Raw genomic sequence first — 115,343 nt, forward strand, 5'->3', positions numbered from 1 at the left:
ATACGTTCCCGGGCCTTGTACACACCGCCCGTCACACCATGGGAGTGGGTTGCACCAGAAGTAGCTAGTCTAACCTTCGGGAGGACGGTTACCACGGTGTGATTCATGACTGGGGTGAAGTCGTAACAAGGTAGCCGTAGGGGAACCTGCGGCTGGATCACCTCCTTAATCGACAGACATCAGCTGTCTTATGAGCTCCCACACGAATTGCTTGATTCATTGAAGAAGACGATTGGGTCTGTAGCTCAGTTGGTTAGAGCGCACCCCTGATAAGGGTGAGGTCGGCAGTTCGAATCTGCCCAGACCCACCAATTACATGTGGTGCAGCCTGTAGCAATACGGGGCCATAGCTCAGCTGGGAGAGCGCCTGCCTTGCACGCAGGAGGTCAGCGGTTCGATCCCGCTTGGCTCCACCACCTTACGTCAAAGCTTAGAAATGAATATTCGTATCGAATATTGATTTCTGAACTTTTTCAGAATCGTTCTTTAAAAATTTGGGTATGTGATAGAAAGATAGACTGGACAGCACTTTCACTGGTGTGTGTTCAGGCTAAGGTAAAATTTGTGAGTAATTACAAGTTTTCGGCGAATGTTGTCTTCACAGTATAACCAGATTGCTTGGGGTTATATGGTCAAGTGAAGAAGCGCATACGGTGGATGCCTTGGCAGTCAGAGGCGATGAAAGACGTGGTAGCCTGCGATAAGCTTCGGGGAGTCGGCAAACAGACTTTGATCCGGAGATCTCTGAATGGGGGAACCCACTCAGCATAAGCTGAGTATCTTGTACTGAATACATAGGTGCAAGAGGCGAACCAGGGGAACTGAAACATCTAAGTACCCTGAGGAAAAGAAATCAACCGAGATTCCCTTAGTAGTGGCGAGCGAACGGGGACTAGCCCTTAAGTGGCTTTGAGATTAGCGGAACGCTCTGGAAAGTGCGGCCATAGTGGGTGATAGCCCTGTACGCGAAAATCTCTTAGTCATGAAATCGAGTAGGACGGAGCACGAGAAACTTTGTCTGAATATGGGGGGACCATCCTCCAAGGCTAAATACTACTGACTGACCGATAGTGAACCAGTACCGTGAGGGAAAGGCGAAAAGAACCCCGGAGAGGGGAGTGAAATAGATCCTGAAACCGTATGCGTACAAGCAGTGGGAGCCTACTTGTTAGGTGACTGCGTACCTTTTGTATAATGGGTCAGCGACTTATATTCAGTGGCGAGCTTAACCGAATAGGGGAGGCGTAGCGAAAGCGAGTCTTAATAGGGCGTTTAGTCGCTGGGTATAGACCCGAAACCGGGCGATCTATCCATGGGCAGGTTGAAGGTTAGGTAACACTGACTGGAGGACCGAACCGACTACCGTTGAAAAGTTAGCGGATGACCTGTGGATCGGAGTGAAAGGCTAATCAAGCTCGGAGATAGCTGGTTCTCCTCGAAAGCTATTTAGGTAGCGCCTCATGTATCACTGTAGGGGGTAGAGCACTGTTTCGGCTAGGGGGTCATCCCGACTTACCAAACCGATGCAAACTCCGAATACCTACAAGTGCCGAGCATGGGAGACACACGGCGGGTGCTAACGTCCGTCGTGAAAAGGGAAACAACCCAGACCGTCAGCTAAGGTCCCAAAGTTATGGTTAAGTGGGAAACGATGTGGGAAGGCTTAGACAGCTAGGAGGTTGGCTTAGAAGCAGCCACCCTTTAAAGAAAGCGTAATAGCTCACTAGTCGAGTCGGCCTGCGCGGAAGATGTAACGGGGCTCAAACCATACACCGAAGCTACGGGTATCACTTAGGTGATGCGGTAGAGGAGCGTTCTGTAAGCCTGTGAAGGTGAGTTGAGAAGCTTGCTGGAGGTATCAGAAGTGCGAATGCTGACATGAGTAACGACAATGGGAGTGAAAAACTCCCACGCCGAAAGACCAAGGTTTCCTGCGCAACGTTAATCGACGCAGGGTTAGTCGGTCCCTAAGGCGAGGCTGAAAAGCGTAGTCGATGGAAAACAGGTTAATATTCCTGTACTTCTGGTTATTGCGATGGAGGGACGGAGAAGGCTAGGCCAGCTTGGCGTTGGTTGTCCAAGTTTAAGGTGGTAGGCTGAGATCTTAGGTAAATCCGGGATCTTAAGGCCGAGAGCTGATGACGAGTTGCCATTAGGCGACGAAGTGGTTGATGCCATGCTTCCAAGAAAAGCTTCTAAGCTTCAGATAACCAGGAACCGTACCCCAACACAGGTGGTTGGGTAGAGAATACCAAGGCGCTTGAGAGAACTCGGGTGAAGGAACTAGGCAAAATGGCACCGTAACTTCGGGAGAAGGTGCGCCGGTGAGGGTGAAGGACTTGCTCCGTAAGCCCATGCCGGTCGAAGATACCAGGCCGCTGCGACTGTTTATTAAAAACACAGCACTCTGCAAACACGAAAGTGGACGTATAGGGTGTGACGCCTGCCCGGTGCCGGAAGGTTAATTGATGGGGTTAGCTAACGCGAAGCTCTTGATCGAAGCCCCGGTAAACGGCGGCCGTAACTATAACGGTCCTAAGGTAGCGAAATTCCTTGTCGGGTAAGTTCCGACCTGCACGAATGGCGTAACGATGGCGGCGCTGTCTCCACCCGAGACTCAGTGAAATTGAAATCGCTGTGAAGATGCAGTGTATCCGCGGCTAGACGGAAAGACCCCGTGAACCTTTACTATAGCTTTGCACTGGACTTTGAATTTGCTTGTGTAGGATAGGTGGGAGGCTTTGAAGCGTGGACGCCAGTTCGCGTGGAGCCATCCTTGAAATACCACCCTGGCAACTTTGAGGTTCTAACTCAGGTCCGTTATCCGGATCGAGGACAGTGTATGGTGGGTAGTTTGACTGGGGCGGTCTCCTCCTAAAGAGTAACGGAGGAGTACGAAGGTGCGCTCAGACCGGTCGGAAATCGGTCGTAGAGTATAAAGGCAAAAGCGCGCTTGACTGCGAGACAGACACGTCGAGCAGGTACGAAAGTAGGTCTTAGTGATCCGGTGGTTCTGTATGGAAGGGCCATCGCTCAACGGATAAAAGGTACTCCGGGGATAACAGGCTGATACCGCCCAAGAGTTCATATCGACGGCGGTGTTTGGCACCTCGATGTCGGCTCATCACATCCTGGGGCTGAAGCCGGTCCCAAGGGTATGGCTGTTCGCCATTTAAAGTGGTACGCGAGCTGGGTTTAGAACGTCGTGAGACAGTTCGGTCCCTATCTGCCGTGGACGTTTGAGATTTGAGAGGGGCTGCTCCTAGTACGAGAGGACCGGAGTGGACGAACCTCTGGTGTTCCGGTTGTCACGCCAGTGGCATTGCCGGGTAGCTATGTTCGGAAGAGATAACCGCTGAAAGCATCTAAGCGGGAAACTTGCCTCAAGATGAGATCTCACTGGAGCCTTGAGCTCCCTGAAGGGCCGTCGAAGACTACGACGTTGATAGGTTGGGTGTGTAAGCGCTGTGAGGCGTTGAGCTAACCAATACTAATTGCCCGTGAGGCTTGACCATATAACACCCAAGCAATTTGAGCGAAAGCCAGATTGCGGTGTTGTGAAGACTGCACAGCCGAAGATTTGTAACTCACAAACATCACATACCCGATTCGCTGGAGTGTCTGAACAAGACCTTCTGGCAACAGAATTTCTTGACGACCATAGAGCATTGGAACCACCTGATCCCATCCCGAACTCAGCAGTGAAACGATGCATCGCCGATGGTAGTGTGGGGTTTCCCCATGTGAGAGTAGGTCATCGTCAAGATTAAATTCCGAAACCCCTATCTGCATATGCAGGTAGGGGTTTTGTCTTTAAGGTAGAAGCATCAAGAATTCGCTGGCACGTCGCAACAGACGGATCGGCACACAGAATTTCTTGACGACCATAGAGCATTGGAACCACCTGATCCCATCCCGAACTCAGCAGTGAAACGATGCATCGCCGATGGTAGTGTGGGGTTTCCCCATGTGAGAGTAGGTCATCGTCAAGATTCATTCCGAAACCCCTGTCTGCCCTGCAGACAGGGGTTTTGTCTTTCAGGGACCTGTCGGGAGCTGGCCTTGCCAGCGATGGGCTGCATAGCAGCCCCAGAACAGCCGCTGACTTACCCAGCTCTTCGCACCTTGCCACTGCGCCGCGCCTGCAACTTGCGCCACCAGATATACACCCCGGTCAGCGACAGCACCGCAATCATCACTCCCAACACTGCAATCAACACCTGGCCGGTCATGCCGATGATGCGCCCGCCATGTATGGGTAACTGCAAGCGGTAAAAGCGTTCCCCCAAGGTGCCTTGCCCGGCAATCTCCTTGCCCAGCAAATGCCCGTCAGTGCCGTGGAAGAACAACCAGGACTTACCCTGGGCATCGGTATCGTGCTGGCCAAACCCCGCACCATAGAAGTTGTACTCGAAGCTGTAGTACAGCTCACCGATCGGTGCCGTTAGCCCCAGCCGCTGACCTTCCTGCTGCGCCAGCTGGTAGGCCTGTTGATAGTTCAGCTGGGTCACCCCCAGTTGTTCCTTGGGTAACCCGCCACGGGCTTCATAAACGCTTGGCTCAATCGGTGAAAACAGTGACACCGCCGGTTTGAACACCTGGGCCGGCAGGTTCATTGCCACGCTGCTGATCGCAATCGGCAGCAGCAACAGCCACAACCACAAACCGCCCGCCCTGTGGATATCCATGTTCAGCCGATAGGCATGGCCACCCTTGATCTTCCAGGCTTTCGCCCACTTGCCCCAGAACGGCCGCCCACGCGGCAAGGTCAGCAGCACGGCGATAAAGCAGTCGATTACCCACATGATCGCCACCACACCCATCAGCAGAATCCCCCAGTTGCCGGGCAGGGTCAGGCTGTAATGCAGCTCGAGCATGAACGGCATGAAGTTCTCGCGGGAGAAACAGCATTCACCCCAGTAGCGCTGGCCCAGGGTCAACCCACTGACGGGGTCGAGATAGAACACCGTGTTCTTCTCGGCATAGGGCTCGCCGCTGGCTGGGTCATTGCGCGGCACCATGGCCAGCAGCGCCGCATGCCCGGGCTCGTTCGGGTATTCCATGTACCAGACTTGCAGGCGCGGATGCTCGGCCTGCAACTTATCCACAAGCACCCCGGGTTGCCGGCGTTCACCCACGGTGGGCGCTTCATAGAAGGACGGGTTGAGCCATTCATCCAGTTCGTGATGAAAGGCCAGGACGCTGCCGGTTAGGCCCGCCATGGCCAAAAACAGCGCAGTGATCAGGCCAAGGTAGCGGTGAAGCAGTACGTAAAGCTGACGCATGGGTAAAGGTCCGGAATAAGTCGCCAGATACAACAAAGCCAGCCCCGGAATCAGGTGCTGGCTTTGGCGTTCATACAGGTGAGGTCAGAACTGGTAGCTGACCGTGGCGCTGACATTGCGCTCTTCGCCCATGTAGCAGTAACTCAGGCTGGCACAGGAGGCGATGTAGCTCTCATTGGTGAGGTTGTTGGCATTGAGCCGCACATCCACGCCCTTGAGCCCGACCTTGCCCAGGTCATAGCCAACCGACGCGTCGAACAGGGTGTAGGAGGGCACCTTCATGGTGTTCTCGGCATCCACCCAGCTGTAGCCGACATAACGCACACCGCCGCCCAGGCGCAGGCCGTCGAGGGCGCCCTGGCGGAAGTTGTAGTCAGCCCACAGCGAGGCCATGTGTCGCGGTGCCTGGGTTGGCGAGTTGCCCTTGTTGTCGAGGTCGCTGCCGAACAGCGTGCTTGGCATCGACTTGGCGTACTCGATGTCGGTGAAGGTGTAGCTGCCGAGGACTTTCAGGTTGTCGGTGACCTGCATGTGGGCTTCCAGCTCCAGGCCCTGGGAACGGACCTGGCCTACAGGACGATAGAACTCTTCCTGCGGCAGCTTGGAGGCCAGGTTCTCCTGCTCGATGCGGAACACCGAAGCGGTAAACAGGTTGTCAGTGCCCGGTGGCTGGTACTTGATGCCGGCTTCCCACTGGGTGCCCTCGGTCGGCGCCAGCGGATTGCCGGCCTGGTCGGCGTAGGAGTTGGGGTTGAACGACTCGGAATAGCTGATGTACGGCGCAATGCCGTTTTCGAACAGGTACAGCACGCCGGCGCGGCCGGTCAGTTTGGTGCGCTGGTCGCTGATCCTGGTGCCCAGCGGGCGGCTGGCTTCGGCGATACGGTTCTCGTCCGAGGTCTTCACCCAGTCCTGACGCAGGCCCAGGGAGAAGCGCCACTGGTCGAGCTCGATCAGGTCCTGCAGGTACACGCCGGTCTGCTGCAGCCGACGCAGGTAGCTGGTGGGGTTGTAGTAGGTGATTTTCGAGTTGCCGTACTGCGGGTCGAAGGCGTTGATCGGCGCCAGCGAGCCACTGCGCCAGTCGACCACGGTTTTGCGCCGCTGATAGTCCAGGCCCAGCAGGGTGGTGTGCTTGGCACTGCCGGTGAAGTATTCAGCCTGGAGCATGTTGTCGATGATGTACGCGTGGAGCTTTTCATCGCCGCCGGTGTAGTAGCGGTTCAGCTCGTTGCTGGTCGGCGTGGTCCAGCCCCAGGCATACACCTGGTCCATTTTCACCGTCGAGTCCAGGTAGCGGAAGTTCTGCCGCGCGGTGAAGACGTCGTTGAAGCGATGCTCGAACTGATAGCCGAACGACTGCTGGTCGCGCTCGTAGCGGTCGACACCCGGCTCGCCTTCGAAGAAGTGATCGGAGATACGCTGGCCATTGCGCTGGTGCAGCGCGCCATCGGCCGGCACGCCGCCGTGATAGCCGCCGTCGGGGTCGTGCTGCAGGTAGGCCTGCAGGGTCAGCGAGGTGTCTTCGCTGAAATTGATGCTGACAGTCGGGGCCAGGGCGAAGCGTTTTTCCTCGTTGTGGTCGAACTGGGTGTCGGACTGATCGGCCAGGCCCACCAGACGGTAGGCGATGCGCTTGTCGTCATCCAGCGGGCCGCTGAAGTCGAAACCGACACCACGCTGGCCCTGGGTGCCAACAGTGGCCTGTACCTGATGGTAGGCCTCGTACAGTGGCTTCTTGCTGGTCAGGGCGACCAGGCCGCCGGGTGAGCTGCGGCCATAGAGCACCGAAGATGGCCCCTTGAGGATGTCCACGCGCTCAAGAAAGTACGGATCGACCTGCATGGTGCTGTAGGTGCCGCTGTCACCCATGGACTTGAGGCCGTCCAGGTAGATGTTATCCACAGAGCCGTCGTTGAAGCCGCGCATGGCTACGTAGTCGTAGCGGTGTGTCGCACCATAAGGGTTGGTCAGCACGCCCGGGGTGTAGCGCATGGCCTGGGCCACGGTCTGCGAGCCCTGGTCGTCCATTTGCTGACGGGTCACCACCGATACAGACTGCGAGGTTTCCAGGATCGGCGCACTGGTCTTGGTCGCAACCTGGCTGTGAGTGGCGTTGTAGCCTTCCATGCTGCCCAGGGCGTTACCCAGGGCGAACTCACGCACTTCGGTGCTTGGCAACGACAGCGCTGCGTCCTGTGCCTGAGCCCGCAGCACATAGCTGCCGCCATCCTGGCTGACGGCCTCCAGGCCCGAACCGTTGAGCAACTGGCGCAGCGCCTGGTCGGTGGCGTAGCTGCCTTGCAGGCCCGGCGACTGCAGGCCCTGGGTCATTTGCGGGGTGCTCGACAGGGTGATCTGAGCCTGGCGGGCGAACTGGTTGAGCACCTCATCCAGAGAGCCGGCAGGGATGTTGTACTGCTGGCTGACACTGCCTGCTGGTGATGCAAGTGTCATTGCCGGCACCGCAGTGATGCCCAGGGCGGTGCCGAGCAGCGCGGCGCGGATGGCCTTGCCGAGGACACTGGAACAGGCAGAATCTAAGGAAGGTTGAAAATCATTCTTCTTGTTGAGCCGCAACAGGGGCGAAGCATTACGCATGGAGAGCATCCGTAGAGTCGGTAAGGGCAGAAAGAGTCGCTTACTGTCCTAGCCGGACTCGTGGGTAAAACCCGCCAAAAAAAAAATCACTTCACGCCAGCCGTTCCAGGCGCACCCACCAGCGGGTGCGATAGCTGACCTTGATCGGCAGTGTCTGTGGCAGCAGTTGCAACAGCTTGTCGGTGTCTGCAAGGCGGAACACACCTGACAGGCGCAAGTCGGCAATGTCGTCGGCGCAGCTGACATAGCCATGGCGATAGCGCCCGACTTCAGCGAGAAAATCACCCAGGCGCATGTCGCGGGTGACGATCAGCCCTTCGGCCCAGGCGCCGGCATCCATGTCCTGATTGTGCAGCAGGGTCGCGCCGCGGGCATCGAGGCGATAGCTCTGGCCGGCGTGAATCCATTGCATCGGGCCTGGCGAGTGGATGGCGACGCTGCCCTGGCTGACGCTGACGCGGGTGCAGTCGTCGTCCTGGCGCACCACGAAGCGGCCGTCGAAGCCTTGCAGCAAGGCTTCGCGGGTGCTGACCAGCAACGGTCGAGCCGGGGTGCTTGTGTCTTTGGCGCAGGTCAGCATCAACTCGCCGTGCTTGAGACGAATCAGGCGCTGATCGGCCTCAAAGGCAAGGTCTGCGGCGCTGTTGGTGTTCAGTTGCAGCAGCGAGCCATCGGGCAGGCGCACGCTGCGACGCTGGCCGGTGGCGCTGGCGAAATCCGCAGTCCAGGGGCTGATTAGCTGCAGGTCCTTACCCAGCCAGGTCGCCGAGCCGAGCACCAGCACGCCGCTGAGCAGCTTCAGGGCCTGGCGTCGTTGCAGGCGCTGGCTGCTGTTCTCAAGGGTCTGCAAGGCCACACTGGCCCCTGGCACGGCGCGCAGGTTGAGTTCCTGCTGCAGCGACTGCACTCGTTGCCAGGCCAGCTCGTGCTCCTGATGGGTTGCACGCCACTGTTCGCATTGCTGCTGCAGCAGCGCGTTGTGGCCGCTTTCGCGCAGCTTGAGCATCCAGTGGATGGCTTGCTTGACCACGCGCGGGCCGGGGTTGAGGGTGGTCATGACGGCTTACGCCTCTGACTCGTAGCGCAGCAGGTAGCAATGATAGAGCGCATCGGCCACGTAGCGTTCGACCGAACGCAGCGACACGCCCATCTGTTCGGCAATGTCCTTGTGGCTCAAGCCTTCGCACTGGGCCAGGAGAAACGCGCGACGCACTTTCGGCTTGAGGCCGTCGAGCATCTGCGCGATGCGCTCAAGCAGCTCCAGCAGCAGTTCGCGGGTTTCAAGCGAAGGCACTTCGGCCTCTGGCAGATGCGCCAGGGCTTCGAGGTAGGCGCGCTGCAGCTCCTCACGGCGCCAGTGGTCGATCACCAGGCCGCGAGCGATGGTACGCAGGAATGCCCGGGGGGCGTTCAGCTCCAACAGTTCACGCCGCTGCAACAGGCGCACGAAAGTGTCCTGGGCCAGGTCCGCGGCATCGGCGGCGTTGCCCAGCTTGCTGCGCAGCCAGGTGTTCAGCCAGCCGTGGTGATGGCTGTAAAGCGTGTGCACGGACTCTGGAGAGGGCATGAAGGTGCGCTGCTGAAGGGGTCATAAATGATAATTAGTCTCATTGTTGGCATCCTTGGAATATTTTGCAACCGTTGATCAGGGCAAGCTCGCTCTTGCCGGAGCGGGCTTGCCCCGCGATCGGGTTTAACTCAGCAAATTCTTCACATTGTTCATTGCCTCATCGGCAAACCCCTGCAAAAACGCCTGAAAGCCAGGCATTGCCTCGCTGCCGCCTTGCCATGGCTCGGCCTGGATGGTCCAGGTCGCCCGCGCCTGACGCTCGCCCAGCGCCTCGACCTGCATCGCCGCCCACAGGTTGCCGATGTTCAGGCTGGTGTAGATCAGGCTCCAGGTCATGTACATGGCCTGGTCGTCGCGGCTGTTGAGCTGCTCGATGACCACGTTGCCGTCCTTGAACAGCTTCTTGCGCACCGAGCGTACGCCGCTACCGGTCATCTCGATGTGCGCCAGGGCCGGGATGAACACCGGGAAGCCGGCAAAGTTGCCGACGATGTTCCAGACGCTGGCGGCAGCGCTGGCGATCTCGACGCTGGCCACTACGTGGCAGCCTTCGGGGTTGTGGATAAGTGTGTCGGGTTGGAGTGCTTGCATGGTGTCTCTCCTGGTTGGGTTGAAGCTGCTCAGATGAAGGCGATGTCGTGCAGGTACTGGCAGCCGCGTTGCAGCAGCTGCGGGGTTTTGCGCGGGTAACGGGCGCCCATGCGCTGGACGCCGGCGCGGGCGTTGTCGTGCTGGATTCGCGAGATGTCGCCGATGTCTTCCTCAAAGCCGTCCAGGTAGAAACCCAGCACATCGAACAGGGCGTTGTCGCGGTCGACCCGCTGCAACTGCCGCTGCCACTGCTCAACGCTGACCAGCTCGAATGGCCTGCCGCTGTCGCGGAACACCGAGACGTAATCGCGCCAGCTCAAAGGCTCGGGGTTGTGCAGGTTGAACACCGCCCGTTCGGGCTGGTAGCGGCTGCTGTGGAAGGCGATGAAGCGGGCCAGAAAGTCCACCGGCATCAGGTCGAAGTTGAGCTCCAGCGCCGGCACCTGGCCGAGTTGCAGCGAGCCTTTGAGCATCAGCATCAACCGGTTGCGCTGGGGCTGGCAGATGCCATTGCGGCTGTCGAAGGTGATGTTGCCGGGGCGGTACAGGTTGACCCACACGCCCTGGGCGCGGGCGCGCTGAAGAATGCGCTCGCCCACCCATTTGCTCAGGTTGTAGCCGTTGCGGATATAGATCGGCGGGGTGGCGGCCGGGTCTTGTTCGAGGACCTGGCCGTCGGCGTCGATGGCGCTGCACGCCGACAGGGTCGAGATGAAATTGAAGACCTTCTTGCGCCGGCCTTCGCACAGGCGCAGGCACTCGAACAGCGGCTCGACGTTGTCGGCGGCGAGGCTCTGGTAATCCAGCACATGGTTGACCTGCGCGGCGTTGTGCAACAGCGCGCCGTACTCGCTGTCGAGGTAGTTGTAGTCGGCTTCGGCCAGGCCCAGGCGCGGCTGGCGCAGGTCGGCGGCGAAGACTTTCACCCGGCTCATGTCCAGCCCATGCAAGCCGTTCTCTACCAGCGCCGCGCTAAAGCGTTGCTCGGCTGACTGACTGGCGTTGGCGCGCACCAGGCAGGCCACTTCGCTGGCGCCCCATTGCAGCAGCGCTTCGACCAGGTGCACGCCAAGAAAGCTGTTGGCGCCGGTGACGATCACCTTGTGCACATCGCCCAGTTGCGCCACTGGCAGCACCTGCAAGCCCAGTTCGCGGCAGGCGTCGCGTTCAGCTTGCGGGTCGAGGCCAGGCAGCTGTGCCTGTTCACCGCTGACCAGGGTGGCCAGGCGTTGCACTGTCGGCATCTCGATAAAGCGGTTGATCGCAATGCCGCGGCCGAACTGTTCGCGAATGGCCAGCAACAGGCGCGACAGCAGGATCGAATGGCCACCGAGGCTGAAGAAGCTGGCGTCGGTGGAAATGTCCTGCTCGGGCAGTTCCAGCAGCGTGCTCCACAGGCCAACCAGCTGCGCTTCGACCGGGGTTAGCGGACCGAAGTGATGCCGGCTCGGCGCCAAACCCAGCGGCAGTGCCGCCAGCGCCTGGCGGTCAACTTTGCCGTTGGCGGTGTAGGGCATCTGCGCCAGTTGCTGATAGAAACCCGGGCGCATGTAGTCGGGCAGCCTTTGCTCGGCGTGCTGGCGCAGCGCCGCTTCGCTGTCATCACCGGTGGCTTGCGCGCAGAACGCCAGGATCCGCCGCTGGGCATCGATGATCACCGCCACCTGGCGGAACAGGCCGCTGCTGCGCAGGCAGTGCTCGATCTCTTCGGGCTCGACGCGAAAGCCGCGAATCTTCACCTGGTTGTCGCGCCGGCCACAAAGCTCGATACCCTCGGCCGTCCATTTGCCGATATCGCCGGTGCGATACACGCGCAACAGGCTGCTGTCGCCTGGGCTGAGGTTGAGGAAGCGCTCGTTGCTCAGGGCAGGATTGTTCAGATAGCCCAAGCCCACGCCCGGCCCTGCGATATACAACTCACCGGGGCAGTTTTCGATCACCGGTTGCAGGTTTTCGTCGAGGATCAGCACCCGCGTGTTGGCGATCGGGCAACCCAGGTTGCGGTTGTTGTCGCCAGTGTTGAACACCCGGGTGGTGGCCAGTACCGTGGTCTCGGTCGGGCCATAGATGTTGTGCAGTTGGCACTGCCCGGCCAGGCGTGCAATCACCTCCGGTTCACAGACGTCGCCACCGGTGACCAGGTGCTTCAACTCCAGGGTTTGATCGCGCGGCAGGATGCTCAGCAGTGCTGGCGGCAGGAAGGCGTGGGTGACGTGCTGTTCGCGCATCAGCGCCAGCAATTGAGCCGGGTCGCGGCGCTGGTCTTGCGTGGGCACCACCAGTTCGCCGCCGGCGACCCAGGTGGGCAGGATGTCCAGCAGCGAGGCATCGAAGCCGATGGTCGAAAACTGCAATGCCCGGCTGTGCTCATCGAGTTGCACGTGAGCGCTGTACCAGGCCTGGAAGTGGCTGAGGTTACGCTGGCTGAGCAGCACGCCCTTGGGCTGGCCGGTGGTGCCCGAGGTGTAGATCGCCACGCACGGGGCGTCTGGCGCCGGTCGCTGGCGCAGTAATGACGGCAACGGCTGCGCCAACGCTGCGGGCACCTGGCGCAGGTCGAGGCTTTTCACAGCCAAGTCATCCACTGGGACTTGACCGTCATGCAGCAACAGGCTGGCGCCGGCGTTCTTGAGGATGTAACGCAGACGCTCGGCGGGGTGCGCAGGATCCAGCGGCAAGTACACCGCCCCATAGCCGAATACCGCGAGCAGGCTGGCGTAGAGCGCTGCGGATTTGCCCATGCAAACGCCAATCACTGGCGGGTCGGCGTCAATAGCCAAGCCGGCCATCAATTGCTGGATGGCGACCGCCTGGGCGTGCAGTCGGGCATAGCTGATGCGCTGGCCGTTGAGGTTCAGCGCCGGGCGTTCGGCATGAAGTTGCAGGCTCTGCTGCAGGCGCTCGATCAGCGCTACTTCGCCAGTTGCCAGCAATGGCAGGCTGTCGTGCTGGTTGTAGCGATGCAGCCAGGCCAGTTGCTCCAGCCAGCCAAGACCTTGTTGCTGGTCCTCCTGCCCGGGGCTGATGGCGGCTGCCTGCTGCAGGTAGTCGGGGTTTCGCGAGAAACGGCTGACGTGCAGCGCGAGGGCTTGCTGCAGGCTGTCGATGGTCTTCCGGCGCAGTTGCTGGCCATTGCCGGACACCTCCGCTGCCAGCGGCTGGCGCTCGATCAACCGCTGCGCGGTGGCTGTGCCGGTCCAGCACAACAGCTCAAGTGTCGGCAGTTCGCCAGTGCTGTGCAGGTTGAGCCCCAGGCGCAGGCTCAACAACGCGCAGTCGCCGAGCCTGTGCCAATCGCTGGCACTCAGCGCCAGGCTGCCATCATCGATGAGCAGCTGTGGCCGGGGCCACGGGCGATGCTGCAAGGCTGCGGTGCTATCGGCCAGGTACAGCGCGTGCCCATGGTCGAGCAGTTCCTGGTGCAGCAGGGCCAATGCCGGGCTTGTGCCGATCAGACAGATTTGCAGGCGTCTCATGGCGCTCTCCTTGGTTCGGGCAGGTAATGCGCCAGGGCCTGTTGTACGCAAGGCGAATCGAGCATCGAGCTGGCGCGGAACAGGCGCAGGATGTTGCCCAGCAGCGGATGCCGGTGATCGATCGGGTAGGCCATCGCCGTTACCTCCTGGCGCAATGCTTGGCGCGCGGTCTCGCCGATCGGCAGGTGCTCGATCAGGCTGAAATCGAAGGTTTTCTGGATGTCGTTGGTCAGGTACTGGGCGAGGAACACCGGGAGGATGTCGGCAATGCACCGGCGATCCGCCTCCGGCGCGCTGTGCCAGTAGATGCGTACCAACCGCGCCCAGAAGGTCGAGTGGCGCCCCTCGTCGAGCAGGTGGTCGGCCATTAGCCCCTTGACCGAGGGCTTGACCGTGTCATCGCGGGCAAAGGCGGCGACGTCGTCCGTCAGGGTGTTCTCGGCAATACCTACGCAAATCAGCTCAAGGGCGTCGCGCAGATGTTCCGGTGCCAGCGCCAGGGCTGCGGGTATCGCCCGGCTCAGCTCGATCTCCCGGGGCAGGGCAATCGGCTCGATGCCGGTGAGGGCGATGGTCTGGTGCATGAAGTCCATGGCCACCAGGGCGTGGTAGTCCTCATCGACCACCACGGTCATGGCGTCATAGCGGCAGGCGAACGGAAAGCGAATGGCGAAGCGGTCCTTGGCGATCCGCCGGGCGGTGTGATCGACGATCTCGGTCTCGAAAATCACCACGTCGTTGATGAACTTGTAGAGGCTCTGGGCCAGGGCGAAATCGCGCTGCTGCGGGCACGCGCGGACAAAGGTTTCGCTGAGCACCAGCGGCTGGCGGCTGAGCGGGTAGATCAGGCGCTGATCATCCTCGACCAGGCGTCGTGGCCGGGTGCGGATGGTCGCCCGGCTCTCCCAGGCCTCGGCACAGGAGGTGTAGTCGAGGGCGTTCATGCGCTGGTCTCCACGACGTTTTCACGCATCGACAGGCGCAAGCGGTCCCACAGGGCAATGCGGCTGTCGACGGCGGCAATGGCAGCTTCGAGCACCTGGCGTTGTTGCACCGGGTCGCCTTTGACCAGCCTTGCCAGCAAGGCCTCGGCGGCCGGGCCGTGGTCTTCGGAATCGACCTCGATGTGCCGCTGCAGGTAGTAACGGAAGGTGGGCGCCTGTTCGCCGCTGATACCCCAGTCATCGAGGATGCGCTGGAACATGGTCGGGATGACGCTTTCGCGGCCATGCAGAAAGGCTGCTGCGACACCATGGGCCGGTGCGCCCAGGGCGGTTTCCAGCGTGTGGCAGACGAACTGCCGGGCTGCCTCGCTGGCGCCTGCACGCTGCAGGGCACTGGCGTAACCCACGCCTTCACGCTGCAGGCTGACGAAGCGCTCGATCGCCGCTGTGCTGGCGCCGACCTCGCGCATGGCGTCCAGGTACAGCTCGAAATGACTGTAGTGGCCCTGGCCGGGGCGGTCGTCGGACTCCTCGCCAAGAACGATTTCGTTGATCAGGCGTGCGGCGTGCGGGTCAAGCGGTGGCAGCCAGGGCAACTGGATACAGGTCAGCTCCTGCTGCAGGCGCTTGGTCAGCGACATGAAATCCCAGACGGCGAAGACATGGGTTTCCATGAACCGTTGCAATACCGGCAAACAATCGATTTCAGTAAAGATCGGGTGTGCGGCAAGTTCGGCTTTGCGGGCGATAAGAAGCGAAGTCAATGTATTCATGGGGTTTCCTGGTCACTGGCTAACATCCGGTTAATGTCTTTTCATCGGCGGCGGCGAAGTTTTCAGCGGCCGAGCAGGGGGCTCGACTGAATTATTCGATAACAGCGCAATGGCAGACGTATCGATGCAGCTGGCATCGTTTTCTTCGGTGAACGGGCACTTGGCGGTTGAGGTGGCCCGTGCCATTAAAAAGTTAGAACAACTTTTAAGTATTCGGCAACAACTTTGTTAATTATATTTGTAGTGATTGTTTTTAAAGTGTAAGTGGGCGGAATAAAACTTTTATAGTTAGTTTTATTGGCATGTAAGTGCTCCTTCCGGCAACCAAGTGTCAGAATTGAAACTGCATGAGTGAATGCCTCACTCGGAGCACTGAAACAATAAAAGTCGGACCTGATTGACTCTTGAGGGCAGCTGATCGATATCGGTCCTTGCCCGGCGCGCGGCTCCTTCTACAGGTGTGCGATAAGCAGACGACCTGGCCCGCCTGAGGGCGATCAGCGGTCGCTGCGCGGGTAAGAGTGTGCCGAAAATGCAAGAGCCGCCATGGCTGGCTGAAACAGCAAGAGACAAATCAGCGGCGCGGGCGCGCCCTTGGAGGGCAGGGTATCCCTGCGTTTGCAGGGCTCAGAGGCTGAGCAGGCCCAGGTGGGTGTTGATGATTTGAATCAGCCGCTGGTTGAGTTGCGGCGCATCGCCCGCGGCGTCGGGCAGTTCGATCAGCTCGATCTCCCGGCCGCTGTGGTCGTGCCAGCCGAGCATGCGCGGCAGCGATCCTGACGGATACAGCGCAGTGACCGGCACGCTGAGCCCGGCGGCCGCTTCGGCCGGGTCTGCCTGCGGGCTGTCGCTGGTGGCGACAAACAGGTGGCGGGTTTGCCCCGGGTGCAGTTGCTCGGTGTGCCGGGCCAGAGCCAGGGCCAATTGCGCCCCGGCACCCTGGCCGAACAGGGCGTGGGGTTTACGCAGGTACACCTGCAAGCGCTCGATCAGCGAGTCGATCAGGGTGGGGTTGCCGTGCAAGGGCAGTGAACGGATCGGGTCGCCGTAGGCCAGCACGTTGACGGTCACCAGTTCGATATGGTCGTTGAGCGCCACCGACCAGGCACGGTACTGGCTCAGATGATCCTGGCTGCAGGCAAGGCAGATCAGGCGGATCTGCGGCGGCTGGGCAGAGCCCGATACGGTTCTGCGCTGAAGTGTAGGAGCGTGCACTGCCTTTCCTTTCGCTCAAGGGGTGCCCCGAGCGCAATAGCTGCCAATGGCCGGGATTGCCGGCGATGGCGGTGGGTTCACTCTGCCGGTGGTCTGTTCAGGTAGGCCTTGATCGCTTTTGCCCCGTTGTTCAGGTGGCGCTCGAGAATCCTGATGGCATCTTCAACCGACTTGTCGTTTGCGGCGTCCACCAGCCCGATGTGATCGTCCTGGGTCAGCTTGCCCAGGCCCATCGATGACAGGTGGAAGCGCAGGAAGCGCTCTTCTTCGTTGAGCTCGTTTTCAATCAGGCGCAGCAGCTTCTGGTTCGGTGCCTTGCTGTACAGGCTCATGTGGAACAGGCGGTTGAGGCGCCCGATCTCGGCATGCCGGGTTTCGGTTTCAAGCTGGGTGATGTAGTTGCGCGCCCGGGCAATGTCGTCGGCATCGAGCAGCGGGATCGACTGGCGTAGTGCTTCGGACTCCAGAATGACCCGCAAGGCATAGGTATCGACGGCGTCTTCGCCGATCAATGGCGCAACCACCGCGCCCTTGTGTGCCACCACCTGCAACAGCGATTGCGCTTCGAGCTGGCGCAAGGCCTCGCGGACCGGCATGCGGCTGACACCGAACAAGGTTGCCAGCTCCTGTTGGCGCAAGGCCAGCCCAGGGGGCAGGCGGCCATCGAGGATGGCACTGCGCAGCCGCTCTTCAATCACGCTACGCGCCAGGTGTGGCGGCACTTGTTCGCCACCCAGGATTTCGCTCAGGGGTCTGGTTTTTCCGGCCACGCTGTTTTTGCCTGAAGTCGAAGTGAAATAATTGGATCCAATATCCAGCAACACTAGTTAGGGGAGGGATACTTGTCAAATAGCGGCGTTCGCCAACCCTTATTTATTAAGTAAACAGCAATCAACGGCCGCGCGCTTGCTATCGTGAAGGAAGTTTTTGTTCAAGGGAAGCCGGGTTGCAGCCCTCGCCAGACAGGGGGTTGCCCGTGGTCAACGGATTGCTGGCGCAATGATTGTAAGGTGCCATTGTTTTTTCCGGGTCGAGGCCGCACCATCGGCGTTTTTCCACAGGTCTGCGCGGATTATTCGCATTGGCGATACGTTGGGCTGTTCAATTGACCCTGCGCCGGCTCGGCCTGGCCGTGGTGCTCGGCTGCCTGTTACTGGGCGGCCTGCACGCGGATTGGGACTTCTCCCAGATCAGCCGCCGTGCCCAGTCGTTGTATGGCCCGCTGGGGCCTGGCCAGGACCGCATTGATGCCTGGCAGAACCTGCTGGCGACCCAGAAGCAGGGCAGCGAGGCCGAACGCCTGAAAGTGGTCAACCAGTTCTTCAACCAGCAGCTGCGGTATGTCGAAGACATCGACCTGTGGCGCGAAGTGGACTACTGGGCAACCCCGGTACAGTCACTGATCAAGGGCGCCGGTGACTGCGAAGACTATGCTATCGCCAAGTACTTCAGCCTGCGGCGCCTCGGGGTTCCGGCAGAAAAACTGCGCATTACCTACGTCAAGGCCCTGCGCCAGAACCGCGCGCACATGGTCCTGACCTATTATTCAAGCCCGGAGGCCATGCCGTTGGTACTCGACAGCCTGATCGATGCGATCAAGCCCGCCAGCCAGCGTCCTGACCTGCTGCCGGTGTATTCCTTCAACGGTGAAGGCCTGTGGCTGACCGGTGCGGGTGGTAACAAGAAGGTCGGCGACACCAAGCGCTTGTCGCGCTGGCAGGATCTATTGAAGAAGATGCAGGCCGAAGGCTTCCCCGCCGAGCCGGCTTACTGAAGGAGCACAGATGTCACTGTTCAAACAATTGCTGCTTGCCATCTGCCTGTTCCTGGTAGTCGCCTTCAGCGGCAGCTTCATGGTCAGCCTGGAGAGCTCACGCAGCCAGTACGTCAACCAGTTGCGCTCCCATGCCCAGGACGCCGCCACGGCGCTGGCGCTGTCGCTGACGCCGAACATCGACGACCCGGCGATGGTCGAGCTGATGGTCAGCTCGATCTTCGACAGTGGTTACTATTCGAGCATCAAGGTCATCGACACGGCGTCCAACGCCCTGCTGGTCGAGCGCCACGCCGAACCCGACCCCAACGGTGTGCCGGCCTGGTTCATCCGCCTGATCGGCCTGGAGGCGGCCGGTGGCGATGCCATCGTCAGCCGCGGCTGGCAGCAGGCGGCGCGGGTCGAGGTGGTCAGCCATCCGATGTTCGCCCTGGCCAAGCTCTGGCAGAGTGCGCTGGGCAGCCTCGGCTGGCTGTTGCTGTGTGGCGCCCTGAGTGCGGTGCTTGGCGCCTTGCTGCTGCGTCGCCAGCTCAAGCCGCTGGACTACATGGTGGCGCAGTCCCACGCCATTGCCCGGCGTGAGTTCCTCAGCCTGCCGGATTTGCCGCGTACCCCTGAGCTGCGCCGGGTTGTGCAGGCCATGAACCAGATGGTCGAAAAGCTCAAGGCGCTTTTCCAGGAGCAGGCCGAGCGCAGTGAAAAGCTGCGGGTCGAGTCGTATCAGGACAGCCTCACCGGCCTTGCCAACCGCCGCTATTTCGAGATGCAGCTCAACGCCTTGGTCAGCAACCTCGAAGAGGCGCGCCCGGGCTACCTGCTGTTGCTGCGGGTCAAGGACCTGGCCGGGCTCAACCAGCGCCTGGGCGGCCAGCGAACCGACCAGTTGCTACAGGCGGTCGGCCAGCAACTGCAACGCACTTGCGCCAACTACCCGGAAACCAACAACCTGATCACCCGCAGCCGCGGCGGCGAATTTGCCGTGCTGGCGCCGGGGCTGGTGCACGAAGAGGCGATCCAGCTGGCCCAGGCCCTGGAAGTGACCCTGCAGAGCCTGGCCGACACCGGCGCCAGCGATGTCACCCCGGTTGCCTGCATCGGCATGGCGCCCTACAGCCCGGGCGACGATCCGCAGGCCTTGCTCAAGCTCGCCGACGAGGCCCTGGCCCGCGCCGAGAGCCAGCTGGAGCCGGGCTGGGTGTGCCTGGAGCAAGGCACCGCGCCGCAAGCCGCCGATACCCACCACGCCTGGCATTCCTTGCTGGATGAAGCACTGCAGCAAGGGCGTTTCCAGTTGTTTTTCCAGCCGGTAGTGGCCTGTGAAGCGCCGGAGCGCGTGTTGCATTACAAGGTCATTTCGCGGGTGCTCGATACCCAGGGCCAGGCCATTGCCGCCGGGCGCTTCCTGCCGTGGCTGGAGCGTTTTGGCTGGTCGGCGCGGCTCGATGTGCTGATGCTTGAGCAAGTGCTCAAGCACATGCACAGCCACAAGGAAGCCCTGGCGCTGAACCTGTCGGCCGCAACCCTGGCTGACCCCAAGGCATTGCAGCGGGTCTATGACCTGCTTGCCCAGAACGCCGTGCTCGGCCCGCGCCTGACCCTGGAGATCGGCGAAGAGCAACTGCCGGAACAGGCCGTGCTCGAGCAACTCACCCGGCGCCTGCGGGCCCTGGGCTTCAGCCTCAGCCTGCAGCGCTTTGGTGGGCGCTTCAGCATGATCGGCAACCTGGCGCACCTGGGCCTGGCCTACCTCAAGATCGATGGCAGTTACATTCGCGCCATCGACCACGAACGGCACAAGCGCCTGTTCATTGAAGCGATCCAGCGCGCAGCGCACAGCATCGACTTGCCGCTGATCGCCGAGCGGGTCGAGACTGAAGGTGAGCTCAAGGTATTGCGCGAGATGGGTATTCAGGGGGTTCAGGGACGCCTGGTCGGCGAGCCGGCACCCTGGCGTTGAGCAGGACGTGCAGGCCCGCAACGGGCCTGCAGCGGTCAGATCAGGCCGCCGTTTTCTTCACTGTCGTCGATCAGGTTGGTCAGCCCGCCCAGCACCTGGCGGGCATTGGAGCGGCTGAGCAGTTTGGCCTGGGCGCCGGGCGGCAGGTCGGTGATGCTGATCACGCCTTTGGTGGTCAGCACTTCGATCAAGTCCTCAAGCACCCGGATCATGTCCAGGTCACTCTGTTTGAGCTGCTTGAGGCTGTTCTCGACCACGTCGTCGGCAAACCACTCCTGGACCTCGGCATGGTCGGCCGGGAGCATCTCCGTGTATTCGGCGTAGGGTGCGGCCTCTACCCGGACCAGTTGGCCCTGTGCATCGCGTTGCACGTAGAACATGGGGTATCCCTCTGAATGTCAGTCCGTATCCGCAGTCAGCAGCATAGGCCAAGCTGGCCGGGCGTCTAGCCCCGGCGAGCGAGTATGCGCTGTGAATACGGTGCAGGCAAAGTCCGCAGCACCGCGCCAGCCCCGGGAGGGCTGGCGCAGGCCGTGGATCAGCTGTTGGAGTGGTCGATCTTGATGGTCGGGTCGGCCCCGGTTACCAGCGAGTTGATCGTGGTATTGGCCCAGTTGACGCCTTCCAGCTTGATCGTCACATCGGCATTGGCCAGGCCACCTGTGGCATTGAGCTTGCCTTCGGAGCTGACCTGCAGCGTCGACTCACCGTTGACCGTGGTGATCTTCAGGTAGTTGTCGATGGTGCTGGCCTTCTCGCCCTGGAGCAGGTCGCTCAGGTCCAGACGGTCGCCTTCGGCAGCCTTGAAGTCCTTGATCACGTCCTTGCCGGTGTCGCCGGCCTTCCACACGAAGGTGTCGGCACCGCTGCCACCGATCAGGATGTCATCGCCCTTGCCGCCGATGAGGATGTCGTTGCCTTCACCGCCCAGCAGTGTGTCGTTGCCGGTACCACCGAGCAGGATGTCATTGCCCTTGCCGCCATCGAGGTAGTCGTTGCCACCCTGGCCGAAGAGAATGTCGTTGCCGTCGCCACCGATGAGGATGTCGGCGCCATCGTTGCTGCGCGACACATCGAACTCGCTGACGTGCTCGCTGATGTACTGGTGCAGCACACGGCCATCGACGTCACCCAGGGCTACGCCCAGCTTGCCGGCCACGTAGGCCTGCATGGCCTCGACACCGTTGCCGGCGATCGAGTCGAAGCTGACCAGGTCGCCGAACAGGATGTCGTGGCCGTCGCCGCCGCTGACCGTATCGTTGCCCGGCTTGGTGGCCTCGGTGTGTCCGAGGATCGCCTCGGCCAGCTTGCTCGGGTCGATGTTGGTCTGCGGCTTGCCGTCACTGTCGAACGGCTTGAGGTCGTTGACGTTGACGCCACTGTTGAGGCCGATGGCTTCAACGCTGGACAGCCCGCTGAGGATCTTGAAGCCGTCCAGCGAGTTGTTCCAGGTGTCGTTGCTGGTGCCATTGCCCCAACCGGAACGGCTGGACAGCTCGAAGGTGCCGTCGCCCTGGGCACGAATGGTGCCCGAGGTCGAGGTGTACCAGCTGCCGTAGTACTTGTACTGGGCATTGAGGTTACCGTCGGCGTCGATACTGACCCGGTTGTTGCTGTCCAGCTGGTAGCGGTTCAGCGTATCGCCAGGCTTGTAGTTGATCGCCTGGAGGAAGCTGTCCAGGGTCCAGCCGGAGTTGGCCAGCTGCGGGTTGCCTTGCTCGTTGGCCTGGTGGAAGGTCGGTTGGCCGTCGGTAATGAAGAAGGTCTGGTTGCTACCGGTGTTGCCGGCATTCTTCAGGGTCTGGAACCAGTTGGCCGTGGTCTTGAAGGCGTCCTCATAGTTGGTGCCGCCGTCGGAGTACATGGCCTTGAGCGCATCTTTCAGCGCTTGCAGCGAGCCGGCATCGGACAGGTTGACCGAGACTGACTTGTTCACCTGGCTGGAGAAGTCCACCAGCAGGATGTTCACGGTACCCGACTGCGCACCCTTGACGCTGTTGGCCAGGGTGTCGAACACCGACTGCAGGGACTTTTGCGCAGCGTCGACACCGGCGGCTTTCATACTGCCGGAGGTATCGACGATGAACGCCAGGTTGTAGTCCTGCCCCGGTACCACGTGCAGGCCGTTGACGTCGGCGACGACGATGTCGTTGCCGGTGCCAAGCTCGCGGCTGTCGTTCTCGGCCGTCAGGTTGCTGGTGGTGTAGGTATCCGGGTAAACGGTGACCTTGATGGTGCCCTGGGTGAAGTCGGTGCTGCCGTTGGCCTTCTCGGTTGCCCGCGAAGTGACGGTCACATCGAACTGGCCCTGGTAGTAGGCTGGCGGCTTGATGCTCAGGCCGTTGAGGTTCCAGCCGGTGACATCGACTTCGCCCTTGCCGACGGTGACAGTGTGGCCGGCGCCATCGCTGAGCACCGAGCCTGCCGGAATACCGCCGAGCTTGACGTTGAGGGTTTCCGAGCCATCGGTGTCGGTGAGGTTGGTGGCGATACCGACCAGCTTGACGGTGCCGTTCTCGGCGCCTTCATTGAGCTTGTAGCCCTGGTAGTAACCCTCGCCGTTGGCACCGTGCAGCTCGCCAACGGTAACGCCGGCGTTGGTCAGCTCGTTCACGCCCGGGTACATCGGGATGTTGGCGTTGCTCAGGTCAACCGGGGTGCTGCCGTTGACCGACAGGTTGACGTCATAGCTGCCCGGGCCGCTCTGGTTGGCGTGGTAGATGTCCAGGGTGTAGTAGCCGCTGATGGTCGGCTTGAACGAACCACTGATCGCACCGCCTGCGCCCCAGGTCGCCTGGGCCACATTCTTGCCGCCGATGGTGATCAGCAGGCTGTCATCGCCGACACCGCTGAAGCTGTAGGTCTTGCCCGCTTCGAGGTAGATCAGGCCGGAGGTCTTCGAGCCCGAACCGCCGACGACGCTGGCGTCCGACTGGGCGTTGGTGACCTGCGAGCTGCTGTTGGCCTTGCCCGAGTTGTCGAACACAGTTTTCAGCGCATCGCCGGTGATGCCGTTGCCGTTGGTGCCCAGGCCGTTGAGGCTGTTCCAGGTCTCTTTGACCAGGCCAATCGAGTTGACGTTGTTGCTGCCGATGTTCAGGTCAGGCTTGTCGGCCACCGGGGTGATATCGACCTTGATGGTGGCTTCGTTGCCCAGGCCCTGGCCGTCGGTTGGCTTGTACTTGATCTGTGCGTAGTCGGCTTCTTTGTTGCCGACGCCGGTGCCGCCGTTGGCATCGATGCCCGACTCGTTGCGATCCGGCACGAACTTCAGCTTGCCAGCGTCGATGTCGGCCTTGCTGAAGACCTTGCCAGCGTCGGCTTCAGTCAGGGTTTTCCAGACGTTGCCATCTTTGTACTGCAGCACGCCGTCGGCAGGCAGTTTGGTGATGGTCAGGCCCAGGTTGGCTGCCGGGGTGTCGGCATCGGTGATGCCGAAGTTGGCCCAGCTCAGCACCAGGTCGGTGTCTTCGGTACCCGTCACGGCGCCGCCCGCGGCAACCGGTGCCTCGTTGCTGACAATGGTGGTGGTGACACTGCCAGCGCTGCCGCTGATCGCCAGGTTCTCGAAGTTGCCGCCAGTGGCCGAGTCGATCTTCACGGTGAAGTTCTCGGCGCTCTCGGCAATGCCGTCACGGATGATCGGCACGCTGAAGGTACCGGTGTTGCTACCGGCCTTGATCACCACGGTGGCCACGCCGGTGTAGTCCGCACCATTGGTGGCGGTACCGGTATAGGTCAGCTTGATGACCACATCGGTTTGCGCCTTGTTGGTCAGGGTCAGGGTGTAGTTGGCCGAGTCACCTTCGGCCACCGAGGTGGTGCCGGTGATGCTGACGGTGGTGGTGTCGATGGTATCGGTCACCTGGGTGACAGCTGGCTGCTTGCTGATTGCCAGGTCTTCGAAGTTGCCACCGCTGGCGCCGGTAATGGTCGCGTTGACACTGCCGGCATCGATGTACACGTCATCCGCTGGCGCAGGCACGCTGGCAGTGCCGGTGGTCTTGCCGGCCTCGATGGTGATCGTCGCACCGTTGCTCAGGGTCACGGTGACCGCGGTCTGCGCCTTGTTGCTCAAGGTCGCGGTGTAGATGATGTTGCCACCTTCGGCAACCGATGGCGTGGCGCTCAGGGTCAGGTTGGTGGTGTCGATGGTGTCGGTGACGCTGGTCACGGCGGACGAGCCGTCGATCTTCAGTTCTTCGAAGTCACCACCGGTGCTGCCAGTGATTTTCGCACTGACGCTACCGGCATCGATGTACACATCATCGCCAGGGGCGGCGATGGTTACCTTGCCCTCGGTCTGGCCCTTGGCAATGGTGATGGTCTCACCGTTGCTCAGGGTCACTTTCATCTCGGTGCCCGCCGGGTTGCTCAGCTTGGCCACGTAAGTGATCGAGCCACCTTCAGCCACGGTCGGCGTCGCGGTCAGGATCAGGCTGGTGGAGTCCTTGGTGCCCGGGCCGTCGGTGACGGTGGTGCTGGTGTTGCCAGTGCTGACCAGTTTCTCGTAGTTGCCACCGGTGGTGCCGGTGATGCTGTTGGTCAGGGTCGGATTGGTGGTGTGCACGTTGTTCGGTGCAACGTAGTCCACGGTGCCGGTGCTGGAACCTACAGGGATGGTGATCTTCTGGCCGTTGGCCAGGCTGATGACCAGGTCGGAGCCGGTAACCGGCGCGCTGACTTTGGCGGTGTAGGTCACTACGCCGCCTTCGACCACGCTGTTGGTGCTGGCGGTCAGGGTCACGGTGCTGGTGTCGATGGTGTCAGTGACGTTGGTCACTGCCGGTACGTTGCTCACGGTCAGCTGTTCGAAATCGCCACCGGTGGTGCTGGTGACGGTCACGCTCAGCTTGCCGGCGTCGATGTAGACATCGTCGCTCGGGGCATCGATGGTGATCTTGCCTTCGGTCTGGCCCTTGGCGATGGTGATGACTTCACCGTTGCTCAAAGTGACCTTCATTTCGGTGCCGGCCGGGTTGGTCAGCTTGGCCACGTAGGTGATCTTGCCGCCTTCAGCCACGGTGTCGGTAGCCGTCAGCGACAGGCCGGTGTTGTCCTTGGTACCCGGGCCATCGGTGACGGTGACGGTGGTGTTGCCGGCGCTATCGAGCTTCTCGTAGTTACCGCCGGTGGTACCGGTGATGCTGTTGGTCAGGGCAGGGTTGGTGGTGTGTACGTTGTTTGGCGCAACGTAGTCCACGGTGCCGGTGCTGGAACCCACAGGGATGGTGATCTTCTGGCCGTTGGCCAGGCTGATGACCAGGTCGGAGCCGGTAACCGGCGCGCTGACTTTGGCGGTGTAGGTGACCACGCCGCCTTCGACCACGCTGTTGGTGCTGGCGGTCAGGGTCACGGTGCTGGTGTCGATAGTGTCTTTGACGTCGGTGACTGCCGGGGTGTTATCCACAGCCAGTTTCTCGAAGTCGCCACCGGTGGTGCCAGTGACCGTCACGCTCAGCTTATCGGCGTCGATGTAGACATCGTCGCTTGGGGCATCGATGGTGATCTTGCCTTCTGTTTGCCCCTTGGCGATGGTGATGACTTCACCGTTGCTCAGGGTGACCTTCATCTCGGTGCCGGCCGGATTGGTCAGCGTCGCGGTGTAAGTGATCGACCCGCCTTCATTGACCGTTGGAGTCGCGGTCAGCTTGAGGCTGGTGGTGTCGTCGGTGCCTGGACCGTCGGTGACGGTGGTCACTGGGTTGCCCGCAGTGTCCAGCTTCTCGTAGTTACCGCCGGAGGTGCCGGTGATGCTGTTGGTCAGGTCTGGGTTTGTGGTGTGCACGTTGTTTGGTGCAACGAAGTCCACGGTGCCGGTGCTGGAACCTACAGGGATGGTGATTTGCTGACCGTTGGCCAGGTTGATCACCAGTGCAGAGCCGGTCACCGGAGCAGTAACCGAGGCGGTATAGGTAACCACGCCGCCTTCGGTAACGCTTGGAGTCGCGGTCAAAGTGACAGTCGACGTATCGATAGTGTCAGTCACTTCGGTGACGGCTGGGGTGTTATCCACAGCCAGCTTCTCGAAGTCACCACCGGTGGTGCCGGTCACAGTGACACTGACTTCACCGGCGTCGATGTACACGTCATCCGCCGGCGCCGGCAGGGTAATGCTGCCTTCGGTCTGGCCTTTGGCAATGGTGATGACTTCACCGTTGCTCAGGGTGACTTTCATCTCGGTGCCCGCCGGGTTAGTCAGCGTGGCGGTGTAAACAATCGAACCACCTTCTTCAACCGAGCCAGTCGCGGTGAGTTTCAGACCGGTAGTGTCATCGGTGCCTGGGCCATCAGTAACGGTAGTTACCGGATTACCAGCGGTATCCAGCTTCTCGTAGTTACCGCCGGTGGTGCCGGTGATGCTGTTGGTCAGGTCCGGGTTGGTGGTGTGCACGTTGTTCGGTGCAACGAAGTCCACGGTGCCGGTGCTGGAACCTACAGGGATGGTGATTTGCTGACCGTTGGCCAGAGTGATCACCAGGTTCGAACCAGTTACTGGCGCAGTAACCGAAGCGGTGTAGGTAACCACGCCGCCTTCGGTGACGCTTGGAGTCGCGGTCAGGGTGACGGTGCTGGTGTCGATGGTATCGGTGACTTCAGTTACAGCGGCAGCCGGGTCGACTTCGACTTTCTCGAAATCGCCGCCAGTAGTGCCAGTGATGGTCACACTAACTTCACCGGCATCGACGTACACGTCATCCGCCGGCGCAGGCAGGGTAATGCTGCCCTCGGTCTGGCCCTTGGCGATGGTGATGACTTCACCATTGCTCAGGGTCACCTTCATTTCGGTGCCCGCTGGGTTAGTCAGCGTAGCGGTGTAGACGATGTCGCCGCCTTCAGCGACGGAGCCGGTGGCGGTCAGCTTCAGACCCGTGGTGTCATCAGTACCTGGACCATCAGTAACGGTGGTCACCGGATTACCTGCGGTATCCAGTTTCTCGTAGTTACCACCAGTGGTACCGGTGATGCTGTTAGTCAGGTCCGGGTTGGTGGTGTGCACGTTGTTCGGTGCAACGAAGTCCACGGTGCCCGAGCTGGAACCCACAGGGATGGTGATCTGTTGGCCGTTGGCCAGGTTGATGACCAACGCAGAACCGGTCACTGGCGCAGTAACGGAAGCGGTGTAGGTGACCACGCCACCTTCGGTGACGCTTGGCGTCGCAGTCAGGGTGACAGTCGAAGTATCGATGGTGTCAGTCACTTCGGTTACGGCCGGGGTGTTATCCACAGCCAGTTTCTCGAAGTCGCCGCCGGTAGTACCAGTGACAGTGACGCTGACTTCGCCCGCATCGACGTACACGTCGTCTTCCGGCGCCGGCAGGGTGATGCTGCCTTCGGTCTGGCCTTTGGCGATGGTGATGACTTCACCATTGCTCAGGGTGACCTTCATTTCGGTGCCAGCCGGATTGGTCAGGGTGGCGGTGTAAACAATCGAACCACCTTCTTCAACCGAGCCAGTCGCGGTGAGTTTCAGACCAGTAGTGTCATCGGTGCCTGGACCGTCGGTGACGGTGGTCACTGGGTTGCCCGCAGTGTCCAGCTTCTCGTAATTACCACCGGTGGTGCTGGTGATGCTGTTGGTCAGGTCCGGATTGGTGGTGTGCACGTTGTTTGGTGCAACGAAGTCCACGGTGCCGGAGCTTTGGCCGACTGGGATGGTGATCTGTTGGCCGTTGGCCAGGTTGATCACCAGCGCGGAGCCGGTCACTGGCGCAGTAACCGAAGCGGTGTAGGTGACGACACCGCCTTCAGTGACGCTTGGGGTAGCGGTCAGGGTGACGGTCGAAGTGTCGATGGTGTCGGTGACTTCGGTCACGGCAGCAGCCGGGTCGACTTCGACTTTCTCGAAATCGCCGCCAATGGTGCCAGTGATGGTCACGCTAACTTCACCGGCATCGACGTACACGTCATCCGCCGGCGCAGGCAGGGTAATGCTGCCTTCGGTCTGGCCCTTGGCGATGGTGATCACTTCACCATTGCTCAGGGTGACTTTCATCTCGGTGCCCGCCGGGTTGGTCAGCGTGGCGGTGTAAACAATCGAACCGCCTTCTTCAACCGAGCCAGTCGCGGTGAGTTTCAGACCGGTAGTGTCATCGGTGCCTGGGCCGTCGGTGACGGTGGTGACCGGGTTGCCCGCAGTGTCCAGCTTCTCGTAGTTACCACCGGTGGTGCCGGTGATGCCGTTGGTCAGGTCCGGGTTGGTGGTGTGCACGTTGTTTGGGGCAACGAAGTCCACGGTGCCGGAGCTTTGGCCGACCGGGATAGTGATCTGTTGGCCGTTGGCCAGGTTGATCACCAACGCAGAGCCGGTCACTGGCGCAGTGACCGAAGCGGTATAGGTGACGACACCGCCTTCGGTGACGCTTGGGGTAGCGGTCAGAGTGACAGTCGAAGTATCGATGGTGTCAGTCACTTCGGTGACGGCTGGAGTGTTATCCACAGCCAGCTTCTCGAAGTCACCACCGGTAGTGCCAGTCACAGTAACGCTGACTTCACCGGCATCGACGTACACGTCATCAGCCGGCGCCGGAAGGGTGATGCTGCCTTCGGTCTGGCCCTTGGCGATGGTGATGACTTCACCATTGCTCAGGGTGACCTTCATTTCGGTGCCCGCCGGGTTGGTCAGCGTGGCGGTGTAAACAATCGAGCCACCTTCTTCAACCGAGCCAGTCGCAGTCAGCTTGAGACCGGTAGTGTCGTCAGTGCCTGGGCCGTCGGTGACGGTGGTGACCGGGTTGCCGGCAGTATCCAGCTTCTCGTAGTTACCGCCCGAAGTGCCGGTGATGCTGTTGGTCAGATCCGGGTTGGTGGTGTGCACGTTGTTTGGTGCAACGAAGTCCACGGTGCCGGTGCTGGAACCTACAGGGATGGTGATTTGCTGACCGTTGGCCAGGTTGATCACCAGCGCAGAGCCGGTAACCGGAGCAGTAACCGAAGCGGTGTAGGTAACGACGCCGCCTTCGGTCACGCTTGGAGTCGCGGTCAGGGTGACGGTGCTGGTGTCGATGGTATCGGTGACTTCAGTCACAGCGGCAGCCGGGTCGACTTCGACTTTCTCGAAGTCACCGCCAGTGGTGCCAGTGATGGTCACGCTGACTTCGCCAGCATCGACGTACACATCGTCTTCCGGCGCGGGAACAGTGATGCTGCCTTCGGTTTGACCTGCCGCGATGGTGATGACTTCACCATTGCTCAGGGTCACCTTCATTTCAGTGCCAGCCGGGTTGGTCAGGGTGGCGGTGTAAACAATCGAACCGCCTTCTTCAACCGAACCCGTCGCGGTGAGTTTCAGACCGGTAGTGTCATCGGTGCCTGGGCCATCAGTAACGGTAGTTACCGGATTACCAGCGGTATCCAGTTTCTCGTAGTTACCACCAGTGGTACCGGTGATGCTGTTGGTCAGGTCCGGGTTGGTGGTGTGCACGTTGTTTGGTGCAACGAAGTCCACGGTACCGGAGCTTTGGCCGACTGGGATGGTGATCTGTTGGCCGTTGGCCAGGTTGATCACCAACGCAGAGCCGGTCACTGGAGCAGTAACCGAGGCGGTATAGGTAACCACGCCGCCTTCAGTGACGCTTGGGGTAGCGGTCAGGGTGACGGTCGAAGTGTCGATGGTGTCGGTGACTTCGGTGACAGCAGGGGTGTTATCCACAGCCAGCTTCTCGAAGTCGCCGCCAGTAGTACCGGTCACGGTGACACTGACTTCACCGGCATCGACGTACACATCGTCTTCAGGAGCCGGAACAGTGATGCTGCCTTCGGTCTGACCCTTGGCGATGGTGATCACTTCACCGTTGCTCAGAGTGACCTTCATTTCGGTGCCAGCCGGGTTGGTCAGCGTGGCGGTGTAGACGATCTCGCCGCCTTCAGCGACGGAGCCGGTGGCGGTCAGCTTCAGGCCGGTAGTGTCGTCAGTACCTGGACCGTCGGTGACGGTGGTCACTGGGTTGCCCGCAGTGTCCAGCTTCTCGTAGTTACCGCCGGTGGTGCCGGTGATGCTGTTGGTCAGGTCCGGGTTGGTGGTGTGCACGTTGTTTGGTGCAACGAAGTCCACGGTGCCGGAGCTTTGGCCGACTGGGATGGTGATCTGTTGGCCGTTGGCCAGGTTGATCACCAGCGCGGAGCCGGTCACTGGCGCAGTAACCGAAGCGGTGTAGGTGACGACACCGCCTTCAGTGACGCTTGGGGTAGCGGTCAGGGTGACGGTCGAAGTGTCGATGGTGTCGGTGACTTCGGTCACGGCAGCAGCCGGGTCGACTTCGACTTTCTCGAAATCGCCGCCAATGGTGCCAGTGATGGTCACGCTAACTTCACCGGCATCGACGTACACGTCATCCGCCGGCGCAGGCAGGGTAATGCTGCCTTCGGTCTGGCCCTTGGCGATGGTGATCACTTCACCATTGCTCAGGGTGACTTTCATCTCGGTGCCCGCCGGGTTGGTCAGCGTGGCGGTGTAAACAATCGAACCGCCTTCTTCAACCGAGCCAGTCGCGGTGAGTTTCAGACCGGTAGTGTCATCGGTGCCTGGGCCGTCGGTGACGGTGGTGACCGGGTTGCCCGCAGTGTCCAGCTTCTCGTAGTTACCGCCGGTGGTGCCGGTGATGCTGTTGGTCAGGTCCGGGTTGGTGGTGTGCACGTTGTTCGGTGCAACGAAGTCCACGGTACCCGAGCTGGAACCCACAGGAATGGTGATCTGTTGGCCGTTAGCCAAATTGATCACCAGCGCGGAGCCAGTCACTGGCGCAGTAACCGAAGCGGTGTAGGTGACAACGCCGCCTTCAGTCACGCTCGGAGTCGCAGTCAGGGTGACGGTCGACGTATCGATAGTGTCGGTGACTTCGGTGACAGCAGGGGTGTTATCCACAGCCAGCTTCTCGAAGTCGCCACCGGTGGTACCGGTCACGGTCACGCTGACTTCGCCAGCATCGACGTACACGTCGTCTTCTGGAGCTGGAACAGTGATGCTGCCTTCAGTCTGACCCGCAGCAATGGTGATGACTTCACCATTGCTCAGGGTGACTTTCATCTCGGTGCCGGCTGGGTTGGTCAGCGTGGCGGTGTAAACAATCGAACCGCCTTCTTCAACCGAACCCGTCGCGGTCAGCTTGAGACCGGTGGTGTCATCAGTACCTGGACCGTCGGTGACGGTGGTGACCGGGTTGCCGGCAGTGTCCAGCTTCTCGTAGTTACCACCGGTGGTGCCGGTGATGCTGTTGGTCAGGTCCGGGTTAGTGGTGTGCACGTTGTTTGGTGCAACGAAGTCCACGGTACCGGAGCTTTGGCCGACTGGGATGGTGATCTGTTGGCCGTTGGCCAGGTTGATCACCAACGCAGAGCCGGTCACTGGCGCAGTAACCGAGGCGGTATAGGTAACCACGCCGCCTTCAGTGACGCTTGGGGTAGCGGTCAGGGTGACGGTGCTGGTGTCGATGGTATCGGTGACTTCAGTTACAGCGGCAGCCGGGTCGACTTCGACTTTCTCGAAATCGCCGCCAGTAGTGCCAGTGATGGTCACACTAACTTCACCGGCATCGACGTACACGTCATCCGCCGGCGCAGGCAGGGTAATGCTGCCCTCGGTCTGGCCCTTGGCGATGGTGATGACTTCACCATTGCTCAGGGTCACCTTCATTTCGGTGCCAGCCGGATTGGTCAGGGTGGCGGTGTAAACAATCGAGCCACCTTCTTCAACCGAGCCAGTCGCAGTCAGCTTGAGACCGGTAGTGTCGTCAGTGCCTGGGCCGTCGGTGACGGTGGTGACCGGGTTGCCGGCAGTATCCAGCTTCTCGTAGTTACCGCCCGAAGTGCCGGTGATGCTGTTGGTCAGATCCGGGTTGGTGGTGTGCACGTTGTTCGGTGCAACGAAGTCCACGGTACCCGAGCTGGAACCCACAGGAATGGTGATCTGTTGGCCGTTAGCCAAATTGATCACCAGCGCGGAGCCAGTCACTGGCGCAGTAACCGAAGCGGTGTAGGTGACAACGCCGCCTTCAGTCACGCTCGGAGTCGCAGTCAGGGTGACGGTCGACGTATCGATAGTGTCGGTGACTTCGGTGACAGCAGGGGTGTTATCCACAGCCAGCTTCTCGAAGTCGCCACCGGTGGTACCGGTCACGGTCACGCTGACTTCACCGGCGTCGATGTACACGTCATCCGCCGGCGCCGGCAGGGTAATGCTGCCTTCGGTCTGGCCTTTGGCAATGGTGATGACTTCACCGTTGCTCAGGGTGACTTTCATCTCGGTGCCCGCCGGGTTAGTCAGCGTGGCGGTGTAAACAATCGAACCGCCTTCTTCAACCGAGCCCGTCGCGGTCAGCTTGAGACCGGTGGTGTCATCAGTACCTGGACCGTCGGTGACGGTGGTGACCGGGTTGCCGGCAGTGTCCAGCTTCTCGTAGTTACCACCGGTGGTGCCGGTGATGCTGTTGGTCAGGTCCGGGTTAGTGGTGTGCACGTTGTTTGGTGCAACGAAGTCCACGGTACCGGAGCTTTGGCCGACTGGGATGGTGATCTGTTGGCCGTTGGCCAGGTTGATCACCAACGCAGAGCCGGTCACTGGCGCAGTAACCGAGGCGGTATAGGTAACCACGCCGCCTTCAGTGACGCTTGGGGTAGCGGTCAGGGTGACGGTGCTGGTGTCGATGGTATCGGTGACTTCAGTTACAGCGGCAGCCGGGTCGACTTCGACTTTCTCGAAATCGCCGCCAGTAGTGCCAGTGATGGTCACACTAACTTCACCGGCATCGACGTACACGTCATCCGCCGGCGCAGGCAGGGTAATGCTGCCCTCGGTCTGGCCCTTGGCGATGGTGATGACTTCACCATTGCTCAGGGTCACCTTCATTTCGGTGCCAGCCGGATTGGTCAGGGTGGCGGTGTAAACAATCGAGCCACCTTCTTCAACCGAGCCAGTCGCAGTCAGCTTGAGACCGGTAGTGTCGTCAGTGCCTGGGCCGTCGGTGACGGTGGTGACCGGGTTGCCGGCAGTATCCAGCTTCTCGTAGTTACCGCCCGAAGTGCCGGTGATGCTGTTGGTCAGATCCGGGTTGGTGGTGTGCACGTTGTTCGGTGCAACGAAGTCCACGGTACCCGAGCTGGAACCCACAGGAATGGTGATCTGTTGGCCGTTAGCCAAATTGATCACCAGCGCGGAGCCAGTCACTGGCGCAGTAACCGAAGCGGTGTAGGTGACAACGCCGCCTTCAGTCACGCTCGGAGTCGCAGTCAGGGTGACGGTCGACGTATCGATAGTGTCGGTGACTTCGGTGACAGCAGGGGTGTTATCCACAGCCAGCTTCTCGAAGTCGCCACCGGTGGTACCGGTCACGGTCACGCTGACTTCGCCAGCATCGACGTACACGTCGTCTTCTGGAGCTGGAACAGTGATGCTGCCTTCAGTCTGACCCGCAGCAATGGTGATGACTTCACCATTGCTCAGGGTGACTTTCATCTCGGTGCCGGCTGGGTTGGTCAGCGTGGCGGTGTAAACAATCGAACCGCCTTCTTCAACCGAGCTAGTCGCAGTCAGCTTGAGACCGGTAGTGTCATCGGTACCTGGACCATCAGTAACGGTGGTCACCGGGTTGCCCGCAGTGTCCAGTTTCTCGTAGTTACCTCCGGTGGTACCGGTGATGCTGTTAGTCAGGTCCGGGTTGGTGGTGTGCACGTTGTTCGGTGCAACGAAGTCCACGGTGCCCGAGCTGGAACCCACAGGGATGGTGATCTGTTGGCCGTTGGCCAGAGTGATCACCAGGTTCGAACCAGTTACTGGCGCAGTAACCGAGGCGGTATAGGTAACCACGCCGCCTTCGGTAACGCTTGGAGTAGCGGTCAGAGTGACGGTGCTGGTGTCGATGGTGTCAGTCACTTCGGTGACGGCTGGAGTGTTATCCACAGCCAGTTTCTCGAAGTCACCACCGGTAGTGCCAGTCACAGTAACGCTGACTTCACCGGCATCGACGTACACGTCATCAGCCGGCGCCGGCAGGGTGATGCTGCCTTCGGTCTGGCCCTTGGCGATGGTGATGACTTCACCATTGCTCAGGGTGACTTTCATCTCGGTGCCAGCTGGATTGGTCAGCGTAGCGGTGTAGATGATGTCGCCGCCTTCAGCGACGGAGCCGGTGGCGGTCAGCTTCAGGCCGGTAGTGTCATCGGTGCCAGGTCCGTCGGTAACGGTGGTCACCGGGTTGCCGGCTGTATCCAGCTTCTCGTAGTTACCACCGGTGGTGCCGGTGATGCTGTTGGTCAGGTCCGGGTTGGTGGTGTGCACGTTGTTTGGTGCAACGAAGTCCACGGTGCCGGAGCTCTGGCCGACTGGAATGGTGATTTGCTGACCGTTGGCCAGGTTGATCACCAGCGCAGAACCGGTCACTGGCGCAGTAACCGAAGCGGTGTAGGTGACGACACCGCCTTCAGTGACGCTTGGGGTAGCGGTCAGGGTGACGGTCGAAGTGTCGATGGTGTCGGTGACTTCGGTCACGGCAGCAGCCGGGTCGACTTCGACTTTCTCGAAATCGCCGCCAATGGTGCCAGTGATGGTCACGCTAACTTCACCGGCATCGACGTACACGTCATCCGCCGGCGCCGGCAGGGTAATGCTGCCTTCGGTCTGGCCTTTGGCAATGGTGATGACTTCACCGTTGCTCAGGGTGACTTTCATTTCGGTGCCAGCCGGGTTGGTCAGCGTGGCGGTGTAGACGATCTCGCCGCCTTCAGCGACGGAGCCGGTGGCGGTCAGCTTCAGGCCGGTAGTGTCGTCAGTACCTGGACCGTCGGTAACGGTGGTCACTGGGTTGCCCGCAGTGTCCAGCTTCTCGTAGTTACCGCCGGTGGTGCCGGTGATGCTGTTGGTCAGGTCCGGGTTGGTGGTGTGCACGTTGTTCGGCGCAACAAACTCAACCGAACCAGTGCTCTGACCAACAGGAATAGTGATCTGCTGACCATTGGCCAAAGTAATAACCAGCGCAGAACCGGTAACCGGCGCAGTCACCGAAGCGGTGTAAGTAACTACGCCGCCTTCAGCAACACTGCTGTTCGCTGTCAAAGTGACAGTCGAAGTATCAATGGTGTCAGTAACTTGCGTTACAGCCGGAGTGCCATCTACAGCAACTTTTTCGAAGTCGCCGCCAGTGGTGCCGGTAACAGTGACGCTGACTTCACCGGCGTCGATGTAGACATCATCGGCAGGCGCAGCAACGGTAATGCTGCCTTCAGTCTGCCCCGCAGCAATGGTGATCACTTCACCATTGCTCAGGGTCACCTTCATTTCGGTGCCAGCCGGGTTGGTCAGCGTGGCGGTATAAACAATCGAACCACCTTCAGCAACCGAGCCGGTAGCGGTCAGCTTAAGACCGGTAGTGTCGTCAGTACCTGGACCATCAGTAACGGTAGTCACCGGATTACCGGCAGTGTCCAGCTTCTCGTAGTTGCCGCCGGTGGTGCCAGTGATGCTGTTGGTCAGGTCCGGATTGGTAGTGTGCACGTTGTTCGGCGCAACAAACTCAACCGAGCCAGTGCTCTGACCAACAGGAATAGTGATCTGCTGACCATTGGCCAGAGTAATAACCAGCGCAGAGCCAGTCACCGGCGCAGTAACCGAAGCGGTGTAAGTGACCACGCCGCCTTCAGCAACACTGCTGTTCGCGGTCAGGGTGACAGTCGAAGTATCGATGGTGTCGGTAACTTCGGTGACCGCCGGCTGGTTGCTGACCACCAGGTTTTCGAAGTTGCCGCCATCGACCTTGTCGATGCTGACGCTGACGTTGCCGGCATCGACATACACGTCATCGCTCGGCGCCGGCACGGTGACGCTGCCTTCGGTCTGGCCGGCGGCGATGGTGATCACCGCGCCGTTGCTCAGGGTCACGGTCACCGGGGTGCCGGCCGGGTTGGTCAGCGTCGCGGTGTAGATGATCGAGCCGCCTTCGGCGACGCTGCCGGTGGCGTTCAGGCTCAGGCCGGTGTCATCGATCGAGTCGGTGATGGTGGTGACCGCCGGGTTCGGGTTCGGTACCAGGTTCTCGAAGTTGCCACCAGTGGCGCCAGTGATGGTGGTGCTGACACTGCTGCCGTTGTTGTAGACGTCGTTCGGCGGCGTCTGCACATCAACGGTGCCGGTGGTCTGGCCGGCGCCGATGGTGATGGTGCTGCCGTTGGACAGGGTGACGGTCACCGGCGTCTGCGCCGGGTTGGTCAGGGTGGCGGTGTAGGTGATCACGCCGCCCTCGGTGACACTCGGGTTGGCCGTCAGGCTGACCGTGGTGGTGTCGATGGTGTCGGTGATCTGGGTCACTGCCGGGGTGGTGTCCGGGGTGATGATCAGGCCCGCGCCGCCGGTGGTGCCGGTGATGGTCGCGGAGATTTCACTGCCGTCCAGGTACACGGTGTCGTTCGGCGGGATGGTCACGCTGACGCTGCCGCTGGTCTGCCCGGCGCTGATGACGATGACCTGGCCGTTGGACAGGGTCACGGTCAGGTCGGTCAGCGGTGGCTGGCCCAGGGTGGCGGTGTAGATGATTACGCCACCCGCCTCGGTGATCGACGGCGTGGCACTCAGGCTCAGGCCGGATTCGCGCGTAGGCGTGGTGGTGTTGGGGTTGTTGGCATCGTCCAGGCCGCCCAGTTCCTGGGTCGCAGCGCCGGTGGCAAAGCCGATCGGGCCGGTTGGGAAGCCAATGGTCGGGTCGACCGAGCCTGCCGTGGCGTCGAGCATGACGAAGCTATGGCCACCACCGGCCGCGCCGCCGCTACCGGCGGCCGACGGGCCTGCTGCGGTGGCTTCGAGTTCGGTGGTCGGGTCAGCGCCGGCGGCGATGGCCTGCTGCAGCTCTTCGACCGAAGGCGCAGCCTGGGCGGTTGCTGCCGCCAGGTCAGTGCTGCTGTCCGGGGCCTCGGCACTCCACTGGGTGTCACGGCCCAGGTCCAGGGTGCGGCCGTCGGCCAGTTCCAGGGTGACGGCGCCGGCCAGGCCAGTGAGCACCTGCTCGCCAGCGAACAGGCGGTCACCTTCGATGAGTACACGTTGAATCCCTTCTGGGGATACGGCGATTACTTGGCCAACAATGCTTTTGACGATGGCAACAACACTGCTCATTGGACTCTCCGGGCTACCCGTTCAATTTGGCTTCCATGCCAGCCGGCGCTGAATTGCCGCTTTCTGATGGAATGTTTCAATAGTATGTTTGGTGCTTTTGACGTCAATATATTGTCGATAACTGTTGGCTATTAAGTTTATGCCAAAGTATTGACCTTCCTGCTGCCATCCTAAACAATCAGCACCGTAATGTCACATTGATATTTGAGCGGCTGCCACTCTTCCTCCGTACGAACCAAGTACCCCTTCGGAAGTTTCCGACATAAGGTCATTCCGGTTGCCATTTTCTAATGCAGCAACGATTTCTGCTGTGATTTGGGACAAGACGTCCCTGGGAAAAAAGTTAAATGCGCGCGTCACTGTTCACTGCTCTTCCTTTCGTCCTCGCCACCAGTTTCGTTCAAGCACAGAGCCTGCCAGAGGCCATGCAGAAAGCCCTCGAGGTACACCCGGAAATCCAGGCCGGGGTCAACAGCCGAATCGCTGCCGATTACCAACTGCGCGCCGCCAAGGGTGGTTACCTGCCACGTGTCGATGTGCTCGCCGGTTATGGCCGTGAAGGTACCGACAGCCCGAGCACCGGCAACCGCTGGGAAACCCTCAACCGTGGTGAGTCGAGCGTGCGCCTGCGGCAGATGGTCTTCGACGGTTTTGCCACCTCGAGTGAAGTTGGCCGTCAGCAAGCCACCGTCAACTCCCGCGCCTACTCGCTGCTGGGCGCCTCCGAGCGCACCGCGTTGACCGTTGCCCAGGTTTACCTGGACGTCCTGACCCGTCGCGAGATGGTCCGCCTGGCAGAAGACAACCTGCGCAGCCACGAACGCATCTATGACCAGATCAAGCTGCGCACTGCCCGTGGTGTCGGCCGCCTGGCCGACCTTGACCAGGCCGAAGCGCGCCTGGCCCAGGCCCGCAACAACCTGATCACCGAGCAGACCAACCTGGCCGATGCCAAGACCAACTACCTGAGCGTGGTCGGTCAGTTGCCGGACGAGTTAAGCAGCCCTGCGCCGTTTGTCGACCTGTTGCCGGCCAACCTCGACGAAGCCCGTCAGCAGATGGTCGAGAGCAGCCCGATCCTGCGTTCGGCAGAGTCCGATATCGCCGCGGCGGAGAAGCAATACGAGGCTGCAAAGTCTACTTTCTATCCGCGTTTTGATGCAGAACTCGGACGGACGGCCGATAACGATCTGGATGGCATGAACGGCCACAACAACGAATGGCAGGCTATGCTGCGTATGAGTTTCAACTTGTATGCCGGCGGCAGCAACAAGGCCGACCTGGAATCCAAGTCGTACCTGACCAATCAGGCGCTGGACATTCGCAACAATGCCTTGCGCCAGCTCAATGAGGAGCTCGGCCTGGCATGGAACGCTATGGACAACGCCAATGCGCAGGTGCCGATCGCCCAGCAATACGTCGATCACAGCAACAGTGTGCGCAGCGCCTACCAGAAGCAGTTCAGCCTGGGCGAACGTACCTTGCTAGACTTGCTCGACAGCGAGAATGAACTCTTCACTGCCCAGCGCCGTCTGGCTGAAGTGAAGAACAGCCAAGTGTTTACTCAGTACCGAATCAAAGCGACCATTGGTCAACTGCTCAAGAGCCAGGGTGTTGTCGCACCGATGGCCTCCGTGGTGCAGAACGACCTTAAACCGAAAGTGAACCTGCCAGGCATGAACTGAGGTTCACTGTTATAGCCAACCGCAACCGTTAAGAGAGCCCGCGTGGAATCAGAAGTCAGTCGAGTCCAGCTCAGCCATGATCCACGCAGTCAGCACGACGATCCGTTGCTGGACAGCCTGCTGTCTCTCTGCGTGCTGCACCAGAAGCCCGCCAGCCGGGCCATGCTGACCACCGGCCTGCCGTTGCCGGCCCAGCGCCTGAGCCCGGAGCTGCTGCCGCGTGCGGCGGCCCGTGCCGGCCTGCAGGGGCGCTTGCTGCAACGCAAGCTGGAGCAGATCCCGAGCATCGCCATGCCGGCGATGCTCCTGCTCAAGGACGGTCGCAGCACGGTGTTGCTCGGTTGGGAGAATGAGGACACCGCGCGCCTGTTGCTCAGCGAGAGCGACGGCGGCGAGGTGCACGTCAGCCGCGAAGCGTTGCTGAGCGACTACAGTGGCCGGGTGTTCTTCGCCCAGCCGCAGCACAAGTTCGACGTCAACCACGGCAACCTGATTCCGCGTGCGCGTTCGTGGTTCCGTGACACCCTCAAGCGCAGCCGCTGGCTGTACATCGACGCCATCGCCGCAAGCCTGGTGATCAACCTGATCGCCCTGGCCGCGCCGCTGTTCGTGATGAACGTCTACGACCGCGTGGTGCCCAACCAGGCCACCTCGACCCTGTGGGTCCTGGCCCTGGGGATTTCCGGTGCCTACATCTTCGATCTGATTCTCAAGGGCCTGCGCAGTTTGTGCCTGGACCTGGCCGGGAAGAAGACCGACCTGATCATCTCGGCGACGCTGTTCGAACGCATCGTCGGCATGGCCATGAAGTACCGGCCGGCACGGGTCGGCAGCTTTGCCCAGAACATTCATGAATTCCAGGGCCTGCGCGATTTTCTTGCCTCGCTGACCCTGACCAGCCTCATCGACCTGCCGTTCACCCTGTTGATCCTGCTGGTGATCGCCATCATTGGCGGGCACCTGGTGTGGATTCCGATCATCGCCTTCCCGCTGGCCCTGGGTATCGGCTACGCCCTGCAAAAGCCGCTGGTGGCGACCCTGGAGCGGACCATGGCCCTGGCCTCCGAGCGCCAGTCGAGCCTGATCGAAACCCTCGCCGGGCTCGATGCGGTCAAGGTCAACAACGCCGAAAGCGAACGCCAGTACATGTGGGAGCAGACCATCGGCACCCTCAGCCGCCTCGAGCTGCGGGTCAAGGTGCTCTCGGGCCTGGCGATGAACATTACCCTGCTGATGCAGCAACTGGCCGGCGTGGCGCTGATTTGTGCTGGCGTCTACCAGATCATGGCCGGCAATCTGAGCATGGGCGGCCTGATCGCTTGCTACATGCTCAGTGGCCGGGCCCTCGGCCCACTGGGCCAGCTTTCCGGTTTGCTGACCCGTTACCAGCAAGCCAAGGTGACCATGGTCTCCACCGACCAGATGATGGAGCTACCGCAAGAGCGCAACTTCGAAGAGCGCCCGCTGAGCCGTCAGGTACTGCAGGGCGCCATCGAGTTTCGCGGCGTCGATTTCACTTATCCCAACCAGCAGAACCTGGCGCTCAAGGGCGTCAATGTGTCGATCCGCCCCGGCGAGAAAATCGGCATCATCGGTCGCAGCGGCTCGGGCAAGAGCTCGCTGGCCAAACTCATCGTCGGCCTCTATGAAGCCGATGCCGGCTCGTTGCTGGTCGATGGCGTCGACATCCGCCAGATCGACGTCAGCGAGTTGCGCCACAACATCGGCTACGTGCCCCAGGACATCCAGCTGCTGGCCGGTACCCTGCGCGACAACCTGGTCAGCGGTGCGCGCTATGTCGAGGACGAAATGGTCCTGCAGGCGGCCGAGCTGTCCGGGGTTCACGAATTCGCCCGGCTGCACCCGCAAGGTTACGAGCTGCAGGTCGGCGAGCGTGGCCAGAATCTTTCCGGTGGCCAGCGGCAGAACGTTGCCCTGGGCCGCGCCTTGCTGCTCAACCCGCAGATCCTGCTGCTCGACGAACCGACCAGCGCCATGGACAACACCGGTGAAGAACGCCTCAAGCAACGCCTGCAAGCGGTTATCGAGAACAAGACCGTGGTCCTGGTGACGCACCGGGCTTCGCTGTTGTCACTGGTCGACCGCCTGATCGTTGTCGATCGCGGGCAGATAGTCGCGGATGGCCCGAAAGCCGCCGTCATGGATGCGCTGAAGAAGGGGCAGATCAGTGTTGCTTAAGATGGATATGGGCCAGATCAAGGACAGCCTGCGCAGGTATTTCAAAGGTTCCGAATCGCTCAGCGGCCAGCCGCTGCCCGAGGTCAACAAGGCGCTGATCGAAGATGCGCCGCGCATCGTGCGCCTGACCATCTGGGGGGTAATCGGATTCTTCCTGTTCCTCGGGCTCTGGGCCAACTTCGCCATTATCGACGAAGTTACCCGTGGCGAAGGCAAGGCGATTCCGTCGTCGAAACTGCAGAAGATCCAGAACCTGGAAGGCGGCATCGTCGCGCAGATCTACGCCAAAGAAGGCGAGATCGTCGAAGTCGGCGACCCCTTGCTGCGCCTGGACGACACCCGTTTTGTCTCCAATGTCGGCGAGACTGAGGCTGATCGCCTGGCCATGGCCCTGCGCGTCGAGCGCCTGAGCGCCGAGGTTGAAGACCGGCCGCTGAAGATCGACGAAGAAATCCGCAAGGCTGCGCCAAGCCAGGCCGCCAACGAAGAATCCCTGTACCAGAGCCGTCGCCAGCAACTGCAAGACGAAATCGGCGGCCTGCAGGAGCAACTGGTACAGCGCCAGCAAGAGCTGCGCGAGTTCAGTTCCAAGCAGGGCCAGTACCGCAACAGCCTGCAGCTGCTGCGCCAGGAAATCAGCATGTCCGAGCCGCTGGTGGCCCAGGGCGCAATCTCCCAGGTTGAAGTGCTGCGCCTCAAGCGTGCCGAGGTTGAAAACCGCGGCCAGCTGGATGCCACCTCGCTGGCGATCCCGCGGGCCGAATCGGCGATCAAGGAAGTCGAGCGCAAGATCGACGAGACCCGCGGCAAGTTCCGCAGCGAAGCCCTGACCCAGCTTAACGAGGCGCGCACCGACCTGAGCAAGGCCCAGGCCACCGGCAAGGCCCTGGACGACCGGGTCAACCGGACCCTGGTGACCTCGCCGGTGCGCGGTATCGTCAAGCAGCTGCTGGTCAACACCGTTGGCGGTGTAATCCAGCCGGGCAGCGACCTGGTCGAAATCGTCCCGCTGGACGACACCCTGCTGGTCGAAGCGCGCATCCGCCCGCAAGACATCGCCTTCCTGCACCCGGGGCAGGAGGCGATGGTCAAGTTCACCGCCTATGACTTCACCATCTACGGCGGCCTCAAGGCCAAGCTCGAACAGATCGGCGCCGACACCATCACCGACGAAGACAAGAACACCTTCTACGTGATCAAGCTGCGCACCGAGCGCAGCCACCTGGGCACCGACGAGAAGCCGCTGTTGATCATCCCGGGGATGGTCGCTTCGGTGGACATCATCACCGGCAAGAAGAGCGTGCTGAGCTACCTGCTCAAGCCGATCATCCGCGCCCGGGCCGAAGCGCTGCGCGAGCGTTGACAGCATCGCGGGGCAAGCCCGCTCCTGCAGAGTTGTGTAGGAGCGGGCTTGCCCCGCGAAGAGGCCCGCAACCTCACCATATGCTTATGCACTAAAGATATTTAAATTCTTCCTCTTATGACTTTATAGTCACTCCCCTGCGTACCTGCCGACCAATCGGCGCGCCGCACGACCGAACCAACACGGAACACCGTGAGTTTCTGATCGATGCGCGCACCTTTGGGCGCGCTCTGCGTGGGAGTGAATCATGTCAGCGGCCTCTAACGCCTTGTCGTCCATCGACAGCGCACAGCAGCAAGCCTTCGAAATCCTGCCGTTCAGCGGTGCCGTCGGCGCCGAGATCATCGGCCTGGACCTGAGCAAACCCGTCAGCGGCGAAGATTTCACCCGGATCCACCGGGCTCATCTCGACCACCATGTGCTGGTGTTTCGCGACCAGCGCATCAGCCCCGAACAACAGATCGCCTTCAGCCGCCGTTTTGGTGAGCTGCAGATCCACGTGCTCAAGCAGTTCCTGCTCAGCGGCCACCCGCAAATCCTCATCGTCTCCAACATCGTCGAGAACGGGCAGAACATTGGCCTGGGCGACGCCGGCAAGTTCTGGCACTCGGACCTGTCATACAAGGAACTGCCAAGCCTGGGCTCGATGCTGCACGCCCAGGAGCTGCCCAGCGAAGGCGGCGACACCCTGTTCGCCGACATGCACAAAGCCTGGGACGGCCTGCCCGAGGCCCTGCGCAAAGCCGTTGAAGGCCGCAGCGCCGCGCATTCCTATACCGCTCGCTACAGCGAGACCAAGTTCGAAGGCAACTGGCGCCCGACCCTGACTGCCGAGCAACTGGCGCAGGTGCAGGAAGTGATTCACCCGGTGGTGCGCACCCACCCGGAAAACGGCCGCAAGGCGCTGTTTGTCAGCGAAGGCTTCACCACCCGCATCGTTGGCCTGCCCGACGATGAAAGCCGGCAGATCCTGACCGAGCTCTACGCCCACAGCGTGCTCGAGCAGAACATCTACCGCCACCAATGGCAGCCCCATGACCTGGTGTTCTGGGACAACCGCTCGTTGATCCACCTGGCCAGCGGCTGCCCTGCACACCTGCGCCGCAAGCTGTACCGCACCACCATCCAGGGCGATGCCCCGTTCTGATCTTTCGAGGAGTACAGCATGCGCAAATCAATCAGCCGCCTGGCGGCCAGTATCGGCCTGGGTGCCAGCCTGCTCGCCGGCAGCCTGGTGGCGCCGGCCACGGCCCAGGCCGAAGGTGAAATCCGCGTTGCCGAGCAGTTCGGCATCGTTTACTTGCTGCTCAACGTGGTGCGCGATCAGAACCTGATCGAAAAACACGGCAAGGCGCAGGGCATCGACATCAAGGTCGACTGGACGCAATTGTCGGGCGGCGCTGCGATCAACGACGCCTTGCTCTCAGGCTCGGTGGACATCGCCGGTGCCGGCGTCGGCCCGCTGCTGACCATCTGGGACCGCACCCAGGGCCGGCAGAACGTCAAGGCCGTGGCTTCGCTGGGCAACTTCCCTTATTACCTGGTGAGCAGCAACCCGAAGGTCAAGACCATCGCCGACTTCAGCGAGAAAGACCGCATCGCCCTGCCGGCGGTGGGTGTCTCGGTGCAGTCGCGCTTCTTGCAGTACGCCGCCGCCAAGCAGTGGGGCGACAAGGAATACAACCGCCTCGACAAATACACCCTGGCCGTCCCTCATCCGGATGCCACTGCGGCCTTGCTGGCCGGCGGCACCGAGCTCAACGCGCACTTCTCCAACCCGCCGTTCCAGGACCAGGTGCTGGCCAACAAGGACGTGCACGTGGTGCTCAACACCTACGACCTGCTCGGCCCGAACTCGCCGACCGTGCTGTTCGCCACCGAAAAATTCCGCAACGACAACCCCAAGACCTACAAAGCCTTTGTTGATGCCCTGGCTGAAGCCGCCGAGTTTGCCCAGAACGACAAGGCAGCCGCAGCTGACACCTACATTCGCGTGACCAAGGCCAAGATCGACCGCGAGGCGTTGCTGAAGATCATCGACAACCCGCAGTACGAGTTCAGCGTGACGCCGAAAAACACCTACCCGCTGGCCGAATTCCTCTACCGCGTGGGCGCGATCAAGCACAAACCCGAATCCTGGAAAGACTACTTCTTCCAGGACGAGAAACCGCTGCAAGGGAGCTGACCGGATGAACACCCCATTGCCAGGCCACACGGTCAGCAAGCTGAGCAGCGTCGCCACGCCGCCGCTGCTGCAGGTGGATAACCTAAGCCTTGAATACCGCACCGCGCAGCGCGTGGTGCGGGCTACCCACCAGGTCAGTTTCGAAGTGGACAAAGCCGACCGCTTTGTCCTGCTCGGGCCTTCGGGCTGCGGCAAGTCGACCCTGCTCAAGGCGGTGGCCGGCTTCATCGAGCCCAGGGAAGGGCAGATCCGCCTGCAGGGCCAGGCCGTGCAGGGCCCGGGCCCGGATCGCATCGTGGTGTTCCAGGAATTCGACCAGCTGCCGCCGTGGAAAACCGTCAAGCACAACGTGATGTTCCCGTTGCTCGCCTCCGGCACGCTCAAGCGCAAGGAGGCTGAGCAGCGCGCCTTGCATTACCTGGAAAAGGTCGGCCTGGCGGGTTTTGCCGATGCCTATCCGCATACCCTGTCGGGCGGCATGAAAGCCCGCGTGGCGATTGCCCGGGCGCTGGCCATGCAGCCGAAGATCCTGCTGATGGACGAACCCTTCGCCGCCCTCGACGCCTTGACCCGGCGCAAGATGCAGGAAGAGCTGCTGCTGCTCTGGGAAGAGGTGCGCTTCACCCTGTTGTTCGTTACCCATTCAATCGAAGAGGCGCTGGTGGTCGGCAACCGCATCCTCCTGCTGTCGCCCCATCCGGGCCGGGTACGCGCTGAAATCCACAGCCACCAGTACAACCTGCAAAGCCTTGGCGCCAGTGATTTCCAGGCCTCGGCGCGGCGTATCCACCGCTTGCTGTTCGACGATGATGCCCAGGTCGAGCACGACCCGGCGTTGGGTTTCGCCGACATTCGCATTGCCTACTGACCGGGAGTTTTGCCATGACCACGATTGTTACGCCGCGTCAGGAATACGAAGTCGTTCTCGAACCGCTGCTCAGCGTTCCGCTTGAGCGCCAATTGCCGCTCGGCCAGCGCCTCTGGCAACAGGGCTGGCTGCGCAAGGGCCTGATCCTGATTCTGCTGGCTCTGGCCTGGGAAGCCATCGCCCGCTATCAGGGCAACGACCTGCTGCTGCCGAGCTTTTTACAAACCGCCGCGGCCCTGTACGACGGCCTGCTCAGCGGCGAGTTGCTGGCCAAGGTTGGGGTGTCGCTGGTGGTGCTGCTCAAGGGTTACCTGCTGGGCATCGTGCTTGCGTTCGGCCTGACCAGCCTGGCGGTGTCGACCCAGTTCGGCCGCGACCTGCTCAGCACCCTGACCTCGATGTTCAACCCCTTGCCGGCGATTGCCTTGCTGCCCTTGGCGCTGCTGTGGTTCGGCCTGGGCGACAACAGCCTGATCTTTGTGCTGGTGCACTCGGTGCTCTGGGCCCTGGCGCTGAATACCTACGCCGGCTTTCTCGGCGTCTCCGAGACCCTGCGCATGGCCGGGCGCAACTATGGCCTGCGCGGCTTGCGCCTGGTCGTGCATATCCTGATTCCGGCGGCGCTGCCGTCGATCCTCTCGGGGCTGAAGATTGGCTGGGCCTTTGCCTGGCGCACGCTGATCGCCGCCGAGCTGGTGTTCGGCGCCACCAGCGGCAAGGGCGGGCTGGGCTGGTACATCTTCCAGAACCGCAACGAGCTGTACACCGATAAGGTGTTCGCTGGCCTTGCGGTGGTGATCTTGATCGGCTTGCTGGTCGAGAGCCTTGTGTTCAACACCCTGGAGCGCATCACTGTGCGTCGCTGGGGCATGCAGCGCTGAGCGGCTCAGGCGCTTTGGTACTGCGCCGCAGCATTGTTGAGGGTTTCGGCAATTTGCTGGCGCAGGCTCAGGGGCTGCTCGACGATCAGCCCGTCACCCTGGCTCAGTAGCCACCAGCGCAGCTGCCAGCTGTTGCTGACGGTAGCTTTGAGGCGGTGCCCGGCGTCCAGCGGGGTCAGGTGCATATCGGCCGACAGCGGCGTCTCGCGCACCAGGCGGGCGAGGTTGTCGCTGATCCAGGCCTGCAGTTCGATCTTGTCGGTATCGCCGAACTGCAGGGCGTCGCTGCGCAGGTACGCTTGCAGGTCGAAGGCGCGCAGGCCTTCGGTGGGGCTGTCGAGAATGCGCAGTTTGCGAAATCGATGCACGGCGAACTGGCGAATGTCGGTATAGGGCGCAGCGGTGGCAATCAGGTAGCTGACCTGGCCGCGCTGAATCAACGCCAGCGGGTTGAGGGTCAGTTCGCTGAGCTTGTCGTTGTGCGCCGAGTAGTACTGGCAGTGCAGCTGGTATTCCTCAAGCAGCGCATGCTGCACGGTCTCGAGGATACTGTCGGGCACTTCCGGGGCCTGCATGTTCATGTCCGGGCGTACGCTGGCGACCTTGTCCAGCCAGCGCGCCACCTTGTTCGCTCCCGACAGGTGTTCGAGCTTCTGCCGGGCATGGCTGAAGCGCGGGTCCAACACCTTGAGCATGCTCCCCGGCAACAGCGGGCGTACCGCCTCTTCCACCAGCGCCAGGCTCAGCGCCTCACTGACACTGATACCGCGCAATTCAATGCAGGCGTTGGCTGCCCAGTGCCAGCCGTACGGGATGCTCTTGTCGTTGCGCTCCAGAGGGAAAATCAGCGAAAGCTCGTTGAGATCGCGTTCGATGCTGCGCTTGCTGATGGTGAATCCTGCGTCCTGCAGGCGGCCAACCAGCTCGGCACTGGTAATGCCCGGTGAGCGGCTGGGCAACTGGCGCAGCAACTCCCATTGGCGGCTGAGGGTGGCGCGTGTCGTGGCGGAGGGCAAAAGGTGGCGTCCTTGTCTAGGCTTGCGGTTGTAGCATGGCGCCAGCGCAGTGATATGGCAATTAGCCATTTATGTATCCAGATCAAGGATGAAGCAGTTGAGTGCCCTAACTGAATCGTTCGCGACAGGTTTTGTCGTGGCCGTGCGCAGAATCACGCCTCATCACTCCCGCTGTTGGATCTGTGGGTAGTTCAATGAGGACGAACATGTCAGCTGCAAGCAACATCTACCCACTGCTTGAGCGCCTGTTGCCCGAGCGGATCATCCCTGCGCCCGGCCGCCCTGGCCGCCTGCAGCGGTTGTACGCCGGGGTCGGCATGCCCAGCCAGCGGGCAGTGCTGGGCGAGAGTTTCGCCCTGATCAGCCGCCTGGACGAAGCCAGCGACCTGCAGGCGGTGTACGACGACCTGCGCGCCCAGGCCCTGGAAGGCAACGTCGGCGCGCTCAACGACCTGGGCTGGATCTGGCTCAATGGCAAGTACTGGCGCGCCGACCCGACCCTGGCCGGGCACCTGCTGCGTATGGCGGCCCTGCAGGGCAGTGCCGCAGCCTGGTTCAACCTCGGCCAGCAGCATTACTTCGGCAAGGGAGTGGAGGTCGCCTATGCCAGTGCGGCAGAGTACTACCAGCAGGCGTTCGAGCGTGGCCTGGAACACGCCGCCGCGGCGTTGGGTGATCTCTACGAAGAAGAAATCTGTGACAGCGACAGCCAGGACTGGCAGGTCGACCTGCAGCAGGCCTACCGCTGGTTCCTGCGCGGCGCCCAGCGCGGTGACGCACGCTGCCGCTTCGAGGTCGGCTATCGCCTGCTGCATGGGCTGACGGTCAACGTCGACAGCAAGGCCGCCGTGTACTGGCTGGAACTGGCCGCCGTGGCCGGGGTGATGCAGGCTGCCGAAGAGCTGGCGGTGCATTTCAGCGAGGTCAACAACGCCCTGCGTTACCTGTTCTGGCGCGAGCAGGCGATCAGCCTGGGCAGCAAGCTGGCGCTGAACATGAAGCTGGACGATCAACTGCAACCTTGAACATGACGTTTGTCAGCCACTATTGACGGCAGGGGCGGTGATCGAAGAATATTGATAGTTAGCAAACTATGAATATAGCCACGAACCTCCCTTCATGACCCTCGACGCACTGCAACTCAACATCAGCAGCGGCATGGTGGTGGCCGGCCGGCACTGGCGGCGCATATGCCAGGCGACCCTGGCCGGCTACGGCATTTCCGAAGCCTGCGCGGTCCCTTTGCTGATGATCGTGCGCCTGGGCGATGGCGTGCACCAGGTCGCCGTAGCCCAGGCGGCGGGGCTCGAAAGCCCGTCGCTGGTGCGCCTGCTCGACCAGCTGTGCAATGCAGGCTTTGTCTGCCGTACGGAAGATCCGGTCGATCGCCGGGCCAAGGCCCTGAGCCTGACCGCCAGCGGTCGGGTATTGGCCGAAGCCATCGAAGGCGAACTGGTGCGCCTGCGCCGCGAAGTGCTGCAGGGCATCGACGAAGCCGACCTGCTGGCCACCCTGCGTGTGCTGCGCGCCTTCGAAGACGCTGCCCAGCGCACCCCGGGCGTGCCGACGTGAACGGTTTTTTCAGCTCGATGCCGCCTGCTCGTGACTGGTTCTACGGGGTGCGCACTTTCGCCGCGTCGATGATCGCCCTGTACATCGCCTTGCTCATGCAACTGCCCCGGCCTTACTGGGCCATGGCTACGGTGTATATCGTCTCCAGCCCGTTCGTCGGGCCCACCAGTTCCAAGGCCCTGTATCGCGCCATGGGCACCTTGCTCGGCGCTGCCGGGGCGGTGTTCCTGGTGCCGCTGCTGGTGCAGACGCCAGTGCTTTTGACCGTCGCCGTGGCGCTGTGGACCGGCACCTTGCTGTTCCTCTCGCTGCACCTGCGCACCGCCAACAGCTATGCGTTGATGCTGGCCGGCTACACCCTGCCGATGATCGCCCTGCCGGTGGTCGACGACCCGCTGGCAGTGTTCGACATTGCCTCGTCGCGGGCCCAGGAGATCTGCCTGGGCATCGTCTGTGCGGCAGTGGTCGGAGCGATCTTCTGGCCACGGCGCCTGACCCCGGTGCTGGTTGGCGCCACTGGCAACTGGTTCAACGAGGCGATCCGCTACAGCGATACCTTCCTGGCCCGCGAGGCGACTGCCGATAAAGTCGGCGGCTTGCGTGCCTCGATGGTCACCACCTTCAACTCGCTGGAGCTGATGATCGGCCAGTTGTCCCATGAAGGCGCACGGCCGCAAACGGTGAAGAATGCCCGCGAGCTACGTGGGCGGATGATCCACCTGCTACCGGTGATCGATGCCCTCGACGACGCCTTGCTCGCCCTCGAAGGCCGTGCCCCGGCCCAGAGCGAACAGCTGCAGCCATTGCTGAGCGAAGCCCGCGCCTGGCTGCAGGGCACCGCGCAGGATCCATCGCCGGCACGCTGGTCGGCGTTGCGTGCGCACATCGAACATATGCAACCGAGCGCCGCCGCCCTTGATGAGCGCGCCTCGCTGCTGCTGTCCAACGCGCTCTATCGCCTGGCTGAATGGGCCGACCTGTGGCAAGACTGTTGTAGCCTGCAGCACGCCATCCGCAACGAAGACCTCTCGCCCTGGCGCGCGGTGTATCGGCACTGGCGCCTGGGCCGGCTGACGCCGTTCTTCGACCGGGGGCTGATGCTCTACTCGGTGTTCTCCACCGTCAGCGCGATCATCGTTGCCACCACCCTGTGGATTTTGCTCGGCTGGGGCGACGGCGGCAGCGCGGTGATTCTCGCCGCCGTGGCCTGCAGCTTCTTTGCCGCCATGGACGATCCGGCGCCGCAGATCTACCGGTTCTTCTTCTGGACTTCGCTGTCGGTGCTGTTTGCCAGCCTTTACCTGTTTCTGGTGCTGCCCAACCTGCATGACTTTCCGATGCTGGTGCTGGCCTTCGCCATACCGTGCATCTGCGTCGGCACCCTGACCGTGCAGCCGCGCTTCTACCTGGGCACCTTGCTGACTATCGTCAACACCGCCTCGTTCATCAGCATCCAGGGCGCCTACGACGCCAACTTCCTGACCTTCATCAACGCCAACCTGGCCGGGCCGGTGGGCTTGCTGTTCGCCTTCGTCTGGACCCTGGTGGTGCGCCCGTTCGGCGTTGAGCTTGCGGCCAAGCGCCTGACCCGTTTCAGCTGGCACGACATCGTCGGCATGACCCAGCCGGCCACGCTGGCTGAGCACCGGCACCTGGGCGTGCAGATGCTCGACCGGCTGATGCAGCAACTGCCGCGCCTGACCCAGACCGGCCAGGACACCGGCACCGCCCTGCGAGACCTGCGCGTGGGCCTGAACCTGCTCGACCTGCTGGCCTATATGCCACGGGTCGGCGCGCAGCCGCGCCAGTTGCTGGAGCGGGTGGTGGAAGAGGTGGGCGAACACTTTCAGGCCTGCCTGGACGCGCGCCGTCGGCTGCACGCGCCCGAGGTGCTGTTGCAGAGCATGGAGCGCGCCCGTCGCGCCCTCAACCTCAACGACCTGGCCGACAGCGCCGAGGCCCGGGTGCACCTGTTGCACGCCTTGAGCGGCCTGCGCCTGGCGCTGTTGCCGGGGGTCGAGGTGGTGCTTGAGCCATCCGACGATCAGCAACAACTGCCCTATGGCATCGATGGAGCGCCGCTGTGATCGGAGATCTGGATATCAGCGGGGTGTTCCTGCCCACGCTGCTGGTGATGATGGTCGTCACCTATTTGCTGTTTCTCGGTGTGCACGCGCTGCTCAACCGCGTGCATTTCTACCGCCTGGTCTGGCACCGGGCGTTGTTCAACGTTGCGCTTTACGCCGTGCTGCTCGGCACGGTCGATCACTTTTGCCGAAACCTGATGCTGCCATGAAAAAACCCTTGTTGACCCTGGGCCGCGTGGTCCTGACCCTGCTGGTAGTGACGCTGGCGACCGTGTTGGTCTGGCAGATGGTCATGTACTACATGTTCGCCCCCTGGACCCGGGATGGGCACATCCGCGCCGACGTGATCCAGATCGCCCCTGATGTTTCCGGTTTGATCCAGCAGGTAGAGGTACGCGACAACCAGGTGGTCAAGCGTGGCGACGTGCTGTTCACCATCGACCAGGACCGCTTCCACCTGGCCCTGCGCCAGGCCCAGGCGACCCTGGCCGAGCGCAAGGAAACCCTGGCCCAGGCCCAGCGCGAAGCCCGGCGTAATCGTGGCCTGGGTAACCTGGTGGCCGCCGAGCAACTGGAAGAGAGCCAGTCGCGCCAGGCCCGCGCCGAATCGGCCCTGGCCGAAGCCCAGGTGGCGGTGGATGCTGCGCAGTTGAACCTCGACCGTTCAGTGGTGCGCAGCCCGGTTGATGGCTACCTCAACGACCGCGCACCGCGTGCCCACGAGTTTGTCAGTGCCGGGCGGCCGGTGCTGTCGGTGGTCGACAGCGACTCCTACCACGTCGATGGCTACTTCGAAGAAACCAAGCTGGCCGGCATTCACATCGGCCAGGCTGTGGATATCCGCGTGCTCGGCGACAACACCCGCCTGAGCGGGCGGGTGCAGAGCATTGCCGCCGGTATCGAGGACCGCGACCGCAGCAGCGGCGCCAACCTGCTGCCCAACGTCAACCCGGCGTTCAGCTGGGTGCGCCTGGCCCAGCGGATCCCTGTGCGGATTGCCTTCGATGAGGTGCCGGCAGACTTTCGCATGATCGCCGGGCGTACGGCGACGGTGTCGATCCTTGAGGACAAGGGCCAATGAAACGGCTGTCACTGCTCGGCTTGAGCCTGCTGCTGTCGGCCTGCCAGATGGTCGGGCCGGACTACAACGTGCCCGAGGATGCCGCGATCCAGCGCGCCGACTTGCAGGGCCAACTGCGCCAGGACGCCAGCAGCGTGGTCTCGGCGCCCGTGCCGAAAGACTGGTGGCACCTGTATCAGGACGAACGCCTCAATGAGCTGGTGCGCCAGGCCCTGGCGGCCAACAGCGAACTGCGTGTGGCGGCGGCGAACATCGCCAAGGCCCGTGCCCAGGTCGAAGAGGCCGAAGCCCAGGGTGGCCTGAACGGCGGTGTGAAGCTGGGTGCCCAGCGTTTGCAGGAGTCTGGCGAAGCCTTTTTGCAACCAGAGAAAGTGCCGGTGGCCAACATCGGCGAGGCGATCATCAGCGCGTCTTACCAGTTCGACCTGTGGGGCACCCTCAAGCGTGGCGTCGAGGCCGCCCAGGCCAATGCCGACGCGACCCAGGCCGCCGCCGATACCGCACGCATCACCCTGGTGGCCGACGTGGTACGTGCCTACACCCAGGTCTGCGCGGCCAACGAGGAATACCATATCGCCCATGAGTCCCTGGACCTGCAGCAGCAGAGCGTGACCCTGACCCAACGCCTGCGCGATGCCGGGCGTGGTGACGAAACCCAGGTGACCCGTTCGCAAACCCAGTTCAAATCCTTGCGCGCCGAGCTGCCGCGTTACCAGGCTGCGCGTGAAGCGGGCCTGTACACCTTGTCGATGCTGCTGGCCAAGCCGCTCAACCAGTTGCCGGCCGGAACCGGCGATTGCGCCGAGCTGCCGCATATCGCCCAGGTGCTGCCAGTGGGCGATGGCGCCGCGTTGCTCAAGCGCCGTCCGGATGTCCGCCAGGCCGAACGCAGCCTGGCCGCGGCCACGGCGACTATCGGCGTAGCCACCGGGCAGTTGTATCCGGACATCAGCATCGGTGCCCAGGTGGGCACCATCGGTATCCTGGAAAACCTCGGCAAACCTGCGACCAACCGCTGGGGCTTCGGCCCGCTGCTGACCTGGAATGTACCGACCAACGGCTCGCGGGCGCGCATCCGTGAAGCCGAAGCTTCGACCCAGGCGGCGCTGGCGCATTTTGACGGGGTGGTGCTCAACGCCATTCGCGAAACCCAGACCAGCCTGGCGCAATACAGCGCCTTGCTGGCGCGTCGCGATGCCTTGGCCGATGCCGAGCGTTCGGCGCAACTGGCGGCAGACCAGACCCATAGGTTTTATCAGGCCGGGCGTGAGTCGTTCCTCGCGGACCTGCAGGCGACCCGCACCTACACCGAGATGCGCGCGCAACTGGCGGCGGCCAATACCCAGGTGGCGATGGGGCAGATCGGCTTGTTCCTGGCGTTGGGTGGTGGCTGGTAGCTCGCGATGAGTCTCACTTATCCACAAGCCCTTTAAGCATCTCTATCGGCAACGGAAAGACAATCGTCGACGACTTGTCGCCAGCAATGCTGCCCAGGGTCTGCATGTAGCGCAGCTGCATCGCCCCCGACTGGCGGCCGAGCATTTCTGCCGCTTGCATCAGTTTCTCCGAGGCCTGCAGTTCACCTTCGGCATGGATCACCTTGGCCCGCCGCTCACGTTCAGCCTCGGCCTGGCGGGCAATGGCGCGGATCATCGACTCGTTGAGATCGACATGCTTGATCTCGACGTTGGCCACCTTGATGCCCCAGGCATCGGTTTGCGCATCCAGCACCTGGCGGATGTCCAGGTTCAGCCGTTCGCGCTCGGCCAGCAGTTCGTCCAGCTCATGCTTGCCCAGCACCGCGCGCAAGGTGGTCTGCGCCAGTTGGCTGGTGGCCATGAGAAAGTCCTCGACCTGGATGATCGCCTTCTGCGGGTCGAGCACGCGAAAGTACAGCACCGCGTTGACCTTGACCGAGACGTTGTCGCGGGTGATGACATCCTGTGGCGGCACATCCAGCACCACGGTGCGCAGGTCGACCCGGACCATCTGCTGGATCCCCGGAATCAACAGCACCAGCCCCGGCCCTTTGACCCGCCAGAAGCGCCCGAGCTGGAACACTACCCCGCGCTCGTATTCACGCAGGATGCGAAAGGCCGACAGCAACAATACCGCCAGCAGCGCCAGCAAGGCGCCAAAGCCCAGTTCGTAAAACATCTCAGTCTCCTTGCGCCGGTGGTTGTGCCTCGGCGCTGACGTCCAGTAGTACGCCCTTGCGTGTCATCACCCGGACGCGTTGCCCCACCTGCAGTGGCGTCTGGCACTGGGCCTGCCACTGTTCACCCTGCGCCTGCACCGAACCGATGAACGGGTCGCTGTCATTGACCGCCATCACCGTCGCCAGGCTACCGACCAGCCCGGCATCGCCACTGACCAGCGCGCGCTGGCGCGCCTTCATGGCCATGCCCAGCACGCCGCCGAGCAGCAGCGCCGAGAGCAGGGCGAGGGTCAGGATCAGCGCCAGGGGGATGCCGAAGCCGGGCACGTCGGTGTCCATCAAGATCACCGCGCCGACCACGAAGGCAACGATGCCGCCAAAGCCGACCACGCCAAAACTGGGCAGGAACGCCTCGGCAATCATGAAGGCGATGCCAAGCAGGATCAGCGCCGCGCCGGCATAGCTCACCGGCAACAACTGCAAGGCATACAGGGCCACCAGCAGACAGATGCCACCGATCACCCCGCCGACCCCGGAGCCCGGGCTCATGAACTCGAACATCAGCCCGTAAATGCCGATCATGATCAGGATCAGCGCCACGCTGGGGTTGGTGATCACCGCCAGCAGGCGCGTGCGCCAGTCCGGCTCGCGTTCGATGATGCTGACGTTGGCGGTGTGCAACTGCACGGCTTGGCCGGCGGCTTCGAGGCTTTTGCCATCGAGCTGGCGCAGCAGGTCGGGCAGGTCGTTGGCGATGCGGTCGATGACTTTCAGGCGCAAGGCTTCGTTGGCCGGCAGGCTGACCGATTCGCGTACCGCCTGTTCCGCCCAGTCGGCATTGCGCCCGCGCAGTTGCGCCAAACCGCGAATATAGGCGGCAGCGTCGTTGATCTGCTTGCGGGTCAGGGTGTCTTGTTCGCTGCTCGGTGCTGGCTTGTCGCCGGTGGGCGCAGCCGGGTCTTTCGGTGGGCCTGGCATCCCGCCGATCTGCACCGGCGTGGCGGCGCCGAGGTTGGTGCCCGGGGCCATGGCTGCGACATGGCTGGCGTAGAGAATATAGGTGCCGGCGCTGGCCGCCCGGGCGCCACCGGGGGCGACGAAGGTAGCGACTGGCACGGGGCTGGCGAGGATCGCCTTGATGATCGCGCGCATCGAGCTGTCGAGCCCGCCCGGGGTGTCGAGGCGGATGACCACCAATTGCGCCTGCTGCGTCTTGGCCTGCTCCAGGCCGCGTATCAGGTAGTCGGCACTGGCCGGGCCGATGGCGTCGTCGATACTCAGTACCAGCACCGGATTGCCGGGCGCAGCCACACCGCTCGTCAGGGCGCCGAGCATCAATAAAACCAGCAGGTGCCGACACCAGCGAGCGATCACCTGAATTCACCCGGGCTGTGCGTGTCCAATAAGTTTAGTCGGCTGCTTGCGGCAGCACGGCCTAAACTTCAGAAGTGGGGGCGCTGTATCCGGAGGTGCATCATGCGTATGGCAAAAACCCTGCAGCAGTGCCTGGACAAGGCCGGCTGCGACTACGACATCATTTCTCACCCGCACTCATCTACCAGCCTTGAGTCGGCCCGTACCGCTGGAGTGCCCGCCGAGCGGGTGGCCAAGTCGGTCATGCTCGACGACCGCCATGGCAACTATCTGATGGCCGTGCTACCGGCCAACCGTCACCTGGACATGAGCAAGGTGCGCGCCACCGGCGCCTGGCAAATGACCCATGAAAGCGGGCTGCCGCATCTGTTCGGCGACTGCGAGCGTGGCGCCATTCCGGCACTGGGCGATGCTTACTCGATCAAGATGCTGCTCGACCCGACCCTGACCCGTCAGGGCGATATCTATGTCGAGGCCGGTGATCACGATCACCTGATCCACATGAACATGACGCAATACCTGAAACTGGTACCGAACGCCGAAGTGCGTGAGGTTTGCTGATGATCAACCCACTGCCAGGCTGGCGTCGTGGATGCCCGTCCTGGCCCCAAGGAGTCACGCATGGAATCAAATATTCATCCGTTTTCGGAGCTCTTCAAACAGCTGGGCCTGGCTGATGATCCCCAGGGCATTGACCAGTTCATCACCAGCCACTCGCCGCTCAAGAATGAAATAAAGTTGGTTGATGCACCGTTCTGGACCGAGAGCCAGCGGGCATTTCTCAAGGAAAGCATTATCGAAGACTCCGACTGGGCCGTGCCGTTCGACCAGCTGAACGAGGCGCTGCGGCGTCCGAAAAAATAAACGCCGAGCGGCACATCGACCGGCGAATGGCGTTGCTATGCTCAGGAAAAACAACAAGGGGACAGCGCCAATGAAAGATCCCTATGCCGCCGGTTTCTGGTGTGCCGTGACCGCCCTGGGGCTGCTGACCGTCGGTTATTTCTATGGAATCAAACAGACCCACCAGTTGGGTCAGGCTCTGGTATTTCTTTACGCCGCCGGGGGCGTGATCGGGGCGCTGGCCCTGACCGCGCTGGCGTGGATTGCCTGGCAGCAACTGCGGGTGAGCAAACGCCAGTTGGCCCAAGGGCGAACCTTGGTGGCTATCTGGAACACCAAGGTTGCCTTGCGCCGGGTCGAAACCGTCTTCGACCGTTATTTCTGGGGCAGTTACTGGCAGCCCGGGCGTACCTTCCAAGAGGTAATGGGCGAGCTTGAAGGCACGCCGCTGGAGCAGAGCCTGGAAGCGCTGAAACGCCAATGCCGCGAGCTCGACCGCGAAACCCATGACCACCGCCGCCACTGGCTGGACAACGCCCGCGAGCTGTCTACGGTTGCCACTGCAATGGCCCGGGAGCGTTATCAACTGGACTTGTGCGACTCGCAGCAGAGCAGCGGGCGCGGCGCCGCGGTGCTCAACCGCGACCTGGAAGTGCTGGTGTACACCTGGTCAGCGCGCCTGCGCAGCTTCGACCACCAGCTCGATGAGCTGGAGGGCGAATACCGCTGAGCGTGCCGCGAATCAGTCGCCGCGAATGTACTGTTCCAGTTGCAGAATCATGTTGGCCTGTTCGGCGATGGCTTCCTTGACCAGGTCGCCAATCGACAGCAGGCCCAGCAGCTCGCCGTTCTCGACCACCGGCAGGTGGCGCAGGTGACTGTTGGTCATCATGTTCATGCAGTATTCAACGTTCTGGTGTGGGTCGACGGTAATCACCGGCGCACTCATGATCGCGCTGACCGGCGTGCCCACCGAACTACGGCCCTTGAGCACCATCTTGCGCGCGTAGTCGCGCTCACTGACGATCCCCACCACACGCCCGTCCTGCACCACCGGCAGGGCACCGACGTTCTTCTCGGCCATCAACCTCAGCGCATCGAGCACCATGTGGTCGGGGCCGATGGTGTGAACCTGGTGGTGCTGCTGGGCTTTTGTTTTTAGAAGCTGTGCCACGGTTTTCATAGAGGCCTCTGCGATGCTGGGAGTGGGTGACGGCAGATAGCTAAAGAATCGTGTACAGATCGCTGCAGGGCAAGGGCGAAAGCGGCATCGATGTGATTGAAAAACGTCATGGGCGCAAAAATGCCAAAGCGGCCAATGATGGCCGCTTGGCTTTGACTCTCGATCAAGCTGTGATCAGGTGTTTTTCGGGTTTGGGCCGAAACGGTTCGGGCCACGCTGGCTGTCCTGGCACAGGAAGATCAGGTTGACGAGCGGGAACAGCAGCCACCAACCGCTACGGTCGGTGTCGTGCATGCGCCGAACGGCTACGGCAATGCCCGGGACCAGCAATGCCACGCTGTACAGGTAAGCGAAGAGCGTGCCGGTACGGAGCTCGCGGTCGAGATAGGGCACCAGCATGTACACCAGGAAGGTGACCAGGATGAACAGCCAGTATTCCTGGCGGCGTGACCGACCCGAGAACATGGCGTATTTCTTCAGTAGTTCAACGTACCAGATGCCGGCTGGCGCAGGTGCTGCAGTGAAGGTTGCAGCAGGTTGCGGTGCACCGCAGGCTGGGCAAGCCACGGCGCTGTTGTGGATTTCCTTGGCGCAGCCACGGCAAAAAACCATATTCATGTGTTGTCCCTTACATGACTAGCCAGATCAGCAAAATGAGCAAAATGCCTGACAACACCGCGCCAGTAATTGCCATGTAGGTTCGCGGTTCTTTTTTGACCAGGCTGAGCGAGCTCAGGACCAGCCCGGTGAGTGCAAACAAGCCCATCCCCCACAGGGTGTTACGATCCCAGCTGGCTGGTTCGAACAGCGTCAATACACAGGCGATGCACAGGATCAGCGAGCTGGCTGCCATCCAGGACAAGCGCTTGCCGGCAGGTTGCGTGGTGGCAGAGGGAGTCTGAGGGGCGCCGCACTGTGGGCAGCTGGGCGCCGTTTCATGGATTTCCATGGCACAACCGCGGCAAAAAACCATTGCCATGACAATTCCTTTTGATAGTTCCGCTTGCGTGGCGCAGCGCAGGGCGCGGCGGAGTTTATCAAAGACTTCGACGTTGGCGTAACAGCGACGGCGCCCTGCTGACCTCCCGAGGGATTCGGCAGGGCGCAGTACCTCAGCTCTTCTGCACGATCACCTGACTGTTCAGGTCATTGAGCATGGCGTCCAGGGTTGGCTTCATCTTCTCGAAGTCTTTCACGCTGCACACCGCTTTCGGGTTGTGGAAGTCCAGGCGGCGTTTGATCACCAGGCTGTTGCCTTGCAGGGCATAGTCGGCGCTGTAGTCGAAGTGTTTGTCCTTGAGGCTCACAGGCTTGGGCGCGGCGATGATCTTGACGTCGGCCGGGAACTCGAAGCGCGCTTGTTCTTCGGTGATGCCGGAGATGCAGGTGAAGTCCTGGGTGCGCTGCTTTTCAGCGATAAAGCCGAAGATATTCTGGGCGATGCCGCCAGCCAGGCTGGTCAGGGTCGGCACGCCGATCGGGCCGGGCAGGTTGACCAGGTTTTCGCTGCGACCGTTGATGTGCATCTCGAAGGCGCCGCTGGTTTCCAGGTCGTCGCTGCTGATCTTGCCGCTACCACGCTGGCCGTAGGCGGCGAGGATGCGCTGGGTCAGCAGGTCGCGCTCGGCCGGTTGCATGTTGCGCATCATCCAGCGGTTCATCTCGGCGGCCCAGCCGTCGATTTTCGAAGCGTGGCTGAAGTCGGCGGCGCCGCTGCTGGCTACGGTGTAGGTGGTGCTGTTTTGCACCAGGCCCTGCTGGGTCGCCGGGGTGTGGCCGAGCTTGCCGGAGCGGCTCAGCACGGTCGGCTTGTCCAGCACCGGCGCGGGCAGGTAGCCGCTGGCAATGGCTTCGGCGGTGGAGTCCAGGTACAGGTCCAGGCTCGGGATGTAGGTGATCACGTGGTTGATCACGCCCAGGGTCGGCACCTTGGGCAGGGCGTAGGCATTGCCGAGGTTGATCAGCGCCGGGGTGCTGTCGATATTGACTGCGGCCAGCAGCGCTTCGAGCAGGGCCACGTGGTCCTTGCAGTCGCCATAACGGTTGCTCAGCACGGTATCGGCGGCATGCGGCACCACGCCGCCAGCACCGATGTAAACCGCCACGTAGCGAATGTTGCGGCGCACCCAGTCACCCAGGGCCAGGGCCTTGTCGCGCGGGTCGTCGATCTTGGCCGTGAGCTTTTCCGCCAGTTCGCGGATGGCGGGCGTCACTTCGCTGTTGGCGCGCGCCGCGTAGGCTTTGGCGAACTCGCTGTAGTCAGCGAAGGTGGAAACCGCCAGGTACTTGCCGTAGTCCGAGTAGGCTACTGCGCCCAGTTCTGTACGGGCGTTGTCACCCTGCACATAATCCCACTGGTAGACCTTGCGACCAGGCTCGGCCTTCGGGCTGGAAGCCTTGAAGCCCTTGGCCTCGGCATTGAGCTTGAGGTTCTTCGGCAGGTCGTAGATCAGGGTGAACTGCTGGGTCGGGTGGAACTGCGGCATCGCCAGGTCTTCGAACTGGCCAGGGAACAGCGGGGTCTTGCGCTGTTTCTTGAAGCTCAGCACCAGGCGATCGCCGACGGCGACTTCGGGGAAGATCACTACCTTGACCAGGCTGTCATGGAACATCGGCGCCTGGGACGATTGCTGCTCCTGTTGCTCCTTGATCTGCTCGGGGCTGACCTGCACTTTGCGGCCATCGGGCTTCTGGGTGTAGGCCTGGGTCACCTCGAGGGTTTCCAGGGTGCGGTTGTAGTACAACGACTGCTGGGCCTTGGCCTGGATCGCGCGTTCTTCATTGATCAGCAGGACCAGGTCCTGGGTGGCGGCGTAGCTGCCGTCTTCGGCCACCACGGTGCGTAGAATGTCCTTTTCGATGGTGACGGAGGGGTCGGTACCGTCGTCCTTGGCCTGTGCGATGTTCAAGGCGAACAGGCAGCACAACATCCCGACCCACCGGGCCGGGGTCACAGCGAACCGCTTCATAAAGATCCTTCTTGCTGGTGTATTCCAGGGGTCTGACTCATTAAATGCGAATCAGTTAGTAGCATTTTGCCTTATAACTGGCTGTTGCTGCTGCGCCAATTTTTTCAGCGCAGGTTTTCCTGCGTTTTCTGTCCCTATCGATTCAAGGATTCAGCATGTTTACCAGGCGGCACTCCGTCATGACCCTCCTGTTGCTCGGCGCCGGTAGCGCCTGTGCCGACAGCGTCGAACTGGCGCCGCTGGAAGTGACCTCGACCCGGGTCAATTCCGCCTGGTTGCAGACCCCGGCTTCGGTAAGCGCCGTGGACATCGCCGAGAAGCCCGGCGAGCAACTGCTGACCCTCGATGGCCTGCTTTCGGCCGTGCCCGGCACCGTGTCGCAGAGCCGCTACAACATGGCCCAGGGCATGCGCCTGTCGATTCGTGGCTTTGGTGCGCGTTCGAGTTTCGGCATGCGCGGCATTCGCGTGCTGGTCGACGGCGTACCGCTGACCATGCCCGATGGCCAGACCGAAATGGACGGCGTAGACCTGGGCCTGGTGGAGCGCATCGAAGTGATCCGCGGCTCGGCCTCGACGCTGTATGGCAACGGTGCAGGCGGGGTATTGGCAATCCAGACCCGCGAGCCGTCGCTGACACCGCAATCGTCCATCGATGTCAGTGGTGGCGAGTATGGCTACCAACGCCTGCGTGCGGAAACCAGCGGCACCTCCGGCAACCTTGGCGGCCTGCTGGCGCTCAATGTCACCAACCTCGACGGCTATCGCCAGCACTCCAGCTCCGAGGCGCGCAACCTTACCGGCAAGCTGCGCTGGCAGGGCGATGCCGGGCAACTGGGGGTAACGTTCCAGGCGCTCGACAACCGTTCCGAAGACCCTGGCGCCCTGACCCTCGCCGAAGTGCACACCAAACGTGACCAGGCCCGCGCCCAGAGCCTGTTGTACAACTCCGACGAAGACATCACCCAGCAGCGTCTGGCGCTGAACTGGACCGGCGATCTTGGCGAGGCCGACAGTTATCAAGTGCGCAGTTGGCTGGGGCGGCGCGAGTTTGGCAATCGCCTGCCTTACGCCAATGGCGGGCAGACCTCCTACACCCGGCTGTTCGCCGGGGTAGGCGGGCAGTACACCCATAAGGCCAGCTGGTTCGGCCTGGATCAACACGTCACCGCCGGTGTCGATCTTGAACAGCAGCGCGATGAGCGTGAACGCCACAACAACCAGATCGGCGGTGGCACCGGGGCGCTGACCCTGCGTCAGCAAGAGAAGGCCGGCAGCGTTGGCCTGTACCTGCAAGACAGCATCGACCTCAGCGAGCGCTGGCAACTGACCCTGGGCGGGCGCTACGACAGCATGCGCCTGGCGGTGGACGACCGCTTCGAGCGTGACGGCGACGACTCCGGCTCGCGCACGCTGGATGACTGGAACTACAGCGCCGGCCTCAGCTATCGCCTGAGCGAGCATTACCTGGTCTATGCCCGCGTCGCCACCTCGTTCGAAACGCCCACGGTCAACGAACTGGCCAACCCGGCAGGTGGCGGCTTCAACCCGGGCCTGCAACCGGCCAAGGCGCTCAACCGTGAGCTGGGAATCAAAGGCGAATGGAGCGACGTGCGCGCCGAGGCGGTGCTTTACAGCATCGCGCTTGAGGATGAGCTGGTGCCTTACGTCGACGGCGGCCAGACCTTCTACCGCAACGCCGGCAAGTCGCGCCGCGACGGCGTTGAGCTGAGCGCCGACTACCAGGTGCTGGAGCACTGGCGGCTGTCCATGGCCTACAGCTTCAACAACTACCGCTACACCGACTTCAACGGCTTTGACGACAACCGCCTGCCGGGCATCCCGCGTCAGACGTTGTTTAGCGAAGTGGCTTACGAGCGTGATGGCTTTTATGCGCGCGTTAACATGAATGCCTACGGCCCGCAGTACGCCGACAACGCCAACAGCGCGCGGGTGGCCGGGGTCGCTTTGCTCAACTTGCGCCTTGGCAAGCAGTTTGATCTTGGCGGCCAGACCCTGGAGCCGTACCTGGGTGTGGATAACCTCAGTGACCGCCAGTACTACGACAACCTGCGCATCAACGATGGCTCCGGGCGCTACTACGAACCGGGGCCTGGGCGCACGCTGTACGCCGGTGCGCGCCTGAGTTTCTAACCCGGTAGGGGCGGCGGTGCGGCGACCCGACTTGCCCCGCGATTGCGGTCTGCCTGCCGTATCGGATCGCGGGGCAAGCCCGCTCCCACACAGGGAGTAACTGGGCCGGAAAACAAAAAAGGCCCAGGTATTCACCTGAGCCTTGATCGATATGGCGCACTCGGCGGGATTCGAACCCACGACCCCTGCCTTCGGAGGGCAGTACTCTATCCAGCTGAGCTACGAGTGCAACGCGGGCGCCATGATACCCATCTAGGCTGGCGGCGTCCATCGTCGAAATGGCTGTGGTCGATTTCGCACACTCCACGGGCCAAAAGTGACGTTGATCCGAAAAAATTCGCCGCACAGCGCTTTTTGTTCTTTTTTTCGAACACCCTATTGTCCTTTCTCGTCGTTGATCCTAGGATTCGTTTGAGATTTCAAACGCTCTCCTTTTTCTACAATCAATAATTCGCTCCGTGCCTGCACGGTGCAGTTAAGGAAGCCCGACATGCAGCTTAAAGACGCCCAGTTGTTCCGCCAGCAAGCCTTCATCAATGGAGAGTGGCTGGACGCGGACAACGGCCAGACGATCAAGGTCAACAACCCGGCAACGGGCGAGATCATCGGCACTGTGCCGAAGATGGGCGCCGCTGAAACCCGCCGTGCCATCGAGGCCGCCGACAAGGCGCTGCCGGCCTGGCGTGCGCTGACCGCCAAAGAACGTGCTGGCAAGCTGCGTCGCTGGTTCGAGCTGATGATCGAGCACCAGGATGACCTGGCCCGCCTGATGACCACCGAGCAGGGCAAGCCACTGGCCGAAGCCAAGGGCGAAATCGCCTATGCCGCTTCCTTTATCGAGTGGTTCGCCGAAGAAGCCAAGCGCGTATACGGCGACACCATCCCCGGCCACCAGCCAGACAAGCGCCTGATCGTGATCAAGCAGCCGATCGGCGTGACCGCAGCCATCACCCCGTGGAACTTCCCGGCGGCGATGATCACCCGTAAAGCCGGCCCGGCCCTGGCCGCTGGCTGCACCATGGTGCTCAAGCCTGCTTCGCAAACCCCGTACTCGGCCCTGGCCCTGGTTGAGCTGGCCACCCGTGCCGGTATCCCGGCTGGCGTGCTCAGCGTAGTCACCGGCAGCGCCGGCGACATCGGCAGCGAGCTGACCGGCAACCCGATCGTGCGCAAGCTGTCGTTCACCGGCTCCACCGAGATCGGTCGCCAACTGATGGCCGAATGCGCCAAAGACATCAAGAAGGTTTCCCTGGAACTGGGCGGCAACGCGCCGTTCATCGTGTTCGACGACGCTGACCTGGACAAGGCCGTCGACGGCGCGATCATCTCCAAGTACCGCAACAACGGCCAGACCTGCGTCTGCGCCAACCGTATCTACGTTCAGGACGGCGTCTACGATGCCTTCGCCGAGAAGCTCAAGGCCGCAGTGGCCAAGCTGAAAATCGGCAACGGCCTGGAAGACGGCACCACTACCGGCCCGCTGATCGACGGCAAGGCCGTGGCCAAGGTCCAGGAACACATCGAAGACGCAGTCGCCAAGGGCGCCAAGGTGCTCAGCGGCGGCAAGCTGATCGAAGGCAACTTCTTCGAGCCGACCATTCTGGTCGACGTACCTAAGAACGCCGCCGTGGCCAAGGAAGAAACCTTCGGCCCGCTGGCGCCACTGTTCCGTTTCAAGGACGAGGCCGAAGTCATCGCCATGTCCAACGACACCGAGTTCGGCCTGGCCTCGTACTTCTATGCCCGTGACATGAGTCGCGTGTTCCGTGTCGCCGAAGCCCTGGAATACGGCATGGTCGGTATCAACACCGGTCTGATCTCCAACGAAGTCGCGCCGTTCGGTGGTATCAAGGCTTCGGGCCTGGGCCGCGAAGGCTCCAAGTACGGCATCGAGGACTACCTGGAAATCAAATACCTGTGCATCAGCGTCTGATCGCAGCGTAAAGCTTTACCTCTGCCAGCGGGGCGCGAGAGCGACGTCTCGCTGGCCTTTTTTACACCGTACATCCAGTGGCCTGGGCCCCTGCAGCAGTCGATCAACGCATGCTGCCTGCAGTTGAATACCGGCCACTCCGACTTGAATCGCGCCACCTTGTGTGTGGCGAATTGAGGACATTATGAGCAAGACCAACGAATCTTTGATGCAACGTCGTGTCGCCGCTGTTCCACGCGGTGTTGGCCAGATCCACCCGATCTTCGCCGAGTCGGCAAAAAACGCCACCGTCACTGACGTCGAAGGCCGCGAGTTCATCGACTTCGCCGGCGGTATCGCGGTACTGAACACCGGTCACGTGCACCCGAAGATCATCGCTGCCGTTGAAGCCCAACTGCACAAGCTGACCCACACCTGCTTCCAGGTACTGGCCTACGAGCCTTACGTCGAGCTGTGCGAAAAGATCAACGCCAAGGTGCCAGGCGACTTCGCCAAGAAAACCCTGCTGGTTACCACCGGTTCCGAAGCCGTTGAGAACGCCATCAAGATCGCCCGTGCCGCCACTGGCCGTGCTGGCGTAATCGCCTTCACCGGCGCCTACCACGGTCGCACCATGATGACCCTGGGCCTGACCGGTAAAGTCGTGCCTTACTCGGCCGGCATGGGCCTGATGCCAGGCGGCATCTTCCGCGCCATCTACCCGAACGAACTGCACGGCGTGAGCATCGACGACTCGATCGCATCCATCGAACGCATCTTCAAGAACGACGCCGAAGCCCGTGACATCGCCGCAATCATCCTCGAGCCAGTTCAGGGCGAAGGTGGTTTCTACGTTGCGCCGAAAGAGTTCATGAAGCGCCTGCGTGCCCTGTGCGACCAGCACGGCATCCTCCTGATCGCCGACGAAGTTCAGACCGGCGCTGGCCGTACCGGTACCTTCTTCGCCATGGAACAGATGGGCGTTGCTCCAGACCTGACCACCTTCGCCAAGTCCATCGCTGGCGGCTTCCCGCTGGCCGGTGTGTGCGGCAAGGCCGAGTACATGGACGCCATCGCTCCAGGCGGCCTGGGCGGCACCTACGCTGGTAGCCCGATCGCTTGCGCCGCGGCCCTGGCCGTGATGGAAGTGTTCGAAGAAGAAAAACTGCTGGACCGCAGCAAGGCCGTTGGCGAGCGCCTGGTCGCCGGCCTGCGCAAGATCCAGGACAAGCACCCGATCATCGGTGACGTGCGTGCCCTGGGTTCGATGATCGCTATTGAAGTGTTCGACAAAGCCGGTTCCCACACCCCTAACGCTGCCGCTGTAGCCTCGGTTGTGGCCAAGGCGCGTGACAAGGGGCTGATCCTGCTGTCGTGCGGCACTTACGGCAACGTCCTGCGTATCCTGGTTCCGCTGACCTCGCCTGATGAGCAACTGGACCAAGGTCTGGCAATCATCGAAGAGTGCTTCGCAGAACTTGCGTAAACTGTGACGCATTAGAAGAAAAACCCGCTTCGGCGGGTTTTTTTTCGCCCAAAGGAAGGCCAGGCGGCTAAGGTTGCCTGTAAGGAGACACCTTGGAAGGTGCACAGGATTGCGTGTAGCGGAATATCGGGAGAGTTGTGTATGAGCGTTGTAGAGCCCGCCCAGGCACCTTGCGTGCTGATTGCCGAAGGCGACCCCTGGGTGCGGGACATGCTGAGCCAGATGCTGCTGAGCGTGCGCTGCGATGCGCGTTTGCAGGTGTGTGCCGATGGCTCGCAGGCGCTGGCAGCGCTGGCCAGCAAGCCGGACCTGATCATCGCCGCGCGCGAGCTGCCCGGCGGCGACGGCCTCGACTTGCTGCGCAACGTACGGGCCAAAGGTCGCCAGCCGGCACTGCCGTTCATTCTCATGAGCAACCGCAGCGATGCCGCCAGTGTCCGCGAGGTGCTGCCGTTCGCACCCACCGCTTACCTGAGCAAGCCGTTGAACATGGATTCGCTGCGTCAGCGCCTGGAAGACCTGCTGCTCAGCGCCGGCGAGGAGGTTGCCTGTCCGGTGCCGCCGTTGCAGCCGGGCTCGACCTTGCCGCGTTTTCTCGAAGGGCGTCGCGCCAATTCCGATGGCGGCCCGCTGTTTGCCGACGTGAAACTGGCGATCAAGCGCAGCCTGCAACCCCAGGGCCTGGACCTCAAGGTGCTGGAGGCCGAGATCCGCAATGACCCGCAGGTTACCGCCGTGCTCATTGCCGCCGCCAACAGCGCCGCATTGCATCGCGATGGCGCGGTGCAGAGCCTGATGCAGGCGCTGAACAAGCTGGGCACCACCCAGAGCATGAACTTGATACTGGGGCTTGCGCTCAAGCGCAGCGCCAAACTCAGTGATCCGATCCTGTCGCGTCATGCCGAGCATTTCTGGGAGTTGTCACTGCACACTGCCGAATACGCGCGAACCCTGGCCCGCATGCTCGAGCTCGATCAGGAGCGCTGCTATTGCGCCGGCTTGCTGCATTGCCTGGGCGATCTGGCGCTGTTGCGTTGTTTGCAGGAATGGCAGCAGGCCGGCGGTGAGCTGGATGAAGACTCGGTGGAGCTGTCGCTCAACGAGTTTGGCGCGGCGTTCGGCTCGGCGCTGCGCACCCGCTGGCGCTTGCCGCTGGAGCTGCGTGAGCTGATTGCGGCGATCTACCAGTTGGGCGGCGGCGTGTATTCACGCGATGCGCTGGTGATGAACCTGGCCGGGCAACTGGCGCGCCTGCCGGCGGATCAGGGGCTCGAAGGCCTGGCTGAAAGCAAGACGGCGCGCTTGCTCAAGGTGGGGATGGCGGAGCTGGGCAGGTTGCGCAAGGTTTGAGACTCTGGGGCCGCTGTGCGGCCCAATCGCTGGCAAGGCCAGCGATGCTTTTCAGCCTCTTACAATCTGATTCTTGCCCTGGCGCTTGGCCTGGTACATGGCCGCATCCGCCCGGGCGAACAGGCTGTCCAGCGACTCATCTTCTTCAGTAATCCCGGTCAGCCCCTGGCTCACCGTCACTCCAAATACCTTGTCGTCATGGCTGAAGCTCAAGCGCTGGATCTCGCGCTGCAGGCGTTCGGCAATCTGCTGGGCGATCTCTGGGGTGCAACCCGGAAACACTGCGGCGAATTCTTCACCGCCAATGCGCCCGAACTGATCACCACGGCGCAACACCGCCTTGCCGGTGTCGGCGATGCGCTGCAGCACATAGTCGCCTTCCTGATGGCCGTAGGTGTCGTTGATCTGCTTGAAGTCATCGATGTCGAGCAGCAGGAACGCCAACGGCGTCTGCTCCAGTCGCGCGGTTTCGAAAGCGTGCTGGGCGCACTCGAAAAAGTGCCGGCGGTTGCTGCTCTGGGTCAGGACGTCGGTGGTGGCCAGGCGCTGCAGCTCGCCTTCGAGCTGCTTCTTTTCGGTGATGTCCTCGGCCATGCCAACGATGATCACCCGCTGGCTGGGGTCGGCTTGCTGGTTGATGAAGCATTTGTCGCTGATCCAGCGCACCTGGCCGTCGGCGGCGATGATGCGGTATTCGCGGTCTTCCACTGCGCCTTTGACCAGCACTTCGGCCAGGCTGCGTTCGGCGTAGTCGAGGTCGTCGGGGTAGATGCTGTCGCGCCACTCATTGAAGTCAGCCAGCAGCAGGCCGGCCGGGCGGCCAAAAATGCGTTCGTAGGCGGGGCTGACGTAAAGCACCTGGCGGCTTTCCCAGTCGAAGGCCCAGAGCACGGCGTTAACGCTGTCGAGCAACGAGCTGAACAGCTGTTCGCGCTCGCTCAGGCGCGCGACTTCGCCTTGGGCGTGCATCAGGGCCAGCAGGGTCTGGGCGGCTTCAGGTGGCGGATTGCAGGCCAGGGTTGTTGGTTTGTTCTTGACCATTTGCGCGGAAATTCTCACGACGGGGGCGTGCGGCCACGACCCGGCCCGCCACGCGGGCGATATGCCTGTCAGAGTGAGATTAGGCGGCTAAGTTCCGGTCGGCGCGCCGCGGGACGGGCGCGCCGATCAACGGCATCAGGCCAGGGCAGGGCGCAGCGAGTAGGTCTTGAGCTGGGCGGCGAAGTCGCGCAGCGACTGGATACCGCTGGCTTCGGCCTCGTGCACCCAGTCTTTCATGGCCGCGAGCATGTCGTGGCCGTTGGCGCTGGTACGTACCCAGATTTGCTGCAGGGCCAGGCGTTTTTCGTAGATGGTCTTGAGTGCCTGGCTGTGCTCGAGCATGGTCTGGATGCGCAGGTGATGACGGTCTTCCAGCAGGCTGGTCTCCCGCGACAGCAAGCGCTTGGCACGGCGGAACTGGTGGCGCACCGAGTCGTCGACGCGGGCCAGCTCCTGCTTGACCAGCGGCGCGATCACCAGCTTGCGGTACTGGGCCATGATCTGGAAGCGGTTGTTGAGGATCGCCATGGCGGTGTCCATGTCCAGCTGCCCCTTGCCTTCGACCCGGTGGGCGATGGGCGCGACGCGCTGCACCTTGGCCAGGCGCAGCCAGCAGAACAGCTTGATCCAGGCCCAGCCCATGTCAAACTCCCAACGCTTGACCGAGAGCTTGGCCGAGTTGGGGTAGGTGTGGTGGTTGTTGTGCAGTTCTTCACCACCAATGATGATGCCCCAGGGCACCAGGTTGGTGGCGGCGTCGCGGCATTCGAAGTTGCGATAGCCGACCGCATGGCCCAGACCGTTGACCACGCCGGCGGCCCAGAACGGAATCCACATCATCTGCACCGCCCAGATGGTGATGCCGGCGGTGCCGAACAGCAGCAGGTCGATCAACGCCATGAGGGCGATGCCACCGAGCTTGTAGCGGCTGTAGAGGTTGCGTTCGATCCAGTCTTCCGGGCAGTTCTTGCCGTAGATACGCAAGGTTTCCGGGTTCTGTGCCTCTTCGCGGTACAGCTCGGCGCCCTTGCGCAGCACCGTGGACAGGCCTTTGATCACCGGGCTGTGCGGGTCATCGACGGTTTCGCATTTGGCGTGGTGCTTGCGGTGGATGGCAGTCCACTCGCGGGTGTTCTGCGCCGTGGTCAGCCACAGCCAGAAACGGAAAAAGTGCTTGAGCCCGGCATTGAGTTCCAGCGAGCGGTGGGCAGAGTAACGGTGCAGGTAAACGGTGACACTGACGATGGTCACATGCGTCATTACCAGGGTAACTGCCAGCAATTGCCACACTGACAAGTTGAGCAAACCTTCGTACCACATAGGCTAAATGGCCCTCAAAAACATAGGGAACAGCGGGAAACATTATCCCTGCGCCAGCAAATAAAACCAGTCGGCCTTTTAGATAGGAGGTCACCGGATGTTTCTACCCTATAATCCCCCACAAATTTTTGTGGGTTTGCCCGGGACCTTATGTCTGCTTCCATTCGAGACGCCATGCGCATGGCGGCGCTCTACCTCGTGCTGTCGGTACTGTGGCTGGCTCTGTCTGATCAATTATTGAACAGTCTTTTCGATGCTCCCGAGCAAATCGCCCGCTGGCAACTGATCAGCGCGCACTTCTGGGTGCTGTGCAGCGCCTTGCTGATTTTTGTCTCGCGCGCCCGTTTGCTCAACTTCATTGGCGTCGGCGTGCGCTTGCGCCGCGAGGACCGCGAGCGCCTGCGCATGGCGGCGGCGGTGTTCGACAGCACCCTTGAAGGGGTATTGGTCACCGACCGCGATGGCCTGATCGTGCACGTCAACCGGGCGTTCATGCAGATCACCGGCTACGACAAGGACGAAGTGCTCGGCCAGCGCCCGAGCAAGTTCAAGTCCGGCCGCCACGGTGCAGCGTTCTACCAGCAGATCTACGCCACCCTGGCCGAAAAGGGTGAGTGGAGCGGCGAGATCTGGAACCGGCGCAAAAGCGGCGAGGTGTATCCGCAATGGCAGACCATCTGCGCCATCAGCGATGACAGCGGCGAGTTGAGCCATTACGTTGCGGTATTCAGCGACATCAGCGCGATCAAGCATTCCGAGCGCGAGCTGGCCTATCTTGCCCATCACGATCCGCTCACCGACCTGCCCAACCGCCTGCTGTTCAACGACCGCACCCAGCAGGCCCTGGCCGCAGCGCAGAGCAACAAGCGCGGTTGCGCCTTGCTGCTGCTCGACCTCGATCATTTCCAGAGCATCAACGACAGCCTCGGTCACAACATCGGCGACCAGTTGCTCAAGGTGGTCGGCGAGCGCTTGAAGGCGCTGCTGGGCAACGGCGTGACCCTGGCGCGCCTGGGCGGTGACGAGTTCGCCGTGCTGGCCGAGAACTGCCCGCAGGTCGGCCAGGCCGCGGCCTTGGCCCAGAGCATCATCGACGGCATGAAGGCGCCGTTCGAAGTCGACCGCCAGCGCCTGTTCATCAGCGTCAGCATCGGCATCAGCCTGTTCCCCAGCGACGCCCTGAGCGCCGAGCAATTGCTGCGCAATGCCGACTCGGCGCTGTTCAAGGCCAAGACCTGCGGGCGCGCCGGTTATGCGCTGTACACCGAGGAGCTGACCGCCCATGCCCAGCAGCGGGTCGAAACCGCTGGTGAGCTGCGCCGCGCCCTGGAGCAGGAAGAGCTGCGGGTCTATTACCAGCCGGTGCACGACCTGTTCAGCAGCAAGATGATTGGCGTCGAGGCCCTGGTGCGCTGGCAGCATCCGCAGCGCGGGCTGGTGCCGCCCGGGGAGTTTATCCCGATTGCCGAACGCACCGGGCTGATTGCCGATATCGACACCTGGGTGCTGCGCCAGGCCTGCCTGCAGATGGTTAAGTGGCAGGCCGAGGGGCGGGCGCTGGAGTTTGTCGCGGTGAATATATCCAGCCGTCTGTTTGGCCATCGCGACCTCTATCAGCAGGTCGCGCAGGTGCTGCACGACACTGCGCTGGACCCCGCCCTGCTGGAGCTGGAAGTGACCGAAAGCGCGGTGATGGAAGACCCCGAGGTGGCGCTCGAGCAACTGCATCGCTTGCGTGAACTGGGCTTGCGCCTGGCCATCGATGACTTTGGCACCGGTTATTCGTCGCTGCTGCGGCTCAAGCGCCTGCCGGTGCAGAAGCTCAAGATCGACCAGGGCTTTGTCGCCGGCTTGCCTTGTGATGAAGACGATGTGGCGATCGTCCGGGTGATCATTGCTCTGGCTCGGAGCATGGGCATGCTGGTGCATGCCGAGGGTATCGAGCAGGCCGAGCAGGCGCGCTTTCTGCTGGAGCAGCAATGCCAGCTGGGCCAGGGCTACTGGTTTGGCCGGCCGGTGCCGGCGCAGCAATTGCGCTGGGCTTGAGGGCCCTATCGCGGGGCAAGCCCGCTCCTACAAGTGCAGGTGCGGCGGGGCGGCGATCCGACTTGTCCCGCGAAACTCTATTTCAGTTATATAAAAATTCTTAAATAGTATTTTTAAGAATATTCGCGCCCCCCTAAGATTGCCCTCAAGCCAGGCGCAGTCGCTCCCCTTCACGCACTGCACGGCACCCATATCACAGGAGCACGAGCATGAGCGCATCTCTGCGTAGCGTTGACGGTCAGGACGAAGCCACCATTCTGCGCGAAATCCAGAGCGCCCTGCGCGACCTGCGGTTTGGCGCGGTGGAAATCACCGTGCACAACGCCCAGGTCGTCCAGATCGAACGCAAGGAAAAGTTCCGCCTGCAGAACCCCGGCAACAAGCCCAGCTGATTATCGCGCCACCTAATTAGAAAAATACGCCAATCGGGAGCTTCACCATGTCCATCCGCCGTTATGCCCTGGCTGCACTCGCCAGCGCCGTTTTTGCCGGTTCCGCAATCGCCAAGGACTACGAACTGCTGAACGTGTCCTATGATCCGACCCGCGAGTTGTATCAGCAGTACAACGCCGAGTTCATCAAGCACTGGCAGCAGGCTCACCCGGACGACAAGGTGAAGATCCAGCAGTCCCACGGGGGTTCGGGCAAGCAGGCCCGCGCGGTGATCGACGGCCTGCGTGCCGACGTGGTGACCCTGGCCCTGGCCGGCGACATCGACGAAGTGGCCAAGCTCGGCAAGACCCTGCCGGACAACTGGCAGACCCGCCTGCCGGACGCCAGCACCCCGTACACCTCGACCATCGTCTTCCTGGTGCGCAAGGGCAACCCGAAAGGCATCAAGGACTGGGGCGACCTGATCAAGAAGGACGTCTCGGTCATTACCCCGAACCCGAAAACTTCCGGCGGCGCCCGCTGGAACTTCCTCGCCGCCTGGGCCTACGGCCTGAAAGCCGGTGGCAGCGAAGCCAAGGCCCAGGAGTACGTGAAAGAGCTGTTCAAGCACGTACCGGTCCTGGACACCGGCGCCCGTGGCTCGACCATCACCTTCGTCAACAACGGTCAGGGTGACGTGTTGCTGGCCTGGGAAAACGAAGCCTTCCTGGCCCTCAAGGAAGACGGTGGCGCCGACAAGTTCGACATCGTCGTGCCGTCGCTGTCGATCCTTGCCGAGCCGCCAGTGGCGGTGGTCGACAAGAACGCGCAGAAAAAGGGCAACGAGCAGATCGCCGAGGCGTACCTCAAGCACCTGTACAGCCCGGCCGGGCAGAAGATCGCGGCCGAGAACTTCTACCGTCCGCGTGATCCGAAAGTCGCCGCCGAATACGCCAAGCAGTTCCCTAAACTGGACCTGGTGACTATCGACAAAGACTTCGGTGGCTGGAAAACTGCCCAACCCAAGTTCTTCAACGATGGTGGCGTGTTCGACCAGATCTACACGGCGCAGTGATGCCCGGCAGGATAATCGCCGTTCAGTAGCCAGCATGGGCCCGGGATTCGTCCCGGGCTTCGTGCGTTCAACCAGGGACCTTTATGTCACGTCGTATTTCCCCCGTCATACCCGGCTTCGGGCTGACGCTGGGCTACACCTTGGTGTACCTCAGCCTGATTGTGCTGATACCGCTGGCCGCCATGTTCATACATGCCGCCCAGCTCACCTGGGAGCAGTTCTGGGCCATCGTCAGTGCCCCGCGGGTGCTTGCGGCGCTGAAGCTGAGCTTCGGCACTGCCCTCTACGCTGCCATCATCAACGGCATCATCGGCACCCTGCTGGCCTGGGTGCTGGTGCGCTACACCTTTCCCGGGCGCAAGATCATCGATGCGATGATCGACCTGCCGTTCGCCCTGCCTACTGCGGTTGCCGGCATTGCCCTGACCGCGCTGTACGCACCAGCCGGCCTGGTCGGCCAGTTCGCCACCGACCTCGGTTTCAAGATCGCCTACACCCCCTTGGGCATCACCCTGGCGCTGACTTTCGTGACCCTGCCGTTCGTGGTGCGCACGGTGCAGCCGGTGCTGGCTGACATTCCCCGTGAAGTCGAAGAGGCCGCCGCCTGCCTGGGCGCCAAGCCGCTGCAGGTGTTCCGCTACGTGCTGGCGCCGGCGTTGTTGCCGGCCTGGCTGACCGGTTTTGCCCTGGCCTTTGCCCGTGGCGTTGGCGAGTACGGTTCGGTGATCTTCATTGCCGGCAACATGCCGATGAAGACCGAAATCCTGCCGCTGCTGATCATGGTCAAGCTCGACCAGTACGACTACACCGGCGCCACCGCCATCGGCGTGTTGATGCTGGTGGTTTCCTTCATCCTGTTGCTGCTGATCAACTTGCTGCAGCGGCGCATCGAAACCCCTTGAAGGAGGCCACGTCCATGTCTGCGACTTCTATTGGCGCGGCCGCTTCGGCCAATGCTGCCCGCCGTGGCAGCGCCACTTCACGGCGTATCCTGATCAGCCTTGGCTGGTTGATCTTCGCCCTGTTCCTGCTGCTGCCGCTGGTGATCGTGGTGTCCCAGGGCCTGAAAATGGGCCTGGGCACGTTCTTCGAGGCGATCTTCGAGCCCGACGCCCTGTCGGCGTTGAAGCTGACCCTGATCGCCGTGGCCATCTCGGTGCCGCTGAACCTGGTGTTCGGGGTCAGCGCTGCCTGGTGTGTGAGCAAATACAACTTCCGTGGCAAGAGCATCCTGGTCACGCTGATCGACCTGCCATTCTCGGTGTCGCCGGTGATCGCGGGCCTGGTCTATGTGTTGATGTTCGGCGCCCAGGGCCTGTTCGGGCCCTGGTTGCAGGATCACGACATCCAGATCGTCTTCGCCTTGCCGGGTATCGTTCTGGCGACCATCTTCGTCACCGTGCCGTTCGTGGCCCGTGAACTGATCCCGCTGATGCAGGAGCAGGGCACCCAGGAAGAGGAGGCCGCGCGCCTGCTCGGCGCCAACGGCTGGCAGATGTTCTGGCACGTGACCCTGCCCAACATCAAATGGGGCCTTATCTACGGCGTGGTGCTGTGTACCGCGCGGGCGATGGGCGAGTTCGGTGCGGTGTCGGTGGTGTCCGGGCATATTCGCGGGGTCACCAACACCTTGCCGCTGCACGTCGAGATTCTCTACAACGAATACAACCACGTTGCGGCCTTCAGCGTCGCCAGCCTGTTGCTGATCCTGGCGCTCTTCATCCTGCTGCTCAAGCAGTGGAGCGAGTCCCGTATTAACCGTCTGCGCCATAACGCGGCGGAGGAATAATTCATGTCGATCGAAGTTCGTAACGTCAGCAAGCGCTTCAACGCTTTCCAGGCTCTGGACAGCATCAACCTGGATATCCACAGCGGCGAGCTGGTGGCTTTGCTCGGCCCGTCCGGCTGCGGCAAGACCACCCTGCTGCGGATCATCGCCGGGCTGGAAACCCCCGACCAGGGCAGCATCGTCTTCCACGGCGAAGATGTCTCGGGCCACGATGTGCGTGATCGCAACGTCGGTTTCGTGTTCCAGCACTACGCGCTGTTTCGCCACATGAGCGTGTTCGACAACGTCGCCTTCGGCCTGCGCATGAAGCCCAAGGGCGAGCGCCCGAACGAAAGCAAGATTGCCGAGAAGGTCCACGAGCTTCTGAACATGGTCCAGCTCGACTGGCTCAGCGACCGTTACCCCGAGCAACTGTCGGGCGGCCAGCGCCAGCGTATCGCCCTGGCCCGCGCCCTGGCGGTGGAGCCCAAGGTACTGCTGCTCGACGAGCCGTTCGGTGCCCTGGATGCCAAGGTACGCAAAGAGCTGCGTCGCTGGCTGGCGCGCCTGCACGAAGACATCAACCTGACCTCGGTGTTCGTTACCCACGACCAGGAAGAGGCCATGGAAGTCGCCGACCGTATCGTGGTGATGAACAAGGGCGTGATCGAGCAGATCGGCTCGCCGGGCGAGGTCTACGAGAACCCGGCCAGCGACTTCGTTTATCACTTCCTTGGCGATTCCAACCGCCTGCACCTTAGCGAAGGCCAGCACGTGATGTTCCGCCCGCATGAAGTGTCGCTGTCGCGTCACGAGATCGAAGGCCATCACGCGGCGCAGGTGCGCGACATCCGTCCGCTGGGGGCGACGACCCGGGTGACCTTGAAGGTCGAAGGGCAGAGCGAGCTGATCGAGGCCGAGGTGGTCAAGGACCATGACAGCCTGAGCGGTCTGGCGCGTGGCGAGACCTTGTTCTTCAAGCCCAAGGTCTGGCAGAAAGTGGCCAATATCTGAGGGCCTCATCGCGGGTCAAGCCCGCTCCCACAGGTACTGCATACACTGAACCCTGTGGGAGCTGGCTTGCCAGCGATGGGCTGCAAAGCAGCCCCTACCACACCCCGATCTTCACCACGCTGTCCTCGCGCGGTTCGCCATAGCGAAACCATTGCCCACGCCGCTCGATCTCGGCATGGCTGATGGTGGTCCGCCGCTTCAAGCTCCTGAGCCATTCGAACAGATAACCCTGGTGGGCCTCGCGCACGCTGGCATAGGCCGGGTCCGCACCCAGGTCGTGCAGCTCTTGCGGGTCGTTGAGCAGGTCGAATAGCTGTGCGCGAAAGCCGTCATAGGCCAGGTACTTCCAGCGCTCGCTGCGCACCATGGTCATCCGGCAACGGTCGATCGGCTGGCCCAGGCGCTCGCGGGCCGGGGCCTGGAAGGCGTAGTCGTATTCGGCAATGGCGTAGCTGCGCCAGGCGCTGGCGGTGCCATGCAACAGCGGAATCAGCGAACGCCCCTCCAGCCGATGCTCGGCACTCGGCAACCCCAGCGCGTCGAGGAAGGTCGGCAGCGCATCGATGGTCTCAACCAATCGCTCATCCACCGTGCCGCGGCTGACATCCGCCGCCGCCCGTGGATCACGCACAATCAGCGGTACGCCCACCGCAGGCTCTAGCAAAAACTCCTTTTCGCCCAGGCCATGGTCGCCGAGAAAATCACCGTGATCACTGGTGAACACGATCAGGGTGTCGTCCCAGCGGCCATTGCTTTGCAGCACATCGAACAGGCGCCCGAGCTGGTCGTCGATCTGTTTGATCAGGCCCATGTAGGTGGGGATCACTTTCAGGCGCACTTCTTCGCGAGAGAAGTTGAGGCTTTCCTGGTGCTGGCGGAACGCGACATACACCGGATGGTCGTTGCCTGGCTGAACAGCTATCGGCGCCTGCACCTGGCTGGCGTTGTAAAGCGCGTGGTAAGGCGCCGGGGCGATGTAGGGCCAGTGCGGCTTGATGTACGACAGGTGCAGGCACCAGGGCTGCTCGCCCTGGGCCTGGATGAAGTCGATGGCGCGGTCGGTGCTGTAGACCGTCTCGGAGTGCTGCTCGGGCAGGCGCGTGGGCAGGTCGGCGTTGCGCATGTGCCAGCCGCTGAGAATTTCACCGTTTTCGCCTGCGGCGGCATTGGCCCAGCTGTGCCAGGGGTTGTCGCCGGTAAAGCCGTGGTCGCGCAGGTAGCGGGTGTAGGGCGCGCTTTCGCGCTTGTCGGCGAACAGCGGGTCGTCGGGGAAGATGCCATCGTGGCGGGCAACCGGTTCGAACCCCACCTCGTTGAGCTGCTCGGCCATCAGCGGGTCGATGGCCAGCTGTTGCAAGGCCTCCTGGTTCGGCGTGGCGTGGGTCTTGCCCACCAGCGCGGTGCGGATGCCGGCAGGGCGCAGGTAGTCACCGAGGGTCAGTTCATCCAGCGGCAGCGGCACGCCGTTCCAGGCCACCTGGTGGCTGCTGACATAACGCCCGGTGTAGGCCGACATCCGCGACGGGCCGCAGATGGTGCCCTGGGTGTAGGCGCGGCTGAAGCGCACCCCGGCGGCGGCCAGGCGGTCGATGTTCGGCGTGTGCAGATGGCGGTGGCCATAGCACGAGAGGTAATCGCGACGCAGTTGGTCGCACATGATGTACAGCACGTTGCGCACGGCAGTGGGGTGGGGCATGGCAGTCACCTGGGCAGATTTCAGCTGACTGTTTTCGCCGCCCGGGGCGCGCATCACAAGCGCATTTGCCGAATGCAGTCGATGCGTTTTGCGCAATGGCTCAGATCGCCAGTTGCTCCAGGTTGCAGGCGTCGAGGGCGCGGTCGGCCTGATCAGTGAGGATGATCTGTTCGATCATCGCCTCGGCCAGCGGCGACAGGCGCAGGCGCGCCTGGCTGACGATGCCGTAGCGGGTGTAGAGCTCTTCGCAGTCGTCCGCCAGGCCATCGATGCTCAGCCGCACCAGTTTGCCGTTGGCGTTGTGCAGGGCGTCGCTGTAGGCGCCGCAGATGCCGATGGCATCGGAATTGAGCACCACCCCAAGCAGGCTGTAGCTGTTTTCGCATTCGACATTGGCGACGAAATCCGGGCGGCCGCTTAGGTCGGCGATCACCTTGCGCAGGTTGGGTGGGCGCAGGGTGACGGCCAAGGGGTAGTGCAACAGTTGCTCGGCGCTGACGCTCGATAGCGCCGCCAGCGGGTGCCCGGCGCGGCAGCAAAAATGCCAGCGTCGAGGCCGCAGGCGCAGGGTCTGGTATTGCGGGTCGGCCTCGAAGCTGCGGGTGTCGGCGACGAAGAATTCGAACTCCTCGGCCAGCAGGCGCTTGTTCAGGCTCTGCCAGTCATCGACCTGAAACTGCACCCGCGCCTTGGGGTAGCGGCCGATGAAGCCGCCAATCGCCCGTGGCACCAGGCCCGCGGCGGGCGCCGGGCCGCAGCCGAAGCGGAGCTCGCCGGCTTCCAGGCCATTGAACTGGCTGATCTCGTTGCTCAACTGGCGCGCGCCGCTGATCAGCCGGCGCGCGTGTTCGAGCACCACCAGGCCCTGCTTGGTCGGTGGCAGTTCTTTGTGTGAGCGGTCCACCAATTGGCAGCCGGCGCTGTGCTCCAGGGCCTGGATGCTGCGGCTGAAGGCCGATTGCGAGAGGTTCACCGCGGTCGCCGCGGCGACGAAGCTGCGGTGCTCGGCAAGGGCGATCAGGTGGCGGAGTTGGCGCAGGTCTATATGCATTTTTCACATAAAAAGTATCGGGCAAATGCATTTGCTCTGCCTCTGGTGCACTCCTTATAAAGGCAATCTCTTATGCAGTAAATGTATGTCGAATCATAAATAAATAACTTAAAGGAATATAAATTCCTTTGCCAGGAGCCGCCCATGAGCCCGACCCTTCGCGCTGCACCCTTGTCTTCACGGCGGCTCCAGCGCCTGCCCCTGGCCTTGCTGCTGGCTGGCAGCGCGCACTGGTTGCCGGCTCAGGCCGCCGACTCGGCAAAGCCTGAGGTCAAGGCCAGCGACAGCCAGCTCAAGACCGTCACCGTCACCGCCCGGCGCCGCGAAGAGAGCGCCCAGGACGTGCCGACGCCGATCAGCGTGCTTGACGGCCAGGCCCTGGAAAGCCAGCGGGTGTATCGCATTCAGGACCTGCAGCAGCTGGTGCCCAGCGTCAACGTCGCCTATATGCACGCGCGCCAGTCCAGCGTGTCGATTCGTGGCCTGGGCAACAACCCGGCCAGCGACGGCCTGGAAGGCAGCGTCGGCCTGTACCTGGACAACGTCTACCTCGGCCGCCCGGGCATGGCCGTGTTCGACCTCATGGACATCGAGCAACTGGAAGTGCTGCGCGGCCCGCAGGGCACGCTGTTTGGCAAGAACACCACCGCCGGGGTGATCAACATCAGCACCCGTGCGCCGAGCTTCACCCCCGAGCGCAGCATCGAAACCTCGGTGGGCGAGGATGGCTACTTGCAGACCAAGGGCACCCTGTCCGGGCCCTTGAGCGAGACCCTGGCCGGGCGCATTTCGGCCTACCGCACGCGCAACGATGGCGACATCAAGAACGAATTCGACGGCCATACCCTCAACGGCGGTTCGCGCCAGGGCTTTCGCGGCCAGCTGCTGTACAAGCCCAACGAGCAGTTCAACCTGCGCTGGATCGGCGACTACAACGAAGAAGATTCCAGCGCCGGCACTCGCCTGCTGTACAGCACCGGGCCGACCATCAATGGCGTCAACCGCTATGAAGCGCGGGCCCAGGCGGCCGGGGCGACGCTGGTCGATGGCAGCAAGCGCAAGGTCAACCTCGATGACGATCAGCAGGTCACGGTGTTCCAGGGCGGGACTTCCCTGGAAGCCAATTGGACCCTGGACAACGACTTCACCCTGACCTCGGTAAGCGCCTACCGCTGGTGGGACTTCACCCCGCGCAACGATGATGGCCTGAACGTGCCGGCGGCCTACAACGCCGGGGTGTCGGTGCGTGATAAACAGTACTCGCAGGAATTTCGCCTGGCCTCGCCAACCGGCGGCTTCTTCGACTATGTACTGGGTGCCTATTACTTCGGCTCCGACCTGGACAACAAATCCTTCGTCCATTACGGGCCCCAGGCGGATATCTGGAACGGTACGCCAGCCGGGGCTCTGGCCAATGTCAGCAGCGTCGGCAAGGGCCATATCGAGACCGACAGCTTTGCCTTGTTCGCCCAGGGCACCTGGCACCTGACCGAGCGCCTGGATTTCACCGCCGGGGTACGCGGCACCTATGAGGAGAAAAGCGCCTGGGTCGATCGCGCCGCGGCCGTCGGTGGTGCGGCGGTTGCAGGCGCTGCGGCAACTGCGCGCCAGGGTCGGGTGGGTGCCTATGAATCGGGCGACCTCAACCAGTACAGCACCAGCCCTTCGGGCTTGCTCAACCTGAGTTATCGCTTCAGCGATGACCTGCTTGGCTACGCCACCTTGTCCCACGGCGAGAAGTCTGGTGGCGTCAACCTGGCGGTCGGTACCGCCCCGGTTGCCGGCGCCGATTCGCTGCTGATCGGCACCGAGCGCGCCAACAACGCCGAACTGGGCTTGAAGAGCACCCTCTGGGACCGTCGCCTGCAGCTCAACGCCAACCTGTTCTGGACCGAGGTGCACGGCTACCAGACCAACGCCTACGACGACGCCAACCGCGTGCAGTACCTGACCAATGCCGGCTCCGTGCGCTCACGCGGGGTGGAGCTGGAAAGCACGCTGATCCCGGTACGTGGCCTGACCCTGAACATCAACGGCTCCTACAACGACGTGCGGTATCTGTCTTACAAGGACGCCCCGTGCGCCCCGGAAGTCGCTCTGCAACCGGGGGCGCCGGCGGCCTGCGACCTCAGTGGCCACCAGGTAGTCGGCGCGTCGAAATGGATCGCCAACGCCAACGGCCAGTACCAGTGGGATCTGGACAACGGCCTGCAACCTTACCTCACCGCCAGTTACGCCTTCCGCTCCAAGGCCGTAGGCACGGTCGAGGACTCTGACTTCGCGCAAATCCCCAGCTACGCCGTGGTCAACCTCTCCACCGGCCTGCGTGGTGACCTTGGCCAGGGCCAGTGGGATGTCTCGCTGTGGCTGAAGAACGCTTTTGACAAAACCTACTACACCACCCTCTGGAGCGCGGCCAACGGCGGCTATGAGGGCCTGCTCGGTACCCCGCGGACCTTGGGTGTGACCGGCCGCTACGACTTCTGAAACGGCGTTTTTCGATGCCTTTGGCGAATATTTTTCATGCCCTGCAGGCATGGCGTTTCAGGGCGTTGGCGCCAGCCCTTGAAGGGCGCGGCTTAGAGCGGTTCGGCTCATTTATATATGTGTTTTGGTTCTATCCATAACCTTAAAAATTACTTTAAGACATAAGTAACAGAAGTTGATGATCCAACCCAGCGAAGGCAATTGACCTGCCTTCGACGAAACGCACTCACGTCCCAGGAGTTGATCAATGGGTAATGTCCAGACCGCCGCCAGTGCTCACGATGTGCTTTGGCGCCAGTCGCCGAGCGGCGAGCTGGTCGACCTCGGTCGCCCGCTGCGGTTGCCGCTGGCGCAGTTGCGTCTGCAAAGCACGCCGAAAAGCGCGCTGAGCCGTCGGGAGAAGATTCTGCTCGGGGTGTTTGCCCTGGCCTTGCACGGTGCGCTGGCGTACTGGGTGAGCCAGGCGCCGACCCCGGTGTTGCCGGTGGTGCCGCCGGAAATCCCGCCGATGACCATCGAGTTTTCCCAGCCAGCGCCGCCGGCCGTCGAGCCGCCACCGCCACCGCCACCGGCAGTGGTCGAGCCGCCGCCACCGGTGGTTGATGAGCTGGCCGCCAAGCCTGCGCCCAAGCCGGTACCCAAGCCCAAGCCTAAACCTGTGCCCAAACCGGTACCCAAGCCTGCGCCCAAGGCGGTCGAGCAACCGCCCGCACCGCCACAACCGGCAGCACCACCAGCGCCCCCGGCACCGCCGGCACCAGCGCCGGTGACCCCGGCGTCGGCCAACGCCGCGTACCTGAAGAACCCGGCGCCGGAGTACCCGTCGCTGGCCCAGCGTCGCGGCTGGGAAGGCACGGTGTTGTTGCGGGTGCGGGTACTGGCCAGCGGCAAGCCGGGTGACATCCAGATTCAGAAAAGCAGTGGCCGCCAGCAGCTCGACGACGCCGCCCTGGCTGCGGTCAAGCGTTGGAGCTTCGTCCCGGCCAAGCAGGGCGACGTGGCCCAGGACGGCTGGGTCAGCGTACCCATCGACTTCAAGATCCGCTAATTCGCGCTAACAGAAGAGAGTATTGATCATGACTGTATTGGCATCCCCCCTCGAATCCATCGAAAGCGCGGTGATCTGGCTGCTGGTGGGCTTCTCCGTCGTCACCTGGGGCCTGGCCCTGGTCAAGGGCGTGCAGTTCGTGCGCCTGAAGAACCAGGACAAACGCTTTCACAAACAATTCTGGGCGGCTTCAAGCCTGGATTCCGCTGCCGAGCTCAGCCATGCACAACCCGGCGCCGCAGCCCGGGTCGCCCAGGCCGGTTACGCCGCTATCGCGGTCGGCGAGCCAGGCCAGCAAGCCAGCGACCTGAGCCAGGCGATCAACCATCAGGACCGCCTCGAACGTGCCCTTCGCCAGCAGATCGTGCGTGAGCGCCGCTCGCTGGAAACCGGCCTGGCGGTAGTCGCCAGTATCGGCAGCACCTCGCCCTTCATCGGCCTGTTCGGCACCGTCTGGGGCATCATGGAAGCGCTCAAGGGCATCAGCGCCGCAGGTTCGGCGAGCCTGGAAACCGTGGCCGGGCCGATCGGTGCGGCGCTGGTCGCCACCGGCGTCGGTATCGCCGTCGCGGTGCCGGCGGTGCTGGTCTACAACTACTTCCTGCGCCGCCTGAAGCTGACCGCCGCCGACCTCGATGACTTTGCCCACGACTTCTACAGCCTGGCGCAGAAGAGCGCGTTCCGGGTACTGGTGCACCCGACTGCCTACAAGGCCGCCGCTGGCCAGCACACCCAGAAAGTGAAGGAGGCATCCTGATATGGCCTTCTCGACCCAGGACAGTGACGAAGTACTCAGCGAGATCAACGTGACGCCGCTGGTGGACGTGATGCTGGTGCTGCTGGTGGTGTTCATCGTCACCGCGCCACTGCTGACCAACGCCATCCCGATCAACTTGCCCAAGACCGAGGCCGTGGCTCCGGTGGAACAGAAGGATCCGCTGGTGGTGAGCATCGACGGCGGCGGCAAGCTGTTTATCAACAAGGACGAGATCCAGCCGGATCTGCTGGAAACCAACCTGCAGGCGGCCAAGGCCAAAGACCCGGAACTGCGCGTACAGCTGCAGGCCGACGATGGCGTTAATTATGGGGAGGTGGCGCGCGCCATGGCCTCGATCGAACGTGCCGGTATCACCAAGTTGTCGGTGATCACCGCCCGTTGAGCAACATCTCTCAGGCAATGCTTCAGGGACCGGTCCTTCGGCAGGGGGTGGTCCCTTTTTTTATGGAAAATTTATATTTTGGTTATTAATAAATAGCTTCTTATTCCTTTACGAATATAACCACCCCCCTATACTTGGCCTCATGCACGCAAACGCAGCAGGAGGCGTTCCATGCGCAACGAGTCGATCCGTTACCTGATTGTGCCGGGCTGGCAAGGTTCGCCAGACGAGCATTGGCAAACCCACTGGCAGCAGGTGCTGCCCAACAGCGCCCGGGTCGAGCAGGCCGACTGGTTGAACCCGCAGCGCCAGGACTGGGTCGCAACTCTCGAGCAAGCGGTGGCCGCCGATGAGTCGCCGGTGATCCTGATCGCCCACAGCCTGGGTTGCATCACCGTTGCCCATTGGGCCGCGCAAGCCAGCGCTACCCTGTTGCGCCGGGTACGCGGTGCCTTGTTGGTGGCGCCGGCTGACGTCGAGCGGCCGACCTGTGCGCCGGCACTGCGCAACTTTGCACCGATTCCGCAGCTGCTGCTGCCGTTCCCAAGCCAGGTGGTCAGCTCCGACAACGACCCGGCTGTCAGTGTCCCGCGGGCCATGCAGCTGGCCCGTGCCTGGGGCGCCGAGACCGGTTTTCTGGCCGGTGCCGGGCATATCAACGTCAAGTCCGGGCACCGTCGCTGGGAGCAGGGCTTCGCTTACCTGTACCGCCTGCAGAACCGTCTGGAACAGCACGCTCTACGCCGCGCCTGAGCTTCAGGCGCTGACTATTTGCCTTGATTCGAACGCCCGGCCGGAAAGCGCCAAGGGCGGGAGTTTGCCATGAGTAATCACGACACCTTCGGCCAGCCTTTGTTGACGTTTCCCGAGCTGGACAAGAGCCCGCTGAGCATCCGCGCCAAGGCGCTGGTGTTCGTCGATCGGCGGTCGCGGCAATTGCGCGAAGAGCTCGAGCTGCTAGCGCCCCTGGCCCTGCCAGTGCTGATCCGCGGCGAAACCGGGACTGGCAAGGAATTGCTGGCCCGCCAGATTCATCGCGCCAGTGATCGCGGCGGCTTGTTTGTTTCGGTCAACTGCGGGGCGATCAGCCCGACCTATGCCGACGCCGAGTTGTTTGGCTACAGCGCCGGTGCTCACAGCGGCGCGGCCAGCAGCCGGGCCGGATGGTTCGGCTCGGCCAACGGCGGCACCCTGTACCTGGACGAAATCGCCGACCTGCCGCTGCCGATCCAGATCAAGCTGCTCTCGGCGCTGGAAAACCGCGAAGTCACCCGCGTCGGTGCCCAGCAACCAAACCCGGTGGACGTGCGCCTGGTCGCCGCCTCGAGCATCGACCTGGCCGAGGCGGTGAGCGCCGGCAAGTTCCACGACCGCCTGTACCACTACCTGCGCGAAGGCCAGCTGGAGCTGCCGGCCTTGCGTGAACGGGTCGGCGATATCCTGCCGTTGGCCGAGTATTTCGTTGGTATTTATAGCCCGCGCCTGAACCTGCCGGTGCCGTTGATCAGCGAAGCGGCGCAGCGGGTATTGGAGCTGCACAGCTGGCCGGGCAATACCCGTGAGCTTGAGAACGTCATTCACTTTGCCCTGCTGGTCAGCAGCGGTGAAGAAATCCTCCCCGAGCATTTGAACCTGCCGACACCCTTGAGCGCTCTGGCCAGCCAGCTGGAGCAGCTTCTGAGCCTTGGTGAGCCGGGTGAGCGCAGTGCTCTGCAACAATTGCTGGAGAAGACTCTGTTGCGTCTGACGCAACCCGCTGCCTGATGCCATGTATGGGGTGCATGGCGGCGTCCGTTGAAAATGGCATAAGCAGCAAAATAAAAGATATTGTTCTGGTATAAAAAATCTAGGTATTGTCCGCTTCAAGCCAGCTAGCAAAGTGCTGGCAACCCCCATCTTCGCCGTCGCCCGATGGCCATGTATTCGAATAAGGACTGCGCATGAAAAAGGCTCTGTTGTTGACTGCTCTGGCGGCCGCTCTGTCGGTTGCAGGTTTTGCCCAGGCGGGCGAGAAGCTGGTAGTTGCCGCTACCCCGGTACCGCACGCGGAAATCCTCGAGCTGATCAAGCCGACCCTGGCCAAGGAAGGTGTGGACCTGGAGATCAAGGTATTCACCGACTACGTGCAGCCTAACGTGCAGGTCGACCAGAAGCGCCTGGACGCCAACTACTTCCAGACCCTGCCGTACCTGAAGAACTTCAACGAAGGCAAAGGCACCCACCTGGAAACCGTGATCGGCGTGCACGTCGAACCCTTCGGCGGCTACTCGAAGAAGGTCAAGAGCCTGAGCGAACTGAAGGAAGGCGCTACCGTTGCCATTCCTAACGAAGGCAGCAACAGCGGTCGTGCCCTGCTGCTGTTGCAGAAGGCTGGCCTGATCACCCTGAAGGATCCGAAGAACGCCCTGGCGACCCCGAAAGACATCGCCGAGAACCCGAAGAAGCTGAAGTTCCGCGAGCTTGAATCGGCCATGCTGCCGCGTGTGCTCGATCAGGTCGACCTGGACATGATCAACACCAACTACGCCCTGGAAGCCGGCCTGAACCCGGCCAAGGACGCCCTGGTGATCGAAGGCGCCGACTCGCCGTACGTGAACTTCCTGGTGGCCCGTCCGGACAACAAGAACAGCGACGCCATCCAGAAGCTGGCCAAGGCCCTGACCAGCCCTGAAGTGAAGACCTTCATCGAGAAGAAATACAGCGGCGCGGTACTGCCGGCGTTCTAAGAGGCTACACACACATCCTGTGGGAGCGGGCTTGCCCCGCGATGCGATCTACCAGTCAAATCGCATCGCGGGTCAACCGTGCTCCCACAGTGCTTTCAATTCCCCGCATTGACCGCCCGGCGCAATGCCGTCAGCCACTTGATCAGTTCTTTTGCATCGAGAGTGGGGGCGCTATTCATCCTTTGTCTTCCTTGTTGGTGTGATGGGTCGACAGCGCTTGGATGGCATTTTCAGCAGAAAGATCCCGTCACCGCCAAGGATTTCGCAGGTTAGCTGTTTGGGTGATATCAATATGCAATAAAGGTATTTAAAGAAATATTTTTATACCTTTAGAGTCTACCTATTGTGCTCACCCGCACTGACAACCCCTGTGTAGAGCCGCCCGTTTACCCTCGGGCCGGTCCGAGATCCTGTCCATGTCGCATCGTCATCGTCTGCCGAGGCTCACTCCATGAGCTTCGACTTCGCCTTTATCCTTAGCACATTGCCAGCCTTTCTCAAGGCGGTGGGCGTCACACTGCAAGTCGGCCTGATCGCCATCGGTACTTCGCTGCTGGTGGCGCTGGTCAACGCCGCGATTCTGGTTTACCGCACGCCGTACCTGCAGCGCCTGGTCAAACTCTACGTGGAGCTGGCGCGCAACACGCCGCTGCTGATCCAGCTGTTCTTCGTTTACTTCGCCTTGCCGGAACTGGGCCTGAAGATTTCCGGGTTCGCCGCGGCGATCATCACCATGACCTTCCTCGGCGGCGCCTACCTCACCGAGGTGCTGCGCGCCGGCGTCGAGGCGGTGCCGGTGGCGCAACTGGAGTCCGGCCGCTCGATCGGCCTGTCGGAAAGCCAGCTGCTGCGCCATGTGATCCTGCCGCAGGCGGGGATCCTCAGCCTGCCGGCGCTGTTCGCCAACTTCATCTTTTTGCTCAAGGAAACCACCGTGGTGTCGGCGGTGGCGGTGCCAGAGATCCTCTACACCACCAAGAGCTACATCGCCCTGTACTACAAGACTTACGAGATGCTCGCGGTGCTGACGCTGATCTGCGTGCTGTTGTTCCTGCCTTTGTCGCTGCTGCTCAGCCGCCTGGAACGGAGGCTGCAACATGGCCAGTTCGGGTCTTGAGTTGTTGCTGGTGTCTTTGCCGCAACTGGGCAAGGGCGCTGCGCAAACCCTGGCGATTTCGGCGCTGAGCATCCTCTTTGCCACCCTCGGCGGCGTGCTCTACGGCGTGCTGGCGACCTTGGGCAAACGCAGTGTGAACCTGCTGCTGCGCATCTACCTGGAGCTGTTTCGGGCGATTCCGGTGCTGGTCTGGTTGTACCTGCTGTTCTTCGGCCTGCCGATTTTCTTTGCCGTGAGCATCCCAAGCTTCTGGTGTGCGGTGCTGGTGCTGTCGTTGTGGGGCGCCAGCGAAGTCGGCGAGGTGGTGCGCGGGGCTCTGCAGTCGTTGCCGCGCGGGCAGCGTGAAGCGGGGCTGTCGATCGGCCTGTCCGGTGTGCAGTTGTACGGCTACGTGCTGCTGCCCCAGGCGCTCAAGCGCATGACCCCGCCGACCATCAACATCTACACGCGGATCATCAAGACCAGCTCGCTGGCCGTGCTGATCGGCGTGGTCGATGTGATCAAGGTCGGCCAGCAGATCATCGAACGCACCTACGAGTCGGTGCTGATCTACGGCGCGCTGTTCCTGTTCTTCTTCTTCATTTGCTACCCGCTGTCAGCCGCCTCGCGCGCGCTGGAGCGTCGCTGGACACACGCATGAGCGCACTGATCGAGTTCAAGGGCTTCAATAAATTCTTCGGCGAGCAGCAGGTGCTCGACCACGTCGACCTGCAGGTGCGCAGCGGTGAAGTGGTGGTGATCCTCGGCCCCAGCGGCTGCGGCAAGAGCACTTTGCTGCGTTGCCTCAATGGCCTGGAAAGCGCCCACAGCGGCAGCCTGCGCCTGGCCGGTGAAGAGCTGCTGACGCCTGGCACCGACTGGCGCCAGGTGCGCCAGCAGGTCGGCATGGTGTTCCAGAGTTATCACCTGTTCGGCCACATGAGGGTGATCGACAACCTGCTGCTCGGCCCGCTCAAGGTGCAAAAGCGCGAGCGCCGCGAGGCCCAGGCCCAGGCCGAAGCCCTGCTGGCCCGGGTTGGCCTGCTGGACAAGCGCGACGCCTTCCCGCGCCAGCTTTCCGGGGGCCAGCAGCAACGCATCGCCATCGTCCGCTCGCTGTGCATGAACCCGCAAGTGATGCTGTTCGATGAAGTCACCGCAGCGCTCGACCCGGAAATGGTCAAGGAAGTGCTGCAAGTAATCCAGGGCCTGGCGCGCGACGGCATGACCCTGCTCATCGTCACCCATGAAATGGCCTTCGCCCGCGCGGTGGCCGACCGCATCGTGTTCATGGAGGCCGGCAGGATCCTTGAACAGCGCGACCCCGAGAGCTTCTTTACGAACCCGCAGAGCGCACGCGCGCAGCAGTTCCTGGAGAAATTCTCCTTTGTTGAAAGCCTGCCCAAAACACCCGCAAAGGAATTGTCATGAAAACTGCCAAGACGTCGAAACTGCTGTTGTCCCTACTCGGCCTGGCCTTGCTGGCCGGCTGCAACAAGGCTGAAGAACCGGGCAAGCCGGCCGCCGCTGGCGCCGCCCCAGCCACCAGCTACCTGGAAACCATCAAGGCCCGCGACAAGCTGATCGTCGGCGTCTTCACCGACAAGCCGCCATTCGGCTTTGTCGATGAGGCCGGGCGCTATGTCGGTTTTGATACCGACATCGGCCGCCAGTTTGCCAAGGACCTGCTCGGCGACGAGAACAAGGTCGAGTTCGTGGCGGTCGAGCCTGCCAGCCGTATTCCGTTCCTGCAAAGCGACAAGGTCGACCTGATCCTGGCCAACATGACCGTGACCCCGGAGCGCAAGGAAGCGGTGGAGTTCACCAACCCCAACCTGCGGGTGGCCGTGCAGGCCTTGGTGCCGGAAGGCAGCAGCGTGAAAAAACTCGATGACCTGGCCGACAAGACCACCATCGTCACCACCGGCACCACCGCCGATATCTGGCTGACCAAGAACCATCCGGACTGGAAGCTGCTCAAGTTCGAGAAGAACACCGAGTCGCTGCAGGCCCTGGCCAGTGGTCGTGGTGATGCCTATGCCCAGGACAACCTGATCCTGTTCAGCTGGTCGAAACAGAACCCGGGCTACCGCGTGCTGGAAGAAAAACTCGGTGAGGAAGCGCCGATTGCACCGGCGGTGAAGAAGGGCAACATCGAGCTGCGCGACTGGGTCAACGCCGAACTGGCGCGCCTGGGCGAGCAGAAGTACCTGCTCAAGCTGTATGACCAGTATGTGCGCAAGGAACTGAGCGATGACACCAAGCCTGAGAGCGTGATTGTCGAAGGCGGTAACTGGCAGGGCTGATCAATCGCGGGGCAAGTCGGGTCGCCGCACCGCCGCTCCCATCAGTGTCGGTAGGAGCGGCGGTGCGGCGACCCGACTTGCCCCGCGAAGCTTTCAAGGCACCAGCTTCAAGGTGCTCTGCGCCGGAATCACCCCCATCTGCGCCTTGTGGTAGCGGCCCTCGATATAGTCCTTGGCCTGGTCGCCATAGTGGCGGTCAAACAACACCCCGCTTTGCCCGACCGGGTTGATGGTCAGGGCCTGGCCGGCATCGGCAAAGTCGATCAGGCGCCGGGTCGATGGCCCATAGGTCACCGGCCATGGCGCCGGGCCGATTTTCGCCGACAGGTTGTTGGGCACTTCATGGCTGCCCGGCGCGGCGAACGGGCCGACGTTGAACAACAGGTTGAGCGGCTTCTGCAGCCCCAATGGGTGGTTGTGGGTCAGGGTGTGTGCCTTGCCCCATTGCCAGCCTGCCGGGTCGTTGCCGAAGGTCTCGCGCAGGTGCGCCAGGGTGTTGCCCCAGGCCTGCTTCACCGCTGCGGTGCGATCGCCTTGCTCGCTGCTGCCCTGTTTGCCCCACCAGGGTGAAGCGACGTCGGCCGCCAGGCGCGGCAATGCGGCGTCGATGGCGCGGGTGCTGATCAGGGTCTGGAACCAGGTGTCGCCCAGCTCGTCGTGCAGCGCCGCGTAGGCCAGTTCGTAGAGGAACTGGTTGAACAGCGTGGCACTGACCGAGTCCACCGGATAGTCACCATTCCACGCCGCCAGTTGCTCGACCAGTTCCTTCTCCTGATCGCCCTCGGCCACTTCGCGCAGCACTGCCAGTAGCGGCGCCAGGGTGCGCGGGCCGTAATCGGTGGCGGTGTCCAGTTGCAGCGCCTGGCTGTTTTGCTGGTCCCACTTGATCTGCGGGTCGGCCAGGTGCTGGTTCAGGCGCTGGCCACGGTCGGCCAGGTTGTAATAGCCCGGCACCGGTATGTTCGCTGGCGGCTGGAAGTTGGCCGAGACGATGTAGCCGCTGGCCGGGTTCTGCGCCTGCGGGTTGGCGCTGAAAGGATAAAAACCGAGCTTGTCGGCCTGCGCCGTACTGCCATCGAGAATGAAGCCCGGGTTGACTCCGGCAGGGCGAATCGGCAACTGCGCCGCCGCCCACCAGCCGATATCGCCACGGGCGTTGGCCCAGATCAGGTTGAGCCCGGGTGCCTGGATCTTCGCCGCCGCGGCGCGCATCTTGTCGAGGGTGTCGGCACGGTTGACCTGGTAGAAGCCATCGAGGATCGGGTTCTCGGTCTCCAGGAACGCCCACCACACGGCAATCGGCGTCGGGCCCGCCATGTCGCCCAGTACCGTGTTGACGATCGGCCCATGGGGCGAGCGGCGCAGGGTGATGTCCACCGGCGCCTCATTCTTCACCGCGATCTGTTCGTGGGTCTGGCTCAGGGTTTGCCACTGGCCGTTGATCTTCACTTGCTCGGGGTTGTCGGGGTTGACCTGTTCGGCGATCAGGTCGACGTCATCGTTCTGGAACATGGTCAGGCTCCAGCCGAAGTCGCGATTGTGCCCGAGTGATGCGAAGGGGTTCAGCGCCTGGTGATAGCCGTAGAGGTTGAAGCCGGGCGCGCTCAGTTCCGCCTCGTACCACACCGATGGCACGGCGAAACTGATATGCGGGTCGCCGGCCAGCAGCGGCTTGCCGCTGCGCGTGCGGCTGCCGGCAATGGCCCAGGCATTGCTGCCTTCGTATTGGGGAATGCCGGCATCGCCCAGGGCTTGCTGGCTGAGCTGCGCAAGCTGCTGCAGGCTTTGCCAGTCGCTGGCGGCCAGGGCTGGCGTGCTGGCCAGGGCGCCTTGCGGGTTCCAGTCGAGGTCGAAGATCTTCAGGTAGTCGGCGCCCAGCTGGTCACGGATATAGGTCAGCGCAGGCTCGGTGCGGAACGCTGCGGCAAAGCTGTAGGCCATGTAGCCGGCGATGCTGATGGTGTCCTGGGCGGTAAAGGGCCGTGGCGAGATGCCCAGCACGTCGAACTCCATCGGCTTGGGATGGCTGTCCTGCCAGGCGTTGACGCCCTCAAGGTAGGCCTGCAGGGCCAGCCAGGCGGGCGAGGTTTTGTCCTGGCGTTCGACGTAAAGCTCGGCCTGCTCGCGAATGCGCAGGCTGCGGAACAGGGTGTCGGTAGCGACCAGTTTGCTGCCAAGGATCTCGGCCAGCTCGCCACGGGCCAGGCGGCGGATGATCTCCATCTGGAACAGGCGATCCTGGGCATGCACATAGCCCAGGGCACGGTACAGGTCGGCCTCGTTCTGCGCCTGGATATGTGGCACGCCGCGGGCGTCGTAGCGCACATTGACCGGTGCCTGCAGGCTGCTCAGGGTAACCTCGCCCTGGCGTTGCGGCAGCTTGCCGTGCACGTACCAGTAACCGCCGCCGGCGGCCGCGGCGATGACCACGGCGAGGAAGGTCAGGCTGCGCTTCATCGTGACTCCTTGTGCTTTTTAGCGGATCGTGTGGTCCGATCATCGAGGTAAAGTCGGACAGAGGATAGCCCCAAAGGAGGGAAGATGAGTCTCAGTGAAAAGCAGAAGATGCTCAGCGGCCAGCTCTATCACGCCAGCTGCCCGCAGCTGCAGGCCGAACAGATCGCCAACAAGCACTGGATGCAGCGCTACAACAACAGCGCCGAGCTGCTCAATGAGCAGCGCCATGGTTTGCTGGTCGAGCATTTCGGCAAGGTCGGTGACGGCGCGGTGATTCGCCCACCGTTCTATTGCGACTACGGCTACAACATCAGTGTCGGCGCCAATGTGTTCATGAACTTCAACTGCGTGATCCTCGACGTCACCCCGGTAAGCATCGGCGATGACTGCCAGATCGGCCCGGCGGTGCAGATCTACACCGCCGACCACCCGCTGGACCCGGCGCTACGCCGCAGCGGCCTGGAAAGCGGGCGGCCGGTGAAGATCGGCAGCAATGTGTGGATCGGCGGCGGCGCGATCATCCTGCCGGGGGTGACGGTGGGCGACAACGCGGTGATCGGCGCCGGCAGCGTGGTCACCCGCGATGTGCCGGCGGGTGCCACCGTGGTGGGCAACCCTGCGCGGGTGCGCTAGGGCTGCCAGGGGCAGTAGCAGCCCACCGCCATGGTGTGCGTGGCGCTGACGGCGCGGCCCTGGCTCAGGGCGAGCAGGATCGGCTCGATGAAGCTGTTGCTGGAGTTGCAGGTGGCGCCTTCGCTGTAGGGGCCGAAGTAGGCCAGTTGGCCGTTACGGTCCCAGATCGCCACGCCGGGGGTGGCCGGCAGGTGTTCGGCGCCGGGCAGCTCGCCCAGCGGTTTGAGCGCACTGAGGGTGGCAGGCAGTTGGCCGCGGGTGCCGGGTTTTTGCACCACGTAGAACTCCACGCCTTGGGGGGCGAAGTGCTCGATCAGCTCGCCCAGGTGCTGCTGGTTGCCGACGTTGCACGGGCAGGCCGGGTCCCAGAAGTGCACCAGGCGGATCGGGCCGGGGCCGGCAATGCCCGCCGGCAGTTGCAGGCGGTCGCCGGAGAACAGCGCGGTCTGGTTGTCGAAGGTGCGCAGGTAGCGGCTCTGAAAACTGTCGTAGGCCCACCACAGGCCGGCGCCGCAGAGGGCGGCGAGCAACAGGCCAAGCAGGGTACGCAGGGGCGAGCGGGGCATGTCGGCAGTGTCCGAAAAAAGTCGCTTAGCTTGCCATGCCGGCGGCGACAGATGAATATCACAGGTCAATAACCCGCTTTTGTGTCTGGAATTCTTTTATGCCCGCGTCATTTCAGCCCGACTCCCTACGTGCCAGCCTGACCTCCCTGGCGGCGCGGCAGCCGCTGTCGACGCAGGGCCAGGCCTATCAGCGCTTCTACGGGCTGGATCTGCCCGCCCGCGAAGAGGCCCCGCAGAGCTGGCTCGGGCGCTTCGACGCCGCAGGTTTCGAGGTGGTCGGCCAGGTGTGGCTGCCGGCAGCGCCAGTGGCAACGCTGATTCTGCTGCATGGCTTTTACGATCACATGGGCCTGTACCGGCATGTCATCGACTGGGCGCTGGACCAGCACTATGCGGTGATTTCCTGCGACCTGCCGGGGCACGGGCTGTCCAGCGGCGAGCGGGCCAGCATCGATGATTTCAGCGCCTACCAGCAGGTGCTGCATGCGTTGTTCGAGCAGGCCCGCAGCCTTGAGTTGCCGCAGCCCTGGCACCTGTTCGGGCAGAGCACCGGTGGCGCCATCGTCGTCGACCATCTGCTGCATCACGGCGCCCAGAGCCCGGCCCAGGGCGAGGTGATCCTGCTGGCGCCGCTGGTACGGCCACGGGCCTGGCGCTGGTCGAAGTTCAGCTACCGGGTGCTCAAGCCGTTCGTCAACGGCATCGAACGGCGCTTTAGCGAGAACAGCAACGACCCGACCTTCTTGCCGTTCCTGCTGGCCGATCCGCTGCAGCCAAGGCGCCTGCCGACGGCCTGGGTCGGGGCGCTGCTCGATTGGGTCAAGCGTATCGAGGCGGCGCCGCTCAGCCCGCGCCAGCCGCTGATCATCCAGGGCGAATGCGACATGACCGTCGACTGGCCGTACAACCTCAAGGTGCTGGGGGAGAAGTTCGCCGCGCCGCGGATCCTGATGATCCCCGAAGCGCGGCATCACCTGGCCAACGAGCTGCCGGCGATTCGCGCGCGCTATTTCGAGTTCATCGACCAGCGCCTGGGCTGATCACTTCAGCTGCGAGGTTTCCTGGCCCACCGCAAGGCCGGCGCGGATCGCCGCCAGGGCCGCCTTGTAGTAAGCCTTGCCTTCAGCGGATTCGGCAAAGGTGGCGAACTCTTCAAGCTCGGCGTCGGACAGGTCGCGATAGACGTACAGCAAGGTGTTGTTCAGCTCGCTGCCGATCTGCTCCATCAAACGCTGGCGCTGGCCGTCGAGCAGGCCCTGGGCCTGGCCGCCACCGAGCAGGCCGGGGATCATCTGGCTAAGGCTGTCGGCGGCGACCCCGGCAATCGCCAGGCTCACTTCGGCACCGGCTTCACGGGCCGGCAGGGCCTGGGCCAGGTGGCCGATGATCAGCAGGCGGTTGTCGCTGGCCTGGACCTTGGGCAGGCCCTTGGCATTCTTGGCCAGCTGGTCGCGACGGGTGGCGAGCAGTTCGGCGGCGACGATCTTGCGCCCCAGCGGCGACTGGAAGAACGCCAGGGCCGGCGCTGGATCGCTGAGATTGGCGCGCAATTGGGCCTCGGCGCGTTTATCCACGGCCTGGGCCTGGAAGCGCTGATTGCTGTTATTGACCAGCGCCTGGTAAACCGCAGGCGGCAGGCTGTTGCGATAGCGCTGCTGGGCGGCATCGAGGGCATCGGTAAAGTGGGCGCGCTGCTCGGGCCAGCCGGCGACCTTGTAGAGTTGGTCGAGGCTGTCTGCCCAGACAGGCGTGGTGCAGATCATCATCAGCAGTAAAAACAAACGGCGCATTCAGGACTCCTGTCGGCAGGGCGCTATTGTCCTTGCCATGGCGGGGCTTTGTCGAGAAGCCATTGCATACTCTCGGCCAAGTGGCGCTGTCGGATTTCGCAGCAGATCGATACTATGCGCGACATGCACATATCCCCTGATGACCCCCTGCTGTTGCGCATCGTCGACGACCTGGCCACCCGTGGCTGGTCGCAGCAAGATACCTTTCTTCCAGAGCCTCTGACCCTGGCGCTGGCGGCCGAGTGCCGCAAACGCGCCGCCGAGGGCGAGCTGGAACCGGCAGCCGTGGGTCGGGGCGTTGCCCAGGAGGTCCGCGAGGGCATCCGCGGCGACCGCATCCAGTGGCTGGAGCCCGGCCAGGCCGAGCCTTGCGACCACTACCTGGCACTGATGGACAGCCTGCGCCTGGCCCTCAATCGCGGGCTGTTCCTCGGTCTTGAGGACTTCGAGTGCCACTTCGCCCTGTATCCGCCGGGTGCCTTTTATCGCAAACATCTTGACCGCTTTCGCGACGACGACCGGCGCATGGTTTCGGCGGTGATCTACCTCAATGAAGGCTGGCAGCCCGAACATGGCGGCCAGCTACGCATGACCCTCAAGGGTGATGTCGAGCACGACGTGCCGCCGATTGGCGGTTGCCTGGTGATATTCCTTTCCGGCGAAGTCCCCCATGAGGTGCTGCCGGCCCATCGCGACCGCCTGTCGTTGACCGGCTGGTTCCGCCGCCGTGGCAACGAGCCGTTCTGAGATGCACAAGGTCCTGGTCAGTGCCTGCCTGCTCGGCCAGCCGGTGCGCTATGACGGACGCGCCAGCGGCCATCCGGAATTGCTCCAGCAGTGGCAAAACCAGGGGCGCATCGTGCCTTTGTGCCCTGAAGTGGCCGGCGGCTTGGCAACGCCACGGCCACCGGCGGAGATCCCCGGTGGCCAGGGCGCAGCGGTGCTCGAAGGTGACACGCAGGTACTGACCGTCACGGGCGAGGATGTCAGTGTGCAATTTCTGGCCGGTGCGCAGCGGGCGCTGGAGCTGGTGCGGCGGCATGGCATCCGTATCGCGGTGCTCAAGTCAGGCAGTCCTTCGTGTGGCAATCTGCTGACTTATGACGGTACCTTCAGTGGCACCAAAGTCACCGGCGAAGGGGTGACTGTGGCGTTACTGCGCCGGGAAGGGGTGCAGGTGTTCAGTGAGCTGGAGCTTGAGGCGGCAGAGCAAGCCTTGAAACAGCTTTAACACCATCGCGGGGCAAGCCCGCTCCTACCGGGCCCGGTGGGAGCGGGCTTGCCCCGCGAAGCTTTTGTTACTTCGGCGGCTTGCTCGCATCCATCCCGAACCACTTCTGCGACAGCTCGCTCAAGCGGCCATCGGCCTTGATTCGCTGCAGGGCGTTGTCCACAGCGCTCTGGAACGCCGGGTTTCCCTTCTGAAACGGAATCGCCAGGGTCAGGATCGGGCCAACGGTGGCCCCCTTGCTCACCGCTTGCTGGCTGTCGCGGATGGCATAGGGCACCAGCAAACGGTCGCTGATGGCGGCATCGATCTGGTCGCTGGCCACGTCTTTGATCGGCTGCATGGCATCCGCGTAGCTGCGCAGGTCCACGCCTTCGACCACCCGCGCCTGTTCGGCGAACTGGCTGCCCTGGACCACGCCCAGGCTATGGCCCTTGAGGGCCTGGAGGGAACTCAGCGGGCGCTTTTCTTCCTTGCGCACGATCAGTTGGGCACTGGAATACGCGTAGGGCTCGCTGAAATCCAGGCGCTCCTTGAGCTCAGGGGTAGCGGCGATGTGGTTGATGGCGATGTCGTAGCTGCCGCTTTCAACGCCTTGCAGCAGGTCTTTGGCTTCAACCACGACAAACTCGGCGCGCACATCCAGTTCGTTGGCCAGCAACTGTCCAAGCTCGACTTCGAAGCCGCTCAGCTTGTCGTTTTCCTTGAAATTGAACGGCGCCATGTTGGCTTCTACGGCAATGCGCAGTTCACCGCGGTCGTTGACGTCGTCGATCAGCTCGGCCTGTGCCCATGGGCTGAGCAGGGTGGCAAGTAGTACCCCAATGGCAAAACGCATTTAAGCCCCTTGAATGCTTGGCAGTGAAATCGAGTCGCCGCGACTTTCTGGTGTTGTCACGGTCGAACACAACTTAAGACCACGTCAGGTGGAGGATGTTTAACGGGCGGCGAAATTTTTCTGTCACCGTTGTTAAACATGTTTTGACGCATTTGGACTATGGTAATCCACCGTTGCCGTTCGTTCAGTGGCAAGGGTTATTGAAGTAAAACACAGGAGAAGTGAATGAAAAGCCTATTTTCGCGTGCAGCCGTCGCCGGATTGCTGATGGGGGTCTCGGCCTTTGCCGCTGCCGCCGATGGCCTGAAAAGCCAGGAGCCGCCAAAAGCCGCCAAGGTCTTCATCGTTTCCCCGGCCGATGGCGCCACGGTCGACCAGACCTTCACCGTCAAATTCGGCATCGAGGGCATGGAGCTCAAGCCGGCGGGTGATCAGACCCCGCATAGCGGCCACCACCACTTGCTGGTGGACGTCGATCAAGAACCTGCAGCCGACCAGGTACTGCCAACCAGCCTGCTGCCGGAAAACAACGCGCCGCTGGCGGCGGGCCCGCAAGTGCTGCACTTCGGCAAGGCACAGACTGAAGTAAAACTGACCCTGACCCCGGGCAAGCACACCCTGCAACTGGTGCTGGGCGACAAGTTCCACGTGCCGTTCAAGCCAAGCGTCGAGTCGAAGAAGATCACCGTTACCGTCAAGTAAGGCGGGCATAAAAAAGGGAGGCCATCACGGCCTCCCTTTTTTGTCGCACGGAAAACTTAGAACAGAACGCGGGAACGGATGGTGCCCTTGATCTGTTGCAGTTTTTCTTGCGCCAGGTCCGAGTACTCGGCGTCAACGTCGATCACCACGTAACCGACTTTCTCGTTGGTCTGCAGGAACTGACCGGAGATGTTGATCCCGTTTTCGGCGAACACTTTGTTGATTTCGCTGAGGACGCCCGGGATGTTTTCGTGGATGTGCAGCAGGCGGTGTTTGCCCGGGTGCGCCGGCAGGGCCACTTCAGGGAAGTTGACCGACGACACGGAAGTACCGTTGTCGCTGTACTTGACCAGCTTTTCGGCCACTTCCAGACCAATGTTGGCCTGGGCTTCAGCGGTGGAACCGCCGATGTGCGGGGTCAGGATCACGTTGTCCAGGCCACGCAGCGGGCTTTCGAATTGCTCGTCGTTGGAGCGCGGCTCGACCGGGAACACGTCGATGGCGGCGCCAATCAGGTGCTTGTCCTTGATCGCCGCAGCCAGGTGATCCAGTTCGACCACGGTACCGCGGGCGGCGTTGATCAGGATCGAGCCCTTCTTCATCGCGCGGATTTCTTTCTCGCCGATCATCCACTGGGTGGATGGCAGCTCAGGCACGTGCAGCGAGACGATGTCGGCCAGACCCAGCAGTTCGTTGAGGCTGGTGACCTGGGTCGCGTTGCCCAGTGGCAGCTTGGTCAGCGGGTCGAAGAAGAACACCTGCATGCCCAGGCTTTCGGCCAGGACCGACAGTTGCGTGCCGATCGAGCCGTAGCCGACGATGCCCAGCTTCTTGCCGCGGATCTCGAAGGAGTTGGCCGCGCTTTTGATCCAGCCGCCACGGTGGCAGGAAGCGTTTTTCTCGGGGATGCCGCGCAGCAGCAGGATCGCTTCGGCCAGCACCAGCTCGGCCACCGAGCGGGTGTTGGAGTACGGCGCGTTGAACACGGCGATACCGCGCTCACGAGCGGCGTTCAGGTCAACCTGGTTGGTACCGATGCAGAAACAGCCGACAGCGACCAGTTTCTTGGCGCAGTCGAAAACCTCTTCGGTCAGTTGAGTGCGCGAGCGGATGCCGATGAAATGGGCATCAGCGATCTTTTCTTTCAACTCAGCGTCGGGCAGAGAACCGGTGAGGTACTCGATGCTGGTATACCCGGCGGCCTTGAGGACGTCCACGGCGGATTGGTGGACGCCTTCGAGAAGAAGGAACTTGATCTTGCTCTTATCGAGAGAAGTCTTGCTCATCTGCGTAAACCTGTGTCCCGGAGAAAAATGGCAGGGAAGTGAAGCTCTCGCAGCATCGGCCTGAAGCACGATCAGCGGGGGGCGTATGCTAGCATGAGTACCCCCCGATACGCCCATCCCTGGGACGTGAAGAGTGCTCAGGGTGACTATGAATAGTTCGAGAGTTCTATCGATGACCGATTCTGCGCTGATTGATGAGCTGATGACCCTGGTAGAGCCCGGCAAGGTGCTGACCGATGCCGCCTCCCTTGAGGCTTACGGCAAGGACTGGACCAAGCACTTCGCCCCCGCGCCCTCGGCCATCGTCTTCCCCAAGAGCATCGACCAGGTCCAGGCCATCGTGCGCTGGGCCAACCGGCACAAGGTCGCCCTGGTGCCGTCGGGCGGTCGCACCGGGCTATCAGCTGCAGCGGTGGCGGCCAATGGCGAGGTGGTCGTGGCGTTCGACTACATGAACCAGATTCTCGATTTCAACGAGTTCGACCGCTCGGTGGTCTGTCAGCCGGGGGTGGTTACCCAGCAGCTACAGGATTTTGCCGAAGACAAGGGCCTCTACTACCCAGTGGACTTTGCCTCGGCAGGTTCCAGCCAGATTGGCGGCAATATCGGCACCAATGCCGGCGGGATCAAGGTTATTCGCTACGGCATGACCCGCAACTGGGTGGCCGGCCTCAAGGTTGTCACCGGCAAGGGCGACCTGCTCGAGCTGAACAAGGACCTGATCAAGAACGCCACCGGCTACGACCTGCGCCAGCTGTTCATCGGCGCCGAGGGCACCCTGGGCTTTGTGGTCGAGGCGACCATGCGCCTGGATCGGGCGCCGAACAACCTCACGGCGATGGTCCTCGGTACCCCGGATTTCGACTCGATCATGCCGGTGCTGCACGCTTTTCGCGCCAAGCTCGACCTGACAGCCTTCGAGTTCTTTTCCGACAAGGCCCTGGCCAAGATCATGGGCCGTGGCGACGTGCCGGCACCGTTCGAAACCGACTGCCCGTTCTATGTCTTGCTGGAGTTCGAAGCCAGCAACGAAGAGGTGGCCAATGATGCCCTGGCCACTTTCGAGCACTGCGTCGAGCAGGGCTGGGTGCTCGACGGCGTCATGAGCCAGAGCGAGCAGCAACTGCAGAACCTGTGGAAGTTGCGCGAGTACATCTCCGAGACCATCTCGCACTGGACCCCGTATAAGAACGACATTTCCGTGACCGTGTCGAAAGTACCGGCGTTTCTCAAGGATATCGACGCGATCGTCGCCGATAACTACCCGGACTTCGAAGTGGTCTGGTACGGCCACATCGGCGACGGCAACCTGCACCTGAACATCCTCAAGCCCGACAACCTGAGCAAGGACGAGTTCTTTGCCAAGTGCGCGACGGTCAACAAGTGGGTGTTCGAGACCGTCGAGAAGTACAACGGCTCGATCTCTGCCGAGCACGGTGTCGGCATGACCAAGCGCGACTACTTGACCTACAGCCGTTCGCCGGTCGAAATCGAATACATGAAAGCAGTGAAGGCGGCGTTCGATCCTAACGGGATCATGAACCCGGGCAAGATCTTCGCGGTCGAGTAAGCCACAGGCACAAGAGCATCCAATAGCGCCAGGAGTCGGTAATGAGCTATCAGCACCAGTATGTAGACGGCACGCGTATTCACTTTCCGCTGGGCAAGGTGGTGTGCATCGGGCGCAACTATGCAGAGCACGCCAAAGAGCTGGATAACCCGATCCCGAGCGAGCCGCTGCTGTTCATCAAGCCGGGCAGTTGCGTGGTGCCGCTGGACAGCGGCTTCAAGATCCCGACCGAGCGTGGCTCGGTGCACTACGAGACGGAAATTGCCGTGTTGCTCGGCAAGTCGCTGTCCACCAGCCCCACCGAAGAAGAAGTGCTCGACGCCATCTCCGGCTTTGCCCCGGCCCTGGACCTGACCCTGCGCGACCTGCAGGCGCAGCTCAAGGAAAAGGGCCTGCCGTGGGAGCGCTCCAAGTGCTTCGATGGCGCCTGCGTACTGCCGCCGTTCGTGCCGGTCGGTGCCTTTGAAGACCTGACTGACATCGGCATCCGCCTGACCCTCAACGGTGAGGTGCGCCAGGACGGCAACAGCGCGCTGATGCTCAACCCGATCGTGCCGATGATCCAGCACATGGCCACGCAATTCTCGCTGCTGGCCGGCGACGTGATTCTCACCGGTACCCCGGTTGGCGTCGGCCCGCTCAACCCCGGCGACCAACTGGTGCTCGAACTGCCAGGCGTCAGCCGTTTCGAAAGCCAGGTGCTCTGAACCACCGACGTGGCAGCCAGAAATACTGGCTGCCATACTGCCCGTCGGCTTTTGCCATTTTTTTCACAATCGATCCGGATAATGCTTGCGGACCTGGCTCTGCGAAATGTGCCGGTACGGTGTTATCAACTGGCAAAAAGAGCACAAATCCATGGCCACTCCTCTTCCTTCGAGCAATTCCCTGCCGCCTGCGCGCAAGCGTGGCCTGGCCCTGCGCTGGTCCACCTGGCTGGTGGCCGCGGCGATCATCGGCTATGGCGTGGCGATCGCCATGCATTGGGATGACCGTGGCCTGCTCTGGTTGCAGGAGCGTTTCGAAAGTCAGAGCGAGCAACAGGCGAGCATCTGGTTGCCGGACTACCAGGTCGATATCGATGCCAAGGTATTGCCGGGCATGGAGGACGATGAAGCTTCAGACCTGTCCTACAACCCGGTGAGCAAAACTCTGTTCGCGGTCATGGGCAAGAATCCCTTTCTGGTCGAACTGACCCTTGAAGGCGATGTGCTGCGCAAGATGCCCCTGGTGGGCTGGAGCAACCCCGAGGGCGTGGCCGTGCTTGAAGGCGGGCGCCTGGCGATCGTCGACGAGCGCGATCACAAGATGACCATCGTCACCCTTGCTGCCGACACCAAGTCGCTGAACATCGCCGATTTCCCCCAATACGACCTCGGCCCCTCGGCAAACCAGAACAAGGCCTTCGAAGCCGTGGCCTGGGACCCTCTGCAGCAGCGCATCATCCTCGGCGAAGAGCGGCCGCCGGCATTGTTCACCTGGAAAAGCGACGGCCACAGCCCGCTGACCGGCGACAAGCAGCCGCTGCCAAGCGACGAACTGGACCTGCGCAACCTCTCGGCGCTGGGTGTCGACCCGCGCACCGGGCATCTGCTGGTGCTGTCGGCTGACTCCAACATGCTCCTGGAGCTGGACGAGAAGGGCGAGCAGGTCAGCTTCATGACCCTGCTGGGCGGCTTCAACGGCCTGAAGAAGCGAATTCCGCGCGCCGAAGGCGTGGCGATGGACGAACACGGCACGCTGTACATCGTCAGTGAGCCGGACTTGTTCTATCGTTTCAAAAAGCCGTGATTTCAGACTTTTCCTACGTCAGGATTTAAGTTTCGCTTCAGTTGAGTGTGGGAAGATTCAGGCTGTCACCCAAAGAGTCCACCTGAATGCGTCGCTACATCCGCCTGCCGCTGATTTTCCTGGTTGCGAGCCTGCTCGCCTTGCTCCTGGTCGCCGTTGCCGGGCAGCAATACCGTTTGTTCGAGCGCGGCTGGTTCAACCTCAAGACCTGGTGGCAGCCGTTCGAGCAGAGCATCGGCCTGGATCAATACCAGGTGGTGCTTGAGGCGCAACCCATCGAAGGCCTGGACGACGATATCTCGGCGCTGACCTTCGACCCTGACCGCAACAGCCTGTTCACCGTGACCAACAAGCGTTCCGAGCTGATCGAGCTGTCGCTGGACGGGCGTATCCTGAGGCGCGTGCCGTTGACCGGCTTTGGTGATCCGGAGGCGGTGGAGTACGTCGGCGCCAACAGCTACGTGATTACCGATGAGCGCGAGCAGCGCCTGATTCGCGTGCGCCTGACCGACAACACGCCGTTTCTCGACGCCAAGGATGCCGAACAGCTGACCCTGGGCATTGGCCTCAATGGCAACAAAGGCTTTGAGGGCCTGGCCTACGACTCGGCCGGCAAGCGTCTGTTCGTCGCCAAGGAGCGCGACCCGATGCTGATCTACGAGGTGCATGGCTTCCCCCACGACAACCCCGAGCAGCCGTATGCGGTGCATGTGGTACAGGACCAGAAGCGTGATTCGCGGTTGTTTGTGCGGGATCTGTCGAGCTTGCAGTTCGATGAGCGCAGCGGCCACTTGCTGGCGCTGTCGGATGAGTCGCAACTGGTGCTGGAGCTGGATGTGCAGGGCAAGCCGTTGAGCACCTTGTCGCTGCGCAAGGGTTTTCAGGGCTTGAACAAGAGTGTGCCGCAGGCCGAAGGCATCGCCATGGACGATGCCGGGACCATTTACCTGGTCAGCGAGCCGAACCTGTTTTACGTGTTCAAGAAGCCGACCGAGTAGGCATTATCGCGGGGCAAGCCCGCTCCTACATTGTAGGAGCGGGCTTGCCCCGCGATGCTATCAGGCCTTGAGGCTCTTGACCCCTTCCGAAGTCCCCAGCAACAGCAGATCCGCCGGGCGCGCCGCGAACAGGCCGTTGGTGACCACGCCGACAATCGCGTTGATCTGGCTTTCCAGCTCGACCGGGTTGGTGATCTGCAGGTTGTGCACATCGAGAATGATGTTGCCGTTATCGGTCAGCACACCCTCGCGGTACACCGGGTCGCCGCCAAGCTTGACCAGCTGGCGGGCCACATGGCTGCGGGCCATGGGGATGACTTCGACCGGCAGCGGGAAGGCGCCCAGCACCGGTACCAGCTTGCTGGCGTCGGCGATGCAGATGAAGGTCTTGGCCACGGCGGCAACGATCTTCTCGCGGGTCAGGGCCGCGCCACCACCCTTGATCAGGTTCAGGTGCTCGTCGCTTTCGTCGGCGCCGTCGACGTAGAACTCCAGGTCACTGACAGTGTTCAGCTCGTACACCGGAATGCCATGACCCTTCAGGCGTGCCGCGGTCGCTTCGGAGCTGGCGACCGCGCCGTCGAAGGCGGTCTTGTGCTTGGCCAGGGCGTCAATGAAGCAGTTGGCGGTCGAGCCGGTGCCGACGCCGACGATGCTCTTGTCGTCGAGCTTGGGCAGAATGAAATCGACAGCGGCCTGGGCGACAGCCTGTTTGAGTTGGTCCTGGGTCATGCGGGCTCCGAAGCGGGGAGGAGTATCGTGAAGGCGCGTAGTATAGCGGCTAAAACCGCTGCCTTGCTGTGGTCGCCCGACAGGGCGCTGGGGTAGACTCGCAAACCCCGCCCAACCGCTCAGTGATGCTTTCCCGATGCTCGAACAGTACGTCAAGAAGATCCTCACCTCGCGCGTTTACGACGTCGCCGTCGAAACTCCGTTGCAGACCGCCGGCCAGCTGAGCAAGCGTCTGGGCAACAACATCCTGCTCAAGCGTGAAGACTTGCAGCCGGTGTTCTCGTTCAAGATTCGCGGTGCCTATAACAAGCTGGCCCAGCTCAGCGCCGAGGAACTGGCCCGTGGCGTGGTCACCGCATCGGCTGGAAACCACGCCCAGGGCGTGGCCCTGGCGGCCCGTGAGCTGGGGATCAAGGCCACCATCGTGATGCCCAAGACCACCCCCGAGATCAAGATCGAAGGCGTGCGTTCGCGCGGCGGCAAGGTGGTGCTGCACGGTGACTCGTTCCCGGAAGCGCTGGCTTATTCGCTGAAGCTGGTGGACGAGAAGGGTTATGTCTACATCCACCCCTATGACGATCCGCACACCATCGCCGGGCAGGGCACCGTGGCCATGGAGATCCTTCGTCAGCACCCGGGTCAGCTGGACGCGATCTTCGTCCCGGTCGGTGGTGGCGGCCTGATCGCCGGCATCGCCGCCTACGTGAAGTACCTGCGCCCGGAAATCAAAGTGATCGGCGTCGAGCCGGACGACTCCAACTGCCTGCAGGCCGCCATGGCTGCGGGTGAACGCGTGGTATTGCCGCAGGTCGGGCTGTTTGCCGATGGCGTGGCGGTGGCGCAGATCGGCCAGCACACCTTCGACATCTGCAAGGACTACGTCGACGCGGTGATTACCGTCAGTACCGACGAGATCTGCGCAGCCATCAAGGATATCTACGACGATACCCGCTCGATCACCGAACCTGCCGGGGCTCTGGGTGTTGCCGGGATCAAGAAGTACGTCGAACTCAATGGCGTGGCCGGCCAGACCCTGGTGGCCATCGACTCCGGCGCCAACGTCAACTTCGACCGCTTGCGCCATGTTGCCGAGCGCGCCGAGCTGGGCGAGGGCCGCGAAGCCATCATCGCCGTGACCATCCCCGAGCAGCCGGGCAGCTTCAAGGCCTTCTGCGAGGCGGTGGGCAAGCGCCAGATCACCGAATTCAACTACCGCTACCATGCCGACGGCGAAGCACACATCTTTGTCGGCGTGCAGACCCATCCGGATACCGACCCGCGTAGCGCGCTGATCCAGAGCCTGACCGAGCAAGGCTTCCCGGTGCTCGACCTGACCGACAACGAGCTGGCCAAGCTGCATATCCGCCACATGGTCGGCGGCCATGCGGCGCGGGTCAGCGACGAGCTGGTGCTGCGTTTCGAGTTCCCGGAGCGTCCGGGGGCGCTGTTCAACTTCCTCAACAAGCTCGGCGGGCGCTGGAACATCTCGATGTTCCACTATCGCAACCATGGCGCGGCCGATGGTCGCGTGGTCGCCGGCCTGCAGGTACCGGATGATGAGCGCCACCTGGTGCCGGCGGCGCTGGCCAAGATTGGCTACCCGTACTGGGACGAAACCGATAACCCGGCGTACCGGCTGTTCCTGGGCTGAGCGTCTACGCTGTTGGGCAACGCCTGAGGAAGAAATAAGAAATGGAACTGCTGACTACCCTGAAAATCGCCCACATCCTGGCCACCGTGTTGCTGCTGGGCAGCGCCCTGGGGCTGGCGATCTGGACCTTTATCGCGCGCCGCAAGGGCGATGCCAGTGCCCACACCCGGCTGATGGCCCGGCCGCTGGTGTTTGTCTGGCTGTTGATGGGCATCTGCCTGGTGAGCATGCCCTTTACCGGCTGGTGGCTGGTGCACCTGATCGGCTGGCCGCTGGGCCAGACCTGGGTGCTGGGGTCCAGCGTGATCTACACCTTCGCAGCGTTCAGCTGGTTCTGGCTGCTGGCGCGGGTCAACCGCCTGCGCACGGCGCCGACTGTGGGCAACCCGAAATTCACCCTGGCGCTGGCGGTGTTCAGCGGTGTCTGTTTTATCGCCATCGCCGGGCTGATGGGTGCCAAGCCGGTCTGATCATGCGGGCTTCGGTGGGAGCGAGCAGTCGCTCCCATAGCGGCGATCAATCGCGCAGGCTGATCACCGGCCAACCGCGCTTTTCAGCTTCGGCGCGCAGGTTCGGGTCCGGATCGACGGCGACCGGGTTGGCCACCTTCTCCAGCAGCGGCAGGTCGTTCATCGAGTCGCTGTAGAAGTAGCTGTCGTCCAGGCTGTAGCCGTTTTCCAGCAACCAGCGGTTCAGACGCGTCACTTTGCCTTCACGGAAGCAGGGTATATCGGTACTGCGCCCGCTGAAACGGCCGTCGAGCATTTCGCATTCGGTCGCCAGCAGGGTCTGTACGCCCAGGCGCTTGGCGATCGGGCCGGTGATGAAACGGTTGGTGGCGGTGATGATCACCAGTTTGTCGCCGGCATCCTGGTGCTTTTTCAGCAGGGCCAGGGCCTTGGGCAGGATGATCGGCTCGACGCAGTCGCGCATGAAGTCGCGATGCCATTCGTCGAGTTGCGCCATTTCCGTGGTCGCGAGGATTTCCAGGCTGAAGTTCAGGTAGGCGTTCAGGTCCAGCTTGCCGGCCAGATAGTCCTGATAGAAGGCGTCGTTGCGGTTCTGGTACTCGACCGGGTCGAGAATGCCGCGTTCGCACAGGTAGTCACCCCAAGCGTGGTCGCTGTCGCCACCAAGGAGCGTGTTGTCCAGATCGAATAAAGCCAGGCGCATTTAAGTCACTCGCATAACATCTGAAAAGTCCCACAGAATACGGACTTTTCACATCGGTGCACATAAGGTAAACAGGCGCGTTGCTGGCCTTGTGACCTTTGTGGAACAATGCCGTGACATGCGTTTGCGAGGTTGCTGCCGTGATCGACCCCGATGGTTTTCGCCCCAATGTCGGGATCATTCTGACGAATGATCTTGGGCAGGTGCTATGGGCTCGACGGATCAACCAGGATGCCTGGCAGTTTCCCCAGGGAGGTATCAACCCCGAGGAAACGCCGGAAGATGCCCTGTACCGCGAGCTGAACGAAGAAGTGGGGCTGGAGCGAGATGATGTTGAAATTCTTGCCTGCACCCGCGGCTGGTTGCGTTATCGTTTACCCCAACGCCTGGTCCGTACCCACAGCCAACCGCTGTGCATCGGCCAGAAACAGAAATGGTTCCTGCTGCGCCTGGTCTCCAACGAGCAACGGGTGCGGATGGACTTGACCGGTAAACCGGAGTTCGACGGCTGGCGCTGGGTCAGCTATTGGTATCCGCTGGGCCAGGTGGTGACATTCAAGCGCGAGGTTTACCGCCGCGCTCTCAAAGAGCTTGCCCCGCGCCTGCTGGCGCGCGACTGACGACGGAGTTCGACCCCGAGCCATGCTCAATACGCTGCGCAAGATCGTCCAGGAAGTTAACTCCGCCAAGGATCTCAAGACGGCGTTGGGGATCATTGTGTTGCGCGTAAAAGAGGCCATGGGCAGTCAGGTCTGCTCCGTCTACCTGCTCGACCCCGAGACCAACCGCTTCGTGCTGATGGCCACCGAGGGCCTGAACAAGCGCTCGATCGGCAAGGTCAGCATGGCCCCCAACGAGGGCCTGGTGGGCCTGGTCGGCACGCGCGAAGAGCCGCTGAACCTGGAAAACGCCGCCGACCACCCGCGTTATCGCTACTTTGCTGAAACCGGCGAGGAGCGCTTTGCTTCCTTTCTCGGTGCGCCGATCATCCACCACCGTCGCGTGGTCGGGGTGTTGGTCATCCAGCAAAAGGAGCGGCGCCAGTTCGACGAGGGCGAAGAAGCCTTCCTGGTGACCATGAGCGCGCAGCTGGCCGGGGTTATCGCCCATGCCGAGGCCACCGGTTCGATCCGTGGCCTGGGCCGTCAGGGCAAGGGTATCCAGGAGGCCAAGTTCGTCGGTGTGCCCGGTTCACCCGGCGCTGCGGTGGGCAAGGCGGTGGTCATGTTGCCACCGGCCGACCTCGATGTGGTGCCGGACAAGACCGTTGATGACATCGACGCCGAACTGAAACTGTTCAACAACGCCCTGGAAGGGGTGCGCGAAGACATGCGCAACCTCTCCGCCAAACTCGCCACCCAGTTGCGCCCGGAAGAGCGCGCGCTGTTCGACGTCTACCTGATGATGCTCGAAGACGCGGCCCTGGGCGGTGAAGTGGTGCAGGTGATCAAGACCGGCCAATGGGCCCAGGGCGCGCTGCGCCAGGTGGTCGGCGAGCACGTCAATCGCTTCGAACTGATGGACGACGCCTACCTGCGCGAGAGGGCTTCGGACGTGAAGGATCTGGGCCGGCGACTGCTGGCCTACCTGCAGGAGGCCCGTCAGCTGTCGTTGGTCTATCCCGACAACACCATTCTCATCAGCGAAGAACTCACCCCGGCGATGCTCGGCGAAGTGCCGGAAGGCAAACTCGTCGGCCTGGTCTCGGTACTGGGCTCGGGCAACTCCCACGTTGCCATCCTGGCCCGGGCCATGGGCATTCCGACCGTCATGGGCCTGGTCGACCTGCCGTATTCCAAGGTCGACGGCATCGACATGATCGTCGATGGCTACAAGGGCGAGGTCTACACCAACCCCAGCGAAGTGCTGCGCAAGCAGTACGCCGAAGTCGTCGAAGAAGAACGCCAGCTGGCCCAGGGCCTTGACGCCCTGCGCGAACTGCCTTGCGTGACCCTCGATGGCCACCGCATGCCGCTGTGGGTCAACACCGGGCTGCTTGCCGATGTCGCTCGCGCCCAGCAGCGTGGCGCCGAAGGCGTCGGCCTGTACCGCACCGAAGTGCCGTTCATGATCAACCAGCGCTTCCCCAGTGAGAAGGAGCAGCTGGCGATCTATCGCGAGCAACTGGCGGCCTTCCACCCGCTGCCGGTGACCATGCGCAGCCTGGATATCGGCGGCGACAAGGCGCTGTCGTACTTCCCGATCAAGGAAGACAACCCGTTCCTCGGCTGGCGCGGTATTCGCGTCACCCTCGACCACCCGGAAATCTTCCTGGTGCAGACCCGCGCCATGCTCAAGGCCAGTGAAGGCCTGAACAACCTGCGCATTCTGCTGCCGATGATTTCCGGTATTCACGAACTCGAAGAAGCCCTGCACCTGATCCACCGGGCCTGGGGCGAAGTGCGCGACGAAGGCACCGACGTGCCGATGCCGCCGGTGGGGGTGATGATCGAAATCCCTGCGGCGGTGTACCAGACCCGCGAGCTGGCGCGCCAGGTGGACTTCCTCTCGGTCGGCTCAAACGACCTGACCCAGTATTTGCTGGCGGTCGACCGCAACAACCCGCGCGTCGCCGACCTCTATGACTACCTGCACCCGGCGGTGCTCCAGGCCCTGCAGAACGTGGTGCGCGATGCCCACGCCGAAGGTAAGCCGGTGAGCATCTGCGGCGAGATGGCCGGTGACCCGGCGGCGGCGGTGCTGCTGATGGCCATGGGTTTCGACAGCCTGTCGATGAACGCTACCAACCTGCCCAAGGTGAAGTGGATGTTGCGTCAGGTCAGCATGAGCAAGTCCAAGGAACTGCTGGCCCAGGCCATGGGCATCGACAACCCGCAAGTTATCCACAGCTCGCTGCAGCTGGCCCTGAAGAACCTGGGCCTGGCGCGGATGATCGGGCCGGGAGTGGGCAAGCCTTTGTGAGGTTTGGGGGCTGCTTTGCAGCCCATCGCTGGCTTGCCAGCGATAGCGTCAGACCTGCAAACACACCTCCCCCAGATGCCCGCCAAGCGGTCCAAAACTGCGCTCCACTAAATGTCGCCGGCCATCGGCCTCGACAATCAGCACGGTACTGGCTCGGGTCCCGTAGTTCTGGCTGGCAATAAACACGCTCGACAATAACCGCTCGGTACCCAGGCCGACGCCGGTCTCTGGCAGCTCGCTGTCTGCCGCCGGCAGGTTATCCCCAAGTAACTCCAGCAAGCGCTGCGGCTGTGGATCGGCCAGTTGCAATTGCAAGCCCGCACGCGCCTTGACCAGCTTTGGCCAGGGCGTATCCAGGCCGGCGTTGGACAACCCGTAAACCCCGGCGCCCAGCAGCTGCGGCGTGGCTTGCCGGGCATTCAGGTAACCCAGTTGCGTGCTGTCGGCGACCAGCAGGTTGAACCCCGAATATTGCTGGCTGCGGCTGGCCACCTGATCCAGGTAAGCCTCAACCCCAATCTCCCCGCGCAAAAACGCCGCCACCAGCTCGCCGCGCGAGCGCGTGCCCTGGGGTTGCTGCGGGTCGCGGATATTGGTCAGCGCGGCAAAGCGGCCGTTGGGGCCGACCCCCAGCCAGGTGCCGCCGGCTTCCAGGTCGCGCCCGGCGTAAACCCCGGGCGCATCTTCCCAGGCCCCCAGTACGCGGCTGGGGCGGGCGTAGAACTCATCACGGTTGGCCGCGACGATCAGCGGCTGGGCATGCCCAGGCCGCCAGGCAAAGGCGATCAGACACATAGGTGGACCTCTGTGTTTTTGCCCACTCTACCGATAGCGTCCGACGCGATCCATCGACTTAATGTGTCTTCACTAGAGCCGCAGGCCTACCTTCCGTTACCATGCCGGACTGAATTTACGGGGGCGACAATGGAATTCGTGCTCTATCTGGCGCTGGGCGCCTGCGCAGGCGTGCTGGCCGGGCTGTTTGGGGTCGGTGGCGGCATTATCATCGTGCCGGTGCTGGTGTTCAGTTTCACCCTGCAAGGCTTCGACGCGTCGGTGCTGACCCACCTGGCGGTGGGCACCTCGCTGGCGACCATTGTCTTCACCTCGGTCAATGCCATCCGCGAGCACCACCGCAAGGGCGCGGTGCAGTGGCCGATCTTTGTCTGGATGACCCTGGGGATCCTGGTCGGTGCGGGTATCGGTGCCAAGACCGCCTCGGCCATTCAGGGGCCGATGCTGCAAAAGATCATCGGCGTGTTCGCTCTGGTGATCGCCGCGCAGATGGCCCTCGACCTCAAGCCCAAGGCCAGCCGCGGCATCCCTGGCAAGCCCGGGCTGACCCTCGCCGGCAGCGTGATCGGCTGGGCCTCGGCGATCTTCGGCATTGGCGGCGGTTCGTTGACCGTGCCGTTCCTGACCTGGCGCAGCCTGCCGATGCAGCAGGCGGTGGCAACCTCGTCGGCCTGCGGCTTTCCGATTGCGGTGGCCAGCGCCCTGAGTTTCATCTGGCTCGGCTGGCACGACCCGCACCTGCCCGCCCATAGCCTGGGTTTTGTGTACCTGCCGGCGCTGCTGGGGATTGCCCTGACCAGCATGTTTTTCGCCCGCTTCGGCGCGCGCCTGGCACATAAACTGTCGCCACGCCTGCTCAAGCGGCTGTTCGCCGCGCTGCTGTTTTGCGTCGGTCTTAGCTTTTTGCTTTAACGAGAGGAGTCACCATGCTGCCTTATCCGCAGATAGATCCAGTAGCCCTTGACCTGAAATGGATCAAAATCCATTGGTACGGTCTGATGTACCTGGTCGGCATCGGCGGCGCCTGGCTGCTGGCCTCGCGTCGCCTGAACCGCTTCGACCCGACCTGGAGCCGCGAAAAACTCTCGGACCTGGTGTTCTGGCTGTCCATGGGCGTAATTGTCGGCGGGCGGTTGGGCTACGTGCTGTTTTATGACCTGCACGCCTACCTGGCCAACCCGACCTTGATCCTCGAAGTGTGGAAGGGCGGCATGTCGTTCCACGGCGGCTTTATCGGCGTGATGCTCGCCGCCTTGTGGTTCGGCAAGCGCAACAACAAGTCGTTCTTCGAGCTGATGGACTTCGTTGCGCCACTGGTACCGATCGGCCTTGGTGCGGGGCGTATCGGCAACTTCATCAACGCCGAGTTGTGGGGCAAGGCCACTGATGTGCCGTGGGCGATGGTCTTCCCGCCGTTCAGCGACCCGGCGCAGTTGCCGCGTCACCCGTCGCAGCTGTACCAGTTCGCCCTGGAAGGTGTGGCATTATTCCTGATCCTTTGGCTGTACTCGCGCAAACCGCGCCCGACCATGGCCGTTTCCGGCATGTTCGCGCTGTTCTACGGTATTTTCCGTTTCATCGTAGAGTTCGTGCGGGTACCCGATGCCCAGCTTGGCTACATCGCCTTCGGCTGGTTGACCATGGGTCAGTTGCTCTGCGTGCCGATGATTGTCGGTGGCATCTTCCTGATCTGGTGGGCCTACAACCGCAAACCCACGGTCAAGGCCGCCGTTTGAATTTCCACGGCAGGGCGATCCCCTGCCGTCTTTGCTACAGGTAAGCCATGAAACAGTATCTAGATCTGGTCCGCGACGTCATCGAAAACGGCACCCTCCAAGGTAACCGTACCGGTATCCGCACCATCAGCCTGCCTGGCGCCATGCTGCGCTTCGACCTGCAGAAGGGCTTCCCGGCCATCACCACCCGCAAGCTGGCGTTCAAGTCGGCCATCGGCGAGATGGTCGGCTTCCTGCGTGGCGTGAAGAACGCCGGCGAGTTCCGTGAGCTGGGCTGCAAGGTCTGGGACCAGAACGCCAACGAAAACGCCCAGTGGCTGGCCAACCCGTTTCGCCAGGGCCATGACGACCTTGGCGAGATCTACGGCGTGCAATGGCGCCAGTGGCCGGCCTACAAGCGCATCCCGCTGAGCAACCCGGCGGCCATCGAACTGGCCAAGAGCCAGGGCTTCCAGCAGATCGCCCAGGCCGAGGAAGACGGCGAAGCCTTCGTGGTGCTGTACAAGGCCATCGACCAGATCCGCCAGTGCATCGACACCATCCACAACGACCCGGGCAGCCGGCGCATCCTGTTCCACGGCTGGAACTGCGCCCAGCTCGACGAAATGGCCCTGCCGCCGTGCCACCTGCTGTACCAGTTCCACCCGAATGTCGAGACCAGGGAAATTTCCCTGACCCTCTACATCCGCTCCAACGACCTGGGCCTGGGCACGCCGTTCAACCTCACCGAAGGCGCCGCACTGCTGTCGCTGATGGGCCGCCTGACCGGCTACACGCCGCGTTGGTTCACCTATTTCATCGGTGATGCGCATGTCTACGAAAACCACCTGGACATGCTGGGCGAACAGCTCAAGCGCGAGCCGCTGGCTGCGCCGAAGCTGGTGATCAGTGATCGCGTGCCGGAATTCGCCAAGACTGGCGTGTACGAGCCAGAGTGGCTAGAGAAGATCGAACCGAGCGACTTCAGCCTCGAAGGCTACGAGCACCACGCGCCAATGACGGCGCCGATGGCGGTCTGATCCTGTAGGAGCGGGCTTGACCCGCGATGCGATGTGATTGACAGACCGCATCGCGGGTCAAGTCGGGTCGCCGCACCGCCGCTCCTACAGGTACCTTAATCAGTGCCCGTGGCTTCTGCCCACATGTGAATGCTCCGCCTCTGGCGCCGTTACTGCGCCATTGACCTCAAGATGCTGCAGGATCGAGCACTGGACCTCCTTGGGATGGCAGTGCTGACGCAGTTCCAGCAGTTGCGCCTGCAGTGCCTGCAGCCCATCGATGCGTGCCTTGACGTGCTGGATGTGCTCGTCGATCAACGCATTGACGCTTTCGCACTGGTCATCCGGGCTGTCGCGCAGGCGCAGCAGGCTGCGGATTTCTTCCAGGGTCATGTCGAGGGTGCGGCAGTTACGGATGAAGGTCAGGCGCTCGACGTGGGCCTGGGTGTACATCCGGTAGTTGCCTTCGCTGCGCGCCGGCTCCGGCAGCAGGTTTTCCCGCTCGTAGTAACGGATGGTTTCCACCGCGCAATCGGTGGCCTTGGCCAGTTCTCCGATCTTCATCTGCAAATACCTCGACAAGTGGCTTGACCCTATAGTGGCTACAGGGTGTTCACTTGGCAACAGGACATTTAAGGATGAACCCATGAATCAGCCTGTCAGCCACACCCCCGGTAAAGCTCCTCACGATCATGACCACAGCCATGATCACGCCAGGCATGAACATGCCGAGCACGCCCACAGCTGCTGTTCCCACGACGCCGCACCGGCGCTGGTGCAACTGAGCGAGGCGAGCAGCGCCGGTGCGCGCCTGAGCCGCTTTCGCATCGAGGCCATGGATTGCCCGACCGAACAGACCCTGATCCAGAACAAACTGGGCAAGCTGGCCGGGGTCGAGCAGCTGGAATTCAACCTGATCAACCGCATCCTCGGCGTGCGCCACACTCATGCCGACACTGTCGCCATCGAGCAGGCGGTCGCCTCGCTGGGTATGCAGGCCGACCCGTTGAGCGAGTCCAGCGACGAAGCTGGCGCTGCGCCTGCGCCGGTGAAAAAACACTGGTGGCCGCTGGCGTTGGCCGGTGTTGCGGCACTGGGCGCCGAAGCAATCCACTTTGCCGAGCTGGCGCCGTCCTGGGTAGTGGCCCTGGTCGCCCTGGTGTCGATCCTCAGTTGCGGTCTGGGCACCTACAAAAAGGGCTGGATCGCCCTGAAGAACGGCAACCTCAATATCAACGCACTGATGAGCATCGCCGTGACCGGCGCGGTGCTGATCGGCCAGTGGCCGGAAGCGGCCATGGTCATGTTCCTCTTCACCGTCGCCGAGCTTATCGAAGCGCGCTCGCTGGACCGCGCGCGCAACGCCATCGGCGGTCTGATGCAGTTGAGCCCGGACCTTGCCACCGTGCAGCAAGCCGATGGCCAGTGGCGTGAGCTGGACGTCAAGCAGGTCGCCCTCGGTGATCTGGTGCGCGTGCGTCCCGGCGAACGCATCGGCCTGGACGGCGAGGTGGTCAGCGGCCAGTCGAGTATCGACCAGGCACCGATCACCGGCGAGAGCCTGCCGGTAGAGAAGGGCCCCGGTGACAAGGTGTTCGCCGGCACCATCAACCAGGCCGGGGCGT

88 protein-coding genes, 3 tRNA genes and 4 rRNA genes (2 of these 95 cut by a window edge) are annotated in these 115,343 nt (G+C 62.3%); 62 read left to right on the top strand and 33 right to left on the bottom strand.

Annotated features, from left to right (window positions below):
* The 6 genes from LOY22_RS00590 to rrf (LOY22_RS00615) all read left to right on the top strand — a co-directional run.
* A 16S ribosomal RNA gene (locus LOY22_RS00590) occupies positions 1 to 168 on the top strand (it extends 1,369 nt beyond the left edge of the window).
* 66 nt (positions 169 to 234) lie between these two features.
* Positions 235 to 311: transfer RNA gene (locus LOY22_RS00595), tRNA-Ile, on the top strand.
* A gap of 29 nt (positions 312 to 340) precedes the next feature.
* Positions 341 to 416, top strand: a tRNA-Ala gene (locus tag LOY22_RS00600).
* Between the two features lie 214 nt (positions 417 to 630).
* Positions 631 to 3,515, top strand: a 23S ribosomal RNA gene (locus LOY22_RS00605).
* A gap of 135 nt (positions 3,516 to 3,650) precedes the next feature.
* A 5S ribosomal RNA gene (gene rrf, locus LOY22_RS00610) occupies positions 3,651 to 3,766 on the top strand.
* Positions 3,767 to 3,876: 110 nt separating this feature from the next.
* Positions 3,877 to 3,992 (top strand): 5S ribosomal RNA (gene rrf / locus LOY22_RS00615).
* Together the 16S, 23S and 5S rRNA genes with 2 tRNA genes alongside form the textbook arrangement of a ribosomal RNA operon.
* Positions 3,993 to 4,106: 114 nt before the next feature.
* On the opposite strand, the gene LOY22_RS00620 is transcribed toward rrf (LOY22_RS00615), so the two are convergent.
* From LOY22_RS00620 to LOY22_RS00665, 10 genes are all read right to left on the bottom strand, one after another.
* Entirely contained in the window at positions 4,107 to 5,285 is a 1,179-nt protein-coding gene (locus LOY22_RS00620; RefSeq protein WP_093377521.1) for a PepSY domain-containing protein, read from the bottom strand.
* An 84-nt stretch (positions 5,286 to 5,369) separates the two neighbouring features.
* Positions 5,370 to 7,886 carry a TonB-dependent siderophore receptor gene (locus tag LOY22_RS00625; RefSeq protein ID WP_093377518.1) on the bottom strand — a complete coding sequence of 839 codons (2,517 nt, stop codon included), beginning with the start codon at positions 7,884 to 7,886 and terminating at the stop codon, positions 5,370 to 5,372.
* 91 nt (positions 7,887 to 7,977) lie between these two features.
* Positions 7,978 to 8,943 carry a FecR domain-containing protein gene (locus LOY22_RS00630; protein ID WP_093377513.1) on the bottom strand — a complete coding sequence of 322 codons (966 nt, stop codon included), beginning with the start codon at positions 8,941 to 8,943 and terminating at the stop codon, positions 7,978 to 7,980.
* 6 nt (positions 8,944 to 8,949) lie between these two features.
* Entirely contained in the window at positions 8,950 to 9,453 is a 504-nt protein-coding gene (locus tag LOY22_RS00635) for a sigma-70 family RNA polymerase sigma factor (RefSeq protein WP_258595755.1), read from the bottom strand.
* Positions 9,454 to 9,579: 126 nt separating this feature from the next.
* The gene (locus LOY22_RS00640; RefSeq protein WP_093377504.1) at positions 9,580 to 10,047 is read right to left on the bottom strand and encodes an SRPBCC family protein; all 468 of its coding nucleotides are present in this window, start codon (positions 10,045 to 10,047) and stop codon (positions 9,580 to 9,582) included.
* A 29-nt stretch (positions 10,048 to 10,076) separates the two neighbouring features.
* Complete coding sequence (locus tag LOY22_RS00645) at positions 10,077 to 13,523, bottom strand: non-ribosomal peptide synthetase (protein ID WP_258595757.1); 3,447 nt, start codon at positions 13,521 to 13,523, stop codon at positions 10,077 to 10,079.
* Entirely contained in the window at positions 13,520 to 14,467 is a 948-nt protein-coding gene (locus tag LOY22_RS00650) for a diiron oxygenase (protein ID WP_045197937.1), read from the bottom strand. Before LOY22_RS00650 ends, LOY22_RS00645 begins: the two co-directional genes overlap by 4 nt.
* Entirely contained in the window at positions 14,464 to 15,240 is a 777-nt protein-coding gene (locus tag LOY22_RS00655) for a DUF3050 domain-containing protein (protein ID WP_093377496.1), read from the bottom strand. Before LOY22_RS00655 ends, LOY22_RS00650 begins: the two co-directional genes overlap by 4 nt.
* A 627-nt stretch (positions 15,241 to 15,867) precedes the next feature.
* Positions 15,868 to 16,455 (bottom strand): thioesterase domain-containing protein, encoded by a 588-nt coding sequence (locus LOY22_RS00660; protein WP_123564717.1) that lies wholly within the window; start codon positions 16,453 to 16,455, stop codon positions 15,868 to 15,870.
* A gap of 77 nt (positions 16,456 to 16,532) precedes the next feature.
* The gene (locus LOY22_RS00665) at positions 16,533 to 17,225 is read right to left on the bottom strand and encodes a GntR family transcriptional regulator (RefSeq protein WP_045197932.1); all 693 of its coding nucleotides are present in this window, start codon (positions 17,223 to 17,225) and stop codon (positions 16,533 to 16,535) included.
* Positions 17,226 to 17,536: 311 nt separating this feature from the next.
* On the opposite strand from LOY22_RS00665, the gene lapG reads away from it, so the two are divergent.
* Positions 17,537 to 18,229 (top strand): cysteine protease LapG, encoded by a 693-nt coding sequence (gene lapG, locus LOY22_RS00670; protein WP_093377486.1) that lies wholly within the window; start codon positions 17,537 to 17,539, stop codon positions 18,227 to 18,229.
* A gap of 10 nt (positions 18,230 to 18,239) precedes the next feature.
* Positions 18,240 to 20,186, top strand: a complete 1,947-nt coding sequence (lapD, locus tag LOY22_RS00675; RefSeq protein ID WP_123564718.1) for a cyclic di-GMP receptor LapD — start codon at positions 18,240 to 18,242, stop codon at positions 20,184 to 20,186.
* Between the two features lie 35 nt (positions 20,187 to 20,221).
* Here the strand turns inward: lapD and LOY22_RS00680 are convergent, their stop codons facing one another.
* Together LOY22_RS00680 and LOY22_RS00685 are read right to left on the bottom strand one after the other, a co-directional pair.
* Positions 20,222 to 20,566: a hypothetical protein gene (locus tag LOY22_RS00680; RefSeq protein WP_045197926.1), complete on the bottom strand. Its 345-nt coding sequence runs from the start codon at positions 20,564 to 20,566 to the stop codon at positions 20,222 to 20,224.
* 158 nt (positions 20,567 to 20,724) lie between these two features.
* A complete protein-coding gene (locus LOY22_RS00685; protein WP_258595765.1) occupies positions 20,725 to 37,281 on the bottom strand; it encodes a retention module-containing protein in 16,557 nt (5,518 codons plus the stop codon).
* A gap of 347 nt (positions 37,282 to 37,628) precedes the next feature.
* Here LOY22_RS00685 and LOY22_RS00690 point away from each other — a divergent pair, with 347 nt between their 5' ends.
* The 7 genes from LOY22_RS00690 to LOY22_RS00720 all read left to right on the top strand — a co-directional run bounded on the left by LOY22_RS00690 (position 37,629) and on the right by LOY22_RS00720 (position 46,462).
* Positions 37,629 to 38,966: a TolC family outer membrane protein gene (locus tag LOY22_RS00690; protein ID WP_045201706.1), complete on the top strand. Its 1,338-nt coding sequence runs from the start codon at positions 37,629 to 37,631 to the stop codon at positions 38,964 to 38,966.
* Positions 38,967 to 39,008: 42 nt separating this feature from the next.
* Positions 39,009 to 41,165, top strand: coding sequence for a type I secretion system permease/ATPase (locus LOY22_RS00695; RefSeq protein WP_258595767.1), 2,157 nt, complete (start codon positions 39,009 to 39,011; stop codon positions 41,163 to 41,165).
* A gap of 1 nt (position 41,166) precedes the next feature.
* A complete protein-coding gene (locus LOY22_RS00700; RefSeq protein WP_176794307.1) occupies positions 41,167 to 42,528 on the top strand; it encodes an HlyD family type I secretion periplasmic adaptor subunit in 1,362 nt (453 codons plus the stop codon).
* Between the two features lie 247 nt (positions 42,529 to 42,775).
* Positions 42,776 to 43,675 (top strand): TauD/TfdA family dioxygenase, encoded by a 900-nt coding sequence (locus LOY22_RS00705; RefSeq protein ID WP_045201711.1) that lies wholly within the window; start codon positions 42,776 to 42,778, stop codon positions 43,673 to 43,675.
* Positions 43,676 to 43,693: 18 nt separating this feature from the next.
* Positions 43,694 to 44,713 carry an ABC transporter substrate-binding protein gene (locus LOY22_RS00710; RefSeq protein WP_045201713.1) on the top strand — a complete coding sequence of 340 codons (1,020 nt, stop codon included), beginning with the start codon at positions 43,694 to 43,696 and terminating at the stop codon, positions 44,711 to 44,713.
* A gap of 4 nt (positions 44,714 to 44,717) precedes the next feature.
* The gene (locus tag LOY22_RS00715) at positions 44,718 to 45,581 is read left to right on the top strand and encodes an ABC transporter ATP-binding protein (protein ID WP_258595770.1); all 864 of its coding nucleotides are present in this window, start codon (positions 44,718 to 44,720) and stop codon (positions 45,579 to 45,581) included.
* 14 nt (positions 45,582 to 45,595) lie between these two features.
* Positions 45,596 to 46,462: an ABC transporter permease gene (locus LOY22_RS00720; protein ID WP_093377466.1), complete on the top strand. Its 867-nt coding sequence runs from the start codon at positions 45,596 to 45,598 to the stop codon at positions 46,460 to 46,462.
* Positions 46,463 to 46,467: 5 nt separating this feature from the next.
* Here the strand turns inward: LOY22_RS00720 and LOY22_RS00725 are convergent, their stop codons facing one another.
* Positions 46,468 to 47,478, bottom strand: a complete 1,011-nt coding sequence (locus tag LOY22_RS00725; RefSeq protein WP_045201720.1) for a YafY family protein — start codon at positions 47,476 to 47,478, stop codon at positions 46,468 to 46,470.
* Positions 47,479 to 47,684: 206 nt separating this feature from the next.
* Between LOY22_RS00725 and LOY22_RS00730 the strand changes: the two genes are divergently transcribed.
* The 6 genes from LOY22_RS00730 to LOY22_RS00755 all read left to right on the top strand — a co-directional run bounded on the left by LOY22_RS00730 (position 47,685) and on the right by LOY22_RS00755 (position 53,615).
* Positions 47,685 to 48,503, top strand: a complete 819-nt coding sequence (locus LOY22_RS00730; RefSeq protein WP_045201722.1) for a tetratricopeptide repeat protein — start codon at positions 47,685 to 47,687, stop codon at positions 48,501 to 48,503.
* Positions 48,504 to 48,597: 94 nt separating this feature from the next.
* Positions 48,598 to 49,050: a MarR family winged helix-turn-helix transcriptional regulator gene (locus tag LOY22_RS00735; RefSeq protein WP_045201724.1), complete on the top strand. Its 453-nt coding sequence runs from the start codon at positions 48,598 to 48,600 to the stop codon at positions 49,048 to 49,050.
* Positions 49,047 to 51,137: an FUSC family protein gene (locus tag LOY22_RS00740; RefSeq protein ID WP_093377461.1), complete on the top strand. Its 2,091-nt coding sequence runs from the start codon at positions 49,047 to 49,049 to the stop codon at positions 51,135 to 51,137. Before LOY22_RS00735 ends, LOY22_RS00740 begins: the two co-directional genes overlap by 4 nt.
* The gene (locus tag LOY22_RS00745; protein WP_045201729.1) at positions 51,134 to 51,346 is read left to right on the top strand and encodes a DUF1656 domain-containing protein; all 213 of its coding nucleotides are present in this window, start codon (positions 51,134 to 51,136) and stop codon (positions 51,344 to 51,346) included. Before LOY22_RS00740 ends, LOY22_RS00745 begins: the two co-directional genes overlap by 4 nt.
* Positions 51,343 to 52,218: an HlyD family secretion protein gene (locus tag LOY22_RS00750; RefSeq protein ID WP_093377456.1), complete on the top strand. Its 876-nt coding sequence runs from the start codon at positions 51,343 to 51,345 to the stop codon at positions 52,216 to 52,218. Before LOY22_RS00745 ends, LOY22_RS00750 begins: the two co-directional genes overlap by 4 nt.
* The gene (locus LOY22_RS00755) at positions 52,215 to 53,615 is read left to right on the top strand and encodes an efflux transporter outer membrane subunit (protein ID WP_258595774.1); all 1,401 of its coding nucleotides are present in this window, start codon (positions 52,215 to 52,217) and stop codon (positions 53,613 to 53,615) included. The genes LOY22_RS00750 and LOY22_RS00755 overlap by 4 nt, the downstream gene beginning before the upstream one ends.
* Positions 53,616 to 53,628: 13 nt before the next feature.
* Here the strand turns inward: LOY22_RS00755 and LOY22_RS00760 are convergent, their stop codons facing one another.
* Both LOY22_RS00760 and LOY22_RS00765 read right to left on the bottom strand, forming a co-directional pair.
* Positions 53,629 to 54,375: a slipin family protein gene (locus tag LOY22_RS00760; RefSeq protein ID WP_258595775.1), complete on the bottom strand. Its 747-nt coding sequence runs from the start codon at positions 54,373 to 54,375 to the stop codon at positions 53,629 to 53,631.
* A 1-nt stretch (position 54,376) separates the two neighbouring features.
* A complete protein-coding gene (locus LOY22_RS00765; protein ID WP_213602770.1) occupies positions 54,377 to 55,750 on the bottom strand; it encodes a nodulation protein NfeD in 1,374 nt (457 codons plus the stop codon).
* A 102-nt stretch (positions 55,751 to 55,852) separates the two neighbouring features.
* On the opposite strand from LOY22_RS00765, the gene LOY22_RS00770 reads away from it, so the two are divergent.
* From LOY22_RS00770 to LOY22_RS00780, 3 genes are all read left to right on the top strand, one after another.
* Positions 55,853 to 56,311 carry an aminoacyl-tRNA deacylase gene (locus LOY22_RS00770; RefSeq protein WP_045201736.1) on the top strand — a complete coding sequence of 153 codons (459 nt, stop codon included), beginning with the start codon at positions 55,853 to 55,855 and terminating at the stop codon, positions 56,309 to 56,311.
* A 60-nt stretch (positions 56,312 to 56,371) separates the two neighbouring features.
* Positions 56,372 to 56,614 (top strand): DUF2789 domain-containing protein, encoded by a 243-nt coding sequence (locus tag LOY22_RS00775; RefSeq protein WP_093377442.1) that lies wholly within the window; start codon positions 56,372 to 56,374, stop codon positions 56,612 to 56,614.
* Positions 56,615 to 56,684: 70 nt separating this feature from the next.
* The gene (locus LOY22_RS00780) at positions 56,685 to 57,323 is read left to right on the top strand and encodes a hypothetical protein (protein WP_045201740.1); all 639 of its coding nucleotides are present in this window, start codon (positions 56,685 to 56,687) and stop codon (positions 57,321 to 57,323) included.
* A gap of 12 nt (positions 57,324 to 57,335) precedes the next feature.
* On the opposite strand, the gene LOY22_RS00785 is transcribed toward LOY22_RS00780, so the two are convergent.
* The 4 genes from LOY22_RS00785 to LOY22_RS00800 all read right to left on the bottom strand — a co-directional run bounded on the left by LOY22_RS00785 (position 57,336) and on the right by LOY22_RS00800 (position 60,745).
* The gene (locus tag LOY22_RS00785; protein ID WP_010222085.1) at positions 57,336 to 57,776 is read right to left on the bottom strand and encodes a CBS domain-containing protein; all 441 of its coding nucleotides are present in this window, start codon (positions 57,774 to 57,776) and stop codon (positions 57,336 to 57,338) included.
* Between the two features lie 174 nt (positions 57,777 to 57,950).
* Positions 57,951 to 58,394, bottom strand: a complete 444-nt coding sequence (locus LOY22_RS00790) for a DUF805 domain-containing protein (protein ID WP_408980934.1) — start codon at positions 58,392 to 58,394, stop codon at positions 57,951 to 57,953.
* Between the two features lie 10 nt (positions 58,395 to 58,404).
* Positions 58,405 to 58,725 (bottom strand): DUF4190 domain-containing protein, encoded by a 321-nt coding sequence (locus tag LOY22_RS00795; protein WP_258595779.1) that lies wholly within the window; start codon positions 58,723 to 58,725, stop codon positions 58,405 to 58,407.
* Between the two features lie 163 nt (positions 58,726 to 58,888).
* Positions 58,889 to 60,745, bottom strand: coding sequence for a DUF3857 and transglutaminase domain-containing protein (locus tag LOY22_RS00800; protein ID WP_258595781.1), 1,857 nt, complete (start codon positions 60,743 to 60,745; stop codon positions 58,889 to 58,891).
* A 179-nt stretch (positions 60,746 to 60,924) separates the two neighbouring features.
* On the opposite strand from LOY22_RS00800, the gene LOY22_RS00805 reads away from it, so the two are divergent.
* Complete coding sequence (locus tag LOY22_RS00805; RefSeq protein ID WP_258595789.1) at positions 60,925 to 62,898, top strand: TonB-dependent receptor; 1,974 nt, start codon at positions 60,925 to 60,927, stop codon at positions 62,896 to 62,898.
* Between the two features lie 152 nt (positions 62,899 to 63,050).
* On the opposite strand, the gene LOY22_RS00810 is transcribed toward LOY22_RS00805, so the two are convergent.
* Positions 63,051 to 63,127, bottom strand: a tRNA-Arg gene (locus LOY22_RS00810).
* A 261-nt stretch (positions 63,128 to 63,388) separates the two neighbouring features.
* On the opposite strand from LOY22_RS00810, the gene gabD reads away from it, so the two are divergent.
* From gabD to LOY22_RS00825, 3 genes are all read left to right on the top strand, one after another.
* Positions 63,389 to 64,831 (top strand): NADP-dependent succinate-semialdehyde dehydrogenase, encoded by a 1,443-nt coding sequence (gene gabD, locus LOY22_RS00815; RefSeq protein ID WP_045201748.1) that lies wholly within the window; start codon positions 63,389 to 63,391, stop codon positions 64,829 to 64,831.
* A gap of 184 nt (positions 64,832 to 65,015) precedes the next feature.
* The gene (gabT, locus tag LOY22_RS00820; RefSeq protein ID WP_038997739.1) at positions 65,016 to 66,296 is read left to right on the top strand and encodes a 4-aminobutyrate--2-oxoglutarate transaminase; all 1,281 of its coding nucleotides are present in this window, start codon (positions 65,016 to 65,018) and stop codon (positions 66,294 to 66,296) included.
* Between the two features lie 141 nt (positions 66,297 to 66,437).
* Positions 66,438 to 67,646: a response regulator gene (locus tag LOY22_RS00825; RefSeq protein ID WP_045201750.1), complete on the top strand. Its 1,209-nt coding sequence runs from the start codon at positions 66,438 to 66,440 to the stop codon at positions 67,644 to 67,646.
* A gap of 51 nt (positions 67,647 to 67,697) precedes the next feature.
* Here the strand turns inward: LOY22_RS00825 and LOY22_RS00830 are convergent, their stop codons facing one another.
* Complete coding sequence (locus LOY22_RS00830; protein WP_045201752.1) at positions 67,698 to 68,687, bottom strand: sensor domain-containing diguanylate cyclase; 990 nt, start codon at positions 68,685 to 68,687, stop codon at positions 67,698 to 67,700.
* Between the two features lie 135 nt (positions 68,688 to 68,822).
* Entirely contained in the window at positions 68,823 to 70,007 is a 1,185-nt protein-coding gene (gene desA / locus LOY22_RS00835) for a delta-9 fatty acid desaturase DesA (protein ID WP_258595796.1), read from the bottom strand.
* A gap of 150 nt (positions 70,008 to 70,157) precedes the next feature.
* Here desA and dibA point away from each other — a divergent pair, with 150 nt between their 5' ends.
* From dibA to LOY22_RS00865, 6 genes are all read left to right on the top strand, one after another.
* Entirely contained in the window at positions 70,158 to 72,053 is a 1,896-nt protein-coding gene (dibA, locus tag LOY22_RS00840) for a phosphodiesterase DibA (RefSeq protein WP_213602765.1), read from the top strand.
* 209 nt (positions 72,054 to 72,262) lie between these two features.
* Positions 72,263 to 72,445 carry a sulfur starvation response protein OscA gene (gene oscA, locus LOY22_RS00845; RefSeq protein WP_007941032.1) on the top strand — a complete coding sequence of 61 codons (183 nt, stop codon included), beginning with the start codon at positions 72,263 to 72,265 and terminating at the stop codon, positions 72,443 to 72,445.
* 47 nt (positions 72,446 to 72,492) lie between these two features.
* The gene (locus LOY22_RS00850; protein WP_093377409.1) at positions 72,493 to 73,500 is read left to right on the top strand and encodes a sulfate ABC transporter substrate-binding protein; all 1,008 of its coding nucleotides are present in this window, start codon (positions 72,493 to 72,495) and stop codon (positions 73,498 to 73,500) included.
* Positions 73,501 to 73,583: 83 nt separating this feature from the next.
* A complete protein-coding gene (gene cysT, locus LOY22_RS00855; RefSeq protein WP_010222098.1) occupies positions 73,584 to 74,402 on the top strand; it encodes a sulfate ABC transporter permease subunit CysT in 819 nt (272 codons plus the stop codon).
* Positions 74,403 to 74,416: 14 nt separating this feature from the next.
* Positions 74,417 to 75,289: a sulfate ABC transporter permease subunit CysW gene (gene cysW, locus LOY22_RS00860; RefSeq protein WP_045201758.1), complete on the top strand. Its 873-nt coding sequence runs from the start codon at positions 74,417 to 74,419 to the stop codon at positions 75,287 to 75,289.
* 3 nt (positions 75,290 to 75,292) lie between these two features.
* Positions 75,293 to 76,282 carry a sulfate/molybdate ABC transporter ATP-binding protein gene (locus LOY22_RS00865; RefSeq protein WP_045201760.1) on the top strand — a complete coding sequence of 330 codons (990 nt, stop codon included), beginning with the start codon at positions 75,293 to 75,295 and terminating at the stop codon, positions 76,280 to 76,282.
* Positions 76,283 to 76,376: 94 nt separating this feature from the next.
* Here LOY22_RS00865 and LOY22_RS00870 read toward each other — a convergent pair whose 3' ends face one another.
* Positions 76,377 to 77,978 carry an alkaline phosphatase family protein gene (locus tag LOY22_RS00870; RefSeq protein WP_258595800.1) on the bottom strand — a complete coding sequence of 534 codons (1,602 nt, stop codon included), beginning with the start codon at positions 77,976 to 77,978 and terminating at the stop codon, positions 76,377 to 76,379.
* A gap of 100 nt (positions 77,979 to 78,078) precedes the next feature.
* Positions 78,079 to 79,029 carry a LysR family transcriptional regulator gene (locus LOY22_RS00875; RefSeq protein ID WP_258595802.1) on the bottom strand — a complete coding sequence of 317 codons (951 nt, stop codon included), beginning with the start codon at positions 79,027 to 79,029 and terminating at the stop codon, positions 78,079 to 78,081.
* Between the two features lie 144 nt (positions 79,030 to 79,173).
* On the opposite strand from LOY22_RS00875, the gene LOY22_RS00880 reads away from it, so the two are divergent.
* The 11 genes from LOY22_RS00880 to LOY22_RS00930 all read left to right on the top strand — a co-directional run bounded on the left by LOY22_RS00880 (position 79,174) and on the right by LOY22_RS00930 (position 89,852).
* On the top strand, positions 79,174 to 81,516 hold the full coding sequence (locus tag LOY22_RS00880; protein WP_258595804.1) for a TonB-dependent receptor: 2,343 nt from the start codon (positions 79,174 to 79,176) through the stop codon (positions 81,514 to 81,516).
* Positions 81,517 to 81,763: 247 nt separating this feature from the next.
* A complete protein-coding gene (locus LOY22_RS00885; RefSeq protein WP_045201766.1) occupies positions 81,764 to 82,564 on the top strand; it encodes an energy transducer TonB in 801 nt (266 codons plus the stop codon).
* Positions 82,565 to 82,592: 28 nt separating this feature from the next.
* The gene (locus LOY22_RS00890; RefSeq protein WP_038997727.1) at positions 82,593 to 83,321 is read left to right on the top strand and encodes a MotA/TolQ/ExbB proton channel family protein; all 729 of its coding nucleotides are present in this window, start codon (positions 82,593 to 82,595) and stop codon (positions 83,319 to 83,321) included.
* Between the two features lies 1 nt (position 83,322).
* A complete protein-coding gene (locus LOY22_RS00895) occupies positions 83,323 to 83,724 on the top strand; it encodes a biopolymer transporter ExbD (protein ID WP_045201768.1) in 402 nt (133 codons plus the stop codon).
* Positions 83,725 to 83,895: 171 nt separating this feature from the next.
* Positions 83,896 to 84,477 (top strand): alpha/beta hydrolase, encoded by a 582-nt coding sequence (locus LOY22_RS00900; protein ID WP_258595807.1) that lies wholly within the window; start codon positions 83,896 to 83,898, stop codon positions 84,475 to 84,477.
* 69 nt (positions 84,478 to 84,546) lie between these two features.
* Positions 84,547 to 85,488, top strand: coding sequence for a sigma 54-interacting transcriptional regulator (locus LOY22_RS00905; RefSeq protein ID WP_258595809.1), 942 nt, complete (start codon positions 84,547 to 84,549; stop codon positions 85,486 to 85,488).
* 176 nt (positions 85,489 to 85,664) lie between these two features.
* On the top strand, positions 85,665 to 86,450 hold the full coding sequence (locus LOY22_RS00910) for a MetQ/NlpA family ABC transporter substrate-binding protein (protein WP_045201774.1): 786 nt from the start codon (positions 85,665 to 85,667) through the stop codon (positions 86,448 to 86,450).
* 451 nt (positions 86,451 to 86,901) lie between these two features.
* Positions 86,902 to 87,567 carry an amino acid ABC transporter permease gene (locus LOY22_RS00915; protein ID WP_093377386.1) on the top strand — a complete coding sequence of 222 codons (666 nt, stop codon included), beginning with the start codon at positions 86,902 to 86,904 and terminating at the stop codon, positions 87,565 to 87,567.
* Positions 87,548 to 88,207: an amino acid ABC transporter permease gene (locus LOY22_RS00920; RefSeq protein WP_045201778.1), complete on the top strand. Its 660-nt coding sequence runs from the start codon at positions 87,548 to 87,550 to the stop codon at positions 88,205 to 88,207. Before LOY22_RS00915 ends, LOY22_RS00920 begins: the two co-directional genes overlap by 20 nt.
* On the top strand, positions 88,204 to 88,977 hold the full coding sequence (locus tag LOY22_RS00925; RefSeq protein WP_258595817.1) for an amino acid ABC transporter ATP-binding protein: 774 nt from the start codon (positions 88,204 to 88,206) through the stop codon (positions 88,975 to 88,977). The genes LOY22_RS00920 and LOY22_RS00925 overlap by 4 nt, the downstream gene beginning before the upstream one ends.
* Positions 88,974 to 89,852 carry a transporter substrate-binding domain-containing protein gene (locus LOY22_RS00930; RefSeq protein ID WP_045201781.1) on the top strand — a complete coding sequence of 293 codons (879 nt, stop codon included), beginning with the start codon at positions 88,974 to 88,976 and terminating at the stop codon, positions 89,850 to 89,852. Before LOY22_RS00925 ends, LOY22_RS00930 begins: the two co-directional genes overlap by 4 nt.
* A gap of 93 nt (positions 89,853 to 89,945) precedes the next feature.
* Here the strand turns inward: LOY22_RS00930 and LOY22_RS00935 are convergent, their stop codons facing one another.
* Entirely contained in the window at positions 89,946 to 92,309 is a 2,364-nt protein-coding gene (locus tag LOY22_RS00935; protein WP_258595819.1) for a penicillin acylase family protein, read from the bottom strand.
* Positions 92,310 to 92,393: 84 nt separating this feature from the next.
* Between LOY22_RS00935 and LOY22_RS00940 the strand changes: the two genes are divergently transcribed.
* Entirely contained in the window at positions 92,394 to 92,942 is a 549-nt protein-coding gene (locus tag LOY22_RS00940; protein ID WP_093377375.1) for a sugar O-acetyltransferase, read from the top strand.
* Here the strand turns inward: LOY22_RS00940 and LOY22_RS00945 are convergent.
* On the bottom strand, positions 92,939 to 93,508 hold the full coding sequence (locus LOY22_RS00945) for a DUF6436 domain-containing protein (RefSeq protein ID WP_093377366.1): 570 nt from the start codon (positions 93,506 to 93,508) through the stop codon (positions 92,939 to 92,941). The genes LOY22_RS00940 and LOY22_RS00945 overlap by 4 nt on opposite strands.
* 98 nt (positions 93,509 to 93,606) lie before the next feature.
* Here LOY22_RS00945 and LOY22_RS00950 point away from each other — a divergent pair, with 98 nt between their 5' ends.
* Complete coding sequence (locus LOY22_RS00950; protein ID WP_195885428.1) at positions 93,607 to 94,548, top strand: alpha/beta hydrolase; 942 nt, start codon at positions 93,607 to 93,609, stop codon at positions 94,546 to 94,548.
* On the opposite strand, the gene LOY22_RS00955 is transcribed toward LOY22_RS00950, so the two are convergent.
* Complete coding sequence (locus LOY22_RS00955; RefSeq protein ID WP_045201792.1) at positions 94,549 to 95,298, bottom strand: DUF2059 domain-containing protein; 750 nt, start codon at positions 95,296 to 95,298, stop codon at positions 94,549 to 94,551. It lies immediately after the preceding gene.
* 114 nt (positions 95,299 to 95,412) lie between these two features.
* Here LOY22_RS00955 and LOY22_RS00960 point away from each other — a divergent pair, with 114 nt between their 5' ends.
* Both LOY22_RS00960 and LOY22_RS00965 read left to right on the top strand, forming a co-directional pair.
* A complete protein-coding gene (locus LOY22_RS00960) occupies positions 95,413 to 96,045 on the top strand; it encodes a 2OG-Fe(II) oxygenase (protein ID WP_045201793.1) in 633 nt (210 codons plus the stop codon).
* A 1-nt stretch (position 96,046) separates the two neighbouring features.
* On the top strand, positions 96,047 to 96,529 hold the full coding sequence (locus LOY22_RS00965) for a DUF523 domain-containing protein (RefSeq protein WP_258595831.1): 483 nt from the start codon (positions 96,047 to 96,049) through the stop codon (positions 96,527 to 96,529).
* Positions 96,530 to 96,596: 67 nt separating this feature from the next.
* Here the strand turns inward: LOY22_RS00965 and LOY22_RS00970 are convergent, their stop codons facing one another.
* Positions 96,597 to 97,364, bottom strand: a complete 768-nt coding sequence (locus tag LOY22_RS00970) for a transporter substrate-binding domain-containing protein (RefSeq protein ID WP_213602751.1) — start codon at positions 97,362 to 97,364, stop codon at positions 96,597 to 96,599.
* Positions 97,365 to 97,589: 225 nt separating this feature from the next.
* On the opposite strand from LOY22_RS00970, the gene LOY22_RS00975 reads away from it, so the two are divergent.
* Positions 97,590 to 98,066 (top strand): DUF4399 domain-containing protein, encoded by a 477-nt coding sequence (locus tag LOY22_RS00975; protein ID WP_045201806.1) that lies wholly within the window; start codon positions 97,590 to 97,592, stop codon positions 98,064 to 98,066.
* 56 nt (positions 98,067 to 98,122) lie between these two features.
* Here LOY22_RS00975 and serA read toward each other — a convergent pair whose 3' ends face one another.
* Positions 98,123 to 99,352 (bottom strand): phosphoglycerate dehydrogenase, encoded by a 1,230-nt coding sequence (gene serA / locus LOY22_RS00980; RefSeq protein WP_045201808.1) that lies wholly within the window; start codon positions 99,350 to 99,352, stop codon positions 98,123 to 98,125.
* A 172-nt stretch (positions 99,353 to 99,524) separates the two neighbouring features.
* Between serA and LOY22_RS00985 the strand changes: the two genes are divergently transcribed.
* The 4 genes from LOY22_RS00985 to LOY22_RS01000 all read left to right on the top strand — a co-directional run bounded on the left by LOY22_RS00985 (position 99,525) and on the right by LOY22_RS01000 (position 103,711).
* Positions 99,525 to 100,922 (top strand): FAD-binding oxidoreductase, encoded by a 1,398-nt coding sequence (locus LOY22_RS00985; RefSeq protein WP_045201810.1) that lies wholly within the window; start codon positions 99,525 to 99,527, stop codon positions 100,920 to 100,922.
* A 41-nt stretch (positions 100,923 to 100,963) separates the two neighbouring features.
* Positions 100,964 to 101,629, top strand: coding sequence for a fumarylacetoacetate hydrolase family protein (locus tag LOY22_RS00990; protein ID WP_045201812.1), 666 nt, complete (start codon positions 100,964 to 100,966; stop codon positions 101,627 to 101,629).
* A 151-nt stretch (positions 101,630 to 101,780) separates the two neighbouring features.
* Entirely contained in the window at positions 101,781 to 102,713 is a 933-nt protein-coding gene (locus LOY22_RS00995; RefSeq protein WP_093377345.1) for an SdiA-regulated domain-containing protein, read from the top strand.
* 86 nt (positions 102,714 to 102,799) lie between these two features.
* Positions 102,800 to 103,711 (top strand): SdiA-regulated domain-containing protein, encoded by a 912-nt coding sequence (locus LOY22_RS01000; RefSeq protein ID WP_195885432.1) that lies wholly within the window; start codon positions 102,800 to 102,802, stop codon positions 103,709 to 103,711.
* A 60-nt stretch (positions 103,712 to 103,771) separates the two neighbouring features.
* On the opposite strand, the gene rpiA is transcribed toward LOY22_RS01000, so the two are convergent.
* Positions 103,772 to 104,443, bottom strand: coding sequence for a ribose-5-phosphate isomerase RpiA (gene rpiA, locus LOY22_RS01005; protein WP_010222132.1), 672 nt, complete (start codon positions 104,441 to 104,443; stop codon positions 103,772 to 103,774).
* 136 nt (positions 104,444 to 104,579) lie between these two features.
* Between rpiA and ilvA the strand changes: the two genes are divergently transcribed.
* Together ilvA and LOY22_RS01015 are read left to right on the top strand one after the other, a co-directional pair.
* Entirely contained in the window at positions 104,580 to 106,094 is a 1,515-nt protein-coding gene (gene ilvA, locus LOY22_RS01010; protein ID WP_045201818.1) for a threonine ammonia-lyase, biosynthetic, read from the top strand.
* A 41-nt stretch (positions 106,095 to 106,135) separates the two neighbouring features.
* Positions 106,136 to 106,564 (top strand): DUF2269 family protein, encoded by a 429-nt coding sequence (locus LOY22_RS01015; RefSeq protein ID WP_093377338.1) that lies wholly within the window; start codon positions 106,136 to 106,138, stop codon positions 106,562 to 106,564.
* Positions 106,565 to 106,610: 46 nt separating this feature from the next.
* Here LOY22_RS01015 and LOY22_RS01020 read toward each other — a convergent pair whose 3' ends face one another.
* Positions 106,611 to 107,267: an HAD family phosphatase gene (locus LOY22_RS01020; RefSeq protein ID WP_045201820.1), complete on the bottom strand. Its 657-nt coding sequence runs from the start codon at positions 107,265 to 107,267 to the stop codon at positions 106,611 to 106,613.
* A gap of 140 nt (positions 107,268 to 107,407) precedes the next feature.
* Between LOY22_RS01020 and LOY22_RS01025 the strand changes: the two genes are divergently transcribed.
* On the top strand, positions 107,408 to 107,887 hold the full coding sequence (locus LOY22_RS01025; protein ID WP_010222140.1) for an RNA pyrophosphohydrolase: 480 nt from the start codon (positions 107,408 to 107,410) through the stop codon (positions 107,885 to 107,887).
* A gap of 22 nt (positions 107,888 to 107,909) precedes the next feature.
* Positions 107,910 to 110,189 (top strand): phosphoenolpyruvate--protein phosphotransferase, encoded by a 2,280-nt coding sequence (ptsP, locus tag LOY22_RS01030; RefSeq protein ID WP_045201822.1) that lies wholly within the window; start codon positions 107,910 to 107,912, stop codon positions 110,187 to 110,189.
* A gap of 48 nt (positions 110,190 to 110,237) precedes the next feature.
* Here ptsP and LOY22_RS01035 read toward each other — a convergent pair whose 3' ends face one another.
* The gene (locus LOY22_RS01035) at positions 110,238 to 110,984 is read right to left on the bottom strand and encodes an NRDE family protein (protein WP_258595838.1); all 747 of its coding nucleotides are present in this window, start codon (positions 110,982 to 110,984) and stop codon (positions 110,238 to 110,240) included.
* Between the two features lie 129 nt (positions 110,985 to 111,113).
* Here LOY22_RS01035 and LOY22_RS01040 point away from each other — a divergent pair, with 129 nt between their 5' ends.
* From LOY22_RS01040 to LOY22_RS01050, 3 genes are read left to right on the top strand one after another with little or no spacing between them, the layout of a single operon-like run.
* On the top strand, positions 111,114 to 111,896 hold the full coding sequence (locus LOY22_RS01040; protein ID WP_045201826.1) for a sulfite exporter TauE/SafE family protein: 783 nt from the start codon (positions 111,114 to 111,116) through the stop codon (positions 111,894 to 111,896).
* A gap of 14 nt (positions 111,897 to 111,910) precedes the next feature.
* Positions 111,911 to 112,720 carry a prolipoprotein diacylglyceryl transferase gene (gene lgt, locus LOY22_RS01045; RefSeq protein WP_045201832.1) on the top strand — a complete coding sequence of 270 codons (810 nt, stop codon included), beginning with the start codon at positions 111,911 to 111,913 and terminating at the stop codon, positions 112,718 to 112,720.
* Between the two features lie 47 nt (positions 112,721 to 112,767).
* Positions 112,768 to 113,739 (top strand): thymidylate synthase, encoded by a 972-nt coding sequence (locus tag LOY22_RS01050; protein ID WP_045201834.1) that lies wholly within the window; start codon positions 112,768 to 112,770, stop codon positions 113,737 to 113,739.
* 99 nt (positions 113,740 to 113,838) lie between these two features.
* On the opposite strand, the gene cadR is transcribed toward LOY22_RS01050, so the two are convergent.
* Positions 113,839 to 114,282, bottom strand: coding sequence for a Cd(II)/Pb(II)-responsive transcriptional regulator (gene cadR / locus LOY22_RS01055; RefSeq protein ID WP_038997693.1), 444 nt, complete (start codon positions 114,280 to 114,282; stop codon positions 113,839 to 113,841).
* Between the two features lie 82 nt (positions 114,283 to 114,364).
* Between cadR and LOY22_RS01060 the strand changes: the two genes are divergently transcribed.
* A protein-coding gene (locus tag LOY22_RS01060; RefSeq protein ID WP_258595841.1) for a heavy metal translocating P-type ATPase crosses the window boundary here: on the top strand, positions 114,365 to 115,343 show its start. 1,283 nt of this gene lie beyond the right edge of the window; only the first 979 of its 2,262 coding nucleotides appear in the window; its start codon is at positions 114,365 to 114,367; the stop codon falls past the right edge of the window.

The organism is Pseudomonas sp. B21-035, assembly GCF_024748945.1.
In the GTDB taxonomy this organism is placed as follows: domain Bacteria; phylum Pseudomonadota; class Gammaproteobacteria; order Pseudomonadales; family Pseudomonadaceae; genus Aquipseudomonas.

Excerpts from the sequence above, each read along its gene's own strand:
- ptsP (WP_045201822.1), top strand. The coding sequence starts at position 107,910 with ATGCTCAATACGCTGCGCAAGATCGTCCAGGAAGTTAACTCCGCCAAG.
- lapD (WP_123564718.1), top strand. The coding sequence starts at position 18,240 with ATGTCACTGTTCAAACAATTGCTGCTTGCCATCTGCCTGTTCCTGGTA.
- LOY22_RS00655 (WP_093377496.1), bottom strand. The coding sequence starts at position 15,240 with ATGAATACATTGACTTCGCTTCTTATCGCCCGCAAAGCCGAACTTGCC.
- gabD (WP_045201748.1), top strand. The coding sequence starts at position 63,389 with ATGCAGCTTAAAGACGCCCAGTTGTTCCGCCAGCAAGCCTTCATCAAT.
- LOY22_RS00985 (WP_045201810.1), top strand. The coding sequence starts at position 99,525 with ATGACCGATTCTGCGCTGATTGATGAGCTGATGACCCTGGTAGAGCCC.
- LOY22_RS00690 (WP_045201706.1), top strand. The coding sequence starts at position 37,629 with ATGCGCGCGTCACTGTTCACTGCTCTTCCTTTCGTCCTCGCCACCAGT.
- LOY22_RS00955 (WP_045201792.1), bottom strand. The coding sequence starts at position 95,298 with ATGCGCCGTTTGTTTTTACTGCTGATGATGATCTGCACCACGCCTGTC.
- LOY22_RS01035 (WP_258595838.1), bottom strand. The coding sequence starts at position 110,984 with ATGTGTCTGATCGCCTTTGCCTGGCGGCCTGGGCATGCCCAGCCGCTG.
- serA (WP_045201808.1), bottom strand. The coding sequence starts at position 99,352 with ATGAGCAAGACTTCTCTCGATAAGAGCAAGATCAAGTTCCTTCTTCTC.
- LOY22_RS00760 (WP_258595775.1), bottom strand. The coding sequence starts at position 54,375 with ATGTTTTACGAACTGGGCTTTGGCGCCTTGCTGGCGCTGCTGGCGGTA.
- LOY22_RS00825 (WP_045201750.1), top strand. The coding sequence starts at position 66,438 with ATGAGCGTTGTAGAGCCCGCCCAGGCACCTTGCGTGCTGATTGCCGAA.
- LOY22_RS00905 (WP_258595809.1), top strand. The coding sequence starts at position 84,547 with ATGAGTAATCACGACACCTTCGGCCAGCCTTTGTTGACGTTTCCCGAG.
- LOY22_RS00800 (WP_258595781.1), bottom strand. The coding sequence starts at position 60,745 with ATGAAGCGGTTCGCTGTGACCCCGGCCCGGTGGGTCGGGATGTTGTGC.
- LOY22_RS00880 (WP_258595804.1), top strand. The coding sequence starts at position 79,174 with ATGAGCCCGACCCTTCGCGCTGCACCCTTGTCTTCACGGCGGCTCCAG.
- LOY22_RS00895 (WP_045201768.1), top strand. The coding sequence starts at position 83,323 with ATGGCCTTCTCGACCCAGGACAGTGACGAAGTACTCAGCGAGATCAAC.
- LOY22_RS00945 (WP_093377366.1), bottom strand. The coding sequence starts at position 93,508 with ATGCCCCGCTCGCCCCTGCGTACCCTGCTTGGCCTGTTGCTCGCCGCC.
- LOY22_RS00885 (WP_045201766.1), top strand. The coding sequence starts at position 81,764 with ATGGGTAATGTCCAGACCGCCGCCAGTGCTCACGATGTGCTTTGGCGC.
- LOY22_RS00960 (WP_045201793.1), top strand. The coding sequence starts at position 95,413 with ATGCGCGACATGCACATATCCCCTGATGACCCCCTGCTGTTGCGCATC.
- LOY22_RS00875 (WP_258595802.1), bottom strand. The coding sequence starts at position 79,029 with ATGCATATAGACCTGCGCCAACTCCGCCACCTGATCGCCCTTGCCGAG.
- LOY22_RS00970 (WP_213602751.1), bottom strand. The coding sequence starts at position 97,364 with ATGCGTTTTGCCATTGGGGTACTACTTGCCACCCTGCTCAGCCCATGG.
- LOY22_RS00630 (WP_093377513.1), bottom strand. The coding sequence starts at position 8,943 with ATGACCACCCTCAACCCCGGCCCGCGCGTGGTCAAGCAAGCCATCCAC.
- LOY22_RS01020 (WP_045201820.1), bottom strand. The coding sequence starts at position 107,267 with ATGCGCCTGGCTTTATTCGATCTGGACAACACGCTCCTTGGTGGCGAC.
- LOY22_RS00710 (WP_045201713.1), top strand. The coding sequence starts at position 43,694 with ATGCGCAAATCAATCAGCCGCCTGGCGGCCAGTATCGGCCTGGGTGCC.
- LOY22_RS00890 (WP_038997727.1), top strand. The coding sequence starts at position 82,593 with ATGACTGTATTGGCATCCCCCCTCGAATCCATCGAAAGCGCGGTGATC.
- LOY22_RS00790 (WP_408980934.1), bottom strand. The coding sequence starts at position 58,394 with ATGAATATGGTTTTTTGCCGTGGCTGCGCCAAGGAAATCCACAACAGC.
- LOY22_RS00965 (WP_258595831.1), top strand. The coding sequence starts at position 96,047 with ATGCACAAGGTCCTGGTCAGTGCCTGCCTGCTCGGCCAGCCGGTGCGC.
- LOY22_RS00910 (WP_045201774.1), top strand. The coding sequence starts at position 85,665 with ATGAAAAAGGCTCTGTTGTTGACTGCTCTGGCGGCCGCTCTGTCGGTT.
- LOY22_RS00750 (WP_093377456.1), top strand. The coding sequence starts at position 51,343 with ATGAAAAAACCCTTGTTGACCCTGGGCCGCGTGGTCCTGACCCTGCTG.
- LOY22_RS01000 (WP_195885432.1), top strand. The coding sequence starts at position 102,800 with ATGCGTCGCTACATCCGCCTGCCGCTGATTTTCCTGGTTGCGAGCCTG.
- LOY22_RS01015 (WP_093377338.1), top strand. The coding sequence starts at position 106,136 with ATGGAACTGCTGACTACCCTGAAAATCGCCCACATCCTGGCCACCGTG.
- desA (WP_258595796.1), bottom strand. The coding sequence starts at position 70,007 with ATGTGGTACGAAGGTTTGCTCAACTTGTCAGTGTGGCAATTGCTGGCA.
- LOY22_RS00780 (WP_045201740.1), top strand. The coding sequence starts at position 56,685 with ATGAAAGATCCCTATGCCGCCGGTTTCTGGTGTGCCGTGACCGCCCTG.
- rpiA (WP_010222132.1), bottom strand. The coding sequence starts at position 104,443 with ATGACCCAGGACCAACTCAAACAGGCTGTCGCCCAGGCCGCTGTCGAT.
- LOY22_RS00715 (WP_258595770.1), top strand. The coding sequence starts at position 44,718 with ATGAACACCCCATTGCCAGGCCACACGGTCAGCAAGCTGAGCAGCGTC.
- LOY22_RS00635 (WP_258595755.1), bottom strand. The coding sequence starts at position 9,453 with ATGCCCTCTCCAGAGTCCGTGCACACGCTTTACAGCCATCACCACGGC.
- LOY22_RS00920 (WP_045201778.1), top strand. The coding sequence starts at position 87,548 with ATGGCCAGTTCGGGTCTTGAGTTGTTGCTGGTGTCTTTGCCGCAACTG.
- LOY22_RS00640 (WP_093377504.1), bottom strand. The coding sequence starts at position 10,047 with ATGCAAGCACTCCAACCCGACACACTTATCCACAACCCCGAAGGCTGC.
- LOY22_RS00915 (WP_093377386.1), top strand. The coding sequence starts at position 86,902 with ATGAGCTTCGACTTCGCCTTTATCCTTAGCACATTGCCAGCCTTTCTC.
- LOY22_RS00935 (WP_258595819.1), bottom strand. The coding sequence starts at position 92,309 with ATGAAGCGCAGCCTGACCTTCCTCGCCGTGGTCATCGCCGCGGCCGCC.
- LOY22_RS00680 (WP_045197926.1), bottom strand. The coding sequence starts at position 20,566 with ATGTTCTACGTGCAACGCGATGCACAGGGCCAACTGGTCCGGGTAGAG.
- LOY22_RS00925 (WP_258595817.1), top strand. The coding sequence starts at position 88,204 with ATGAGCGCACTGATCGAGTTCAAGGGCTTCAATAAATTCTTCGGCGAG.
- dibA (WP_213602765.1), top strand. The coding sequence starts at position 70,158 with ATGTCTGCTTCCATTCGAGACGCCATGCGCATGGCGGCGCTCTACCTC.
- LOY22_RS01050 (WP_045201834.1), top strand. The coding sequence starts at position 112,768 with ATGAAACAGTATCTAGATCTGGTCCGCGACGTCATCGAAAACGGCACC.
- LOY22_RS00950 (WP_195885428.1), top strand. The coding sequence starts at position 93,607 with ATGCCCGCGTCATTTCAGCCCGACTCCCTACGTGCCAGCCTGACCTCC.
- cysW (WP_045201758.1), top strand. The coding sequence starts at position 74,417 with ATGTCTGCGACTTCTATTGGCGCGGCCGCTTCGGCCAATGCTGCCCGC.
- LOY22_RS00900 (WP_258595807.1), top strand. The coding sequence starts at position 83,896 with ATGCGCAACGAGTCGATCCGTTACCTGATTGTGCCGGGCTGGCAAGGT.
- cadR (WP_038997693.1), bottom strand. The coding sequence starts at position 114,282 with ATGAAGATCGGAGAACTGGCCAAGGCCACCGATTGCGCGGTGGAAACC.
- LOY22_RS00785 (WP_010222085.1), bottom strand. The coding sequence starts at position 57,776 with ATGAAAACCGTGGCACAGCTTCTAAAAACAAAAGCCCAGCAGCACCAC.
- LOY22_RS00620 (WP_093377521.1), bottom strand. The coding sequence starts at position 5,285 with ATGCGTCAGCTTTACGTACTGCTTCACCGCTACCTTGGCCTGATCACT.
- lgt (WP_045201832.1), top strand. The coding sequence starts at position 111,911 with ATGCTGCCTTATCCGCAGATAGATCCAGTAGCCCTTGACCTGAAATGG.
- LOY22_RS00940 (WP_093377375.1), top strand. The coding sequence starts at position 92,394 with ATGAGTCTCAGTGAAAAGCAGAAGATGCTCAGCGGCCAGCTCTATCAC.
- LOY22_RS00805 (WP_258595789.1), top strand. The coding sequence starts at position 60,925 with ATGACCCTCCTGTTGCTCGGCGCCGGTAGCGCCTGTGCCGACAGCGTC.
- LOY22_RS00770 (WP_045201736.1), top strand. The coding sequence starts at position 55,853 with ATGCGTATGGCAAAAACCCTGCAGCAGTGCCTGGACAAGGCCGGCTGC.
- LOY22_RS00975 (WP_045201806.1), top strand. The coding sequence starts at position 97,590 with ATGAAAAGCCTATTTTCGCGTGCAGCCGTCGCCGGATTGCTGATGGGG.
- LOY22_RS00995 (WP_093377345.1), top strand. The coding sequence starts at position 101,781 with ATGGCCACTCCTCTTCCTTCGAGCAATTCCCTGCCGCCTGCGCGCAAG.
- LOY22_RS00775 (WP_093377442.1), top strand. The coding sequence starts at position 56,372 with ATGGAATCAAATATTCATCCGTTTTCGGAGCTCTTCAAACAGCTGGGC.
- LOY22_RS00720 (WP_093377466.1), top strand. The coding sequence starts at position 45,596 with ATGACCACGATTGTTACGCCGCGTCAGGAATACGAAGTCGTTCTCGAA.
- LOY22_RS00700 (WP_176794307.1), top strand. The coding sequence starts at position 41,167 with ATGGATATGGGCCAGATCAAGGACAGCCTGCGCAGGTATTTCAAAGGT.
- LOY22_RS01040 (WP_045201826.1), top strand. The coding sequence starts at position 111,114 with ATGGAATTCGTGCTCTATCTGGCGCTGGGCGCCTGCGCAGGCGTGCTG.
- LOY22_RS00865 (WP_045201760.1), top strand. The coding sequence starts at position 75,293 with ATGTCGATCGAAGTTCGTAACGTCAGCAAGCGCTTCAACGCTTTCCAG.
- cysT (WP_010222098.1), top strand. The coding sequence starts at position 73,584 with ATGTCACGTCGTATTTCCCCCGTCATACCCGGCTTCGGGCTGACGCTG.
- gabT (WP_038997739.1), top strand. The coding sequence starts at position 65,016 with ATGAGCAAGACCAACGAATCTTTGATGCAACGTCGTGTCGCCGCTGTT.
- LOY22_RS00850 (WP_093377409.1), top strand. The coding sequence starts at position 72,493 with ATGTCCATCCGCCGTTATGCCCTGGCTGCACTCGCCAGCGCCGTTTTT.
- LOY22_RS00645 (WP_258595757.1), bottom strand. The coding sequence starts at position 13,523 with ATGAGACGCCTGCAAATCTGTCTGATCGGCACAAGCCCGGCATTGGCC.
- ilvA (WP_045201818.1), top strand. The coding sequence starts at position 104,580 with ATGCTCGAACAGTACGTCAAGAAGATCCTCACCTCGCGCGTTTACGAC.
- LOY22_RS00930 (WP_045201781.1), top strand. The coding sequence starts at position 88,974 with ATGAAAACTGCCAAGACGTCGAAACTGCTGTTGTCCCTACTCGGCCTG.
- LOY22_RS00685 (WP_258595765.1), bottom strand. The coding sequence starts at position 37,281 with ATGAGCAGTGTTGTTGCCATCGTCAAAAGCATTGTTGGCCAAGTAATC.
- LOY22_RS00870 (WP_258595800.1), bottom strand. The coding sequence starts at position 77,978 with ATGCCCCACCCCACTGCCGTGCGCAACGTGCTGTACATCATGTGCGAC.
- LOY22_RS00705 (WP_045201711.1), top strand. The coding sequence starts at position 42,776 with ATGTCAGCGGCCTCTAACGCCTTGTCGTCCATCGACAGCGCACAGCAG.
- LOY22_RS00755 (WP_258595774.1), top strand. The coding sequence starts at position 52,215 with ATGAAACGGCTGTCACTGCTCGGCTTGAGCCTGCTGCTGTCGGCCTGC.
- LOY22_RS00650 (WP_045197937.1), bottom strand. The coding sequence starts at position 14,467 with ATGAACGCCCTCGACTACACCTCCTGTGCCGAGGCCTGGGAGAGCCGG.
- LOY22_RS00830 (WP_045201752.1), bottom strand. The coding sequence starts at position 68,687 with ATGGTCAAGAACAAACCAACAACCCTGGCCTGCAATCCGCCACCTGAA.
- LOY22_RS00735 (WP_045201724.1), top strand. The coding sequence starts at position 48,598 with ATGACCCTCGACGCACTGCAACTCAACATCAGCAGCGGCATGGTGGTG.
- oscA (WP_007941032.1), top strand. The coding sequence starts at position 72,263 with ATGAGCGCATCTCTGCGTAGCGTTGACGGTCAGGACGAAGCCACCATT.
- LOY22_RS00730 (WP_045201722.1), top strand. The coding sequence starts at position 47,685 with ATGTCAGCTGCAAGCAACATCTACCCACTGCTTGAGCGCCTGTTGCCC.
- LOY22_RS00795 (WP_258595779.1), bottom strand. The coding sequence starts at position 58,725 with ATGGAAATCCATGAAACGGCGCCCAGCTGCCCACAGTGCGGCGCCCCT.
- LOY22_RS00625 (WP_093377518.1), bottom strand. The coding sequence starts at position 7,886 with ATGCGTAATGCTTCGCCCCTGTTGCGGCTCAACAAGAAGAATGATTTT.
- LOY22_RS00990 (WP_045201812.1), top strand. The coding sequence starts at position 100,964 with ATGAGCTATCAGCACCAGTATGTAGACGGCACGCGTATTCACTTTCCG.